The sequence below is a fragment of the Streptomyces sp. NPDC099050 genome (assembly GCF_044759865.1).
In the GTDB taxonomy this organism is placed as follows: Bacteria; Actinomycetota; Actinomycetes; order Streptomycetales; family Streptomycetaceae; genus Streptomyces.
The window spans coordinates 113,788-229,130 of sequence record NZ_JBIWAE010000006.1 but is presented as its reverse complement, the minus strand read 5'-3'; the positions used below and the strand labels follow the sequence as shown (position 1 = coordinate 229,130).

98 protein-coding genes and 3 pseudogenes (2 of these 101 only partly in view) are annotated in these 115,343 nt (G+C 72.4%); 38 read left to right on the top strand and 63 right to left on the bottom strand.

The window, feature by feature from the left end; genetic code table 11:
* The 3 genes from ACIQV3_RS13135 to ACIQV3_RS13125 form a co-directional block, all read right to left on the bottom strand.
* Positions 1-3,414, bottom strand: the 5' portion of a protein-coding gene (locus ACIQV3_RS13135; protein ID WP_403712613.1) for a UvrD-helicase domain-containing protein. Its footprint begins 564 nt before the window's first position; 3,414 of the gene's 3,978 nt are visible here — the first part of the coding sequence; the start codon lies at positions 3,412-3,414; its stop codon lies off the left edge, out of view.
* Between the two features lie 158 nt (positions 3,415-3,572).
* Positions 3,573-7,211: an ATP-dependent helicase gene (locus ACIQV3_RS13130; protein WP_403712487.1), complete on the bottom strand. Its 3,639-nt coding sequence runs from the start codon at positions 7,209-7,211 to the stop codon at positions 3,573-3,575.
* A 306-nt stretch (positions 7,212-7,517) separates the two neighbouring features.
* On the bottom strand, positions 7,518-7,856 hold the full coding sequence (locus ACIQV3_RS13125) for an MGMT family protein (protein ID WP_403712486.1): 339 nt from the start codon (positions 7,854-7,856) through the stop codon (positions 7,518-7,520).
* 178 nt (positions 7,857-8,034) lie between these two features.
* Between ACIQV3_RS13125 and ACIQV3_RS13120 the strand changes: the two genes are divergently transcribed.
* The 8 genes from ACIQV3_RS13120 to ACIQV3_RS13085 all read left to right on the top strand — a co-directional run bounded on the left by ACIQV3_RS13120 (position 8,035) and on the right by ACIQV3_RS13085 (position 20,750).
* The gene (locus ACIQV3_RS13120; protein WP_403712485.1) at positions 8,035-10,989 is read left to right on the top strand and encodes a flippase-like domain-containing protein; all 2,955 of its coding nucleotides are present in this window, start codon (positions 8,035-8,037) and stop codon (positions 10,987-10,989) included.
* Positions 10,990-11,205: 216 nt separating this feature from the next.
* Positions 11,206-11,715, top strand: coding sequence for an SPASM domain-containing protein (locus tag ACIQV3_RS13115; protein WP_403712484.1), 510 nt, complete (start codon positions 11,206-11,208; stop codon positions 11,713-11,715).
* Between the two features lie 67 nt (positions 11,716-11,782).
* On the top strand, positions 11,783-13,162 hold the full coding sequence (gene hemG, locus ACIQV3_RS13110) for a protoporphyrinogen oxidase (protein WP_403712483.1): 1,380 nt from the start codon (positions 11,783-11,785) through the stop codon (positions 13,160-13,162).
* 145 nt (positions 13,163-13,307) lie between these two features.
* A complete protein-coding gene (gene cseB, locus ACIQV3_RS13105) occupies positions 13,308-14,048 on the top strand; it encodes a two-component system response regulator CseB (RefSeq protein ID WP_403712482.1) in 741 nt (246 codons plus the stop codon).
* A 5-nt stretch (positions 14,049-14,053) separates the two neighbouring features.
* Positions 14,054-15,301 carry a sensor histidine kinase gene (locus ACIQV3_RS13100; RefSeq protein WP_403712481.1) on the top strand — a complete coding sequence of 416 codons (1,248 nt, stop codon included), beginning with the start codon at positions 14,054-14,056 and terminating at the stop codon, positions 15,299-15,301.
* Positions 15,302-15,682: 381 nt separating this feature from the next.
* Positions 15,683-16,477, top strand: coding sequence for an ABC transporter ATP-binding protein (locus ACIQV3_RS13095; protein ID WP_403712480.1), 795 nt, complete (start codon positions 15,683-15,685; stop codon positions 16,475-16,477).
* Between the two features lie 76 nt (positions 16,478-16,553).
* Positions 16,554-19,082, top strand: a complete 2,529-nt coding sequence (locus ACIQV3_RS13090; RefSeq protein ID WP_403712479.1) for an ABC transporter permease — start codon at positions 16,554-16,556, stop codon at positions 19,080-19,082.
* Positions 19,083-19,160: 78 nt separating this feature from the next.
* Positions 19,161-20,750, top strand: coding sequence for an alpha/beta hydrolase (locus ACIQV3_RS13085; protein ID WP_403712478.1), 1,590 nt, complete (start codon positions 19,161-19,163; stop codon positions 20,748-20,750).
* Positions 20,751-20,839: 89 nt separating this feature from the next.
* Here ACIQV3_RS13085 and moeZ read toward each other — a convergent pair whose 3' ends face one another.
* From moeZ to ACIQV3_RS13025, 12 genes are all read right to left on the bottom strand, one after another.
* Positions 20,840-22,018 carry an adenylyltransferase/sulfurtransferase MoeZ gene (moeZ, locus tag ACIQV3_RS13080; protein WP_403712477.1) on the bottom strand — a complete coding sequence of 393 codons (1,179 nt, stop codon included), beginning with the start codon at positions 22,016-22,018 and terminating at the stop codon, positions 20,840-20,842.
* A 63-nt stretch (positions 22,019-22,081) separates the two neighbouring features.
* Positions 22,082-22,834 (bottom strand): spherulation-specific family 4 protein, encoded by a 753-nt coding sequence (locus ACIQV3_RS13075; RefSeq protein WP_403712476.1) that lies wholly within the window; start codon positions 22,832-22,834, stop codon positions 22,082-22,084.
* Complete coding sequence (locus ACIQV3_RS13070) at positions 22,822-23,847, bottom strand: NAD-dependent epimerase/dehydratase (protein WP_403712475.1); 1,026 nt, start codon at positions 23,845-23,847, stop codon at positions 22,822-22,824. Before ACIQV3_RS13070 ends, ACIQV3_RS13075 begins: the two co-directional genes overlap by 13 nt.
* A gap of 108 nt (positions 23,848-23,955) precedes the next feature.
* Positions 23,956-24,867, bottom strand: coding sequence for a hypothetical protein (locus ACIQV3_RS13065; RefSeq protein ID WP_403712474.1), 912 nt, complete (start codon positions 24,865-24,867; stop codon positions 23,956-23,958).
* The gene (locus tag ACIQV3_RS13060) at positions 24,864-26,699 is read right to left on the bottom strand and encodes a DUF3492 domain-containing protein (RefSeq protein ID WP_403712611.1); all 1,836 of its coding nucleotides are present in this window, start codon (positions 26,697-26,699) and stop codon (positions 24,864-24,866) included. The genes ACIQV3_RS13065 and ACIQV3_RS13060 overlap by 4 nt, the downstream gene beginning before the upstream one ends.
* A gap of 196 nt (positions 26,700-26,895) precedes the next feature.
* Positions 26,896-28,635 (bottom strand): dipeptide ABC transporter ATP-binding protein, encoded by a 1,740-nt coding sequence (locus ACIQV3_RS13055; protein WP_403712473.1) that lies wholly within the window; start codon positions 28,633-28,635, stop codon positions 26,896-26,898.
* Positions 28,632-29,624, bottom strand: a complete 993-nt coding sequence (locus ACIQV3_RS13050) for an ABC transporter permease (RefSeq protein WP_403712472.1) — start codon at positions 29,622-29,624, stop codon at positions 28,632-28,634. Before ACIQV3_RS13050 ends, ACIQV3_RS13055 begins: the two co-directional genes overlap by 4 nt.
* Complete coding sequence (locus ACIQV3_RS13045) at positions 29,621-30,604, bottom strand: ABC transporter permease (protein WP_403712471.1); 984 nt, start codon at positions 30,602-30,604, stop codon at positions 29,621-29,623. The genes ACIQV3_RS13050 and ACIQV3_RS13045 overlap by 4 nt, the downstream gene beginning before the upstream one ends.
* On the bottom strand, positions 30,601-32,340 hold the full coding sequence (locus ACIQV3_RS13040) for an ABC transporter substrate-binding protein (protein WP_403712470.1): 1,740 nt from the start codon (positions 32,338-32,340) through the stop codon (positions 30,601-30,603). The genes ACIQV3_RS13045 and ACIQV3_RS13040 overlap by 4 nt, the downstream gene beginning before the upstream one ends.
* A 201-nt stretch (positions 32,341-32,541) precedes the next feature.
* Positions 32,542-32,637, bottom strand: coding sequence for an Ms4533A family Cys-rich leader peptide (locus tag ACIQV3_RS13035; RefSeq protein WP_323182585.1), 96 nt, complete (start codon positions 32,635-32,637; stop codon positions 32,542-32,544).
* A 46-nt stretch (positions 32,638-32,683) separates the two neighbouring features.
* Entirely contained in the window at positions 32,684-34,225 is a 1,542-nt protein-coding gene (locus ACIQV3_RS13030; protein ID WP_403712469.1) for a DUF3152 domain-containing protein, read from the bottom strand.
* 4 nt (positions 34,226-34,229) lie between these two features.
* Positions 34,230-35,288, bottom strand: a complete 1,059-nt coding sequence (locus ACIQV3_RS13025) for an alpha/beta fold hydrolase (RefSeq protein ID WP_403712468.1) — start codon at positions 35,286-35,288, stop codon at positions 34,230-34,232.
* Positions 35,289-35,414: 126 nt separating this feature from the next.
* Here ACIQV3_RS13025 and ACIQV3_RS13020 point away from each other — a divergent pair, with 126 nt between their 5' ends.
* The 4 genes from ACIQV3_RS13020 (at position 35,415) to ACIQV3_RS13005 (ending at position 37,291) form a co-directional block, all read left to right on the top strand.
* Entirely contained in the window at positions 35,415-35,630 is a 216-nt protein-coding gene (locus ACIQV3_RS13020; RefSeq protein WP_403712467.1) for a hypothetical protein, read from the top strand.
* A gap of 146 nt (positions 35,631-35,776) precedes the next feature.
* Positions 35,777-36,415, top strand: coding sequence for a TetR family transcriptional regulator (locus tag ACIQV3_RS13015; protein ID WP_403712466.1), 639 nt, complete (start codon positions 35,777-35,779; stop codon positions 36,413-36,415).
* Between the two features lie 173 nt (positions 36,416-36,588).
* On the top strand, positions 36,589-36,816 hold the full coding sequence (locus tag ACIQV3_RS13010) for a DUF3107 domain-containing protein (protein WP_250741766.1): 228 nt from the start codon (positions 36,589-36,591) through the stop codon (positions 36,814-36,816).
* Positions 36,817-36,988: 172 nt separating this feature from the next.
* The gene (locus tag ACIQV3_RS13005) at positions 36,989-37,291 is read left to right on the top strand and encodes a hypothetical protein (RefSeq protein ID WP_403712465.1); all 303 of its coding nucleotides are present in this window, start codon (positions 36,989-36,991) and stop codon (positions 37,289-37,291) included.
* A gap of 83 nt (positions 37,292-37,374) precedes the next feature.
* Here the strand turns inward: ACIQV3_RS13005 and ACIQV3_RS13000 are convergent, their stop codons facing one another.
* Entirely contained in the window at positions 37,375-38,133 is a 759-nt protein-coding gene (locus ACIQV3_RS13000) for a ferritin-like fold-containing protein (protein ID WP_403712464.1), read from the bottom strand.
* A gap of 465 nt (positions 38,134-38,598) precedes the next feature.
* Here ACIQV3_RS13000 and ACIQV3_RS12995 point away from each other — a divergent pair, with 465 nt between their 5' ends.
* From ACIQV3_RS12995 to ACIQV3_RS12985, 3 genes are all read left to right on the top strand, one after another.
* Positions 38,599-40,695, top strand: coding sequence for a DEAD/DEAH box helicase (locus ACIQV3_RS12995; protein WP_403712463.1), 2,097 nt, complete (start codon positions 38,599-38,601; stop codon positions 40,693-40,695).
* Positions 40,696-40,801: 106 nt separating this feature from the next.
* A complete protein-coding gene (locus tag ACIQV3_RS12990) occupies positions 40,802-41,695 on the top strand; it encodes an alpha/beta fold hydrolase (RefSeq protein ID WP_403712462.1) in 894 nt (297 codons plus the stop codon).
* Between the two features lie 101 nt (positions 41,696-41,796).
* Positions 41,797-41,949 (top strand): hypothetical protein, encoded by a 153-nt coding sequence (locus ACIQV3_RS12985; protein WP_403712461.1) that lies wholly within the window; start codon positions 41,797-41,799, stop codon positions 41,947-41,949.
* A 74-nt stretch (positions 41,950-42,023) separates the two neighbouring features.
* On the opposite strand, the gene ACIQV3_RS12980 is transcribed toward ACIQV3_RS12985, so the two are convergent.
* From ACIQV3_RS12980 to ACIQV3_RS12965, 4 genes are all read right to left on the bottom strand, one after another.
* On the bottom strand, positions 42,024-42,629 hold the full coding sequence (locus ACIQV3_RS12980; protein ID WP_403712460.1) for a MarC family protein: 606 nt from the start codon (positions 42,627-42,629) through the stop codon (positions 42,024-42,026).
* 67 nt (positions 42,630-42,696) lie between these two features.
* A complete protein-coding gene (locus tag ACIQV3_RS12975) occupies positions 42,697-43,563 on the bottom strand; it encodes a PHP domain-containing protein (protein WP_403712459.1) in 867 nt (288 codons plus the stop codon).
* A 216-nt stretch (positions 43,564-43,779) separates the two neighbouring features.
* Complete coding sequence (locus ACIQV3_RS12970; protein WP_403712458.1) at positions 43,780-44,421, bottom strand: DUF6758 family protein; 642 nt, start codon at positions 44,419-44,421, stop codon at positions 43,780-43,782.
* A 79-nt stretch (positions 44,422-44,500) separates the two neighbouring features.
* A complete protein-coding gene (locus ACIQV3_RS12965; protein ID WP_403712457.1) occupies positions 44,501-45,085 on the bottom strand; it encodes a suppressor of fused domain protein in 585 nt (194 codons plus the stop codon).
* Between the two features lie 430 nt (positions 45,086-45,515).
* Between ACIQV3_RS12965 and ACIQV3_RS12960 the strand changes: the two genes are divergently transcribed.
* Both ACIQV3_RS12960 and ACIQV3_RS12955 read left to right on the top strand, forming a co-directional pair.
* Positions 45,516-46,640 (top strand): magnesium and cobalt transport protein CorA, encoded by a 1,125-nt coding sequence (locus ACIQV3_RS12960; protein ID WP_403712456.1) that lies wholly within the window; start codon positions 45,516-45,518, stop codon positions 46,638-46,640.
* A 110-nt stretch (positions 46,641-46,750) separates the two neighbouring features.
* Positions 46,751-47,260, top strand: coding sequence for a hypothetical protein (locus ACIQV3_RS12955; protein ID WP_403712455.1), 510 nt, complete (start codon positions 46,751-46,753; stop codon positions 47,258-47,260).
* On the opposite strand, the gene ACIQV3_RS12950 is transcribed toward ACIQV3_RS12955, so the two are convergent.
* Complete coding sequence (locus ACIQV3_RS12950) at positions 47,257-48,039, bottom strand: hypothetical protein (protein WP_403712454.1); 783 nt, start codon at positions 48,037-48,039, stop codon at positions 47,257-47,259. The genes ACIQV3_RS12955 and ACIQV3_RS12950 overlap by 4 nt on opposite strands.
* Before the next feature lie 268 nt (positions 48,040-48,307).
* Between ACIQV3_RS12950 and ACIQV3_RS12945 the strand changes: the two genes are divergently transcribed.
* From ACIQV3_RS12945 to ACIQV3_RS12935, 3 genes are all read left to right on the top strand, one after another.
* Complete coding sequence (locus ACIQV3_RS12945) at positions 48,308-49,615, top strand: magnesium transporter MgtE N-terminal domain-containing protein (RefSeq protein WP_403712453.1); 1,308 nt, start codon at positions 48,308-48,310, stop codon at positions 49,613-49,615.
* A gap of 91 nt (positions 49,616-49,706) precedes the next feature.
* Entirely contained in the window at positions 49,707-50,303 is a 597-nt protein-coding gene (locus tag ACIQV3_RS12940) for a DUF1003 domain-containing protein (protein ID WP_403712609.1), read from the top strand.
* Positions 50,304-50,345: 42 nt separating this feature from the next.
* Entirely contained in the window at positions 50,346-51,515 is a 1,170-nt protein-coding gene (locus ACIQV3_RS12935; protein ID WP_266904798.1) for an Mrp/NBP35 family ATP-binding protein, read from the top strand.
* Between the two features lie 82 nt (positions 51,516-51,597).
* Here the strand turns inward: ACIQV3_RS12935 and ACIQV3_RS12930 are convergent, their stop codons facing one another.
* The 5 genes from ACIQV3_RS12930 to sigE form a co-directional block, all read right to left on the bottom strand.
* Positions 51,598-52,302 (bottom strand): hypothetical protein, encoded by a 705-nt coding sequence (locus tag ACIQV3_RS12930; protein WP_403712452.1) that lies wholly within the window; start codon positions 52,300-52,302, stop codon positions 51,598-51,600.
* A gap of 134 nt (positions 52,303-52,436) precedes the next feature.
* Positions 52,437-52,886, bottom strand: a complete 450-nt coding sequence (locus ACIQV3_RS12925; RefSeq protein WP_403712608.1) for a sec-independent translocase — start codon at positions 52,884-52,886, stop codon at positions 52,437-52,439.
* 119 nt (positions 52,887-53,005) lie between these two features.
* Positions 53,006-54,442, bottom strand: coding sequence for a trypsin-like peptidase domain-containing protein (locus tag ACIQV3_RS12920; protein WP_403712451.1), 1,437 nt, complete (start codon positions 54,440-54,442; stop codon positions 53,006-53,008).
* Between the two features lie 194 nt (positions 54,443-54,636).
* A complete protein-coding gene (locus ACIQV3_RS12915; protein ID WP_403712450.1) occupies positions 54,637-55,314 on the bottom strand; it encodes an anti-sigma factor family protein in 678 nt (225 codons plus the stop codon).
* Positions 55,311-56,090, bottom strand: coding sequence for an RNA polymerase sigma factor SigE (gene sigE / locus ACIQV3_RS12910; RefSeq protein ID WP_403712449.1), 780 nt, complete (start codon positions 56,088-56,090; stop codon positions 55,311-55,313). The genes ACIQV3_RS12915 and sigE overlap by 4 nt, the downstream gene beginning before the upstream one ends.
* A gap of 143 nt (positions 56,091-56,233) precedes the next feature.
* Between sigE and ACIQV3_RS12905 the strand changes: the two genes are divergently transcribed.
* Complete coding sequence (locus tag ACIQV3_RS12905; protein WP_403712448.1) at positions 56,234-56,896, top strand: O-methyltransferase; 663 nt, start codon at positions 56,234-56,236, stop codon at positions 56,894-56,896.
* Positions 56,897-56,939: 43 nt separating this feature from the next.
* Here ACIQV3_RS12905 and ACIQV3_RS12900 read toward each other — a convergent pair whose 3' ends face one another.
* Positions 56,940-57,557 carry a hypothetical protein gene (locus tag ACIQV3_RS12900; protein ID WP_403712447.1) on the bottom strand — a complete coding sequence of 206 codons (618 nt, stop codon included), beginning with the start codon at positions 57,555-57,557 and terminating at the stop codon, positions 56,940-56,942.
* 159 nt (positions 57,558-57,716) lie between these two features.
* Complete coding sequence (locus tag ACIQV3_RS12895) at positions 57,717-57,884, bottom strand: DUF3117 domain-containing protein (protein ID WP_003966491.1); 168 nt, start codon at positions 57,882-57,884, stop codon at positions 57,717-57,719.
* Between the two features lie 331 nt (positions 57,885-58,215).
* Here ACIQV3_RS12895 and ACIQV3_RS12890 point away from each other — a divergent pair, with 331 nt between their 5' ends.
* Entirely contained in the window at positions 58,216-59,019 is an 804-nt protein-coding gene (locus ACIQV3_RS12890) for an enoyl-CoA hydratase/isomerase family protein (RefSeq protein WP_403712446.1), read from the top strand.
* Between the two features lie 266 nt (positions 59,020-59,285).
* Here ACIQV3_RS12890 and ACIQV3_RS12885 read toward each other — a convergent pair whose 3' ends face one another.
* A complete protein-coding gene (locus ACIQV3_RS12885; protein WP_403712445.1) occupies positions 59,286-59,861 on the bottom strand; it encodes a DNA-3-methyladenine glycosylase I in 576 nt (191 codons plus the stop codon).
* Entirely contained in the window at positions 59,858-60,211 is a 354-nt protein-coding gene (locus tag ACIQV3_RS12880) for a DivIVA domain-containing protein (protein ID WP_403712444.1), read from the bottom strand. The genes ACIQV3_RS12885 and ACIQV3_RS12880 overlap by 4 nt, the downstream gene beginning before the upstream one ends.
* Before the next feature lie 76 nt (positions 60,212-60,287).
* Here ACIQV3_RS12880 and folP point away from each other — a divergent pair, with 76 nt between their 5' ends.
* Positions 60,288-61,148 (top strand): dihydropteroate synthase, encoded by an 861-nt coding sequence (gene folP / locus ACIQV3_RS12875; protein WP_403712443.1) that lies wholly within the window; start codon positions 60,288-60,290, stop codon positions 61,146-61,148.
* 186 nt (positions 61,149-61,334) lie between these two features.
* Here the strand turns inward: folP and ACIQV3_RS12870 are convergent, their stop codons facing one another.
* On the bottom strand, positions 61,335-62,093 hold the full coding sequence (locus tag ACIQV3_RS12870; RefSeq protein WP_403712442.1) for a TIGR00730 family Rossman fold protein: 759 nt from the start codon (positions 62,091-62,093) through the stop codon (positions 61,335-61,337).
* Between the two features lie 190 nt (positions 62,094-62,283).
* Here ACIQV3_RS12870 and ACIQV3_RS12865 point away from each other — a divergent pair.
* Positions 62,284-62,924: pseudogene (locus tag ACIQV3_RS12865) on the top strand (transposase); the annotation flags it as partial.
* Positions 62,925-63,037: 113 nt separating this feature from the next.
* Here ACIQV3_RS12865 and dapE read toward each other — a convergent pair.
* Positions 63,038-64,132 carry a succinyl-diaminopimelate desuccinylase gene (gene dapE / locus ACIQV3_RS12860; RefSeq protein ID WP_403712441.1) on the bottom strand — a complete coding sequence of 365 codons (1,095 nt, stop codon included), beginning with the start codon at positions 64,130-64,132 and terminating at the stop codon, positions 63,038-63,040.
* Positions 64,133-64,210: 78 nt separating this feature from the next.
* Here dapE and ACIQV3_RS12855 point away from each other — a divergent pair, with 78 nt between their 5' ends.
* Together ACIQV3_RS12855 and ACIQV3_RS12850 are read left to right on the top strand one after the other, a co-directional pair.
* Positions 64,211-65,194: a hypothetical protein gene (locus ACIQV3_RS12855; RefSeq protein ID WP_403712607.1), complete on the top strand. Its 984-nt coding sequence runs from the start codon at positions 64,211-64,213 to the stop codon at positions 65,192-65,194.
* Between the two features lie 305 nt (positions 65,195-65,499).
* The gene (locus ACIQV3_RS12850; protein ID WP_403712440.1) at positions 65,500-65,829 is read left to right on the top strand and encodes an ATP-binding protein; all 330 of its coding nucleotides are present in this window, start codon (positions 65,500-65,502) and stop codon (positions 65,827-65,829) included.
* A 75-nt stretch (positions 65,830-65,904) separates the two neighbouring features.
* Here the strand turns inward: ACIQV3_RS12850 and dapC are convergent, their stop codons facing one another.
* Together dapC and fdxA are read right to left on the bottom strand one after the other, a co-directional pair.
* Complete coding sequence (gene dapC, locus ACIQV3_RS12845) at positions 65,905-67,005, bottom strand: succinyldiaminopimelate transaminase (RefSeq protein ID WP_403712439.1); 1,101 nt, start codon at positions 67,003-67,005, stop codon at positions 65,905-65,907.
* Positions 67,006-67,136: 131 nt separating this feature from the next.
* Complete coding sequence (fdxA, locus tag ACIQV3_RS12840) at positions 67,137-67,466, bottom strand: ferredoxin (protein ID WP_030011906.1); 330 nt, start codon at positions 67,464-67,466, stop codon at positions 67,137-67,139.
* Between the two features lie 117 nt (positions 67,467-67,583).
* On the opposite strand from fdxA, the gene ACIQV3_RS12835 reads away from it, so the two are divergent.
* Both ACIQV3_RS12835 and ACIQV3_RS12830 read left to right on the top strand, forming a co-directional pair.
* The gene (locus ACIQV3_RS12835; RefSeq protein WP_403712438.1) at positions 67,584-68,576 is read left to right on the top strand and encodes a GNAT family N-acetyltransferase; all 993 of its coding nucleotides are present in this window, start codon (positions 67,584-67,586) and stop codon (positions 68,574-68,576) included.
* A complete protein-coding gene (locus ACIQV3_RS12830; RefSeq protein ID WP_403712437.1) occupies positions 68,573-69,364 on the top strand; it encodes a tetratricopeptide repeat protein in 792 nt (263 codons plus the stop codon). Before ACIQV3_RS12835 ends, ACIQV3_RS12830 begins: the two co-directional genes overlap by 4 nt.
* Before the next feature lie 130 nt (positions 69,365-69,494).
* Here the strand turns inward: ACIQV3_RS12830 and ACIQV3_RS12825 are convergent, their stop codons facing one another.
* The 17 genes from ACIQV3_RS12825 to ACIQV3_RS12745 all read right to left on the bottom strand — a co-directional run bounded on the left by ACIQV3_RS12825 (position 69,495) and on the right by ACIQV3_RS12745 (position 91,431).
* On the bottom strand, positions 69,495-71,417 hold the full coding sequence (locus tag ACIQV3_RS12825) for a hypothetical protein (RefSeq protein WP_403712436.1): 1,923 nt from the start codon (positions 71,415-71,417) through the stop codon (positions 69,495-69,497).
* Between the two features lie 396 nt (positions 71,418-71,813).
* Positions 71,814-72,197 carry a DUF6113 family protein gene (locus tag ACIQV3_RS12820; RefSeq protein ID WP_403712435.1) on the bottom strand — a complete coding sequence of 128 codons (384 nt, stop codon included), beginning with the start codon at positions 72,195-72,197 and terminating at the stop codon, positions 71,814-71,816.
* Positions 72,194-73,102, bottom strand: coding sequence for an N-acetyl-1-D-myo-inositol-2-amino-2-deoxy-alpha-D-glucopyranoside deacetylase (gene mshB / locus ACIQV3_RS12815; protein ID WP_403712434.1), 909 nt, complete (start codon positions 73,100-73,102; stop codon positions 72,194-72,196). The genes ACIQV3_RS12820 and mshB overlap by 4 nt, the downstream gene beginning before the upstream one ends.
* A gap of 50 nt (positions 73,103-73,152) precedes the next feature.
* Entirely contained in the window at positions 73,153-73,347 is a 195-nt protein-coding gene (locus ACIQV3_RS12810) for a hypothetical protein (RefSeq protein WP_250741735.1), read from the bottom strand.
* A gap of 357 nt (positions 73,348-73,704) precedes the next feature.
* Positions 73,705-74,826, bottom strand: coding sequence for an ABC transporter ATP-binding protein (locus ACIQV3_RS12805; RefSeq protein ID WP_403712433.1), 1,122 nt, complete (start codon positions 74,824-74,826; stop codon positions 73,705-73,707).
* Positions 74,819-75,793 (bottom strand): ABC transporter ATP-binding protein, encoded by a 975-nt coding sequence (locus ACIQV3_RS12800; RefSeq protein WP_403712432.1) that lies wholly within the window; start codon positions 75,791-75,793, stop codon positions 74,819-74,821. The genes ACIQV3_RS12805 and ACIQV3_RS12800 overlap by 8 nt, the downstream gene beginning before the upstream one ends.
* A 12-nt stretch (positions 75,794-75,805) precedes the next feature.
* Positions 75,806-76,813 carry an ABC transporter permease gene (locus ACIQV3_RS12795; protein WP_403712431.1) on the bottom strand — a complete coding sequence of 336 codons (1,008 nt, stop codon included), beginning with the start codon at positions 76,811-76,813 and terminating at the stop codon, positions 75,806-75,808.
* Entirely contained in the window at positions 76,806-77,729 is a 924-nt protein-coding gene (locus tag ACIQV3_RS12790) for an ABC transporter permease (protein ID WP_327304767.1), read from the bottom strand. Before ACIQV3_RS12790 ends, ACIQV3_RS12795 begins: the two co-directional genes overlap by 8 nt.
* A 30-nt stretch (positions 77,730-77,759) precedes the next feature.
* Positions 77,760-79,388, bottom strand: coding sequence for an ABC transporter substrate-binding protein (locus tag ACIQV3_RS12785; protein WP_403712430.1), 1,629 nt, complete (start codon positions 79,386-79,388; stop codon positions 77,760-77,762).
* A gap of 108 nt (positions 79,389-79,496) precedes the next feature.
* Positions 79,497-80,447, bottom strand: a complete 951-nt coding sequence (locus ACIQV3_RS12780) for a GNAT family N-acetyltransferase (protein WP_403712429.1) — start codon at positions 80,445-80,447, stop codon at positions 79,497-79,499.
* Between the two features lie 160 nt (positions 80,448-80,607).
* Complete coding sequence (locus tag ACIQV3_RS12775) at positions 80,608-81,657, bottom strand: ABC transporter ATP-binding protein (RefSeq protein ID WP_403712428.1); 1,050 nt, start codon at positions 81,655-81,657, stop codon at positions 80,608-80,610.
* Positions 81,650-82,696 (bottom strand): ABC transporter ATP-binding protein, encoded by a 1,047-nt coding sequence (locus ACIQV3_RS12770; RefSeq protein ID WP_403712606.1) that lies wholly within the window; start codon positions 82,694-82,696, stop codon positions 81,650-81,652. The genes ACIQV3_RS12775 and ACIQV3_RS12770 overlap by 8 nt, the downstream gene beginning before the upstream one ends.
* Positions 82,697-82,716: 20 nt before the next feature.
* The gene (locus ACIQV3_RS12765) at positions 82,717-83,664 is read right to left on the bottom strand and encodes an ABC transporter permease (protein ID WP_403712427.1); all 948 of its coding nucleotides are present in this window, start codon (positions 83,662-83,664) and stop codon (positions 82,717-82,719) included.
* Positions 83,657-84,589, bottom strand: a complete 933-nt coding sequence (locus ACIQV3_RS12760) for an ABC transporter permease (protein ID WP_403712605.1) — start codon at positions 84,587-84,589, stop codon at positions 83,657-83,659. The genes ACIQV3_RS12765 and ACIQV3_RS12760 overlap by 8 nt, the downstream gene beginning before the upstream one ends.
* Before the next feature lie 174 nt (positions 84,590-84,763).
* Positions 84,764-86,398: an ABC transporter substrate-binding protein gene (locus tag ACIQV3_RS12755; RefSeq protein WP_403712426.1), complete on the bottom strand. Its 1,635-nt coding sequence runs from the start codon at positions 86,396-86,398 to the stop codon at positions 84,764-84,766.
* Positions 86,399-86,838: 440 nt separating this feature from the next.
* Positions 86,839-88,743, bottom strand: coding sequence for a translational GTPase TypA (gene typA, locus ACIQV3_RS12750; protein ID WP_327304774.1), 1,905 nt, complete (start codon positions 88,741-88,743; stop codon positions 86,839-86,841).
* 345 nt (positions 88,744-89,088) lie between these two features.
* Positions 89,089-91,431, bottom strand: a complete 2,343-nt coding sequence (locus ACIQV3_RS12745; RefSeq protein WP_403712425.1) for an ABC transporter family substrate-binding protein — start codon at positions 91,429-91,431, stop codon at positions 89,089-89,091.
* 361 nt (positions 91,432-91,792) lie between these two features.
* Between ACIQV3_RS12745 and ACIQV3_RS12740 the strand changes: the two genes are divergently transcribed.
* From ACIQV3_RS12740 to ACIQV3_RS12720, 5 genes are all read left to right on the top strand, one after another.
* On the top strand, positions 91,793-92,023 hold the full coding sequence (locus ACIQV3_RS12740; protein WP_403712424.1) for a hypothetical protein: 231 nt from the start codon (positions 91,793-91,795) through the stop codon (positions 92,021-92,023).
* A gap of 132 nt (positions 92,024-92,155) precedes the next feature.
* Positions 92,156-92,980: a hypothetical protein gene (locus tag ACIQV3_RS12735; RefSeq protein ID WP_403712423.1), complete on the top strand. Its 825-nt coding sequence runs from the start codon at positions 92,156-92,158 to the stop codon at positions 92,978-92,980.
* Complete coding sequence (locus ACIQV3_RS12730) at positions 92,980-94,893, top strand: fumarate reductase/succinate dehydrogenase flavoprotein subunit (protein WP_403712422.1); 1,914 nt, start codon at positions 92,980-92,982, stop codon at positions 94,891-94,893. The genes ACIQV3_RS12735 and ACIQV3_RS12730 overlap by 1 nt, the downstream gene beginning before the upstream one ends.
* Positions 94,890-95,663: a succinate dehydrogenase/fumarate reductase iron-sulfur subunit gene (locus ACIQV3_RS12725; protein ID WP_403712421.1), complete on the top strand. Its 774-nt coding sequence runs from the start codon at positions 94,890-94,892 to the stop codon at positions 95,661-95,663. Before ACIQV3_RS12730 ends, ACIQV3_RS12725 begins: the two co-directional genes overlap by 4 nt.
* Before the next feature lie 84 nt (positions 95,664-95,747).
* On the top strand, positions 95,748-96,077 hold the full coding sequence (locus ACIQV3_RS12720) for a protein kinase (RefSeq protein ID WP_403712420.1): 330 nt from the start codon (positions 95,748-95,750) through the stop codon (positions 96,075-96,077).
* Here the strand turns inward: ACIQV3_RS12720 and ACIQV3_RS12715 are convergent.
* A complete protein-coding gene (locus tag ACIQV3_RS12715; RefSeq protein ID WP_403712604.1) occupies positions 96,036-97,250 on the bottom strand; it encodes an RNA-guided endonuclease InsQ/TnpB family protein in 1,215 nt (404 codons plus the stop codon). The genes ACIQV3_RS12720 and ACIQV3_RS12715 overlap by 42 nt on opposite strands.
* A gap of 199 nt (positions 97,251-97,449) precedes the next feature.
* Between ACIQV3_RS12715 and ACIQV3_RS12710 the strand changes: the two genes are divergently transcribed.
* From ACIQV3_RS12710 to ACIQV3_RS12700, 3 genes are all read left to right on the top strand, one after another.
* The gene (locus ACIQV3_RS12710) at positions 97,450-99,171 is read left to right on the top strand and encodes a PQQ-binding-like beta-propeller repeat protein (RefSeq protein ID WP_403712419.1); all 1,722 of its coding nucleotides are present in this window, start codon (positions 97,450-97,452) and stop codon (positions 99,169-99,171) included.
* A 51-nt stretch (positions 99,172-99,222) separates the two neighbouring features.
* Positions 99,223-101,376 (top strand): TPM domain-containing protein, encoded by a 2,154-nt coding sequence (locus tag ACIQV3_RS12705; protein ID WP_403712418.1) that lies wholly within the window; start codon positions 99,223-99,225, stop codon positions 101,374-101,376.
* Positions 101,377-101,488: 112 nt separating this feature from the next.
* Complete coding sequence (locus ACIQV3_RS12700; RefSeq protein ID WP_403712417.1) at positions 101,489-102,217, top strand: PspA/IM30 family protein; 729 nt, start codon at positions 101,489-101,491, stop codon at positions 102,215-102,217.
* 240 nt (positions 102,218-102,457) lie between these two features.
* Here ACIQV3_RS12700 and ACIQV3_RS12695 read toward each other — a convergent pair whose 3' ends face one another.
* The 9 genes and pseudogenes from ACIQV3_RS12695 to ACIQV3_RS12655 all read right to left on the bottom strand — a co-directional run bounded on the left by ACIQV3_RS12695 (position 102,458) and on the right by ACIQV3_RS12655 (position 111,903).
* Positions 102,458-105,019 (bottom strand): SpoIIE family protein phosphatase, encoded by a 2,562-nt coding sequence (locus tag ACIQV3_RS12695; protein ID WP_403712603.1) that lies wholly within the window; start codon positions 105,017-105,019, stop codon positions 102,458-102,460.
* A gap of 224 nt (positions 105,020-105,243) precedes the next feature.
* Positions 105,244-105,672 (bottom strand): ATP-binding protein, encoded by a 429-nt coding sequence (locus ACIQV3_RS12690; RefSeq protein ID WP_327304782.1) that lies wholly within the window; start codon positions 105,670-105,672, stop codon positions 105,244-105,246.
* 167 nt (positions 105,673-105,839) lie between these two features.
* Complete coding sequence (locus tag ACIQV3_RS12685) at positions 105,840-106,274, bottom strand: (deoxy)nucleoside triphosphate pyrophosphohydrolase (RefSeq protein ID WP_403712416.1); 435 nt, start codon at positions 106,272-106,274, stop codon at positions 105,840-105,842.
* Between the two features lie 40 nt (positions 106,275-106,314).
* On the bottom strand, positions 106,315-106,518 hold the full coding sequence (locus ACIQV3_RS12680; protein WP_403712415.1) for an SPOR domain-containing protein: 204 nt from the start codon (positions 106,516-106,518) through the stop codon (positions 106,315-106,317).
* Positions 106,519-106,678: 160 nt separating this feature from the next.
* Positions 106,679-106,858, bottom strand: a pseudogene (locus ACIQV3_RS12675) (hypothetical protein); the annotation flags it as partial.
* A gap of 53 nt (positions 106,859-106,911) precedes the next feature.
* A pseudogene (locus ACIQV3_RS12670) lies at positions 106,912-108,099 on the bottom strand (RNA-guided endonuclease InsQ/TnpB family protein); the annotation flags it as partial.
* 115 nt (positions 108,100-108,214) lie between these two features.
* The gene (locus ACIQV3_RS12665; RefSeq protein WP_403712414.1) at positions 108,215-108,967 is read right to left on the bottom strand and encodes a GntR family transcriptional regulator; all 753 of its coding nucleotides are present in this window, start codon (positions 108,965-108,967) and stop codon (positions 108,215-108,217) included.
* 132 nt (positions 108,968-109,099) lie between these two features.
* Positions 109,100-110,224, bottom strand: a complete 1,125-nt coding sequence (locus ACIQV3_RS12660) for a DUF4190 domain-containing protein (RefSeq protein ID WP_403712413.1) — start codon at positions 110,222-110,224, stop codon at positions 109,100-109,102.
* A gap of 104 nt (positions 110,225-110,328) precedes the next feature.
* Positions 110,329-111,903: a S8 family peptidase gene (locus ACIQV3_RS12655; RefSeq protein WP_403712412.1), complete on the bottom strand. Its 1,575-nt coding sequence runs from the start codon at positions 111,901-111,903 to the stop codon at positions 110,329-110,331.
* 221 nt (positions 111,904-112,124) lie between these two features.
* Between ACIQV3_RS12655 and ACIQV3_RS12650 the strand changes: the two genes are divergently transcribed.
* Positions 112,125-113,246: a pyridoxal-phosphate dependent enzyme gene (locus ACIQV3_RS12650; RefSeq protein ID WP_403712411.1), complete on the top strand. Its 1,122-nt coding sequence runs from the start codon at positions 112,125-112,127 to the stop codon at positions 113,244-113,246.
* Between the two features lie 167 nt (positions 113,247-113,413).
* Positions 113,414-114,337, top strand: coding sequence for an EamA family transporter (locus ACIQV3_RS12645; RefSeq protein ID WP_403712410.1), 924 nt, complete (start codon positions 113,414-113,416; stop codon positions 114,335-114,337).
* On the opposite strand, the gene ACIQV3_RS12640 is transcribed toward ACIQV3_RS12645, so the two are convergent.
* Complete coding sequence (locus ACIQV3_RS12640) at positions 114,334-115,143, bottom strand: trypsin-like serine peptidase (RefSeq protein WP_403712409.1); 810 nt, start codon at positions 115,141-115,143, stop codon at positions 114,334-114,336. The genes ACIQV3_RS12645 and ACIQV3_RS12640 overlap by 4 nt on opposite strands.
* Positions 115,140-115,343, bottom strand: partial view of an alpha/beta hydrolase gene (locus ACIQV3_RS12635; RefSeq protein WP_403712602.1) — the 3' end only. The gene runs 858 nt beyond the window's last position; the window shows 204 of its 1,062 coding nt (coding positions 859-1,062); its start codon lies off the right edge, out of view — the gene reads right to left on this strand; the stop codon is at positions 115,140-115,142. The genes ACIQV3_RS12640 and ACIQV3_RS12635 overlap by 4 nt, the downstream gene beginning before the upstream one ends.

The window sequence follows — 115,343 nt, the reverse complement described above, 5'->3', positions numbered from 1 at the left end:
TGCGGCGGGCTGCGGCGGCTTGGGCATGGGGCGGGCGAGGTCGCGTACGAAGCCCTGCTCGTCGGAGGCGAGGCGCAGCAGCTGGCTGGCGGAGAGCGCGGCCGGGAGCTCCACGTCGCGGACGGCCGCGCGGGCACGGCGGAGCTCGCCCTCCAGGGCGTCGAGGTCGCGGTCCCAGGAGGCGATGGCCCTGGCGTCCTCGGGGGTGAGGGGGCCGGTACCGGGTACGGCCGCGGGGCCGGGCCGGGGGGCGGCTTCGCCGGGTGCCGCGGGGTGCGGGCCTGGCCCGGGGTCGGCCCAGTCCGCTTCCTCCGGCCACAGGTCGTCGCCGGGATCAGCCGGGTGCGGCCGGGGCTCGGACCGGGCCGGGTCTGCGTCCTCCGGCCACAGGTCGTCGGCGCTGCCGCGCGCTGGAGGGTGCGGCCGGGGTTCGGACCGGGCCGGGTCGTCGGCCTCAGGCCACAGGTCGTCGCCGGGATCAGTCGGGTGCGGCCGGGGCTCGGACCGGGCCGGGGCGTCGGCCTCCGGCCACAGGTCCTCGGCGCCTCCGGAGGCGGGTGGGTGTGGGTGGGACGCGGACCGGGCGGTGGCCTGCGGCCACAGGGGGTCGGGGGTCGGGGGGGCTTCTTCTTCCCCCACCCCGCCCCTTCCCGAAACCGGGGCTTCGCCCCGGACCCCCTTCGGGGTGCCGCCCGCGGCGGCGTGCACGGCGGTACCGGGGTGGCCGCCGCCGGGCGCGCCCCGGCCCGGGCCGGCCTGCGGCCGGGTGGCGGTCGTGGCGGTCGTGGCGGCCGGGCCGTCGACCGTCGCGGGCCACGGGGTGGCTGCTTCTGCGGCGGCTTCGGCCGGGTCCGGCCACGGGGCCGGGGGCTCCTCGTCGTAGGCGGGGTCTTCGCAGTGCGGGGGCCAGAGGTAGGCGTCCTCCGGGGCGGCCCGGGGGGTCTCGCGGGGTGGGTGGAGGTAGGACTCGACCAGGGTGGCGGCGGCTCGGCGGAGGGTGAGGGAGGCGGGGTCCAGGGGGAGGGGCCAGGAGCGGTCCGGGGTGGAGTCCGTGGCGAGGGACGGGCTTTCGGCGTCCGGTGCGGGGGCGTCGGCCCAGGCGTCGATCTCGCCGTTGCCCGCGGCGCAGTGGTCGTACAGGGCGGAGAGGAAGGAGGACGGGCCGCGCGGCTTCTTCTGCGTCGGGCCCCACCAGTGGCCCGAGGCCAGGAGGAGCGAGCGCGGGCGGGTGAAGGTGACGTAGCCGAGGCGGAGTTCCTCGACGGCCTTGTGCGACTTGAGGGCCGACTTGAAGGCGCGCAGGCCCGGCGAGGTCCATTCCGGGGTGGGCGGGAGGGTCGGCGCGTCCCCGCGCAGGGCGTACGGGAGGACCTTCGCGTACGAGGTCCAGGCCTCCGGGGCCTTCTCCTTCGGGAACGAGCCCGCGGAGAGGTCGGGGACCACCACCACGTCCCACTCCAGGCCCTTGGACTTGTGGGCGGTGAGGACCTTGACCGTGTTCTCCCCGCCGGGGAGGGCGTGGTCCAGGCCCTTCTCGTACTGGGCCGCCGTGCGCAGGAAGGCGAGGAAGGCGAGGAGGGAGGCCTCCCCGTCGAGGGAGGCGAAGCCGGCCGCCACGTCCATGAAGCTGGACAGGGTCTCCCGGCGGCGGGCCGCCAGCGCGTGCGGGGAGGAGGCCAGCTCCACGTCGAGGCCGGTCGTCGACAGGACCCGGTGCAGGACGTCCATCAGCGGGTCCGCGAGGGAACGGCGCAGGTCGCGCAGTTCCTGGGCGAGGTGCGCGAAGCGCACCCGGGCCGCGGCGGAGAAGGGCAGCTGGTCGGGGGCGGACTGGCCCGCGCCGTCCAGGAAGGTCTCCAGGGCGTCGGCCAGCGACACGATCTCCGCCGGGTCCACGCCCTCCACCGCCGCCGCGAGGCGGTCGTCGTCCGAGGAGGAGCGGGAGGAGTGGGAGGAGCGGGAGATCAGGGTGCGGGCCCGGCGGCCCAGCAGGGCCAGGTCGCGGGCGCCGATGCGCCAGCGCGGTCCGATGAGCAGCCGGACGAGCGCGGCGTTGGCGCCCGGGTCCTGGAGGACCTCGCAGACGGCGACGAGGTCCGCGACCTCCGGAAGGTGGAGGAGGCCGGACAGGCCGACGACTTCCACGGGGACGTCGCGCTCGACGAGGACCGCCTGGATCCGGGCGAAGTCGCCGCCGGAGCGGCACAGTACGGCGATGTCGCGCGGCTCCGTGCCCGTACGGACCAGGTGGGAGATGGAGTCGCCGATCCAGTCGAGCTCCTGGGCGTGGGTCTCCAGCAGGGCGCACCGGACGGAGCCGTCGCGCTCCGCGCCCGGAGCGGGGCGCAGGGCCTCGACCCCCTCGTGCAGGGAGCGCAGCGGGGCGGCGAGCTCGTTGGCCAGGTCCAGGAGACGGCCGCCGCTGCGCCGGTTCTCGCTGAGGGAGAAGCGGGTGGCGGGGCTGCCGTCGGCGTACGGGAAGTGCTCGGGGAAGTCGTCGAGGTTGGCCACGGAGGCGCCGCGCCAGCCGTAGATGGCCTGGCAGGGGTCGCCGACGGCGGTCACCGCGTGCCCGGTGCCCGCGCCGAACAGCCCGGACAGCAGCAGCCGCTGCGCGACCGAGGTGTCCTGGTACTCGTCGAGCAGGACGACGCGGAACTCCTCGCGCAGCAGGGCGCCGACCTCGGGCCGGGTGGTCGCGAGCCGCGCCGAGAGGGCTATCTGGTCACCGAAGTCGAGGAGGTCGCGGGAGTGTTTGGCGGCGCGGTAGCGGGAGACCAGCTCCAGGAGTTCCAGGCGGCCGCGGGCCGCCTCGGGGACCTTGCGCAGGTCCTCGTTGCCGAGCTTGACGTCCGCGAGGGCGGAGAGGAGCTCCGTGTCGTACGCGCGCAGCCGCTCCGGCGGTACGAGGTGCTCGGAAAGCTCCCCGTCGAGCGCGAGCAGGTCGCTGACCAGGTCGGGAACGGATTTGGTGAGGGAGGGGTAAGGGCCGGGGGCCTCGCGGAGCACCCGGGCGGCGAGCTGGAAGCGGGTGGCGTCGGCGAGCAGCCGGGCGCTGGGCTCCAGGCCGATGCGCAGGCCGTGGTCCTTGAGGAGCTGTCCGGCGAAGGCGTGGTACGTGGAGATGCGCGGCTCGCCGCCCGCGGAGCCGGTCTCGGCCGGGGAGGGGTCCGGATCGGTGATCCCGGCGCGCGCGAGGGCGGTCCGTACCCGCTCGGCGAGCTCGCCGGCGGCCTTGTTGGTGAAGGTCAGACCGAGGACCTGCTCGGGTGCGACCGCGCCGGTGCCGACCAGCCAGACCACGCGGGCGGCCATGACGGTGGTCTTGCCGGATCCGGCGCCGGCCACGATGACCTGCGGGGCGGGCGGGGCGGTGACGCAGGCCATCTGTTCGGGCGTGAAGGGGATCCCCAGGAGCTCCTTGAGCTGCTCGGGATCGGTGAGGGCCGCCGCTGCCTGCGGCGCCCGTGCGGGCGGGGGGAGCGACGGGGACGGCGGGACGGGCGGACGCGCGGACACATGAAAAGGCTAGCCGTCCCCGCTGACAGTCCCGCCCGCCCGGACCGGGCGGCCTACTCCACCGTCTGGCGGCCCTCCGGGCGGGCGCTGCACGAGGCGCGGAAGGAGCAGTGGTCGCAGTGCTTGCCGAGGGCGGGTGCGAAGCGCTCGTCGAGGACCCGGCCGGCCGCGGTGGCGAGCAGGTCGCCGACCCATTCGCCGGGCGCGCCGCCCTCCAGAGCCCGCTGCGCCTGGATCTTGGGCACCGTGTCGCCGCCGTCGCGCTGGGCGGCGCCCTGGCGCAGTTGCACGAGTTCGGCGCCGCCGGGTGCCGGGCGCAGGCCGTCGAAGACCTCGTCGACGGCGCCCTCGCGCACGGCGAGCTGGTACACGGCGAGCTGCGGGTGGCGTTCGACCTCCTTGGCGGTCGGCGCGGACTTGCCGGTCTTGAAGTCGACGACGTACGCGCGGCCCTGCGCGTCGGCCTCGACGCGGTCCATGGAGCCGCGTACCCGGACGGCGTACTCCCCCGCCTCGAGGGTGACGTCGAAGTCGTGCTCGGTGGCCACGGCCGCGCGGCCCCCGCGGTCGGTGGTGTGCCAGCGCAGGAAGCGCTCCAGGGCGGCGCGGGCGTTGTCCTTCTCCTGGCGGGACTTCCAGGGGGCGTCGAAGGCGAGCGAGTCCCAGACGGAGTCGAGGCGTTCCATCAGGACGGCGAGGTCGGCGGGGGTGCGCCCGGAGGCGACCTCGTCGGCGAGGACGTGGACGACGTTGCCGAAGCCCTGGGCCGCGGTGGAGGGGGCGTCGGCCTTGACCTCGCGGCCCAGGAACCACTGGAGGGAGCAGGTGTTGGCGAGCTGCTCCAGGGCGGAGCCGGACAGGGCGACGGGGTGGTCGCGGTCGCGGAGCGGGACGCTGCTGCGGGTGGGCTCGTACAGCCCCCACCAGCGCTGCGGGTGCGCGGCGGGGACGAGCGGGCGGTCCTCGTCGTCGGTGAGCACGGCGAGGCGGGCGAGGCGGCGGGCGGCGGCGTCGCGCAGGGCGGGCGAGGCGTCGGGGTCGACGGTGGTGGCGCGGAGTTCCGCGACGAGCGCGGGGACGGCGAGGGGGCGGCGGGGGCGGCCGGTGACGTCCTTGACGGGGACGCCGAGCTCGGTGAGGAGGCGGGAGGGCTGGTCGCCGTCCTCGGCGGGGGCCTTGACCGCGGTGACGACGAGGCGGTCGCGGGCGCGGGTGGCGGCGACGTAGAAGAGGCGGCGCTCCTCGGCGAGGAGCGCGCCGGGGGTGAGGGGCTCGGCGAGGCCGTCGCGGCCGATGCGGTCGGCTTCGAGGAGGGAGCCGCGGCGGCGCAGGTCGGGCCAGAGCCCTTCCTGCACGCCCGCGACGACGACGAGTCCCCACTCCAGGCCCTTGGAGCGGTGCGCGGTCATCAGGCGGACGGCTTCGCGGCGGACGGCGCGGGGGGTGAGGGTGTCTCCGGCGATGTCCTCGGCTTCGAGCTGTTCGAGGAAGTTGAGGGCGCCGCGGCCGCCGGTACGGTCCTCCGCGCGGGCGGCGGTGTCGAAGAGCGCGCAGACGGCGTCGAGGTCGCGGTCGGCGTTGCGGCCGGCGGGGCCGCCGCGGCGGGCGCTGCGTTCGAGGCGCTGCGGCCAGGGGGTGCCGTCCCAGAGGGTCCACAGGACCTCCTCGGCGGTGCCGCCGCCGAGGAGGAGCTCGCGGGCCTTGCGCAGCAGCAGGCCGAGGCGTTGCGCTCCGCGGGCGTAGGCGGGGTCGTGGGCGACGAGCCGCTCGGGCTCCGCGAGGGCTCTGGCGAGCAGGACGTCGGAGGGCGCGGGGGTCTTGAACCCCGCGGCCCGCTCCTCATCGCGCAGGGCGCGGCCGAGCCGGCGCAGGTCCGCGGCGTCCATCCCGCCGAGCGGCGAGGACAGCAGCACGAGGGCGGCCTCGACCCCGATCCACCCTTCGCCCGCGGCGGGCCCGCCGGACTGCGCACCCTCCGCCGCGTCGGAGTCGCCGGACTGCGCACGCTCCCCCGCGTCGGGCTCGCCGGACTGCGCACCCTCCACCGCGGCGGACTCGCCGGCGGAGCCGGGCAACTCGACGCCGCCTCCGGCGGGGGCTCCGGACACACCACCGACTGCGTCGGGCAGCCCACCCGCCCCAAAGCTGCGAGCAAGCTCGCCCACACCGGCGCCCACACCGGCGCCTGCGGCGCCCGAAGCGGCCCCGACTCCGTCGGAGGGCGCGCTCTCCGCCCCGGCCGGGTCGCCGGCGGAGCCGGGCACGGGCTCCGGCGTCCGGGGGGCGGTGGAGGCGGGGTCGGCGGTCTCGGGCGGGGCCGTGGGGTTCGCGGGGGTCGGGGTCGCGGATTCCGCGAGGGTGCGCAGGGCCGTCAGGAGGGGGGCTATGGCCGGCTCGTGGCGGAGGGGGGAGTCCGTGCCGTCGGTTTCGGCCGGGACTCCCGCCGCGATCAGGGCGCGGCGCATCTGCGGCAGGGTGCGGCCGCCCGCGCGGACCAGGACGGCCATGTCCTGCCAGGGCACGCCCTCCTCCAGGTGGGCCCGGCGCAGGACGTCGGCGATGTTGTCCAGTTCCGCGCCGGCCGTGGGGTAGGTGAACACCTCGACCCGGCCGCCCTCGCGGGTCGACGCGAGCGCGCGGTGGGCCCGTACGGCCGCCGAGGGCAGGCGCGGCACCGGCATGCGGGTGGTCAGGTGGCGGGTGGCGGTGAGGAGGACCGAGGACGAGCGGCGGGAGGTGGTGAGGGCGCGGACCTCCGCTCCCGGGAAGGAGGTCTCGAAGTCCAGGATGTTGTTGATGTCCGCGCCGCGGAAGGCGTAGATCGACTGGTCGGGGTCGCCGAAGGCGGTCAGCCGGCCACCCGGGCCCGCCAGTGCGCGCAGCAGGCGCAGCTGGGAGGCGTCGGTGTCCTGGTACTCGTCCACGTAGATCACGTCGTACAGGGACGAGAGCGAGGGGGTGCGTTCCGCCAGGAGGACGGCGCGGTGGAGGAGTTCCGCGTAGTCCAGGGTGCCCTGGAGGTCCAGTACGTCCAGGTACTCGGAGAGGAAGGCCGCCGCCGCCTTCCAGTCCGGCCGGCCGAGGCGGGTCGCGAAGTCGGAGAGGGCCTGCGGGCCCAGGCCGAGCTCGCGGGCGCGGGCGAGCACCGCGCGGACCTCGTCGGCGAAGCCGCGCGTGGTCAGGGCGGCCCGCAGGTCGTCCGGCCAGCGGATCGAGCGGAGCCGGCGCTGGCCTTCGAGGAGGGTGCGGACCATGACGTCCTGCTCCGGGCCGGAGAGGAGTCGCAGCGGGTCCGCGAAGAGTTCCGCGTCCTGGTGCGCCCGGACCAGGCCGTAGCAGAAGGAGTGGAAGGTGGTGGCCTGCGGGGCGCGCGCCCCGCCGAGCCGCAGGGCGGTCCGGTCGCGCAGTTCCACGGCGGCCTTGCGGCTGAAGGTGAGGATCAGGATGCGCGCGGGGTCGGCTCCGGACTCCACGCGGGCCGCGACCGCCTCGACCAGCGTGGTCGTCTTTCCGGTGCCCGGTCCGGCCAGGACCAGCAGCGGGCCGCCGGTGTGCTCAACCACCGCCCGCTGCGCTGCGTCCAGCACAGGGGGATCCACCCGCTCCGCACCGGTACGCACCAGGCGGTACGCGTCCGGGGTCCGCGTACGCCGCCGCTCGGAGCGGTGGCCGTCGGAGGAAGAGGTGTTCACGTGGGGTGCCGGTCCTGGTGGGTCTGCCGTTGCGGCGGTCGCTGCCGCAGCGATTGCTTCTGCCGCTCCTGGGGTGACGCCCCGGGCGGTGGCCGGGGCGCGGGTCGGAGTCGAAGGGGCAACGCTACGGCACGGCGCGCGGCGGGCGCAGTTTCCCCGGGACTCCCGTCCGTGCCCCCGTCCGCGCTCCCGTCCGCGCTCGGGTCCGCGCTCGGGTCCCCACTGCCATCCGGGCCCGCGCGTCCCCCGTACGAGGCTCCGCACGTCTCTTCGACCACCCTTCCGGGCCGCGCATGGCCGAAGCTGTCACATGTGACCTTCGTCCCGCCCGGCGCCGCCGTCCCAGCGCGCCCGCCGCATGTCGAGCCGCGGTTCGCCGTCGCCGGTGAGCCGGAGCGGGGTGGTCTCGGCCCGGTAGTTCTCCAGCGCCCTGCGCTCGCTGCCGGGCAGCGGACGGCCGTCCGCCCGCACCACGCGCCACCAGGGCACCGCTCCCCCGTACAACGCCATGACCCGGCCCACTTGTCGGGGTCCGCCCTCGCCGAGCCACTCCGCGATGTCGCCGTAGGTCATCACCCGGCCGGGCGGAATCCGCTCGGCCGCCTCCAGCACCCGCTCCGCGTACGCCGGCAGCTCTTCGCTCATTCGGCCCATGGTGCCGCACCGGACCGACAGGGGAGCGGCAAGCGCGTGGAAGCCCGAGTTCCGGACCGGCTCGCACCCTGCTGCCCCCCACGGCCGTCGGTCCGTGCCACCATCTTCCGGGCGGTGACGCGTGATACGTGATCAAGAAGAGACGGAAGTGACGGGAAGGGAGCAGGGTGTGAGTCCTCCGGACGGCGCGGCGGCGAACGACGGCGCGCGCCCAGACGAAGGCCCGACACCGGGTCCCGAGGACACGCACGCGGACTCGCACTCCGACCTGCACGCGGACTTGCACGCGGACCCGGACACGGACCCGGACGCGGACCCGGACGCGGACCCGCCGCCGGCTCCCTCGCCGCTTCAGAAGCCGGCCCCCGAGGCCCCTGAGCCTCGGAAGGCCCCTGCGGCCCCCGCGGCCCCTGAGGCGCAGGAGGCCCTTGAGGCTCCGGAGGCCCCCGAGACCCCGGCCCCCCACGACATCGAGACCCCGCACGGCCACACCCCCACGGCCGCCGACCAGGTCGAGGTCGACGAGCCGCTGCTCGCCGCCCGCGTGCACCGCCCCTCGGACCTCGTCCGCCTCCTCGTCGGAATCCTCGGCATCGCCGTCGTCCTCGGCATCGCCGCCTTCGCCCACGGCACCACCGCGGGTCTGGAGGCCGACATCAGCAACGGCACCGGGCAGGCGCCCGACGTGCTGATCAAGGTCGCCGGGCTCGTGTCGAGCATCGCCGTGCTCCTCGTCCCCGTGGCCTTCGCCATCGAGCGGCTGATCAAACGCGACGGACTGCGCATCGCCGACGGCGTCCTCGCCGCCGTCCTCGCGCACGGGGTCACCCTCGCCACCGACCTCTGGGTCTCCCAGGCCGCGCCCGCGACCATCCAGGAAGCCCTCACCCGACCCACCATGGCCGACGGGGCCCTCACGGATCCGGTGCACGGCTACCTCGCGCCCGTGATCGCGTACATGACCGCCGTCGGGATGACCCGGCGCCCGCGCTGGCGGGTCGCGCTGTGGGTGGTCCTGCTGCTGGACGCCTTCGCGATGCTGGTCGGCGGCTACACCACCCCCTTCTCGATCATCCTGACCGTGCTGATCGGCTGGAGCGTCGCGTACGGAACCCTGTACGCGGTCGGCTCGCCGAACGTCCGCCCCACCGGGCAGAACCTCCTCGCGGGCCTGCGCCGGGTCGGCTTCCAGCCGGTCAGCGCGATGCGCGCCGAGTCCCCGGAGGGCGGTGACAGCACCGAGGTCAGCGACCGCGGGCGGCGCTACCACGTCACCCTGGAGGACGGCCCGCCGCTCGACGTCACCGTCGTGGACCGGGAGCAGCAGGCCCAGGGCTTCTACTACCGGGTCTGGCGGCGCCTCACGCTGCGCGGGATCACCACCCGCCGCAGTCTGCAGTCCCTGCGCCAGGCGCTGGAGCAGGAGGCGCTGCTCGCCTACGCCGCCATCGCCGCCGGAGCCAACGCGCCCAAGCTCATCGCCACCTCCGAGCTGGGTCCGGACGCCGTGATGCTCGTCTACGAGCACTTGGGCGGCCGGAGCCTGGACCAGCTGGCCGACGAGGAGATCACCGACGAGCTGAGCCGCAACGCCTGGCAGCAGGTACGGGCCCTGCAGTCCCGGCGGATCGCACACCGGCGGCTCACCGGGGACGCCCTCGTGGTGGATCGTTCCGGCAGCGGCGGCCACAGCTCCGGCCAGGCCGGCGACCCGGCCGCGGCCACCATCACGCTGACCGACCTGCGCGGCGGTGAGATCGCGGCCGGCGACCTCGTCCTGCGTATGGACATCGCGCAGCTGCTCACCACCCTCGGCCTGCGGGTCGGCGCCGAGCGCTCGGTCGCCTCGGCGGTGTCGGTGCTGGGCCCGGACGCGGTGGCGGACTGTCTGCCGCTGCTCCAGCCGATCGCGCTGAGCCGCTCCACGCGGGCGACGCTGCGCAAGCTGGCGCGGGAGCGGGCGGACCGGGAGCGGGAAGCGGTACTGGAGTCCTCGCGGGCGGCGAAGGCGGCGCGCGGGGCGGACTCCGCCTCGGCCTCGGCGCGCTCCGCCGTCGACAAGGTCGAGAAGAAGGCCGAGAAGAAGGCCCTGGACGACGCGCTCGACGGGGCCCGCGAGGAGGATCTGCTGAGCCAGATCCGCCAGCAGGTGCTGCTGATCCGCCCGCAGGCGCCGGTGGAGCCGGCCCGGCTGGAGCGGATCCGTCCGCGCACCCTGGTCTCGTTCATCGCGGGGGCCTTCGGCGCGTACTTCCTGGTCACCCAGATCGCGCACGTGGACTTCGGCACCACCATCGCCGACGCGCGGTGGGGCTGGGTCGGGGTGGCACTCGCCTTCTCGGCGCTCACCTATTTCGCGGCGGCGATGAGCCTGCTGGGCTTCGTGCCCGAGCGGGTGCCGTTCCTGCGGACCGTACTGGCCCAGGTTGCCGGATCCTTCGTGAAGCTGGTGGCTCCGGCCGCGGTCGGCGGTGTCGCGCTGAACACCCGCTTCCTCCAGCGGGCCGGCATCCGGCCGGGGCTCGCGGTGGCCAGTGTGGGCGCCTCGCAGCTCTTCGGACTGGCGAGCCACATCCTGCTGTTGCTGTCCTTCGGCTATCTGACGGGGACCGAGAAGACCCCCGAGATGACCCCGTCGAGGACGGTCATCGCCGGTCTGCTGACGGTGGCGGTGCTGGTGCTGGTGGTCACGGCCGTGCCCTTCCTGCGGAAGTTCGTGGCGACCCGGGTGCGGGCCCTGTTCGCGGGAGTCGTCCCGCGCATGCTGGACGTGCTCCAGCGGCCACAGAAGCTGCTGACCGGCATCGGCGGGATGCTGCTGCTGACCGGCTGCTTCGTGATGTGCCTGGACGCCTCGATCCGCGCCTTCGGGGGCGGCGCGGACATCAGCTACGCGAGCATCGCGGTGGTCTTCCTGGCCGGCAACGCCCTGGGCTCGGCCGCTCCGACACCGGGCGGCATCGGAGCGGTGGAGGGCGCGCTGACGCTGGGGCTGGTCGCGGCGGGGCTGGACGGCCAGGTGGCCTTCTCGGCGGTGCTGCTGTTCCGCGTGGTGACGTTCTGGCTGCCGGTGCTGCCGGGATGGATCTCCTTCAACTTCCTGACGCGCCAGGAAGCCATCTAGCCGTCCAGGCGCCCATGCGCCCATGCGTCCAGGCGTCCAGGCGTCCTGTACGACACCACCGGCTTCACCGTCCTGGACCCATTCCGCTCACTGCCCTCTGACCCCGCTCCGCAGACCCACAGCGGATCGGAAGCTCAGAAGATCAGCAGCAGCGAAGTCAGCAGCGCCGCCGAGATCGAGGACGTCCTGCACTTCCTGTACGACTGCGGGGCGGTGATGGCCACCAAGACCACGGAGGGCCACCACTTCCGGCGGGTCGTGATGCAGCGCACGATCCTGGACGCGCGCGGGGAGCGGCCCGTCCTGGGCGCACTGTACGAGCGCCTCTCGGCCCGCGCCCGCGAGCTGGGCGTCTTCGACGGGGAGCGGCGCGCAGTGCGCCGGCCGCCCATGGACGTCTCCTCGGGCCGCGGCTTCGTCTTCATCTCGCACACGGGCGAGGTGCACCCCAGCGGCTTCCTGCCCCTCTCGGCGGGCAACGTGAAGAACCACCCGCTGACCGAGATCTACCGGGGCTCGGCGCTCTTCACCAAGCTCCGCGACCCCTCGCTGCTGCGCGGGAAGTGCGGGGCGTGCGAGTACAAGACGGTGTGCGGGGGCTCGCGCTCCCGGGCGTACGGCTTCACGCGCGACGTGCTGGAGGCGGACCCGTACTGCGCGTACGAGCCCGGCAGCTTCCCGTACCAGGAGGACATCAGGGCTCTGGCCGAAAGCATGAGGCGCTGAACCACCCCGCTGACATAAGTTTCATGTGGGAACATATCGACCACGGCCTCGGCCACGGGAGAACACAATGCGTTCAGTGATCGTCATCGGTGGCGGGATCAGCGGTCTGGCCGCCGCGTGGCAGTTGCGCGGCCAGGCCGACGTGACCGTCCTGGAGAGCCACGCCAAGGTCGGCGGGAAGCTCCGGACCGGCACCATCGCCGGCATCACCGTCGACGAGGGCGCCGAATCCCTCATGGCCCTGCGCCCCGAGGCCGTGGAACTGGCCGCCGCCGTCGGACTCGGCGAGGCCCTCTGCGATCCCGCGAAGGCCGCCACCACCATCTGGACCAACGGCGCCCTGCGTCCGCTGCCCGCCGGACACGTGATGGGCGTCCCCACCGACCCCTCCGCGCTGATCGGCACCGGACTGCTCTCCCCGGAGGGCGTCCGGCGGGTCGCCGCCGAGGAGACCCTCCCGGCCACCCCGCTCACCGAGGACTGCTCGGTCACCGAGTACCTGGCCGGCCGCTTCGGCCAGGAGGCCGTGGACCGGCTCGTCGAACCCATGCTCGGCGGCGTCTACGCCGGTCTCGCCGACCGGCTCTCGCTGCGCGCGGCCATGCCCCGCATCGCGGCCCTCGCGGAACAGGGCACCCCGCTGCTCCCGGCCCTGCGCCGGATGCGAGCGGCGGGCGCCCCCCGCTCGGGGGCCGTGGCCGTCCAGGGCGTGGTCGGCGGCACCGGGCGCTTCCCGGCGGCCGTCGCGGAAGCCTGCGGAGCACGCATCCTCACCGGGACGACGGCCCGCTCCCTCCAGCGGATCGCAGGCGACCGCTGGCGCGTCCAGGCGATGACCGGCGACGGCGCGCTGACGATGGAGGCCGACGCGGTGATCCTCGCCCTGCCCGCCTTCGCGGCGGCCGAGCTGCTGCGCCCGCACTCCCCGCTCGCCGAGGCCGAACTGTCCTCGATCCCGCACGCGTCGACCGCCGTCATCACCATGGCCTTCTCCCGCGCCCAGGCGCACTTCCTCCCCGAGGGCAACGGCTTCCTGGTCCCGCCGGTCGACGGCCACACCCTGAAGGCCGCCTCCTTCCTCTCCAACAAGTGGTCCTGGCTGCACGACTCGGCCCCCGAGACCTTCGTGCTCCGCGCCTCCATCGGGCGCATCGGCGAGGACGAGCTGCTCAGCCGCCCCGACCGCCACCTGGTCCGCTCGGCCATCGCCGAGCTCCACCACGCGGTGGGCCCCATGGGCGAACCCCTGGCCACCCGCGTCACCCGCTGGGACCGGGGCCTGCCCCAGTACGGCGTCGGACACCGCGAGCGCGTCGCCCGCATCCGCGAGGCCGCCGGGAAGCTCCCCGGCATCGCCCTGTGCGGAGCGGCGTACGAGGGCGTGGGCGTGGCCGCCTGCGTCGCGACGGGGCGCGCGGCGGCGAAGCAGATCCTGGCGCAGCCGTAGGACGCGGCGTCCGTATCGGGCGGGTATCAGCGGACGCTCAGCCTTTCATCTGATCCGTCCACGGGGCCGCGGCTGCGGAAATCACGGCGGCCGCGGCCCTATCGTTCCTTTCAGGTACCCGTCCGCCGAACAGGAGTCGTCCGCCGTGTCCTCCCCCACCCCGGCTCCCGCCGCCCCGCGCCCCGTGCGCGTGCTGCTGGTGGAGGACGACGAGCTGATGCGCCGCTCGTTCAGCGTCTCCCTGGAGCGCTACGGGTACACGGTGCGGGCCGCCGCCGACGGACTCACCGGCCTCGAATCCTTCCGCGACGAGGACTTCGACCTGCTGATCCTCGACGTGATGCTGCCGGGCCTCGACGGGATCGGCCTGTGCCGCAAGGTCCGGGAGACCAGCCTGGTCCCGGTCCTGATGATGTCGGCGCGCGGCGACGGGCTGGACATCGTCGCCGGTCTGGAGGCCGGGGCCGACGACTACGTGGTCAAGCCCGTGGACACCAACGTGCTCGTGGCCCGCATCCGCTCGCTCCTGCGCCGCGCCACCTACGCCCCCGCCCCGGCGGTCGGGCACGCCACGGCCGACGACCCGGGTCCGTCCGAGGGGGAGCTGCTCACCTTCGGTGACCTGACCCTGCACACCGGCGGCCTGGACGTGGCCGTCGGCGGCACCCCGGTGGCGCTCACCCCGACGGAGCTGAAGCTGCTGCTGGAGTTCGCCGCGCATCCGGGCATCGTGCTGGAGCGGCACACCCTGCTGCGCAACGTCTGGGACTACGGCTGGGACGGCGACAGCCGGGTCGTGGACCTGTGCGTGCAGCGGCTGCGCGGCAAGCTCGGCCGGGACCGTATCGAAACGGTCCGCGGCTTCGGCTACAAGCTCAGGCGCTGAGCCCCGTGACCGCCTCCGATCGTGCGCGGCCGGGCCGCGTCACCCTGCGCTGGAAGATCGCCGCCCTGGCCGCGGCCACGGCCTGCCTGGTCGCGGTGGCGGTGGGCCTGCTCGTGCACTTCTGGACCGCACGCGACATCCGCGAACGGGCGGAGATGCGGGCCTTCAACGCCGTGTACTCGGCCGTGGACACCTACCGGCGCACCGGAACCCTGATCGACGGCGCCGAGCTCGATCCCCCCGCACTGCCCGCCGCGCTGCGCGCCCCGGCCGACGCAGACCGGCACACGGCGTACGACCGGCACGTCGACGGGAACAGCGGGCCGACCGTCTGGGCCGCGCAGCGCACCGGCGGCCCGGGCAGCCCGGTGCTGACCTACCGCGTCAACACCAGCTCGGAGCTCCACGGTTTGCGGCGGCTCGACGCCACCATGGCGGTGGCCTCCCTGCTCGCCCTCGCCGCGGCCACCCCGCTCGCGGTCTACGGGGCCGGGCTGCTCGGCCGCCGGCTGAGCCGGGTCTCCGAAACGGCGAGCCGGATCTCCGCCGGAGACCTGGACGCCCGTACCGGACCCACCAAGGGCCGCGACGAGGTCGACGACATCGCCGCCACCGTCGACCTGATGGCCGACGCCCTCGGCCGGAAGCTGCGCGACGAACGCCGGTTCACCGCCGACGTGGCCCACGAACTGCGCACGCCCGTGGGCGGGTTGCTGGCCGCCGCCGACCTGCTGGCGCCCGGGGAGACGGAGGACCTGCTCCGGGCCCGGGTACGCGATCTGCGCGGGCTGGTCGAGGACCTCCTGGAGGTCTCCCGGCTCGACGCCGGCGCCGAACTGCCGGTCCACGCCCGGGTCCCGCTCGGCGAGGTCGTCTCCGAAGCCGTCACCCGTACGGGCCTCTCCGCGGAGGTCGAGGTCGCCGACCGGGCCGGGAGCGTGGAGACCGACCCGCGCCGCCTCGAACGGATCGTCGGCAACCTCGTCGTCAACGCCCACCGGCACGGGCAGGCCCCGGTCCGGGTCACCGTCGAGGGCCGCACGGTCGTCGTACGCGACCACGGCCCCGGCTTCCCCCCGGACCTGCTGCTCGCGGGCCCCCGCCGCTTCCACACGGGCCGTGCGGAACGCGGCGCGGGCCACGGCCTGGGCCTGACCATCGCCCTGGGCCAGGCCGGGGTCCTCGGCGCGGACCTCCGCTTCACCAACGCCCCGGACGGCGGCGCCATCGCCACCCTCCACCTACCGACCTGACCCCCACGCAGCGGCAAACCCAGCCCCGCCGGCACCTGAGACGCGGCGTCCGGGGCGAAGCCCCGAGGGGTCCGGGGCGAAGCCCCGAGGGGTCCGGGGCGAAGCCCCCAGGGGTCCGGGGCGAAGCCCCCAGGGGTCCGGGGCGAAGCCCCCAGGGGTCCGGGGCGAAGCCCCGGGGGGGGGTCTGGGGCGAAGCCCCGGGGAACGGGCGAAGGGCGGGTAGGGGACCTCGCCCCGCGCAGCGGCGCCACGCACGCCCGCCCGCCCGCTACCTGACCGATACACACCGGAGCACCCGCCGATACCGCGCTGCCGGGGGCCCCGATACCTCCCCCGGACACCCTTCGAAGTGCAGCTTCCCGCGCCCGAAGAGGAGTCCCCGTGACCGCCGCCCCCCTCGCCCCGCAACCTCAACCGCACCCGCACCCCGCGCCAACCGCCATCGCGGCCGCCACCACCGGCCTCTCGAAGGTCTACGGCAGCGGGGAGGCCCGGGTCGTCGCCCTGGACGGGGTCGACATCGCCTTCCGCGAGGGGGAGTTCACCGCGATCATGGGCCCCTCCGGCTGTGGCAAGTCCACGCTGATGCACTGCGCCGCCGGGCTCGACTCCTTCACCTCCGGCTCCGTCCGCATCGGCACCACCGAGCTGGGCACCCTGGCCGACGAGCAGCTCACCCGGCTGCGCCGCGACCGGATCGGCTTCGTCTTCCAGGCGTTCAACCTGCTGCCCACGCTCAGCGCACTGGAGAACATCACCCTGCCGCTGACCATCGCCGGCCGGAAGCCCGACCGGCAGTGGCTGGACCACGTGGTGGCGATGACCGGCCTCGCCGACCGCCTCGGCCACCGGCCGGGGCAGCTCTCCGGCGGGCAGCAGCAGCGCGTGGCGGTGGCCCGGGCCCTGGTCTCCCGGCCCGCGATCATCTTCGGCGACGAGCCCACCGGAAACCTCGACTCCCGCGCCGGGGCCGAGGTCCTCGGCTTCCTGCGCGACTCGGTCCGCGAGCTGCGCCAGACCGTTGTCATGGTCACGCACGACCCCGTCGCCGCCGCCCATGCCGACCGCGTGGTCTTCCTCTCCGACGGCCGGCTGGTCGACGAGATGACCCGCCCCACCTCCGACCGGGTCCTGGACCGGATGAAGGCCTTCGAAGCCCGCTCCCGCACGACCTGACCCTGCCGGGTCCCCGCACCTCACCAGCCGCCGCCCGCCCGCTCCCCCGGGCCCGCCTCCCAGGATCCGCATCCCCATGTTCCGTACCGCCCTGCGCAACGTGCTTGCGCACAAGGCCCGCCTGCTGATGACCGTGTTCGCGGTCATGCTCGGGGTCACCTTCGTCACCGGCAGCCTCGTCTACGGGGACAGCCTGAAGCAGGCCGCCGTCGACCGGGCAAGCGCCGGCTACGACCGCGTCTCCCTCAACGTCGCGCCCAACACGCTCCCCGGAGCCCCGCCGGCCACCCTCGGCGCCCACACCGCGGCCACCCTGGCCGAGGTCCCCGGGGTCGCCGCCGCCGCGGGCCGGGTGAACGGCTTCGCCGCCGTCGCCGACCACGAGGGCCGGCTGCTGGGCAGCGCCGAGTTCCGCAAGGGCGGCAACTTCGCCCCGGCCAGGGACGGTACGGACCCCGCGTACCGGTTCACCGCGGGCACGGGCCCGGCCGGCGAGCACGCGATCGCCCTCGACGAGGCGAGCGCCGCCAAGGGCGGCTACCGCGTCGGCGACACCGTGCGCGTCGGTACGAGCACGGGCGCGGCCTCGTACACGCTCCAAGGCGTCTTCCGCACCGACGCCTCCAAGCTCTCCCCCGGGGGCAGCCTGGTGCTGTTCGCCGATGCCGCCGCCCAGAAGCTGTTCCTCCGGCCCGGCCGGTACACGGACATCGAGATCACGGCCGCACCCGGCACCGATGTGACGCAGCTCCTCGGCCGGGTCGAAGCGGTGATGCCCAAGGACTCCACCGCCGTCACCGGCGCCCAGCTCGCCCGGCTCCAGGCGAACACGGCTTCCAGCGGCAGCGACACCCTGAGCCAGATGATGCTGGGCTTCGCGGCGGTCGCCCTGTTCGTGGCCACCTTCCTCATCTCCAACACCTTCACCATGCTGGTGTCCCGGCGCACCCGGGAACTGGCCCTGATGCGGGCCGTCGGCGCCACCCGCAAGCAGGTCCGGCGGATCCTGCTCACCGAGTCCGTCCTCGTCGGCCTGATCGCCTCCGTGGCCGGCATCCTGGCCGGCACCGGGGTCGCCGCCCTGCTCCAGGAACTCTTCCCCGCCGCCGACGGCCCGGCCGCCCCGCTGACCCTCCTCCCCTCCACCGTGATCATCGCGCTGGTGGTCGGCACCGCCCTGCCCGTGATCGCCGCCTGGGTGCCGGTCCGCCGGGCCATGGCCATCCCGCCCGTCGCCGCGCTCGGAGCCGCCGAGCCCGCCGCACCCGCACGCGCCGGCTCCCTGCGCACCGGCATCGGAGCCGCGCTGCTGCTCACCGGCGCGGCGACCACCCTGTACGGCGCCCTCACCACCGGCGAGGACGCCCGGACCGTGATCGGCCTCGGCGCGGCCCTCACCCTGACCGGCGCGATCGCCCTCATCCCGCTCCTGTCCCGGCCGTTCACCGCCCTGCTCCGGCCGCTGCTGGTCCGGGTGAGCCCGGTGCAGGGCGAGCTCGCCGCCCGCAACACCGTGCGCGATCCCCGTCGTACGGGCGCCACGGCCGCCGCGCTCGCCATCGCCCTCGCGCTCGCCTCGGGCCTGTCGGTCCTCGGCGCCTCCGCCACCCAGTACCTCGACGGCGCGACCACCCGGGACATCACCGCCGACTATCTGGTGCAGGCCCCCTCGGGCGGGCAGCGGATGACCCCCGCCACCGCCGAGCCCCTCAAGAAGCTGTCCGGCGCCACCTACAGCCCGCTCAATCAGTCCACCGAGTATCAGATCGGCGGGGTCCGCTCCGTCCTGACCGGCGTCGACCCCGCCGCCATCGGCCGCCTCCTGCGCTACGAGGTGACGGCGGGCTCGCTCGACAGCCTCGCCGAGGGCAAGGTCGCCGTCGCCGACTACAAGGCCCGGGCCAACGGCTGGAAGGTCGGCCGGAGCCTCCCCGTGAATCGGCTGGACCAGCAGGGCGAGGTCACCATCGGCGCGATCTACCACGCGGACGAACAGAGCAAGGTGCTCCCCAGCATCACCGCACCCGACTCCCTGGTCGCCCGCTTCGACTCCGCACCGAACACCGACTCGATCGTCGTGGCCACCGCGGGCGGGCCCGGCCGGGCCCAGCTCGCGAGCGTGGTCAAGGCGCTCGGTGACAACCCCGCCCTGTCCGTCCTCGACAAGGAGGCCGTCCGGGCGGAGGACACCAGCGGCATCGGCGATCAGCTCAACCTCTTCCACGCCCTGCTCAGCATGGCCCTGGTGATCGCCGCCCTGGGCATCGCCAACACCCTCGCGATGTCCGTGCTCGAACGCCGCAAGGAGATCGGCACGCTCCGCGCGCTGGGCCTGGACCGCGCCGGAGTGACCCGGATGATCCGCATGGAGGCCCTGCTCGTCGGCGGCCTCGGCGCGGCCGTCGGTACGGTCATGGGCATCTTCACGGGCTGGGCCCTCGGCAACACGCTCCAGGAGAGCGTCGCCGGATACGCCCTGGTCATCCCCTGGGGACAGCTGGCCCTCGGGGTGCTGCTCGCCATGGCCGGCGCCCTGCTCGCCTCCCTCTGGCCGGCCCGCCGGGCCGCCGCTGTCGACATCCCCGCCGCCACGGCCGCCCAGTGACCCATCCGCGCCCCGCCCCCGTGACCCGGATGGGTCAGCGCGGGGGCGGGGCGCGCGACGCGCGCACAGGATGAAGACATGCCCACACACGCCTTGCGGGTCGCCGCCGCCACCGCCACCGCCGCCGCGCTGCTCGCCACCAGTGCCTGTTCCGACGGCGGAGGCAAGGAGAAGAGGGGCAAGGACGGCGCCGCTCAGGGCATCAAGAAGCCCAAGTGGGGCGAGTGCGAGGCCCCCACCCCCGCCGAGGGAGTCGGGCAGGTTCCCGGGAAGGACTGGCAGTGCGCCGTCCTCGACGTGCCCCTCGACTACGCGGAGCCGGAAGGGGAGACGATCCCCCTGGCCTTGATCCGGGCGAAGGCGCGGGACAAGAACAAGCGGATCGGCTCGCTCGTCTTCAACTTCGGCGGTCCCGGCGGCTCCGGCATCAGCACCCTGCCCGGCGCGGCGAAGGACTACGGCGCCTTGCGCGAGCGGTACGACCTGGTCAGCTTCGACCCGCGCGGGGTCGGCCGCAGCGCGCCCGTGCTGTGCGAGGACGACAAGCAGCTGGACGCGTACTACGCCGCCGACTCCAGCCCCTCGACGCCGGAGGAGGAGAAGCAGTTCCTCGCCACCTCCCAGCGGTACAAGGAGGCCTGCGAGACCAAGTCCGGCAAGGTGCTGCCGCACGTAGGTACGGAGAACGCGGCCCGCGACCTGGACCGGATCCGCCAAGCCCTCGGCGACGAGAAGCTGTACTACTTCGGCATTTCCTACGGCACCGAACTCGGCGGGGTGTACGCCCATCTCTTCCCCAAGAACGTCGGCCGGGCCGTCTTCGACGCCGTGGTCGACCCGACCAAGAACTCCGAGCAGGGGGCCCTCGGCCAGGCCAAGGGCTTCCAGCTCGCGCTCGGCAACTTCGCCCAGGACTGCGTGAACCGCGGGGACTCCTGCCAACTCCAGGGCAGCACCGCCAAGGAGATCGAGGCGAACATCATCAAGCTCCAGAAGGAGCTGGCGGTCAAGCCCATCCCCGGATCCGGCGACCGGCTGCTCACGGAGGACGCCGCGACCAACGGCATCGCCTTCGCCCTGTACTCCAAGGAGGCCTGGCCCCTGCTGGAACAGGGCCTGGACGAGGCCGAGGGCGGCCAGGGGCAGCTGCTGCTCGCCATGTCCGACGCGCTGAACGGCCGGGACCCGAAGGGCACTTACAGCAACATCGGATCGGCCAACACCGCCATCAGCTGTGCCGATTCCAAGGACCGGTACACCCTCGCTCAGACCAAGGCGAAGCTGCCGGAGTTCCGCGCCGCCTCGCCCGTCTTCGGGGACTTCCTCGGCTGGGCCATGATGAGCTGCACCGACTGGCCCGTCGCCGGCGCCTGGAACACCCCGGACGTCTCGGCCCCCGGCTCGGCGCCGATCCTGGTGATCGGCAACACCGGTGACCCGGCGACCCCGTACGAGGGCGCCCGCAAGATGGTGGAGCGGCTCGGCCCCGGCGTCGGCGTGGAACTCACCTTCAAGGGCGAGGGGCACGGCGCCTACAACAGTGGCGACCCCTGCGTGCAGCAGGCCGTGAACTCCTACCTGCTCGACGGAAAGGTGCCCGGCGGGGGCACGGTCTGCACGGCGTCGAAGTCCCAGTCCCCGACGCCGACGCCGACCGCACCCGTCTAGGCCCGGAAGACGCCGGAGCACGCCGAAGGGGCCGCACCTCGCGCGAGCGGGGTACGGCCCCTTCGGGTGACTGCCGTGGACCGGACCGGCTAGTAGACCGGCTTCTCGGGCTCGATCTGGTGGACCCAGCCGATGACGCCGCCGCCGACGTGGACCGCGTCCGCGAAGCCCGCGGACTTCAGGACCGCGAGGACTTCCGCACTGCGGACGCCCGTCTTGCAGTGCAAGACGATGCGCTTGTCCTGCGGCAGGTCCTGGAGGGCGGTGCCCATCAGGAACTCGCCCTTGGGGATCAGCTTCGCGCCGGGGATCGAGACGATCTCGTACTCGTTGATCTCGCGGACGTCGATGATCTCGATCGGCTCGTCGTTGTCGATCCACTCCTTGAGCTGCTTGGGAGTGATCGTCGAGCCGAGCGCGGCCTCCTGGGCCTCCTCCGACACGACGCCGCAGAAGGCCTCGTAGTCGATGAGCTCGGTGACGGTCGCGTTCGGACCGCAGACCGCGCAGTCGGGGTCCTTGCGGACCTTGACCTGGCGGTACTGCATCTCCAGGGCGTCGTAGATCATCAGACGGCCGACGAGCGACTCGCCGACGCCCGTGAGGACCTTGATGGCCTCGGTGACCTGGATGGACCCGATGGACGCGCAGAGCACGCCCAGCACGCCGCCCTCGGCGCAGCTCGGGACCATGCCCGGCGGGGGCGGCTCCGGGTAGAGGCAGCGGTAGCACGGGCCGTGCTCGGACCAGAAGACCGAGGCCTGGCCGTCGAAGCGGTAGATCGAGCCCCAGACGTACGGCTTGTTCAGCAGCACGCAGGCGTCGTTCACGAGGTAACGCGTGGCGAAGTTGTCCGTGCCGTCGACGATCAGGTCGTACTGGCTGAAGATCTCCATCACGTTGTCGGCTTCGAGCCGCTCTTCGTGGAGGACCACGTTCACGTACGGGTTGATGCCCAGCACGCTGTCGCGGGCCGACGCGGCCTTGGAACGGCCGATGTCCGCCTGGCTGTGGATGATCTGGCGCTGGAGGTTCGACTCGTCGACCTCGTCGAACTCCACGATGCCCAGCGTGCCGACGCCGGCCGCGGCCAGGTACATGAGGGCGGGCGAGCCGAGGCCGCCCGCGCCCACGGCCAGCACCTTGGCGTTCTTCAGGCGCTTCTGGCCGTCCATCCCGACGTCGGGGATGATCAGGTGGCGGGAGTACCGACGGACCTCGTCAACGGTGAGCTCAGCAGCTGGCTCTACCAGGGGTGGCAGCGACACGGGGACTCCGTAGATGATTAAGTCTTAACGGTGGTTCTTCCCGTAACACTGCCACGCCCTCCTTCATTCCGAGACACCCGGTCCGATCCGCGAGACGATTTCGTCCCAGTACCCGGGCATCGACGCCCAGGGATCCAGCGGAGCGGCCCCGCGCCGGTCGGTGAACCAGATGGTCCCCGCACCCTGCCAGCGGGCGATCCGCAGCGCCTCCTCCAGGTGTGTGCGCGGTACGCCGTGCACGAGGTGGCAGAACGTCTCCGGCGGATGATCGGCCGTCCACTCCGCCACCTGCGACCAGCGGTAGTCGGCCCAGGTCCCGGAGAAGGTGACCAGTTGGTCGGCGGTCTCCGTGTATCCCTCGTAGGGGTGGGTGCCGTGTCCGAGGACGATCCGCAGGTCCTCGCCGAGCCCCCGCAGGGTGTCCGCGACCCGGCGGACGGAGGCCAGCTCCGCCTTCCCGGCCGGGGCGTCCGCGAGGTAGAAGCCGTCGGCTCCGTACCAGTCCCGGAAGCGGTGGGCATCGGAGACGAGCTCCCCGAAGGACCGCTCCCCGTCTCGCATCGCGAGATGCCCGAGGACCGCGCCGCCCGCGCTACGGAGCTTCGCGGCCGCCTCCGTGCAGTGCGGGTCGGGCCGGCCGCCCGGCCCGTCCGTGACGTTGAGGACGGCCCAGTGCAGCGGGGTCCCGGGCCGGGTCAGCTCGGCCCACTCCACCGGGGCCAGCAGCGGATGCGCGTACCCCGGGACTCCTAAACCCAGCCGGCCCGCCTCGGTGGCCGCCTGGCCGGCGGCCGGCGGGGTGGTCAGATGCGGCACGCCGCCTCCATCCAGATGTCCGCGAGGGACTCCTCCAGGTTGATCCGCGGCCGCCAGCCGAGCCGGTCACGGGCGGTACGGACGTCCGCCTGCTGCCAGGCTCCGCACCCGTCCGGGTAGGGGTACGGGGGCTGGGCCGTCGCGGCGGCGAGCTGCTCGGCCGTGGCCTCGGAGCGCGGGGAGCCGATGGCGGCGAGCCCGGCGGGCCGGCCGGGGTACCCGTGCGCCTGCGGGTGCTGGGCGTGCTGTCCGTGCTGCGGTACGTCGATCTCGTGCAGCGAGCCTCCGTACCCGGCGACCCGTGCCAGGACGGCGGCCGCGTCGCGCAGCCGGACCGCGCGGCCGGTGCCGATGTTGACGACGCCCTGGGCCGCGGAGAGCGAAGCGGCGTGCACCGCGCGCGCCACGTCCCGTACGTCGACGAAGTCGCGCTGCACGCCGAGCCCGCTGAGCTTGAGCTCGCCGTCCCCGGACTGCATCGCGCGCCGCATGGCCTCGGCGAGCCGGCCGAGGGGGGATCCGGCGGGGGTGCCGGGGCCGACGGGCGAGAACACCCGCAGGACGACGGCGTCCAGCCCGGAGCCGAGCACGAGCTCGGTGGCGGCCAGTTTGCTGACTCCGTACGGCCCTCCCGGTCTGGGCACGGCGTCCTCGGCCGTGGAGGACCCGGGCTGACTGGGCCCGTACTCGGCGGCGCAGCCGAGCTGGACCAGCCGGGCGCCGCAGCCGCTGCGGCGCAGCGATTCGCAGATCGTGGCCACCGCGACGGTGTTGTGCCGGGTGAGCTCGCGGGCGCCGCCCCGGGTGGCTCCGGCGCAGTTGATGACGACGCCCGGGTGGACGGCGTCGAGGAACCGGGTGAGCGCGCCGGGGCTGCCGGTGGCGAGGTCGAAGCGGACGTCGGCGTCGTCGCCGCGGCCGAGCGCGGTGAGCTGGACCGCGGGGTCGGCGAGCAGCCGGTCCGCGACGTAGCGCCCGAGGTATCCGTTGGCTCCGATCAGCAACACCCTCATCGCGCGGCCCCTTGGTTGGTTGGCTGGCCGGTCATGTCCTGTTCTCCTTGCTGGATGGGTGGATCGGGGTGGGGGGGTAGGGCGCTTCGGTGTCTGCTTCCGAAGGTTTCAGGGCCGCTGCGCGTGCGCGGAGGCCCGCGACAGCGCGAGGACGGCGGGTACGAGGACTCCCACCGCGGCGGCGAACGGCGCCGCCGGGACCGGGAGCAGGGCGAGTACGAGGGCCAGGGCCGACGCGAGGGCTCCGCGGGGGGCTCCGTGGCCGAGCAGCAGCCGGGTCAGGAGCAGCAGCACCGCGAGCGGTACGGCCACCGCCAGGGGGGCCCCGGCCAGGGCGGCCGCTCCCGCGGCGGCCGCTGCGTACAGCGCGAGCGTCCCGAGGAGCAGCGGTCTCACCCCGTCGGCGAAGTCCTCCAGGGCCCGGCTCCCGGCGAGCCGGCGCCGGGCGCGGGCCGCGAAGACGGCTCCGGCCAGGTGTCCGGGGGCGGCGGCCACGGCCAGCGCGATGCCGAGCGGGGTGCCGTGGCGGTGGACGGCCCAGCCGAGGGCGGCGGCGGCCAGCGGGTACACGGCGGCGGGGAACCGGCCCCCGGCGGCCCGGCCGGGCCGTCCGAGCGCGGCGACGGTGACGAGCACCGCCAGGCCTCCGGCCCAGGGCACCCCGGCGGCGGCCGCGCCGAGGGTGAGGGCCCCGGGAAGCAGCGCGTAGCCGAAGCCCCGTACCGCCTTGGCGCGGTCCGGGATCCCGGCCGTCGGGGCGGGCGGGGTGCCGTCGCGGGGGGTCCGGGCGTAGAGCTCCTCCGCGAGGGAGAAGACGTCGCGGTGGCGGAACCGGGCGGCGGTGCGGTCGGTGATGCCGTGCGCCTCCAGCCCGGCGGCGATCTCCAGCGGGTCCACGGCGTGCTCGCAGAGCTCCCGGTGGCGGTGGAGCAGCGCCTTGACGGGATCCCCGGCGGAGCGGGCCCGGCGGAGCGGGGGCGGGTCCGAGGGGGGAGCGGCTTCGTCCAGGGGCACGGTCACGCGGAGGCCTCCGGATTCGCGGCACGCCCGGCAGGCGCGGCGGGCACCATGACCGGGTCCGGCACCCTGACCGGGTCCGGCACCCTGCCCGGGTCCGGCACCCTGCCCGCGTCCGGCACCCTGCCCGCGTCCGGCGCCCTTCCCGCGTCCGGGGCGTCGGTCCCGGCCGGGGTGGCCTCCTCCGGCGCGGACTCCGCTGACGGGGCACCGGGCCCGGGGTGGGGCGCGGCCCAGGTGGGGGTGGCCCAGTGGCCCGGGACCCGGGCCTCGGGCGGCTGCTCGAAGGGGACTCCGGTGCCGTCGGGGCGGGCGGGACCGCGGGCGAGCAGCCGCAGGTAGGACTCCTGGAAGGCGGCGACGTTCTGCTCGACGGTGAAGAGTTCGAGGGCCCGCGCCCGGGCGGCCGACCCGAGCCGCTGGGCCCGCTCGGGGTCCCGCAGCAGCGTGACGCAGGCTTCGGCGAGCGCGCGCGGATTGCGCGGCGGCACCACGAGCCCGGTCCCGCCGATCACCTCGACGACCGCGCCGACGTCGGTGGACACGGTGGCGCGGCCGCAGAACATCGCCTCGGCCAGGGTGATGGGGAAGCCCTCGATGACGGAGGAGAGCACCACCACCCGCCCGGAGCCGTACGCGTGGGCCGGTGACGGCACGTCGGGTCCGCCGATCTCCTCGAAGGTGACCGGGTTCTCGCCGACCGCGTGCGCGTCGGCGGCCTCGTCGGGGAAGAGCTGCGCGGCGAGCGAGCGGCAGTCGGCCAGGTAGCCGTGCCCGACCTCGTGGTGCCCGCCGCCGGGCCCCGCACCCCCCGAGCCCGTCCCGGCGGAGGTCGCGAAGATCCGCAGCCGGGCGCGCGGTTCGGCCCTGCGCACCTCGGCGAAGGCGTGCAGCAGCGCGATCAGGTCCTTGGCGGGGTCGACCCGGCCGACCCAGACGAGCGTGTGCGGGTCCCCGCACGCCGGGTCCTCGCCCACCGCGGCGAATCGGTCCGCCTCCATCCCGGGGTAGACCGTGCGCAGCCGCTCGCGGGAGGCCCCGCAGCGTTCCTGCCAGCGCCGGGCGTGCGCGTTGCCGGGGGTGAGCAGGTCGGCCTGGGCGTAGATCTCGCCGGCCAGCCGGGTGTGGAAGGCGGCGAGCAGGGCCCGTACGGCCGGCCGCTCGTCCCGCGCGGACTGCGCGAGGTAGTGGGCCCTGAGCTGGACCCCGTACTCGGTGACCAGGAGCGGTACTCCGAAGAAGCGTTTGGCCAGGAGCCCGGGCAGCGCCGCCACGCCACCCGCGGCGGCGTGGCAGACGTCGACCTCGCTGAGCTCCTCGTACCAGTCCAGGGACAACGGGCGCAGCATCCGCTCCAGTTCGTCCACGAACTCCAGCAGGTCCGCGACCTGCGCCCGCTGCACTTCCCTGCTCGCCTCGGGGGCGCGGCAGGCGGACTCCACGGCCCGTACGGCCGTCTCGGAGCGCAGTGCCGCGTACAGCCCGCCCTGTTCCGAGGCGAGGGCGGCCAGTCCGTACAGCCCGTCCGCGAACCGCGCGGGGTCGGCTCCGCAGATCCCGCGGACCAACTCCGTGAAGGCGGCGGCGAAGCGGCGGCGCTCGCGGCGCCGGTAGCTGCGCCCGTCGTCGGCCGGAGCCCACAGCGGGGCGGTCCGCACCCGGGTGACGTGGGAGGGCAGCGGCACCCGGCCGCGCTCCTCCTGTTCGGCGCTGCGGCTCAGGGCGTAGAGCTCGAACTCGTGCTGGGGAAGCCCGCGCACGAGCCGGTCGCACCACAGCCTCGCTTCCCCCGTGGCATACGGATAACCACCTTCCGTGAGCAGTCCGATCCGCACGAGTGGCACCCCCGATCTCCCGTTTCAGGCGGTCTCCGTCGGTCCGGCGACCCGCCGGATACGAACTCAAGCGGATATGCCGAAGGCGCGACGGACGGTTGTCCGTCGCGCCACCGGAAGGGGTGAAGAGTCGTAACTTTCCCGTACGGTTCGCGTTCGAGCGCGCTAAGAACACACAGGAGCGGCGCGGAGCGGTCTACGAGGCTCCGGCGAGCACTCCCCCGGAGCGGCGCCGGCCGAGCCGGCGGGCGGCGGCCAGGGCCGGGTCGAGGGACGGGACGGCGGCCAGCAGCTCCCGGGTGTAGGCGTGCGCCGGCCGGTCGTAGACCTCGTCGACGGGGCCCTCCTCCACGATCACCCCGCGCCGCATGACCGCGACCCGGTCGCTCACCTGACGCACCACCGCGAGGTCGTGCGCGATGAAGACCAGCGCGATGCCCAGCTCCCGCTGGAGCTCGGCCAGCAGGGCGGTGACCTGCGCCTGCGTGGTCACGTCGAGCGCCGAGACGGGCTCGTCGCAGACGATCAGCCGGGGCCGGGGCGCGAGGGCCCGGGCGATGCCGACGCGCTGGCGCTGACCGCCGCTGAACTCGTGCGGGTACCGGTCGTAGTGCGCCTCCTCCAGGCCCACCCGGAGCAGCAGTTCGCCGACCCGGGCCCGGATCGTGCGCCGGTCCCGCTCCCCCGCCGCGCGCAGCGGATCCGCGATGGACTCGCCGATGGAGCGGCGCGGGTTGAGGGAGGACACCGGGTCCTGGAACACCATCTGCACCCCGGGCACCACCCCGGCGCTCTCGGCCCCGTCCCGCCGGACCTGCCCGGAACTGGGCTCCAGCAGCCCGACGAGCATCCGCCCGAGGGTGCTCTTGCCGCTGCCGCTCTCCCCGACGATCCCCAGCGTCTCCCCTCCCCGCACGAGCAGCGACACCCCGGCCACGGCCTCCACCCGCCGCTTGCCCCGCCCGAACTCCTTCCGCAGCGAGAACGCCTCGACGACGGGCGGTTCGGGCTCGTCCGGCGCTCGAGGCGCGGGGTCCGGGGCGGAGCGCCGGTCCTCCGGCCGCGCCCGGCCCTGCCGCGGCAGCCCCACCGGGCCCGGTTCCGCACCCGGCCGAGGGCCCCGCACCGCGTCGAGCCGCGGCACCGCCGCCAGCAGCGCCGCGGTGTACGGATCGGCCGGAGCCGACAGCACGGAGCCGACCGGGCCCCGCTCGACCACCGCCCCGTCCCGCATCACCAGCACCGCGTCCACGTTCTCCGCCGCCACCCCCACGTCGTGCGTGACCAGCAGCAGCCCGAGCCCCCGCTCCTCCCGCAGCCCGTGCAGCAGGTCGAGGATCTGCGCCTGGACGGTGACGTCGAGCGCCGTGGTCGGCTCGTCCGCGATCAGCAGCCTCGGTTCGCACGCCAGGGCCATCGCGATCAGGGCCCGTTGCCGCATGCCCCCGCTGAACTCGTGCGGCCGCGCCCGGGAGCGGCGCACCGCGTCGGGTATGCCCACCCGGTCCAGCACCTCCACCGCCCGGGCCCGGGCCGCCCGCCGCGAGACGGAGGCGTGCACCCGGTACACCTCGGCGATCTGGTCGCCGATGGCGTAGTACGGGTCCAGGGAGCTCAGCGGGTCCTGGAAGACCATCGCGGCGACGGCCCCCCGCAGCTCCCGGAGCTCGGCCGGGGAGGCCGTGCCCACGTCGGCGCCGCCGACCCGGACGGTGCCGCCGAGCCGTGCGCCGGTCCCGTGGTGCAGCCCCAACAGGGCGGCCGCGACCGTGGACTTGCCGCTCCCGGACTCCCCCACGATGCCCAGGGCGCGGCCGGGCTCCAGGGTGAAGGACACCCCGTCGACGGCCCGCAGGTACTCCCCCGGCCGGCCGGCCGGGAAGTCGACGGTGAGGCCGGTGACCTCCACCAGCGAACCGTTCGTGATGACGGTCATGCCAGAACCACCCTTCGGTCCGCGACGGCGTACAGCACGTCCGCGACGACGCCCGCGAGCACGACGGCCGCGCCGATCGCGAGCACCACGCCCACCACCACGGGCAGGTCCACGACCCGTACGCCGTCGATGAGGGTCTTGCCGAGTCCGGGGATCCCGAACAGCGACTCGGTCAGCACGGCGCCGCCGATCATCGTGCCGAAGTCCACCGCGCTGAGCGCGATCACCGGGGCCACCGCGCCCCGTACGGCGTGCCGGGTCACGACGGCCCGCTCCCCGACCCCGTAGGCGCGGAAGGTGCGGATGTGGTCCTCGGCGAGCGTCTCCAGAATGGAACTGCGGCTCAGCCGTGCGTACTTGGCGCTCTCGAAGAAGCCGAGGGTCACCCAGGGCAGCAGCATGTTCCACGCCCACTGCTCGGGATCGTCGCCGAGCGGTACGTACGTCGGGAAGGGCAGCCACTGGAGGTAGGCGCAGACGGCCATGAGCAGCAGCAGCCCGAGGATGAAGACGGGGGTGCCGGTGGCGGCGAGGGTGACCACGGTCAGTGCCCGCTCGGTGAAGCCGCCGCGGCGCAGCGCGGACAGCAGTCCGGTGCCGACGCCGATCACGAGCCAGATCACCAGCGCGCCCAGCGCCAGCGACAGGGTGGCGGGGAGCCGCTCCAGCAGCAGTTCGGTGACCTGCTGGTCGTTCTGGTACGAGAATCCGAGGCAGGGCGCGTCGCAGTGCAGGACGAGCCCGGCGCCGCCGGAGGAGTCCCGGCCCATCAGCAGTCCCTGGAGGAAGTGCAGGTACTGCGCGACCACCGACTCGTTCAGCCCGAGCTGTTCGCGCACCTGGGCGATCTGCGCCGGGTTGCAGCGTTCCCCGCAGGCGAGGCGGGCGGGGTCGCCGGGGGCGAGGTAGAAGAGGGCGTAGATCACGACGGACAGCGTGAGCAGCACGAGCAGTGCGCCGCCGGTCCGTTTGAGCACGAAGCGGGTCACGCCCTGCGCTCCTTTCTGGTGCCGACCCGCAGCCGCGAGTCCTCGCGCGGGTCGAGGGCCGTACGGACGGCGTCGCCGAGCACCGTGAAGGCGAGCACGGTGACGAAGAGCAGACCGGCGGGGAGCAGGACGTAGGTGGGGTCGGCGCGGAACCAGGTCTGGGCGCTGGACAGCATCTGCCCCCACGAGGGGGTGGGCGGTTTCACGCCGACCCCGAGGAAGGACAGGGAGGCCTCGACCACCATGGCGGTGGGCACCTTGATCGCGGCGAGGGTGATGACGGGCGCGGCCAGCGAGGGCAGCAGCTCCCGGCGGGCGATCCGCAGGGTGCGGTTGCCCGAGAGCCGGGCGGCGTCCACGAAGTCCAGTTCCTTGAGGGAGAGGGTCTGGGCGCGCACCATCCGGGCGACGCCGCCCCAGTCGAGCAGTCCGATGACCAGGATCAGCAGCAGCGGCCGCGGGAACCCTGGCGGGACGACGGCGGTGAGGGCGATGGCGATCACCAGCAGGGGCAGGGCGATCATCACGTCGGTGAACCGGCTGACGACCTGCCCGGCGAACCGGCCGCCGAGGGCGGCGGCGAGCCCGACGCCCACGCCGACGAGGATCTGGACGGCGGTGGCGCCGAGCGCGACGAGCAGGGAGATCCGCGCTCCGTAGAGCAGCCGGGTGAACAGGTCGCGGCCGGTGCCCGGTTCGACGCCCAGCCAGTGCTCGCCGGAGATCCCGCCGAAGGAGCCGAACGGGACGCCGCCGCGCGCGGAGTCGACGAGCTCGTCGTGGTAGGCGTTCGGGTCCTGGCCGGTGAGGTGGGCGAACAGCGGTGCGGTGAGGGCGAGCAGGACGAGCAGGACGAGGACGGCGGCCGCAGCCACGGCCGAGGGCCGGGCGCGCAGCCGCCGCCAGACCCGCCGCCCGGCGCCCGGCCCCGGGGCGGCGACCCCGGGTCCGGACGCCGACTGCTGGGCGAGGAACGTCACTTGACCGAGACCTGCGAGATGTCGAGGACGCCGGTCCAGTCGCTGATGACGACGTTCTTGACGTCCTTGCCGACGAGCCGCTTGTAGACCGGGTGGAAGAGCGGGACGTCGAGCGCCTGCTCGCCGATCTTCTTGTCGAGGGCGCCCCAGCGCTTGCCGGCCGCCGCGAGGTCGGTCAGCTTGGCGATCTCGTCGATCTCGGCGTTGACCGCCGGGTCGTTGAGCTGGGCGTGGTTGTAGTTGCTGCCGTTGGTGACGATCTGGCGGCCGTCGTAGATCGGGGCGAGGAAGGGTGCGCCGGACGGCCAGTCGGCGCCCCAGCGGGAGAGGAAGAAGCCGGGGGTGTTCTTGACGTCCCAGCGCTTCTCGTTGAAGGCGTTGTTCTCCAGCCCCTCCAGCTTGACGGTGATCCCGGCGGCGGCGAGCCCCTGCTGCACGGCGGTGGCGACCTCGGGGCTGGTCTGCCGGTTCTGGGCGTTGGAGTGGGTGAGCGTGATGGTCAGCCCGTCCTTGTAACCCGCCTCGGCCAGCAGCTCCTTGGCCTTGGCCGGGTCCCCGGTCTTACCGGCCGGGAAGTGGTCGTACGGGGTGAAGCCGAAGGCCTCCTGCTCGGGCAGGAAGGTGGTGGCGGGCTCGGCGAGGGCGGAGCCGCCGGCCGCGTTGATCACGCTGGTGCGGTTGATCGCGTAGGAGATCGCCTGGCGGACCTTCGGGTTGTCGAAGGGGGCGACCTTCGGGTTGAAGGCGAGGTAGTTGACGTAGCCGAAGTGCCCGGTGCCGACCCTGGCGCTGAGCTCCTTATCGCCGCCGATCTGGGCCAGTTCGGCCGGGCCCAGGTTGGTGTCCGTGGTGACGGCGGCCGCGTCGGCGCCGGAGCTGGTGGACAGGCGCTGGTTGATGACCGCCGCGTCGAGCCCGGAGCGGACGTCGATCTTGTCCGGGTAGGCCTTGCGCTCCTCGTCGGTCTTCTCGTCCCAGTTCTCGTTGCGCTCCAGGGTGAGGTGTTCGCCGTCGTTCTCGTTCTTGACGACCTTGTACGGGCCGGAGGAGACCGGGTGCTCCTCGTACTTGACCCCGGTGTCCTTGGCCTTGGGCACGGGCGCGAACTGCGTCTGCGTGGCGAGGAAGGGGAACTCCCCTTCGGGCTTGCGGAGCTTGAAGACGATCGTCTTCGCGTCGGGCACGGTGATCGAGTCGAGCCCCTTGCCGCCGTCCTTGTACGGGCCCTCGTACGCGTCCCCGCCGACCAGCCAGTCGCGCAGGTACGGGGCTCCGCCCGACAGCTCGGCGGCGAAGGACCGCTCGATGCCGTACTTGATGTCGGCGCTGGTGATGGGCGAGCCGTCCTCGTACTTCAGCCCGTCCTTGAGCGTGTACGTCCACTCCGTGGCGTCGGCGTTCGGCTTGCCGAGGTCGGTGGCCAGGTCGGGCACCACCTTGGCGCCGGCCGGGCCCGCCTCGCGGTTGCGGGTGGTGAGCGTGCGGAAGACGAGCGAGGGGACGTTGCCGCCGCCGGAGGTGTACAGGCGGGCCGGGTCGAAGTCGCTCTGCGGCTCGGCGTTGAGGACGGTCAGGGTGCCGCCCTTCTGGGGGGCGGCCCCGGCGGCGCCCGGCTTGTCACCGGCGGACGCCTTGTCCGTGCCGTCCTTGGGCCCGCAGGCGGCGGCGCCCCCGGCCAGAACGACGCTGACGGCGACCGCGGCTACGCGGCGCGATATGAGGGACTGACGGGCCATGGGAAAGGGGACCTCTCGGCGTGAAGGGAGATGCGGAAAAGGCCACGCGAGGGGCAGCGGTCCACGTCGGAGCGGTCGGCGGCGTGCCGACGGCGGGGACGGAAGAACACAAGGAGCCGCACCTGCGGGCTGGAAGCCCCGGGCGCGGCGGAACGATCGAGGAAACGATCGGGAAAGAGACGTCGCGCGCTCAGGGAGGCGTCAGCGACAGAAGATGTCGGCCACGCTGTGCGCGGTCACACCAAGCAGCGCCAGCTCAATGGCTGCGCTCGCGGTGGTGGTGTGAAGGTGCGACATGCGGAGAACAATGACCGACCATCGAACAATTTGTCAAAGCGATGGATCAATTCCCGGGATACACCCAGGGGTTGGGCTTGCAGTGGATGTTGTTGACGTCCAGGGACTTGGTCTGCTGCTGCATGATCGGGGCGAGTGCGCCCGGTGTCTGGCAGCTCACGTGGCCGTGGCCGAGCCGGTGGCCGACCTCGTGGTTGATCAGCATCTGGCGGTAGGCGAACATCTGGTCCGCGCCGAAGGTCGCCGAACCCTGCGCCCAGCGGAACGCGTTGATCATCACGCGGTCGGTCGACGCGGAGTCGCAGGAGACGTTGTCGATCGTGGTGTCGAGTCCGGACTTCCTGCACCAGACCCCGGTGGTCCCGGGGCTGGCGAGGGTGATCACGAAATCAGCCTCGCCGCCCGGCACCCGCTCGAAGGTCTTCGTACCGCCGTGGCCCCAGCTCCGGTCGTCGTTCAGCGTGCGGTGCACGGCCTCGGCGAACAGCTGCGCGTCGAGGCCGAGTCCCTGCTCCACGTCGACGCGGTAGCGGACCACCTTCCCCTTGCCGGGCGCCTGCGCCACACCGGGCACGGTGTCGAAGGCGCCGGGGCCCTTCAGCTTCTCGTCGATCGGGAACTGCCGCGCCATCTTCTGGTCGTACGTGAGCTCCGGCGCGGCCTTGAGCGCCGCGGAGGCGTCCGGGGTGGGCCGGTCGTCGGAGCGGGAGGCGGCGGAGTTGCCCTGGGCGGTGTGGCTGTTGCCCTCGTCGGCGGCGCGCAGGGTGTTCTTGCCGCTGTCGCTCTTGGAGGCCGCCTGGCCCGCGACGATGACGGCGAGCGCGACGGTGACGGCCGCGGCGGCCATCCCGGCGTACGTACGGCCCTTGCCGCCGCGCCCGGCCGCGGGCGGCGCCTGCGGCGCCTCCTCGACGGGGGTGCCGACCGGAGCGCGCGGCGCGGGGATCCGGCGGTGCGATCCACTGGCCGTGAAGGAGTCCTCGGGGTACGCGCCCCCGGGGAAGACGTCCCCGGCCCCCGGGACCCCGCGGAAGGAGCCCGTGCCCGTCGTGGAGAACACGTCCTGGTGGACCGGGATCCGGCGGTGCGACCCGGTCGCGGCGAAGGCGTCCTCGGCGACGGGGACCGTGCGGTGCGAGCCCGTCGCGGTCACCGGCGCGTCCATGGTGACCCGCGGGAAGCCGACCGCGGGGGTACCGAAGGCCGGAGTGTCGTGGCGCGGGGCCGCGTAGACCGGAGTTCCGTAGGCCGGGCTGTCGTAGGCCGGGGTGCCGGGGTCCGGGGTGCCGGGGTCCGCGGCCGCCGGACGGGTGCGCGGGACGCCGCGCCAGTCCCCGTAGGTCACGCCGGTACCGGCGCTCGCGCCCCAGGCGCCGCCGGGCTCGTGCTGTTCGGGATGGCCGCCGCGCGCGCCGGACTGCGGCTCGCGGCGCGGCGGGGCCGCCTGCCCGCGGGGGGCGGCGGCCGGTTCGGCCCACCCGGCCGGGGCCGGGGCGGCGGTCCGGGCGCCGGCCTGTTCGGCCGGCTGCGGATGGCCTGAGCCGGGGCCGGGAGCCCGGCCGGGCTCCTTGCGACTATGTCGTCCCACGTCCTCAGCCCTTGCCGTCCTCTTCGGTGTTCATGGTGTGCACGTGCACGTGCACGGTATCCACCGCATGCACGGTGGTCGCCCCGTCCGCACTGCCGGCGCCGGCGGCCAGCAGCTCCCGGAAGGCGGCCGCGACCACGTCCGGGTACTCCATCATCGCCACGTGTCCCGCCTCGGGCAGACAGAGCAGCCGCGAACCCGGGAAGGCCGCGGCGGCCTTGCGCGCCATACGGTACGAGACGAGCTGGTCCCGGCCACCGTAGACCAGCAGCGTCGGAGCGAGCACCCGCTGTGCCTGGCGCCACAGCCCGTGCTGCCCGCCGAGGGTGTACGCGTCGACGATGCCGCGCGAGGAACGGGTCATCGCGTCCCAGAAGTACGGGAGCGCGAGCCGCCGTTCCATTTCCTCGACGGCCGCCTCGAACACCTCGGGCTTCACCCGCGAGGGGTCTCCGTACAGGAGGTCCGTCAGCCCCCGGGTGCGCCGCTCCGCGCTCAGGCCGCGGGTGAGCCGGTCGAGGACCCCGGCCATGCCGGGTACGGCGAGCAGCGCGGTCGGCACGGCCGACTTCTGCACGCGCAGTTCGGGCAGGGCCGGGGAGACCAGCGTCAACGTGCGCACCAGGTCGGGCCGGACGGCCGCGATCCGGGTGGAGACGGCCCCGCCGAGGGAGTTCCCGAACAGGTGCACCGGTCCGCGCCCGGCGGCGTCGAGGTGGCGGATGACGGTGCGCGCGAGCCCGGTGACGGTGTAGTCCCGGTCGGCGGGCGGCGGGGACCAGCCGAAGCCGGGCAGGTCCAGGGCCTCGCCGTCGACGGAATCCTCCAGCCGCGCCATGAGCGCGGACCAGTTCTGCGAGGATCCGCCGAGCCCGTGGACGAACAGCGCGGCCGGCAGACCGGCACGTGCCGCGGGGCGTACCCGTACGTTCATTTCCAGCCCGGGCAGCCGGTCGGTGCGCAGCTGCTCCCCTTCGGCCAGACGCACGGCTCCCACCTGGGAGGACTGGCCGGAGGACGAGGGGTCGGCGGACCGTACACCCGGCAGCTCGGTCGAAGACATGGGGCAATGTTACGAGACCATCACGCGGCTCCTCTTGTGTTCGCGGTCACAGATGCTTGCGGAACTGCCTAGCGGGGTAAGCGCGAGCCTCCTAGGCTCGTAAGTGGAAGTGGAAAGGGGTGCTCCATGACTGTCGACCCTGCGGAACCGGACACCTTCCAGTCAGAGCTGCGGGAAAGCCTCGGTGTGGAAGCCCCCGAGGCGGACGCGGCGGAGCAGAACACGGAGTTGAATCCGGTCGATGACGATCCGCTCACCCCCGTGGGCCAGCGCGAAGCCTCCGACGGGGACGCGGCCGAGCAGACCCGGGTGGTGACCCTGGACGAGGACGACTACCGCTGAGCCAGCGCTGACCAGCACGTCCGGCGGGTCGCCGGCGGTCCGTACCGCGAGAAAACTCGGCTTGAACCCACCAGATTCGGTTACCGAAAAGTACGATGGCCGCGCGGCGCAAGGCGCACTGTGTTCTAGAGAAAGTGGGAGGCGGCGTGACAGCCATCGAGCAGACCGAGGCAGCGCGTCCGCGGGGCACGCGACTTCCGCGCCGGGCCCGGCGCAACCAGCTCCTGGGCGCCGCCCAGGAGGTCTTCGTCGCGCAGGGTTACCACGCTGCGGCCATGGACGACATCGCGGAGCGTGCCGGTGTCAGCAAGCCGGTGCTCTACCAGCACTTCCCCGGCAAGCTCGACCTCTACCTGGCGCTCCTGGACCAGCACTGCGAGGCCCTGCTGCTCGCCGTGCGCACCGCGCTCGCTTCGACGAACGACAACAAGATGCGCGTCGCCGCGACCATGGACGCGTACTTCGCGTACGTCCAGGACGAGGGCGGCGCCTTCCGGCTGGTCTTCGAGTCGGACCTGACCAACGAGCCGGCGGTGCGCGAGCGCGTCGACCGCGTCTCGCTGCAGTGCGCCGAGGCCATCTCGGACGTCATCGCCGAGGACACCGGTCTGTCGAAGGACGAGTCGATGCTGCTGGCCGTGGGCCTGGGCGGGGTCTCGCAGGTCGTGGCCCGGTACTGGCTGTCGAGCGAGAGCCCGGTCGCCCGTGACACCGCCGTGGGACTGCTGACCTCGCTGGCCTGGCGCGGAATCGCCGGCTTCCCGCTGCACCCGACGGACGTCTGACCCGGGCCGGCCCGGCTCGCCGGGCCGGCCGCGGCGGTCTGCGCCCATCTGACCGGCGGCTGTTCGCTGCGAGCGTTTCCGCCGCGCGGCGGACACGTCCCCTCTCCGGGCTAATGTGGACCGGGTAACGGCGCGGCTGATCGCGCGAACCGGACCGTCGGAGGGACAAGGCCGTGGAGGTCAAGATCGGCGTGCAGCACGCACCCCGGGAGATCGTGCTCGAGAGCGACCTGAGTGCCGAGGAGCTGGAGAGCATCGTCACCGCCGCCCTGTCCGGCTCGGCGCCGCTGCTGAGCCTCACGGACATCAAGGGCCGCAAGGTCCTGGTGCCGTCCGAGCGCCTGTCGTACGTCGACCTGGGCGAGCCCAGCGTGCGCAAGGTCGGCTTCGGCGCGCTCTGAGCCGAGCGGCTCTGCGAAGCACTCCGCAGGAGCCGGCAGCACCCAGAAGTACCGAGAACGGCCCGGTGGACCACTCCGCCGGGCCGTTTTCGTTTCCTCCGCTTCGGGTAGGACGGCTGTAGGACACGCTCCCCGTACGACCCGGTCCATCCGCCGTCCGAGAGGAACCCCCATGCTGCTGATCGAGGCGCTCGGCTCCGCTCTCCTGGGCCTCGCCCTGGCCGGGGCGGCCGTCCGTGTGCTCGGCCCGCGGCTGCCCTCCTCGCGGGTGGTGCTGGTGAGCGGAGCGGCGGGTGCCCTCTTCGGGGCCTATCTGACGCACACCGCGCTGGGCCCCGGGCACAACAACCTTTTCGCGACCTTCATCGGCGGCGCCCTGGTGTCGGCGGTGGTCCTGTCCCTGCTGCTGCGGCCCGCGGGCCGGACTGCGAGGCCGTCCGTCAGGACTCCGTTTTCGGTTCCGACGCGGGGCTAGACGCCCCCACTGACCGATGACGTCGGCCCCCGCGCGGAGCTTCCGCGCGGGGGCCGACGTACGTCCGTCTCGGTCGGACCGGGCTACGCCGCCAGGCCCAGGGCCGCCATGCGCTTGGTGTGCGCCTTGGTGATCCGGGTGAACATCTCGCCGACGGCCGCCAGGTCGAAGCCGGCCGCCATCCCGTCCACGCCGCCGACCAGCATGGTGGAGAGCGCGTCGCGCTCGGCGACCACGCGCTGGGCCTGCGACAGGGCCTCGCCCATCAGCCGGCGGGCCCACAGGGCGAGCCGGCCGCCGCAGCGCGGGTCGGCCTCGATGGCGGCGCGCACCTTCTCGACGGCGAAACCGCCGTGGCCGGTGTCGTCGAGCACGCTCACGACGAGCCCGCGGGTGTCGGTGTCGAGGTGGGTGGCCACCTCGCGGTAGAAGTCGCTGGCGATGGAGTCGCCGACGTACGCCTTGACCAGGCCCTCCAGCCAGTCCGACGGCGCGGTCTGGCGGTGGAAGTCGTCGACGCCCTTCGCGAAGGGCTCCATCGCGGCGGTGGCGTCCTCGTCGATCGCGGTGAGCCGGTCGCGCAGGCGCTCGAAGTGGTGGAACTCGGCGGAGGCCATTTTCGCGAGCTCGGCCTTGTCCCCGAGGGTGGGCGCGAGCTTCGCGTCCTCCGCGAGGCGTTCGAAGGCCGCGAGTTCGCCGTACGCGAGCGCACCGAGCAGATCCACCACGGCGGCCCGGTACTGCGGCGTGGCGGAGGCCGTGGCCCAGTCCTGGGCGGCGATGCCGGCTGCCTCGGCGGGGGCGCTTTCGTCGGCGGGCGATGCGTTTTCAACGGTCGACATGCACCGCACAATAGCTCGCCGAAAGGCACCGTGAACCACCTGCTCAGTCCACGTAAACGCGCCTACCTGGTGAATTCACCCGACACAGCTGCGAGATTCCGGGGTACAGTGGTAATGCGCCTGCCGAACACTCGGCGGGCCATCCGAATGAGGATGCCCGGTCGGTGGCCCGATCGGCTCCACCCGACCGCCCTCGGCGTGATGCGTACGTTCATACGTACCGCCTCCCACGAGGGGCCCCCTCAGCGGCATAAAGCGCCTGAGCGATGGCTAGTGGTCCCGCGCAGCTTCGTATGTACGTCGTAGTACTGCAAGCCCGGCACGGTACGACCCCCTTCGCCGCCTCGCGCCGCGTCTCACAGAAGAGGCAGCACCCTGACTACGTTCCGAGACCTCGGGATCTTTCCCGAGACGGCCGAAGCCCTTGAGGCCGTCGGCATTGTGTCCCCCTTCCCGATCCAGGAGATGACCCTCCCCGTCGCCATGTCCGGCACGGACGTCATCGGCCAGGCCAAGACCGGTACCGGCAAGACGCTCGGTTTCGGCCTCCCCCTGCTGGAGCGCGTCGTCGTGCCCGCGGACGTCGAGGCCGGCCGCTCCACGCCGGATCAGCTGACCGACGCCCCGCAGGCCCTCGTGGTGGTTCCGACCCGCGAGCTCTGCACCCAGGTCACCAACGACCTTCTCACCGCGGGCAAGGTCCGCAACGTCCGCGTCCTCGCCATATACGGCGGCCGCGCGTACGAGCCCCAGGTCGAGGCGCTCAAGAAGGGCGTCGACGTCATCGTCGGCACCCCGGGCCGCCTGCTCGACCTGGCCGGGCAGAAGAAGCTCGACCTCTCCAAGGTCAAGGCCCTCGTCCTCGACGAGGCCGACGAGATGCTCGACCTGGGCTTCCTGCCCGACGTCGAGCGGATCATGAGCTACCTGCCGGCCAAGCGTCAGACGATGCTGTTCTCGGCGACCATGCCGGGCGCCGTCATCGGACTGGCCCGCCGCTACATGACGCAGCCGACGCACATCCGCGCCGTCTCGGAGGACGGCGAGGGCGCGACCGTCGCCAACACCACGCAGCACGTCTTCCGTGCGCACAACATGGACAAGCCGGAGCTCGTCTCCCGCATCCTGCAGGCCGAAGGCCGCGGGCTCGCCATGATCTTCTGCCGCACCAAGCGCACCGCGGCCGACATCGCCGAGCAGCTCGAGAAGCGCGGCTTCGCCTCCGGCGCCGTCCACGGCGACCTGGGCCAGGGCGCCCGCGAGCAGGCGCTGCGCGCCTTCCGCAACGGCAAGGTCGACGTGCTGGTCTGCACCGACGTCGCCGCGCGCGGCATCGATGTCGAGGGTGTCACCCACGTCATCAACTACCAGACGCCCGAGGACGAGAAGACCTTCCTGCACCGCGTGGGCCGCACCGGCCGCGCGGGCAAGAAGGGCATCGCCGTCACCCTGGTCGACTGGGACGACATCCCGCGCTGGCAGCTGATCAACAAGGCGCTGGAGCTGGACTTCCACGACCCGGTGGAGACGTACTCCACGTCCCCGCACCTGTACGAGCAGATGAACATTCCGGCCGGGACCAAGGGTGTTCTGCCGCGCGCCGACCGCACGCGGGCCGGCCTGAAGGCCGAGAACCTGGAAGACCTGGGCGAGACCGGCGGCCGCGGTGGCCGTGGCGGTCGCGACGGCGGTCGTGACTCCGGCCGTGAGCGTGGCCGCGACGGTGGGCGTGACGGTGGCCGCGGTGCCGCCGCCCCGGTCGCCGCCCCGGTCGCCGCCCCGGTCGCCGCCGAGGAGCGTGCCGCCCGTGCCCCGCGCCAGCGCCGCCGTACCCGTGGCGGCTCGGACCAGGGCGCCGAGCTCCTGACCCCGGTGACCGCCGAGGCCGCCCCGGTCAGCCCGGTCAGCCCCGTCGCGGCGGTCGCCGCGCCGGAGGCCTCGGCCCCCGAGGCTCCGGCCTCCGACGAGGCGCGCAAGCCGCGCCGTCGCCGGACCCGGTCGGCCGCTCCGGCAGCCACCTTCGTCGCCCCCGCGGCGGCGCTGGAGCCCCTGGCCCCGTTCGTCGTGGAGCCCGAGCCCGACTTCCAGATGGCCCCGATGGTCGAGCCGGTCCGGGAGCGCCGCACCAGCGCACCCCGCTCCAGCGCGCCCCGATCCAGCGCCCCGCGTGCCCGCGCCCCCCGCAAGGCCGCGGCCGCTCCGGTCGCCGCCCCGGAGGCCGAGGTCGTGGCGCAGGCCGCCGTGGTCGAGGCGCCGGTCGCTCCGGTCGTCGCCGCCGCCGTCGCGGTCGCCGAAGAGGCTCCGGTCAAGCCGAAGCGCACGCGGACCCGCAAGGTCGCCGCTGCCGCCCCGGCCGCCGAGGTCGTCGCCGAAGCCGCCGCTCCGGTGGCGGAGGAGGCTCCGGTCAAGCCGAAGCGCACCCGCACCCGCAAGGTCGCGGCCGCCGCCCCGGAGGCTCCGGCCGCCGAGGCCGCCGCTCCGGCCGCCGAGGAGGCTCCGGTCAAGCCGAAGCGCACGCGGACCCGCAAGGCCGTCGCCGCCGTGGAGACCCCGGAGGCGTAACGCCCTTCCGATGGCCCCGGTCCCCTTCCGAGGGGGCCGGGGCCATCGGCGTACCCGGATCCGCGCGGAGCTCCCGTACGGGCGTACGGGCCGGTAACCTCGGGCCATGAGCAAGCCGCCGACCCTCACGCTCCCGCCCTGTGCCCGCGCGTACCGCCTGGCCACGGCCCGCGGCGAGTTCGCCGCGCACGAGGCCGTGCCCGCCGGGCCGGCCCGCGGCACGGCCCTGCTGGTGCCCGGCTACACCGGCAGCAAGGAGGACTTCATCGGCCTCCTCGGACCGCTGGCCGCCGCCGGGTACCGGGTGGTCGCCGTCGACGGCCGCGGGCAGCACGAGAGCGGCGGCCCGCGCACGCGAGCCCCGTACGCCCTGGCGGAACTGGCGGGGGACGTCCTCGCGCAGACCGCCGCCCTGGGCGCGGCCGGTCCGGTGCACCTGCTCGGGCATTCGCTGGGCGGGCTGATCGTCCGGGCGGCCGTGGTCCGCGACCCGGCCCCGTACGCCGGCCTCACGCTGCTGAGCAGCGGCCCGGGCGCGGTCTGCGCGGAACAGCAGGGCCGTACGAAGCTGCTGATCTCGGCGCTGGAGGCGATGGGCGACGACATGCCGGGCATCTGGGCGGCCATGCGCGCCATGGATCCGCGCGACGCGCCGCCCGAGGACCCGGCCCTGGTGGCCTTCCTGCGCGCACGCTGGTGCGGGACCGTACCCGAGCAGCTGGTGGTCACGGGCCGGGCGCTGATCGAGGAGCCGGACCGGATCGACGAGCTCGCCGCCGCGGCGCCCGGACTGGCGAAGCTGGTGCTGTCCGGGGAGTCGGACCCGGTGTGGCCGGTGTCGGAGATGGACGCGATGGCGCGCCGGCTGGGCGCGGCGCGGGTGGTGATCCCGGGGACGGAACACTCCCCGAACGCCGAGGATCCGGCGGCCACGGCGGCCGCTCTGACGGCGTTCTGGCGGGCCTCCGAGGCGTCCTCTGACGTCTCCGATACCCGTTAGTAGTTAGACAAGGAAAAAATTTCCTTAGCGTAGGGAATGTTTGCGGCTTACACTTCGTTAACCCTGTACAAGGAAGAAACACTGACGAAGGGAGAAGCCCCATGCGCTTCGAGATTCTGCGCCTGGACGACGTCGACGGATCCGCCATGGACAGCACCGTCGTGGACGCGGCCTCCGTCAACCGGATCGTGCAGCAGGCCGCGGCCGTAGGCCAGCGCATCCTGATCCGACCGGCTGAGACCGTGTCCAACTGACCGCGTCCACCTATTCGCCGAACGCCCCCGCACCGATCCCGGTGCGGGGGCGTTCGCGTGTGCGGCGGTCGCCGCTAGGCGCTCTCGATCACCTGGAGCACGCCGTTGATGATCTGCTGGACGGCGATCGCGGACAGCATCATGCCCGCCAGGCGTGTCACGAGGACCACGCCGCCGTCCTTGATCACGCGGATGATGACGAGCGAGTAGCGCATCACCACCCACAGCACGACGTGCATCGCGACGATCGCGGCCCAGACGGAGAACTGACCGGTGACCCCGTCGGCCTTCTGCACCGCCAGGATCACCGAGACGATCGCGCCGGGCCCGGCGAGCAGCGGCATCCCGAGCGGGACGAGCGCGACGTTCACGTCCTTGGTCTGCTTCGGCTCGTCGGTCTTGCCGGTGAGCAGGTCGAGCGCGATGAGCAGGAGCAGCAGCCCGCCCGCGATCATCAGGGCCGGCACGGAGACGTGCAGGTAGTCGAGGATCTGCTGGCCGCAGATGCCGAAGACGGCGATGACGCCGAAGGCGACGCAGACGGCCTGCCAGGCCATGCGGCGCTGCACCTTGGTGGGGCGGCCGGAGGTCAGCGCGAGGAAGATGGGCGTGATCCCCGGGGGGTCCATAATCACAAAAAGCGTGAGAAAGAGGGATCCGAAGACGGCGAAATCGAGCACAGTGATGCCTTGCAGGAGAGGGGTGTCACGAAGAAAGGGCAGAGGGGGGAGGGAGCGGCGACAGCGGTCAGCCGCGTACGCGTCCACCCGCGCCGGGGACCGGGAACGCCCCGGTGGCACGGCGGGTGATCTCGCCGTAGATCTCGGGGTCGGTCGTGTACTCCCCGAGGCGGCAGGTCTTGCGGCTGCCGTGGTAATCGCTGGACCCGGTGGTCAGCAGACCGAGATCGGCGGCCACGCCGCGCAGGCGCGCGCGGGTGGCGTCGTCGTGGTCCATGTGGTCGACCTCGATGCCGTCGAGGCCGGCCGCCGCGAGGGCGGCTATCGCGCTCTCGGGCACGCAGGTGCCGCGCTTGACGGCGGCGGGGTGGGCGAAGACGGTGACCCCGCCGGCCGCCTTGACCAGGCGGATCGCGTCGAAGGGATCGAGCTCGTGCTTCTCGGCGTACGCGCGGCCGCCGTCGGCGAGCCAGTACGGGGTGAACGCGTCCGACACGGTGGGCACGACACCCAGCTCGACGAGGGCCGCGGCGATGTGCGGACGGCCCACGGAGCCTTCGCCGGCGATCCGGTCCACGTGCTCCCAGGTGATCTCCACGCCGAGGTCCCGCAGCTTGCCCACCATGGCCCGCGCGCGCGGGACGCGGTCGTCGCGCACGAGTTCCCGCTCCCGGAAGAGCTCGGGCTCCTCCGGGTCGAAGAGGTACGCCAGCATGTGCATGCCGATGCCGTCGAGACGGCAGCTCAGCTCCGCGCCGGTCACCAGGGTCAGCCCCGCGGGCAGCGCGGCGACGGCCTCGCGGTATCCGGCGACGGTGTCGTGGTCGGTCAGCGCCACCACGTCGAGCCCCGCACCGGCGGCATTGCGCACCAGCTCGGCGGGGGTGTCCGTACCGTCGGAGGCCGTGGAGTGGGCGTGCAGATCGATGCGCACAGCCGAACTCCAGGGTTCACACGCGGACGGGGGGACACTCCAGGATACCGTCCGCTTTTCCCGCTACGGGCCCACCGGACCGGCCGCGCCGGAGAGCGCGGGACCGGCCGCGCCGGAGACCGCAGGACGGCCCGCACCGGGGACCGCCGGACGGAGTCCGGCGCAGCGCCGCGAAGCCGGGGAGGCCCGCCGGGGCCGAGCCGCGCGAGCGGCGCGTCAAGAGGACAAAATGCGCGGGCTCAGGGCTCCGCACGGCAGCAGCTCGACCTCGGATCCCGCGTCGCGCAGATCGGTCAGCACCAGCTCGTCGTACATCAGCAGGCCCGACTGCTCCGGCCAGACGATCGCCCACAGCCACAGCCCGCGCGCCTCGCCCGCGAAGACGGCCCGGTCCTCGGGGACGCCGGTGACGTGCCAGAGCGGTGTCGGACGCCCGGCGGCGACCACCTTGGTGTGCGGCGGGGCGGAGACGTTCATGAAGGGGCCCGGGTCGGGGGCGTCGAGGCCGGCGAACCGCGCGCCCAGTCCGACGCCCAGCTCCTCGGCGATCAGCAGCAGCTCGCCGAGACCGCCGAGCGGACCGGGACCCGAGCAGGCCACGGCGGTGGCCCGACCGCCACTGCGGTCGTCACCCGCGGAGGCGATCCCGGTGAACAGCCAGCCGACGGGCAGCGGCCAGGGCATCCAGACCGGCACCTGAGCCCGGTTCACCACCACGCCGAGGCCTTCGACGCTCGGCGGGATCACGGGCTGCAAGGGGTGGACGGTACCGTGCACCGCGCACTGCCAGGAGTCGGCGAACAGACCGGGCGCCCTGACCCGGCCACCACACTTCGGGCAACTCGGTTCGCCCCTCATAAGAAGCCACGCTCCTCCCCGCCGCGCGCCCCGTCAAGACGTGCTCACCTGTCCGGGCGACCGGGCGGCGGCCGGATGGTCAGTCCAGTGCGACTGCCGTACGCAGAGGGTCCCGCAGATCCGTGCCGCGCGCGAGCCAGCGTTCCTGGAGGGCGGCCGCGCCGTGGACGCGTTTCCACGCCGCCTCGTTCGCCGTCATCGGCAGGAGGGGGAAGAAGGAAACCGGGTCCATGGGGTCGTCCAGGACGACGTCCTCGACCAGGCCGCCGGGCTCCGCGACGAGCACGGAGGTGAACGGCGCCCCGTCCCACAGGGGTTCACCCACGTCCAGTGAGGCGCCGGGCGCCACGACGAGCCCTTCCACCTGGGGCGACGCCGCCAGTACGGCCAGTGGCCGCAGCAGCTTGTCGGTGGGCGCGAGCCCGCTCCGTACGGTCAGCACCAGCTCCGCGCGCGGGCCGCGCAGCGGGTCCGCGACCACCACCGTGGGGTCGGCCATGGGCTGGGCGGACATGCCGAGGGTCGCGTACCGCACGAGGTCGCCCTCGGTGAAGCGGAGGACTTCGAAACGGTCGGTGCCCAGGAAGGTGACGGCGGCGCGGGCGTCGGGTTCGCCGAGCGCGGCGCGCAGCCGGGCTTCCACAAGGGCCAGAATTTCTGCCATGGAGCGAGCATAGAACTCGTATCAGCCGGGTAAAGAGCGGCTCTTGACCATCCGTCGGCTGATATCGTTGACCGTTGGTCGGGGACGCTCTCAGAAGAGAAGTTTCAGTGCCCCGGCGACAGGACGTCCCCTACGGGGGACCGGCCGGAGGAGGTGGGGCTGCGGTGCATCGAAGTCGATCGCACAGTACGTGCGGTACCTCTCGCTCTTCCACTTCGCCGACGGGCGCGCCGCGCCCCCTTTGATCCGCGCGTCTTTGAATCGACACGCCGGATCGCACGCCGGATCGGTCGAAGAGCGACGGAAGAACTGTGTCCTCCCGTCCTGATCCTTCCGCCTGCCCGCCCGGCCCGCCGACCGCGGTGAGCGTGTCATCCGGAAGGACCTCCCACCCGTACGGTCCGCAGCCGTGCGCGCGAAGGAGCCTGCCATGTCGATGCTGCCCTACCTCCGTGCCGCCGTCCGCCCCGCGCTGCGCAGGTCCACGCCGGCCCAGCCCGGCTACGACACCACCCGGGACCCGTCCGCGAACAGCGCGGTGGTCGACTGCGCCGTCTACCGCGACGGGCGGCGCGGCGGGCGCGCGCGGGGCGCCTCCTGTCTGACGCCCCGCGAGGCGCTGCGCGAGGTCCGCGAGGACGGCGGTTTCGCGTGGATCGGCCTGCACGAGCCGACGGAGGCCGAGTTCGCCGGGATCGCCGCGGTGTTCGGGCTGCACCCGCTCGCGGTGGAGGACGCGGTGCACGCGCACCAGCGGCCGAAGCTGGAGCGCTACGACGACACCCTCTTCACCGTCTTCAAGACGATCCACTACGTCGAGCACGCCGAACTCACCGCCACCAGCGAGGTGGTGGAGACCGGCGAGGTGATGTGCTTCACCGGCCCCGACTTCGTCATCACCGTCCGGCACGGCGGGCACGGCTCCCTCAAGGGCCTGCGCCACCGTCTCCAGGACGACCCGGCGCTCCTCGCCAAGGGCCCCTCCGCCGTCCTGCACTCCCTCGCGGACCACGTGGTCGACGGGTACATCGCCGTCGCCGCGGCCGTGCAGGACGACATCGACGAGGTGGAGAGCGAGGTCTTCGCCGCCCCCGCCAAGGGCAGTGCGCGCGGCGGCGACGCGGGCCGCATCTACCAGCTCAAGCGCGAGGTGCTGGAGTTCAAGCGGGCCGTCTCGCCGCTGCTGCGCCCCATGGAGCTGCTCAGCGAGCGGCCGATGCGGCTGGTGGAGCCCGACATCCAGAAGTACTTCCGCGACGTCGCCGACCACCTGGCCCGGGTGCACGAGCAGGTCGTCGGCTTCGACGAGCTGCTGAACTCCATCCTCCAGGCCAACCTGGCACAGGCGACCGTCGCGCAGAACGAGGACATGCGCAAGATCACTTCCTGGGCGGCGATCATCGCCGTGCCCACGATGATCTGCGGGGTGTACGGGATGAACTTCGAGCACATGCCTGAGCTCCAGTGGCGCTACGGCTATCCGATGGTGATGGCCACCATCGCCGGGACCTGCTTCACCATCCACCGGGCCCTGCGGCGCAACGGCTGGCTCTGAAGGCCACTACTGCCTCCGAGCGCACTGGCTGTGAGCGCACCGGCTGTGAGCGCACCGGCTCCGAGCGCACTGGCTGTGAGGGCCCGGGGACCGCTGGCTACCCTGTGCGCATGACTCTCAGCGCGCTCGATCTGGCCCTCGTCGAGGAGGCCACCAAGAAGTCCGGCCTCATCTGGGTCCGCGGCTCCGGGGCCGACCGCGGCCTGTGGCACGCCTGGGTGGACGGCGCGGCGCACGTGCTCGGCGACGGGCCCGGGGAGCAGCCGTTCCCGGGGCTCGCGGACGGCGCGGCGGCGGAGGTGACCGTGCGCAGCAAGGACAAGGGCGGCCGGCTCGTCGCGTGGACGGCGACCGTACGCGAGCTCGTGCCCGGCAGCGAGCCCTGGGAGGCCGCGGTGGCCGAACTCAAGGGCAAGCGGCTCAACGCGCCCGACTCCGCCGAGATGACCGGGCGCTGGGCGCGGGAGTGCCGGCTGCTGCGCCTGGAGCCGGAGTCGGTCCGGACCGACCTCCCCGAAGGCTCGCTGGCGGCGGCTGCGCTGGGCTCCCCCGCGACGACCCGGCGGCCCATCCCGGCCGGGCTGCCGAAGCTGCTGCTGAAGCGGAAGAAGAGGCCCTAGCCCTGCGGGTTGGCGCCCTGGCCCGAGCCCTGGCCGGAGCCGCCCGCCTGCTCCTTGGTCGTGGGCAGCTCGGACCCGTAGTCCACCGTCTGGTCCGGCGCGGGCGCGGTGAGTTCGACGGGCGCGCCCCATTCCGCGAGGGTCACCCGGCCCGCGCCGCCCGCGCGTTCCATGAGAAGCGGGTAGGGGGTGCCCTCCAGGGAGACCGAGAGCTTGCCGCCCCTGCCCTTGTCCGCCGAGACCTGGACGGCCCGGGTGAGCCCGACCTTGGTGTAGTCCTCGCCCTTGGTGAGCTTCCCCTCGAGTCCGAGCAGCCCGTCGAGCATGACCTGCATGTCGGTGAACCCGCGGAACTGCTTGTAGGAGGGGTCGCCCTCGGGCACCTTGACGAACTTGTCGCCGAGCTTGCCGGCCGCCTCGGACTGGCCCCAGAACGCGGCGCCCGCCTTGAGGTAGAGCTGCTCCCCGACCCGCAGCAGCTGGAAGGTGGTGTCGTCCTGGGACTTCACCTCGCCGGAGCCGCCGTCCGCCCCGAGCCGCATGTCCAGCGTGAAGGACTTGCCCCCGCTGACGAGCGTGCCGGAGAGATGGACCGACTGCGCCCCGGTGGCGGCCGTCTTCGCCTTGTCCTCGATCTGCTCGGCGGACAGCTTCCCGACTCCGTTCGTCCCCTCGTCGGGGTCCGCTCCGCACCCCGTGCCGACGACGGCCAGGCCCGCGCACAGGGCACTGACGAAGGCGGCCCGGCGCAGCCGCGGGGCGGGGAAATAGGCGGTCACGGGCAGGTGCCCCTCTCGTTGCGTCGGCGAGCAGCTGGCAGCGTACCCGCCCGTACGCGGACCCCCGCGCGGCACCCGTACGCAGCTCGTGGGGACGCACGTGCGGAGGCCGCGTGGGCGGTGCGCGGGCGGCCCGGGGGGCCCGCTCGGCCGCCGGGGGGATGCCCGGGCGGACGGCCCCACCAGGAGGTTGCGTGCGGCACGGGCTAACCTGAGGGACGGCAGTACCGGTGATCGACGGATGACGCAGCTCGTAGGAGGCGCTCGGATGGCGGCAGGCGCCCCAAGGATCTTCGTCTCGCATCTCTCGGGTGTGCCCGTCTTCGACCCCAACGGCGACCAGGTGGGACGGGTCCGCGACCTCGTCGCGATGCTCCGTGTCGGCGGCCGGCCGCCCCGGCTGCTCGGCCTGGTGGTCGAGGTGGTCAGCCGGCGCCGGATCTTCCTGCCGATGACCCGCGTGACGGGCGTCGAGTCCGGCCAGGTGATCACCACCGGCGTGGTCAACATGCGGCGCTTCGAGCAGCGCCCCACCGAGCGGCTGATCCTCGGCGAACTGCTGGACCGGCGGGTGCGCCTGGTCGCGGACGACGAGGAGGTCACCGTCCTGGACGTGGCCATCCAGCAGCTGCCGGCCCGGCGCGACTGGGAGATCGACCGGATCTTCGTACGGAAGGGCAAGGCGGGCGCGCTGCGGCGGCGCGGCGAGACCCTGACCGTGGAGTGGTCGGCGGTGACGGGCTTCTCGCTGGAGGAGCACGGGCAGGGCGCCGAGAACCTGGTCGCCACCTTCGAGCAGATGCGCCCCGCGGACGTGGCGAACGTCCTGCACCACCTGACGCCGAAGCGGCGCGCCGAGGTGGCGAGCGCCCTCGACGACGACCGGCTCGCGGACGTCATGGAGGAGCTGCCCGAGGACGAGCAGGTGGAGATCCTCGGGAAGCTGAAGGAGGAGCGCGCGGCCGACGTCCTGGAGGCGATGGACCCGGACGACGCGGCCGACCTGCTCTCCGAGCTGCCGGAGGACGACAAGGAGCGGCTGCTGACGCTGATGCGGCCGGACGACGCCGCCGACGTGCGGCGCCTGCTGTCGTACGAGGAGAACACCGCGGGCGGTCTGATGACCACGGAGCCGATCGTGCTGCGCCCCGACGCGACGGTCGCCGACGCGCTGGCCCGCGTACGGCAGTCGGACCTGTCGCCGGCGCTGGCGGCGCAGGTGTACGTGTGCCGGCCGCCGGACGAGACGCCGACGGGCAAGTACCTGGGCACGGTGCACTTCCAGCGGCTGCTGCGCGATCCGCCGTTCACCCTGGTCAGCTCGATCGTGGACACGGGCCTGGCGCCGCTGCGGCCGGACGCCTCGCTGCCGGTGGTGACCAGCTACCTGGCCGCGTACAACATGGTGGCGGTCCCGGTCGTCGACGAGAGCGGGTCGCTGCTGGGCGCGGTCACCGTGGACGACGTACTGGACCACCTGCTGCCGGACGACTGGCGGGAGACGGACTTCCATTCGGAGGGCCCCGGGGGTCCCGAGGATTCCGAGCGTGCGGAAGGGGCCCTCCGTGGGGACTGATCGGGGGCGCGGCGAGCAGCCGCGCGAGCGGCGCAGGGAGCAGATCCGGGAGCGGCGCGAGCAGGCGCGGGCGCAGGCCCGCGACTACGGGGTGTCGGAGGCGGCCGCCGAGCGGGCGGAACGTTCCTCCTTCGAACGCGGCGAGCGGGCGAAGGCCGGCCAGACGACCGGATCGAGCGCCCTGTCGCGCTCGCGCACCCGGCTCGACCTGCCGCGTCCGGCCCGCCGGCGGCTGCTGCCCGAATACGACCCGGAGGCCTTCGGGCGGCTCTCGGAGCGGGTCGCGCGGTTCCTCGGCACGGGCCGGTTCATCGTCTGGATGACCGTCGTCATCATCATCTGGGTGCTGTGGAACATCTTCGCGCCGGCCGGCCTGCGGTGGGACGAGTACCCCTTCATCTTCCTGACCCTGATGCTGTCGCTCCAGGCCTCCTACGCGGCCCCGCTGATCCTGCTGGCGCAGAACCGCCAGGACGACCGGGACCGGGTCAACCTGGAGCAGGACCGCAAGCAGAACGAGCGCTCGCTGGCCGACACCGAGTACCTGACCCGGGAGATCGCGGCCCTGCGGATGGGTCTGGGCGAGGTCGCCACGCGCGACTGGATCCGGTCCGAGTTCCAGGATCTGATCAAGGAGATGGACGAGCGGCGGCTATTCCCCGCCGAGAGTGACGAAGGCGACCGCTAGCGGGCTTTCCTGAGGCCCGCCACCGCGCCGTACCATCGGGGCATGGCTACCGACACAAGCTCCGCCTCCGCCGCTGCCGTGCCCGAACAGGACGCGATCCTGGACGCGCTGGCGACGGTGAACGACCCCGAGATCCACCGGCCGATCACCGAGCTGGGCATGGTCAAATCGGTGGAGATCGGTGACGGCGGCGAGGTCGCCGTCACCGTGTTCCTGACCGTGTCGGGCTGCCCCATGCGCGAGACCATCACCAACCTGGTCACCGAGGCCGTGCAGCGGGTCCCCGGCGTCACCTCGGTCGCCGTCACGCTGGACGTGATGAGCGACGAGCAGCGCAAGGACCTCGCGGCGACCCTGCGCGGCGGCACCGCCGAGCGCGAGGTCCCCTTCGCCCAGCCCGGCTCCCTGACCCGCGTCTACGCGGTCGCCTCCGGCAAGGGCGGCGTCGGCAAGTCCTCGGTCACCGTGAACCTGGCGGCGGCGATGGCGGCCGACGGCCTCAAGGTCGGCGTGGTCGACGCCGACATCTACGGCCACAGCGTGCCCCGCATGCTCGGGGTGGAGGGCCGCCCCACCCAGGTCGAGAACATGATCATGCCGCCGTCCTCGCACGGCGTGAAGGTCATCTCCATCGGCATGTTCACCCCGGGCAACGCGCCCGTGGTGTGGCGCGGTCCGATGCTGCACCGGGCGCTCCAGCAGTTCCTCGCCGACGTGTACTGGGGCGACCTGGACGTCCTGCTGCTCGACCTGCCGCCGGGCACGGGCGACATCGCGATCTCCGTGGCCCAGCTCGTGCCGAACGCCGAGATCCTCGTCGTGACCACCCCGCAGCAGGCCGCGGCCGAGGTCGCCGAGCGGGCCGGCTCGATCGCCGTGCAGACGCACCAGAAGATCGTCGGCGTCGTGGAGAACATGTCCGGGCTGCCCTGCCCGCACTGCGACGAGATGGTCGACGTGTTCGGCTCCGGCGGTGGCCAGAAGGTCGCCGACGGCCTGACCAAGACGGTCGGCGCGGCGGTGCCGGTGCTCGGCTCGATCCCGATCGACGTCCGCCTGCGCGAGGGCGGCGACGACGGCACCCCGGTGGTCCTGTCCGACCCCGACTCCCCCGCCGGCGCGGCCCTGCGCGCCATCGCGGGCAAGCTCGGCGGCCGTGCGCGCGGCCTGGCGGGCATGTCCCTGGGCATCACCCCGCGCAACAAGTTCTGACAGGTCCGGCACGAAGGAGGGGCCCCCGGCGACGGAATTCCGTCGCCGGGGGCCCCTCCTTCGTGCGTCCCGTCCGTGCGTCCTACTCGTACGCCGCCAGGTCCCCGATCACCGAGAAGCCGATCCCGTACGCGCTCATCCCGCGCCCGTAGGCTCCGAGGTGCACCCCGCTCCCGGTCGATCCGGCCAGGACCCACCCGAACTCCGACTCGCGGTAGTGGAACGGCGTCGGCTCCCCGTCCACCGGCAGCGACAGCGTCGACCAGTCCGGCCCCGCGAGGTCGTCCGCGAGCTCCCACGCCGCCTCGGTCTGCTGGTCGAGCCAGTCGTCGCGCAGGCTGTGGTCCATCTGCCCCGGCCAGCTGTAGGCCAGCAGCCCCGAGCCGGCCAGCCAGGCCGCCGAGGAGACCGAGGTGGCCTCCAGGACGCCGGTGCCGTCGGCGGTGCGCCGCAACGGGTTGCTGGCCACGGTGACGACCACCGCGAAGCGCTCCTTCTCCCCGGTGGCGATCTCGCCGCGGGCGGAGGGCTCGTCCCCGTGACCGGTCGAGCCGTGCTCCACGCTGCCGTCGGCGCCGGCAGCGACCTGCATCAGCCAACGGGGGCCGGTGAAGGCCCCGTCCAGGCCGTACCAGGGGAAGTCCGCCCGCAGGTACCCCTCTGCCGCCCGGCGGGCGGCAGGGACGGGCGGGGCGGCCGCGTCCGGGGACTGCGGAGGGTCCTGCGGCGCGGGCGTCTGCGCCTCGGCGGGCTGCGTGCCTACCCGGCTACTGCGCGTCGTCTCCATCGATACGGCCTCTCGTTCCGTGGGCTCCGGAACGGCCCACCCCCCTCGGGCGTCCTGGATCCGGACTCAAAGGAGGATAGCCACCGGACCGCGGTTCGCCGGGCAGGCGGGCGCGCGCGTGGTCCCGGGTGGCGTCAGGTCGCGTCCGCGTCGAAGCGCGTGAGCTGCTCCTGCGCCGGGTTCGCGGGCTTCTTGACCATGTCCGGTCCGGCGCCCGGCGCGGCGGCGGGGAGGGCGCCGGCGGCGGCCTCGGCCGCGTCGGGCTCCTTGCCGTTGACCGCGTCGGTGACGTCGTTCAGTTCCTTGCGGAGATCGAAGCTGCTCCGGATCTCCTTGAGGTCCTCGTTCTCGGTCAGCTGCTTGCGGATGAAGTTCTTCGGGTTCAGGTCCTCGAAGTCGAAGTCCTTGAACTCCGGGCCGAGCTCGGAGCGGATGTCCTGCTTCGCGCTGTCGGAGAACGCGCGGATCTTCCGGATGACGCCCGTGACGTCCTGGATGACCTTGGGCAGCTTGTCCGGGCCGAAGATGAGAATGGCGAGCACCACGATCGTGACCAGCTCGAGTGCGCCTATGTCGTTGAACACCTTGCCCCGCTCCTCGGCTCTCTTCACGTCAGGCCTGTCACACGGTACCCGGCCGGGTCCGCAGGCCAATACACCAGGACCGGCTGACTTACCGGGCGGGTTCGGCTTTCACCCGCCCGTCATGAACCGTTCGCCGATCCGAGGACCACTTCCAGCGTGCGCTCCCGGCCCTCGCGCAGCACGGTGAGGGTGAGCCGGTCGCCCGGCCGGTGGGCCCGGATCTTGATCACGAGCTCGTCGCCGCCGTGCACCCGTACCCCGTCGACCTTGGTGATCACGTCGCCCGGCCGGATCCCCGCGCGGGCTCCGGGCCCGCCCGCGGGGACGGCCGGCTTCCCGTCCTCGCCCTTCTCGCCCACCCGGGCCCCGTCGCCGGAGTAGTCCATGTCCAGGGTGACGCCGATGACGGGGTGGGTGGCGCGGCCGGTGCGGATCAGCTCCTCGGCCACGCGCTTGCCCTGGTTCACCGGGATGGCGAAGCCGAGGCCGATGCTGCCGCGCTGCTGTCCGGAGCTGTCCTTGCCGTCGCCCCCGCGGATGGCGCTGTTGATGCCGATGACCTGGGCCTTGGCGTCGAGGAGCGGTCCGCCGGAGTTGCCGGGGTTGATGGGGGCGTCGGTCTGGAGGGCGTCGACGTAGCTGACGTCGCTGCCGTCGCCCTTGTCGCCGCCCGCGGTGATGGGGCGGCCGGTGGCGCTGATGATTCCGGCGGTGACCGTGTTGGAGAGGTCGAAGGGGGCCCCGATGGCCACCACCGGGTCTCCGACCTTGACGTTCTCGGAGTTGCCGAGCGCCAGCGGCCGCAGGCCCCGTACCCCGTCGACCTTGACGACGGCCAGGTCGTAGCCGGTGTCACCGCCGACCAGCTCGGCGGAAACGCTCTCGCCGGTGCTGAAGGTGACCGTTATGGTCCGGGCCCCGTTGACCACGTGGTGGTTGGTGAGGATGTGGCCCTGCCCGTCGAGGACGAAGCCGGTGCCGGTCGAACTGCTCTCCGCGCCGTTGACGTGCAGGGTGACCACGCCGGGCAGGGCGGTGGCGGCGATCCCGGCCACGCTGTCGGGAGCGCGGCCGCGGTCGGCGGGGGCCGCCTGCGGGAGTTCGAGGCGGGTGCCGGCCTGACGCTCGGCGAGGACGCCGGCGTAGCCGCCGATGCCGCCGGCCAAGAGGGCGATTCCGAGGGCGAGGAGGACGCTCTGGCGCAGCCGCGGCCGGCGGGGGCCCGTCCTGCCGTGGTCCACCGTCTGGAGCGGCCGCGCACCCCACGGGTCGTACCGCGGCTCGTGCGCCGCCTCCGGCACGGTCGGCGCGGGCGGTACGGGTTCCCCGTGCGCGGCGACCGGCTGCGCGGGCCGGCTCCACCACTGGGGCACCGGCGCGGGGGCCGGGTCCGGTTGCGGGGGCGCCACCGGATCCGGATCGGCGTGGGACGCGGCCCGGGGCGGCGGTACGGAAGCCTCGTGCCCGCCGGCGGGCGCCGCGGGCCGGCTCCACCACCGGGGCAGCGGGGCGGGGACCGGATCCGCCGCCGGATCGGTCTGCTGACTGTCGGACATGGGCGCTCCCCGCCTACCTGTCGGTCTCCGCCGGCCGCCCGGGGCGGCGTATCTGGCGGAGATTCAACCAGGTCGCCCGTGCCGCCCGCCCCCGCGGGCCGAAAGCACGGGCACCCAAGCGGTACCGGACGCACGCGGCGCACCGAGCACACCGGACGGCCGACCCGGACACGGCCCGGGACCGGACCCGGCGGCTACCGGTACAGGGAGACCGGGCGGGCGGAGGCCGATGCGGTCGGGCGGGACGGTGCCGGGGGCGCGAGGGGGTTGACCGGGTGGAGCGTCGGGATGGCGCCCGGCTTAGGCAGCCGGTTCTCCCGGACCACCGCGTCGAACACCGGGACGACGGGTCCCGGACGCGCGGCCGGAGCCTCGCCCCGGGCATTGGGCTCGACCGCCTCGATCGGCAGCGAGCCGCCCAGCGCGATCGCGGCGAGCGAGACCGCTCCGGCGGCCACGAAGGCGAAGCGGCGCCGCTGCCGGCCCACCTCGTGTATCCGGAAGCCCTGCTGCTGCGGCGCGGCGGCGGCGGGGGGCGCGTAGCCGAAGGACGGGAAGGGGTCGCCGCCCATCGACGGACCGAAGGGGCCGGCAGGCCCTGAAGGCCCGGTCGGGCCCTCGGGGCCGCCTCCGGGCAGCCCCTGCAACCGCGCCAGCAGCCCGGCCGACAGCGGGGGCGGCGCGCTCTCCACGAACATGGTCTTCAGACGACGCTGCGCATCGGCCTCGGCCTTGCACTTGGCACACGTCGCCAGGTGCGCCAGGACCCGCTCGCGCACGTCGTGGCTCAACTCCCCGTCCACGAGGGCGGCGAGCCGGTCGCCCAGGTGGTGTTCGGCGGACGAAGGGGAGGACGGACTGATCCCGCTCACTCGGCTCCGCCCTCTCCCCCGGCGCCGGGGGCGCCCACCGCCACACCGGCCAGCGCGCGCTGCTCCGCACGGGCCTCGGGAGACCGGTGCTTGAGCGCCTTGCGCAGGTGGGAACGGCCTCGGTGGATACGGCTGCGCACGGTGCCGAGCTTCACGCCGAGCGTGGCGGCGATCTCCTCGTACGACAGGCCCTCGATGTCGCAGAGCACCACGGCCGCGCGGAACTCGGGCGCGAGGGTGTCCAGCGCCTGCTGCACGTCGGCGTCGAAGTGGGTGTCGTGCAGCACCTGCTGCGGGGACGGCTCACGGCTCGGCAGCCGCTCGGCGGCGTCGTCGGCGAGGGCGTCGAAACGGATCCGCTGCTTGCGGCGGACCATGTCGAGGAAGAGGTTCGTGGTGATCCGGTGCAGCCAGCCCTCGAACGTGCCGGGCGTGTACGTGGACAGCGAGCGGAAGACGCGGACGAACACTTCCTGCGTCAGGTCCTCGGCATCGTGCTGGTTGCCCGTCAGCCTGTAGGCGAGGCGGTAGACCCGCGCACTGTGCGTGCTGACGATCTCCTCCCACGAGGGAGGGGTCCACGCCTGGGAGCCCGCATCGGCGGCGAACGTCGCGGTGGTTGCGGTGTCTACGGTGCGGAAACGGTCAGCAATGTTGGTCACGGATTTCGGCTCACCGGCCGACCAGAGAAGGCGTCGGAGGACACCCCCACGATCCACAGGCGCAGCCGCACCTCCCCTGTCGGCTCTGGTGGTGTCCAGCGGAATCCCTACCATAGCCACCCCTCCCGTCAGCTCTGGATAAGCATTTTTGCAGTAACTTTGCACGGGCTCGGGGCCCCAGGCCGCTCTTGCGTCTCTACTGCTCTCAACGCCCGGTCCCATCTGCGGGTTCCCGACTCCAGCGGATACAGTCACCGTTGCGCCAACTATGGGGACAGGAGAGGGTCATTACCGGCAACCGGCAGACGAGCTGGGCGTTCGCCGACGCGTTTGTCGCCGAAGACGACGCTCTGCGATGGGCCCGCGACCGGTCCAGGGAAGCGGGACTGCGTTCCGTCTCCCCCGGCACCGGGGCAGCGCTGCGCCTGCTCGCCGCCACGGCGGACGCCAAGTCGGTCGCCGAGATCGGCACCGGAACCGGCGTGTCCGGCATCCACCTCCTGCACGGAATGCGTGCGGACGGGGTCCTGACCACGGTGGATCCCGAAGCGGACCGGCAGGCCTTCGCCCGCCAGGCCTTCCGCGCGGCCGGCTTCGCGGGCAACCGCGCCCGCTTCATCCCGGGCCGCGCCCTGGACGTACTGCCCCGGCTGGCCGACGGCGGATACGACCTCGTCTTCTGCGACGGGGACCCGTCCGAGTCCCTCGACTACCTCGCTGAATCGTTGCGCCTGCTCCGCCCCGGCGGACTCGTCTGCTTCGAGGGAGTCTTCTCGGACGGCCGTACGGTCGACTCCGCGGCCCAGCCGGTGGAAGTGCTCCGCGTCCGCGAACTGCTGCGCAGCGTCCGCGAGAGCCCGGCCCTGGAGGCCGCCCTGCTCCCGGTGGGCGACGGCCTGCTGTGCGCGGTCCGGCGCTGAGCCCAGCGGGTCTGCGGCTTCAGCGGTTCAGCGGTTCAGCGGTTCAGCGCAGCAGCGCGAAGGTCAGCGCGGCCGTACCGCCCAAGGCGGTGCCGGCGATGAGCTGCGCCGTGGTGTGCGCCTTCAGGACCAGCCGGGACCATCCCACGCCGACGGCGATCAGTACGGCGGGGAGCACCACCGGGCCGAAGACCAGCAGCAGGACCATCACGGTGCCGCCGGCCACCGACATGTGGATGGATATCTGCCAGCCGACCGTCACCAGCAGCGAGGAGACGAGGCCGACCAGCATCGCGACGACGAGCGCGAAGACCTCGGCCGGGGCGCCGAGCACGCGCAGGAGGGTGATCCCGGCGACGACCGAGACCAGGCTCAGCCCCATCGGGACGACCCGCTGACGCCGGACCCGGATGTGCTGGTCGGTCAGCGCCCCGCGCCGGACCCCGAGCAGCACGATCCCGATCGGGACCACTCCGCAGAACAGGGCGGCGAGCAGCCCCCAGCCGAGACCGGACCACGAACCCGTGCTGTGCCAGCCGATGAGCAGGAGCTGGGCCACCACCAGGTTCGCCGGCGCCAGGGCCTCCGTGAGGACCCGGGCCGCCCTCTCGCGGGGCGTGCAGTCCGCGAAGGCCGGCGGAACGGGCGGGGAGAAGGTCACGGCGCGGCTCCGGCGATCACGATGTCGGTCAGGGTCACGGTCACGGGTGCGGGTACGGGTGCGGGTACGGGTGCGGGTACACAACACTGCCCCGGCCGCTTGGTGCGGCCGGGGCAGTGCAGAGAATGCAGCGAAAGTACTGTCAGCGTCCCTGGGGGATCAGCCGACGACCTTCTTCAGGGCGTCACCCAGGGCGTCCGCCTCGTCCGGAGTCAGCTCGACGACGAGCCGACCGCCGCCCTCGAGCGGTACGCGCATGACGATGCCCCGCCCCTCCTTGGTGACCTCGAGCGGGCCGTCGCCCGTCCGCGGCTTCATGGCCGCCATGCTCGTTCCCCTTCCTGAAACCAGTTCATCGTCAGCCGACGGCCCCATTCAGGCGCCTAGTACCCGGCATCGAACACATTGCTTCCAGGCCATTATCCCGCATGTCAGGACCCGATGACCAACATCGGCTGGGAACGCTTGTGCAACGCGCTTGACCAAAACCACTCATTTCGGGGACACGCCTGCGATACTTCGCCGCCGCGGCACGACTCTGCCCTTCCGTTTATTTGACGCACATCACATGTGCGACCCCGGTCCGGTCCGCCATGCTGACCTTTGCACCGGCCGGTACCGGCCGGTAGCCAGCCCGCGACGAAGGGGGACCCCCGCCATGGCCGACAGCGTGCTCTACGAAGTGACCGACGGACTCGCGACCATCACGATCAACCGTCCCGAGGCCATGAACGCCATGAACACCGAGGCCAAGGTCGCCCTGCGCGACGCGGCCCGGGCGGCGGCCGCGGATCCGGCCGTACGAGCGGTCCTGCTCACCGCGGCCGGCAACCGGGCGTTCTGCGTGGGCCAAGACCTCAAGGAGCACGTCGGGTTCCTGGCGGCCGACCGGGAGCACGGCTCCTCGCTGACCATGAACACGGTCGCGGAGCACTACAACCCGATCGTCCGGGCGCTGACGGAGATGCCGAAGCCGGTGGTCGCGGGCGTCAACGGCGTCGCGGCGGGGGCGGGCTTCGGATTCGCCCTGGCGGCGGACTTCCGCGTGGTCGCGGACACCGCCTCCTTCAACACCTCCTTCGCGGGGGTCGCCCTGACGGCCGACTCGGGCGTCTCGTGGACGCTGCCCCGCCTGATCGGCGGCTCGCGCGCCTCCGACCTGCTGCTCTTCCCCCGGTCGGTGAAGGCCCAAGAGGCGCTGGAGCTGGGCATCGCGAACCGCGTCGTCCCCTCGGACGAGCTGGCGGCCGAGGCGCTGGCCGTGGCCCGGCGGCTCGCCGAGGGCCCGACGGTCGCCTACGCGGCGCTGAAGGAGTCCCTGGCGTACGGGGCCTCGCGGTCGCTCGAAGACGCGCTGGACCGGGAGGACGTGCTCCAGGCCCGGGCAGGGGCCTCCGCGGACCACGGCATCGCCGTGGAAGCCTTCCTCGCGAAGCAGGCCCCCCGCTACCTGGGCCGCTAGCGGCTCCCCCCGGGCGGATACGCGCACCGCTGCCCGGGGGCGGGTGCCGCTGCCCGGGGCGAGGTCCCCTACCCGCCCTTCGCCCGTTCCCCGGGGCTCCGCCCCGGACCCCGCGGGCTGGCCCCCGGGAACGGGTCCGGGCGGAGCCCGGCTGGGGGTCCCCCCGGACGGAGTCCGGGGGGTGACGGACGGGCGGGTAGGGGAACTCTCCCCGCAGGGCCACCCCCGCCGCCGCACCCTGACCGCTCAGGCCGGGAGAGGCCCGGTCAGGGCAGGTCGCGGGCCGTGCACCGGGCCAGGTGGTCGTTGACGAGGCCGCAGGCTTGCATCAGCGCGTAGGCCGTCGTGGGGCCCACGAAGCGGATGCCGGCCTTCTTGAGGGCCTTGGCCAGGGCCGTGGACTCCGGGGTCACCGCCGGGATCTCGGTGGTGCTCTTCGGGGCCCGCCCCGACGCCGGGGCGTGGGACCAGACGAGGGAGTCCAGTTCGCCCTCCCCCCACCCGGCCAGGGTCTTCGCGTTGGCGAGGGTCGCCTCGATCTTGGCCCGGTTGCGGATGATCCCCTCGTCGGCGAGGAGCCGGTCCACGTCCGCCGCCCCGAACTCCGCCACCTTGGCGATCTCGAAGCCCGCGAAGGCCGCCCGGAACCCCTCGCGCCGGCGCAGGATCGTCAGCCAGGACAGCCCCGACTGGAAGGCCTCCAGGCACAGCCGCTCGTACAGCGCGTCGTCCCCGTGGACCGGCCGGCCCCACTCCGTGTCGTGGTAAGCGATGTAGTCCTCGGTGGCCAGCCCCCAGGGGCACCGCAGACCCCCGTCGGGACCCGCGAGCACTCCGCTCACCGCCCGTCGCCCTTGATCAGGTCCACGGCGCCCTCGGCGGGCCCGGCCGCGGGCGCGGGCGCCGCCGCCGCGGTGAGCTCGGCGATGCGGGCGTCGCGTTCCGCCAGCTCCGCCGCCAGCCGCTCCAGTACGTCGTCCACGTCGGACATCCGGTAGCCCCGCGGGGCCACGGGCAGCCGCAGCTCGTCGATGTCCGCCCGTACGACGGGCCGGTTCTCCGGCAGGGCGTCGGACAGCCGGTCCGGCTCGGCATCCGGCAGCACGGCCTCGGACCCCCCGCCGGCCACCGCGAGGGTGACTCCCGCGACGACCACGACCAGCGCGATGAGCAAGAACGCGAACACGATCAACTCCCCTGAGAGACTCCGGCCACCAGGTTAAGGTCGCAGGCGAGGCGCGAGGGTCGCCGAAGGAGGAAAGAGCGGGATGCTGCGACTGGGCAGGCGCGAGTTCGACGACCACGAGCCGGTGATCATGGCCATCGTGAACCGGACTCCGGACTCCTTCTACGACCAGGGAGCAACCTTCCGCGACGAGCCGGCCCTGGACCGGGTCGAGCAGGCGGTGGCCGAGGGCGCCGCGATCATCGACATCGGCGGGGTGAAGGCCGGTCCCGGCGAGCACGTGGACGCGGTGGAGGAGGCCCGGCGCACGGTGGGCTTCGTCGCCGATGTCCGCCGCCGCCACCCCGACGTGGTGATCAGTGTCGACACGTGGCGGCACGAGGTCGGCGAGGCGGTCTGCGAGGCCGGAGCCGATCTGCTGAACGACGCGTGGGGCGGGGTCGACCCCAAGCTCGCGGAGGTCGCGGCGCGATACGGCGCGGGCATCGTGTGCACGCACGCGGGCGGGGTGGAGCCGCGGACCCGGCCGCACCGGACCGCGTACGAGGACGTGATGGAGGACATCCTCCGCGTCACGGTCGGCCTCGCCGAGCGCGCGGCGGCGCTGGGCGTCCCCCGCGAGTCGATCATGATCGACCCGGGCCACGACTTCGGGAAGAACACCCGCCACTCCCTGGAGGCCACCCGCCGCCTCTCGGAGATGACGGAGACGGGCTGGCCGGTCCTGGTCTCCCTCTCCAACAAGGACTTCGTCGGCGAGACCCTCGACAAGCCGGTCAAGGAGCGCCTCCTGGGCACCCTGGCCACGACGGCCGTCTCGGCCTGGCTGGGCGCCCAGGTCTACCGCGTCCACGAAGTCGCGGAGACCAAACAGATCCTGGACATGGTCCGATCGATCCAGGGCCACCGACCCCCGGCGGTCGCCCGCCGGGGGCTCGCCTGACCCCCCAGGACCACCCTCCCCCGACGGCCGGAGGCCGGCGCAGCCGCACGAAGCCGGTGAGGCGCCCCGGCGCCGAACCGCGCGAGCGCGGCCTGCAGAAGGAGCTCCTGGACATGGTCCGATCGATCCAGGGCCACCGACCCCCGGCGGTCGCCCGCCGGGGGCTGGCGTAGCGGTCGGCGGCTCCTACAGGCCGACTTCCTTCGTCACGAGCGCGATCGCCTCGTCCACGTCGTCGGTGACGTGGAAGAGGTAGAGGTCCTTCTCCGAGGCCTTGCCCTGGGCGATGACCGTGTTCTTCAGCCAGTCGATGAGCCCGCTCCAGTACGCCGTGCCGAACAGAACGATCGGGAAGCGGGTGATCTTCTGCGTCTGGACCAGGGTCAGGGCCTCGAACATCTCGTCGAGGGTGCCGAGCCCGCCCGGCAGGACCACGAAGCCCTGGCTGTACTTCACGAACATCGTCTTGCGGACGAAGAAGTAGCGGAAGTTCAGCCCGAGGTCGACGTGCTCGTTGAGCCCCTGCTCGAAGGGCAGCTCGATGCCCAGGCCGACCGAGAGGCCGCCCGCCTCGCGCGCGCCCTTGTTGGCCGCCTCCATCGCGCCCGGGCCGCCGCCCGTGATCACCGCGAAGCCGGCCTCCACGAGCGCGCCGCCGATCCGCACGCCCGCCTCGTACTCCGGCGAGCCCGCCGGCGTCCGGGCGGAGCCGAACACGCTGATCGCCGGCGGCAGCTCCGCCAGCGTGCCGAAGCCCTCGATGAACTCCGACTGGATGCGCAGGACCCGCCACGGATCGGTGTGCACCCACTCGGAGGGCCCGGCCGAATCCAGCAGCCGCTGGTCCGTCGTACTGCCGGCCTGCACCTGGCCCCGCCTCCTCAGCACCGGCCCGAGCTGCTGCTCCTCGGGCCGACGACGAGCGGACCCTTCAGGGTTGCCCATGATGTGCTCCCTCCTGCTGATCGTTGGATCAGGTTAGGCGCACCGGGGTGACGACCAACGGAACTCGACGAGTTACTGGCGTGGCCGGAAAGACTCATCGGGCGAACAGGCACTCGACAACTCGCTGAAACCGGTGAGGAACGAGCGACCGACACACAGACTCACGTCCGAGCTCATAGCTTCACGTTCCATGAAGCTGGTGGTCCAGGTGAAGCTCTTGCCGACGTCCTCACAGGCGTTGGCACTGGCCTCGACCCTGCATGCCTGCAACCAGGCGGCTTCATGGGTGGCGGAGTCGGCCTTCGAGCAGAAAGCCTTCCGGAACTTCGATCTCCGGAAGCGCACCTACAGCGAGGTCAAGGCACGTTGGGGTCTCGGCGCGCAGGCTGCCCAGCACGTGATCAAAAAGGTTGCCGACGCGTACACCGCGCTCATCGCGAACTCACGGGCGGGCAACCTCGGCCGACCCGGCTCCGCCCGACACCGCCGCGCGACGGAGAAACCGCTCGTCTTCCGTCCGACAGCCGCTCAGCCCTACGACGACGCCGCGGTGAATCGGACCTGATCCACCGCGACGGTTCGTGGCACCTCTCCGCCACCTGCGAGGTACCGGAAGCCCTTCCGAACGCGCGGCCCACGGACTTCCTCGGCGTGGACCTCGGCATCTCCAACATCGCCACGACGAGCGACGGCGAGATCATGGCCGGGCGGCGACTCAACCGGCTGCGGAAACGTGACCGGGACGTCCGCACCAAACTTCAGCGCAAGGGAACAAAATCCGCCATGCGGCGCATCCAGCGCAGGCGCCGCAAGGAAGCTCCGCGCACGCGCGCGGATGCTGTGGCGAAGCGGGGCCGACTCAACGGCCCCAGCCGTCCCGCACCAGCGAGACGGCCGGACGCGGACGGCCACGTCACAACCAGTGAGGGGCCGTAACGCAAGCCCTACCGCCCAGGCGGCGGGGTGCTGAGCCAGGCGCGGAGTCGTTCCTCGCAGTGGAGGATCGCCTTCGTTTCCACTCGCTCGTCGGCCTTGTGGGCCAGGAGGGCGTCGCCCGGGCCGTAGTTGACCGCCGGGACGCCGAGTGCGCTGAAGCGGGAGACGTCCGTCCAGCCGAACTTCGGCATGGCGTGTCCGCCGACGGCCTCCATGAAGGCCGCCGCCGCGGGGTGGGAGAGGCCGGGGAGGGCGCCGGGAGAGAGGTCGTCGATCACGAACTCGTCGATGTCGCAGTCCGCGAAGACCTCGCGGACGTGGGCGATCGCCTCGTCCGTGGTGCGGTCGGGGGCGAAGCGGAAGTTGACCGTGACGGTGCACTCGTGCGGGATGACGTTGTTGGCGACGCCGCCGTCGATGCGGACCGCGTTGAGGCCCTCGTGGTACTCCAGGCCGTCGATCACGGGCTTGCGGGGCTCGTACGCCGCCAGCGTGGCCAGGATCGGGCTCGCCGCGTGGATGGCGTTGGAGCCCATCCAGCTGCGCGCGGAGTGGGCGCGCTCGCCGGACGTGCGGAGCAGGACGCGCAGGGTGCCCTGGCAGCCGCCCTCGACCTCGGCGTTGGAGGGTTCGAGGAGGACGGCGAAGTCGCCGGTCAGCCAGTCGGGGTGGGCTTCGGCGACCTTGCCGAGGCCGTTGAGGTCGGCGGCGACCTCTTCCTGGTCGTAGAAGACGAAGGTGAGGTCCCGGTTCGGCTCGGGGACGGTGGCCGCGATGCGCAGCTGTACGGCGACGCCCGATTTCATGTCGGTGGTGCCGCATCCCCACAGGACGTCGTTCTCGTCGAGGCGGGAGGGCACGTTGTCGGCGATCGGCACGGTGTCGAGGTGCCCGGCGAGTACGACGCGTTCGGCGCGGCCCAGGTGGGTGCGCGCGACGACGTTGTTGCCGATGCGGTCCACGGTCAGGTGCGGCAGGCCGCGCAAGGCGTGTTCCACGAGGTCGGCGAGTACCTTCTCGTCGCCGCTCACGGAGGGGATGTCGACGAGCCGGGCGGTCAGCTCGGCGGCGTCCAGGGTGAGGTCCAGCTCGGATTCGGACATGGAGCTGACCCTAACGCCCCGGACTGCGGCGAAGCCTTGTCCGTCCGGCCGATGGACGCGTCATATGGCTCAAGTACGGTGGGCGGCGTGCCGCAGACCGATCGCTCCCGCCCCCGCCGCCGCCGGCGCCCGCTCCGCTGGGCCGCGGGCTTCCTGGTGCTGGTCGCGGTCGTCGGGTACTTCGTCGTGCAGCGCGCGTCGAACGACAACGGCGGGGTGCCCTACTGCACGGCTTCGGCCGACGGGAAGAGCGGTGGGAAGGGCGGCGCGAAGGCTTCCGGCCAGTTCGACGAGATGTCTCCCGACCAGGCGGCGAACGCGGCGACGATAGCCGCCGTCGGGGTCTCCAAGGGGATGCCCGACCGGGCCGTGACGATCGCGCTGGCGACCGCGATGCAGGAGTCGGCCCTGCGCAACCTCGACCACGGCGACCGCGATTCGCTGGGCCTGTTCCAGCAGCGGCCCTCGCAGGGCTGGGGCACGCCGGACCAGATCATGGACCCCGTCTACTCGGCCGGGATCTTCTACGACCGGCTGGCCGAGATCAAGGGGTACTCGCGGCTGCCGCTGACGGTGGCGGCGCAGAAGGTACAGCTGAGCGGCTTCCCGCAGGCCTACGCGAAGCACGAGCCGGACGCCACCGTGCTGACCGCGGCCTTCACCGGCGCCGGCCACCTGACCTGTACCGGGCCCGCGCCCGTCCGGGCGGGCGATCCGGCGAAGGTCCGGGCGGAGCTGACCCGGCTGCTCGGCGAGAACCCCCTGTACGCGCTGCCGCCCGCCGGCGGCCCGCCCGGGGAGGGCGCGGAGTCCGAGGTGACCCTGGTGGCGAAGCCCGGCGGCGGGGATCCGGCGGCCCGGACCGGCCGGGTGCTCGCGCAGTGGGCGGTGGCCGGCTCCCGCGAGCTGGGGATCACGCGGGTCTCGTACGGCGGCAAGTCCTGGGTCGCGGGCAAGGACGGCGACCGCTGGCGGGAGCGGGGCGCCGCGGGCGGCGCGAACGGCGCCGGGGATCCCGCCGCCGCGGATCCGGGCCAGGTACGGATCTTCGTGCGCGGCTGATCCGCGCGAGCGGCCGATCCGCGTGCACGGCCGATCCGCGTGCGGCCCCCGGTCCGTGCACGCACGATGTCCCGTGTTGTCCGGGTGGACGGGCGTACGGGCCGTAGCCCGTTCGGGGGTGACCCGTACGGCGGACACGGGGGTTCCGGAGGGCGCACAACCGCAGGTCGGCGCGTGTTCCGAGCGGTCGGACCGGAAGCCGATTAAACGATCCGTTACTGATCCTTTACCCACCGGCTCCGCAACTCGCGCCCCCCTGCGAGCGGTTGTCACGGCGTACTCAGCCGCTACCGCTTAGGAGCAACATGTCCCCCTCCCTGACCCGTCGGATCGCCCGTGCCGCGCTGCTGCTGGCAGCCGGGGCAGCGCCCGTGGTCGGTGCGGCCGGCACGGCCAGCGCCGCGGGCCTGGAGTCCGTGCCGCAGCTGGGCGCGCTCACCGCGCCGGACGCGACGGTCGCCGCCGCGGGCGACACCGCCGCCTCCACCCTTCCGGCCCCCGCCCCCGCCGATGAGGTGACCGGCGCCGCGGGCAGCCTGCTGGCGGGGCTGCCGCTCGCCGGTGGCGGGCTGCCGGGCGGTCTCCCGACCGGCGCCCCCGCCGGTCTCCCGGGCGGGCTGCCCGGCCTCGGCTAGCAGCCGGCGGTCTTCGCCACGAACGCCGAGGGGCCCGGGAGCACGAACTCCCGGGCCCCTCGGGCTGTCCTGCGGCTACGGAGCCAGCCGCTTGGCCGCCGCCTCGACGCGCTCGTCCGTGGCCGTGAAGGCGACGCGGACGAAGTGCGCGCCCGCCTCGCCGTAGAAGTCGCCCGGTGCGACCAGGATGCCCAGGCCGGCCAGGTGGGCGACCGTGTCCCAGCAGGGCTCGTCCCGGGTGACCCACAGGTAGAGGCTGGCCTCGCTGTGCTCGACGCGGAAGCCGTGGGCCTCCAGGGCCGTGCGCAGGGCCGCGCGGCGGGCCGCGTAGCGCACCCGCTGCTCCTCGACGTGCGCGTCGTCGCCCAGGGCCGCGACCGTGGCCGCCTGTACGGGGGCCGGGGTCATCATGCCGCCGTGCTTGCGGATCTGGAGCAGCTCGCCCAGGACTTCGGCGTCACCGGCGACGAAGGCCGCCCGGTAGCCGGCCAGGTTGGACCGCTTGGAGAGCGAGTGGACGGCGACGATTCCCTCGTAGGAGCCCCCGCAGACCTCGTCGTGCAGGACGGAGACGGGTTCGGCCTCCCAGCCGAGTTCCAGGTAGCACTCGTCGCTGAAGATGAGGATCCCGTGCTCGCGCGCCCAGGCCACGATCCGTACGAGTTCCTCCTTGGGGAGGACCTTTCCGGTGGGGTTGGACGGGGAGTTGAGCCACAGCAGCTTCACGCGGGCCGGGTCGAGATCGGTGGTGGGGTCGCCGTAGACCACCGGCTCGGCGCCGCACAGCCGCGCGCCGACCTCGTACGTCGGGTAGGCGAGCCGGGGGTACGCCACCTGGTCGCCGGCGCCGAGGCCCAGCTGGGTGGGCAGCCAGGCCACCAGCTCCTTGGAGCCGACGACCGGCAGGACGTTGCGGTGCCCGGCGCCGCTCGCGCCGAGGCGGCCGCGCACCCATCCGGTGATCGCGTCGCGCAGGGCGGGGGTGCCCCACACCGTCGGGTAGCCCGGGGAGTCCGCTGCCTCGATCAGGGCGCGCTGGATCAGTTCCGGCACCGGGTCGACGGGGGTGCCGACGGAGAGGTCGACGATGCCGTCCGGGTGGGCCGCCGCCGTCGCCTTGTACGGCTCCAGCTTGTCCCAGGGGAAGACGGGGAGACGGGCTGATACTGCGGCCACGCTGTGCTCTCGCTTTCCGGGCATTACGCGCTTTCCAGGAGGTCTTCGTTGTGCTGTCGAAAGGGCCAAAACACCTCGGTCCCGTGCGGCTGCGAGCCGTACGGGACCGAGGGGCGCTCCTGCCTGAGAGGTCAGTGCTCGCCGTTGATGCCGGCGGGCAGCGCTGCGACGAAGGGGTGGTCGCGCTCGATCAGGCCGAGCTTGGAGGCACCACCGGGCGAACCGAGCTCGTCGAAGAACTCGACGTTCGCCTTGTAGTAGTCCTTCCACTCCTCCGGAGTGTCGTCCTCGTAGAAGATGGCCTCGACCGGGCAGACCGGCTCACACGCACCACAGTCGACGCACTCGTCCGGGTGGATGTACAAGGACCGCTGGCCCTCGTAGATGCAGTCGACGGGGCACTCTTCGATGCATGCCTTGTCCTTGACGTCGACACAAGGCTCCGCGATGACGTAGGTCACGCTCTCGTTCCTCCTCATAAGGGCTTTCCATATCGCGCGGGAGCGCGGCGTCGTCGATGCCCGCCTCTAGTATCTCCGTTCCCGGGCACGATCCGAACAGGAGGGGCGGACAGAGCTGTGGAAATCACTGCCGGTGGACGGCTGGAGATCCGGATTACACCCGCTGACGTGGGTAAACGAGTCTCTGTGCGACGGGTGGAGCACGGCTCGACCGGGACCCCCTGTTTCACGGACACCGTAGGGGTTCTCACATCCTGGAACGGCGGTGTGGTGACGATCACACGAAAGACCGGCGAGTCCGTCCGCATCGCGGAATCCTCCCTGGTCGCGGGCAAGGTCGTACCGGCCGCGCCGGCCCGCCGCAGGGGGCCCGCGGCCTCCTTCGAGGAGCTCGCGCGGGTCTGCGCGCGGGCCTGGGTGCCGCTGGAGAGCGAGCCGCTGGGCGAGTGGACGCTGCGCGCGGCCGGCGGCTTCACCCGCCGGGCCAACTCCGTACTGCCGCTCGGCGATCCCGGGGTTCCGCTGGACGATGCACTCGAGCGGGTGACGGCCTGGTACGCGCGGCGGGGGCTTCCGGCCTACCTCCAGACCGCCACGGGGGCCGCGGGCACGCAGGAGCTGCTGTGCGCGGAGCTGGAGGCCCGGGGCTGGGCCCGCGAGGTGTCGGCGCAGGTCCAGGTCGGCGGGCTGGCGGCGGTGGCGGACCTGGACGTGGACGAAGCCGTGGTCGCGGGCGTACGGCTGACCCGTACTCCGGACGAGAACTGGCTCTCCCGCTACGGACGGGTCAAGGACCCGGAGACCGCGCGCCGCGTCCTGACGGCGGGGCCCTCGGTGTGGTTCGCGACGGTACCCGGCCGGGCGATCGGGCGGCTCGTGGTGGACGGCCGGTGGGCCGGGTTCGCGGCGGTCGAGGTCGACCCGGAACACCGGCGCCGCGGCCTCGCCTCGGCCGTGATGGTGGCGCTGGCGCGGCGAGCGCTGGAGGAGGGCGCGTCGGCCGCGTGGCTCCAGGTGGAGAGCGACAACGCCGGGGCCCTGGGGCTGTACGGGGGGATGGGCTTCGGGACGCACCACGCGTACCACCATTACCGCCGGGCGGCCCGATGACCTCGCCCTGGCGGGAGCGGTTCGCCGCCGAGGCGCGGGCGGAGCGGCCCGACCTGGCCACGCTGTGCCTGCTGCTGGCCGCGGAGGGGGACCCGGATCTCGACGAACGGGCCATGGACTGGGCGCAGATCGAGCTGGACCGGCTGGCGGGGATGCTGCCCTACGGGCTGCGGGGCGCTCGCGCGTGGGCTTCGGCGGTGTCCGAACTGCTGGGCGGGCGGATGGGTTTCCACGGCACCCCGGCCGACTACGACCGGCTCTCGTCCTCGCTGCTGCACGAGGTGCTGCGGCGGCGCCGGGGGCTGCCGATCCTGCTGTCCGTGGTCTGGCTGGAGGTGGCCCGGCGGGCCGGGGCCCCGGTGTACGGGCTGGCCCTGCCGGGGCACTTCGTGGTCGGCTTCGGGGATCCGGAGGAGGGCGTGGTCGTCGACCCCTTCGCGGGGGGCGCCTCGCTGGGCGCGGGTCCGGCGGAGCTGGCGGCGGGGCCGCGGACCGCGGCGCGCACGATGGACATCGTCCTGCGGATCCTGAACAACATCCGGGCGTGGGCCTCTTCCCGGCCCGAGCACTCGGGGGTGGCGCTGTGGGCGCTGGACCTGGCGCTGCTGCTGCCCTCGCATCCGGCGGCCTTGCGGTACGAGCGGGCGAAGCTGCTGGTGGAGCGGGGGGAGTTCGCGGCGGGGGCTTCGGAGATGGAGTCCTACGCGGTGGTCGTGGACGTGATCGATCCGCCGTCGGCGGTGCGGATTCGTGCCGAGGCGACGGCCGCGCGGGCCCTGCTGAATTAGGCCCGTCGGGCTCCGGGGGGGGTCCCCCGGTTCCGCCGTTCCCCGGGCGCTGCCCGGACGGCTGAGAAGAACGGGCCGGAGCCCCTCCCCGCATGCGGGGAGGGGCTCCGGTTGTGCGGGCCGGGCGGGGTCAGCTCGGGTTGGTTTCGATGACCGCGGTGCGTTCGGCAGTGGTTTTGCCGCGCAGGGCCTTGCCCAGGACCACGGCGACGTCCTGCGGGGTGACGGCGGTCTTCTGGCCGGTGCCGCGCATGATGAGGACGCCGTCGAAGGTGTTCCCGTAGGCCGTCTTGAGGGCTTCCAGGTCGTACTTCTCGACGAGGTGGCCGTCCACGACCTGCATGCTCAGGATCTTCGGCAGTGACTTGGCGCCGAGCGGGATGGACTTGGTGCCCGCCTTGACGAGGATCGGCGCCGACATCGCGGGCTGGGCGAAGTCCTTCATGGCCCGGTCCAGTTCGGCCTGGTCGACGACCGGGTCCTTGGTGACGACCGGGAGGACGACGGGGTCGGACTTGCCGTGGGCGACCATGTCGTGGAAGGCCTTGGTCACCATGGTGACGGAGCCGTCCACGTCGAGCGTGGAACCGGCCTTGCCGGGCACGGCGAGGGCCTTGCCCGTGTCGAAGGTGATGGTGCCCTCGGTCACGGAACCGGCGGTGCCGGCCAGCTCCTGGAGCGCCACCCGCAGCTTCTCCTCGTCGGTGGGCAGGACGGCCTCGGCCTCGCGCACGCTGCCGAACAGGGAGCCGATGACCGTGACGGGGTTGTAGTCGCTGCCCGCCGCGTTGCGGACGGTGGTCTGGCTGTCCAGGCTCAGGCCGGCCTTCTCCGGCTTCAGCTCGACCTGCTTGCCGCCGACGGTGAGCTGGAGCGGGGTGGCGGCACGGTTGCCGAAGGACGTCTGGAGCTTGGCGACGGCCTCGTCGCGGGTGCCGCTGATCTCGACGCCGAGCACCGTGGTGCCCTTGGGGACGTCGGAGTGGTTCAGGAGCAGCCCGGCGCCGTAGGCCACGCCGCACAGCCCGAAGAGGGCTCCGCCGATGAGGACCAGCTTGTTGCGGCCCTTCTTGGCGGGCCGGGCCGGGGCGGGCGCGGGAGCCTGCGGCCTGGCCTTGTTCGCGGGCGCCGGGGCGGGTACGGGCGGAAGCTGTCCGGTGGAGTCCAGCTCGGGGCCGGGCCAGCTCGGCTCCTGCGGCCCTGCCCCCGGTACGGAGCCCAGCGCGGGCCCGCCCGTCGGCCCGTCCGGGACGCGGCCCGGGCCGGTGCCGGGCCAGGCGGGGGCGGACGGGACGGGGGTGCCCAGGGCCTGGGCGACGGGACCGGAGCCGGGGCCGTACGCGGCTCCGGCGCCGGGCGGCGGCCCGGCGGGACCGGGACCGGGGCCGGGGCCCTGCGCACCCGGACGGGGGCCACCGGGTCCGGCGGGCGGCGCGGGGTAGCCTGCGCCCGGCCCGGAGCCGACACCGGGGCCACCGGGGCCGGGGCCCGTCGGCGCACCGGGGCGCGGGCCGGCCGGGCCCTGGGCGAAGCCCTGCTGCGCGGGCCCGTCGAAGCGCGGGCCGCCGGGCTGGGCCGGAGCGGGACCGGGACCACCCGGGCGGGGGCCCATGGGCGCGCCCGGGCCGGGGCCCATCGGCGCACCGGGGCCGGGGCCCGTCGGCGCGCCCGGGCGCGGGCCGGCCGGGCCCTGGGCGAAGCCCTGCTGCGCGGGCCCGTCGAAGCGCGGGCCGCCGGGCTGGGCCGGAGCCGGGCCGCGTGCCGGGGCCGGAGCCTGCTGCGGGGCGGACGCGGGGGTGGGCGCGGGGGCCGCCTTGCGGGGAGCGAACCAGTTGCTGGCCGTCTCCTCGCCCGTACTCGGTTCGGGGGCGGCCGGCGGGGCGGCGGCCGGCTCGGGCGCGGGCGCCTCGGCTTCGGGCATGGTCTGGCGTACGACCACGGGCGGAATCGGCCGCGAACCCGGGATGTTGATCCGGATCCGGGTCGTCAGCTGGGTCTCCGTCTTCGGCCCGTCGGAATCGGGTGTGGACGGCTTCGCGGGCGGTGCGGTCACTGAACTCTCCTCCGGGATGGTCGCCGTGCCCGGACCCGGACCGGGGGGCACTGTCATGGTCGGATACTGGCCTGATCCGTACGGCGGCGTACCCGAGGGGTAGGCGGCTTCGCCGCGCCCGTTGGGCCCGGCGGGCGGACTGTCAGTTTCACGGCTCAAGGCAGGTTCTCCCGATCGGCTCCGCCGCCCGTCATAGCGTGCGCGGGCAGCTCGGCGGCCGGTCCACCATACTGGCCACCGCCCGCGTGCACCCGGCCGCCGGGAACGAAGGGTTCCCCTTGACCTCCTGCGCGCCCCCTCCGCAGCCCTCCTGAGCACCTGTCGCCCGGCCGCCGGGGGCGCGCGCACGGACCGGCCGAGCCGCTCTTCAAGGCGTCGTGCGCGGCCGACGCCGCGTCACTTGGCCTTTCCGGCGGCCGAAAGCGGCCGGTCCCCGGGGAGACTCATCGTGGCGCACATCACAGCGAGTACCACTCCACCCAAAAGGTAGACGTACATGCTGATTCCGGACGAACCAAGCAGGAAGTCCCCCTCCGGCCGGGGCACACCGAGCAGCACGTAGGAGAGGAACCAGCCACCCGTGGCCGCTCCCACGCCGATGCCGGTGCCCAGTGCGATCCGGGCGCCGAGGAACAGGCCGAAGAGCGCGAGGAGTGCGAGCGCCAGTCCGCCGGGGAACCACAGGTCGACCACGAGCCAGCCGGCCACGCCGGCGAGCACCCCGGCCGCCAACAGGCCCAGCAGGGCCGCGATCCGCGCCCCGCTCCACGGGGCCGTCATGCCCGTACCCCCGCGAAGAGGTCGCGCTCGCGCTCGCCCGCCGGGACGCCCGGCCGGCCCGCGGCCAACTCGTAGTACTCGTGGGTGAACAGCGGCTGCGCGAGGTCGTTGGAGAGCGCGAAGAAGGGCCCGTCCACGGCGATCTGGGTGGCATGGGCGCGCATCGCCGCCGTCTTGGCGGCCACGAAGGCCTGTTCGGCGGCCTCGTCCCCGCCGATCTCGGCGGTGATCCGCTCGTCGGCCACCACGCCCGGCACGTCGTCCGGCGCGGCGGGCGCCGGGAAGGGCACCTCGCTCCCGGCCTCGCGCAGCCGGGCGAAGCCCTCCTCGACGACCGTGCGCGGCACGCGGTTCCAGTAGAGCTTCTGGATGGCGTGCGCGGACCCGAGGTCCCGGCGGTACGCGGGCTCCGCGGCCAGTTCGGCGGCGCGGGTGGCCACGCGGTGGGCCTGGATGTGGTCGGGGTGGCCGTAGCCGCCGTTCGGGTCGTAGGTGACGAGGACCTGGGGGCGCAGTTCGCGGATCACCTCTACGAGGTACCCCGCCGCCTCGTCCACGTCGGCCGACCAGAAGGCGCCGGGCCGGCGGTTCTGTTCGGCGCCCATCATCCCGGAGTCCCGGAAGCGGCCCGGGCCGCCGAGGAACCGGTGGTCGGCGACGCCCAGTTCCTTCATGGCCTCGGCGAGTTCGCCGACGCGGTGGGCGCCGAGGGTGTCGTCGCGGTCGGCCGTCAGGTGGGCGAGGCCGGGCGGGATGACCTCACCCTCCTCGCCGAGGGTGCAGGTCACCAACGCGACATGGACGCCCTCGGCCGCGTACTTGGCCATGGTGACGCCGTTGTTGATCGACTCGTCGTCCGGGTGCGCGTGCACGAGCAGGAGCCGACGGGCGGGAAGACCGTTCATGGGGGTAACCCTACGAGAAACGGCGGCCCCGCCCCCGAACCCGAACCCCCCTAGAACTTGAGGCCGCTGATCATGCTCGCCACATTGTTGGTCAGCTGGGAGAGCGTCGGGGCCACGGTCGAGCTCGCCAGATAGAAGCCGAGCAGTACACAGACCACTGCGTGACCCGCCTTCAGGCCCGAACGCCGGACCAGCAGGAAGACGACGACTGCCAGCAGCACCACGGCCGAGATCGATAGTGCCACGGCGTTTCACCTCCACGTCGAGCGGACATCGGGTTCGCGTACTCGCAGCTCGGTGCTCGGCAGAGTCATACCCACCGTGCGCTACGGATCATAACTATCCGTACCGCAACAACGATCGATTCCGGCAGCACGAGGGGCGCATGCCGCGCACGTCCGGGGTCACAGGAGTGCCGGCCGGGGAAGCTGTGCGCCTCCCCGGCCGGCTGTCGGCACCCGCACGGCCGCACGAATCCAGGCTGCACGGCCCAGATCTCGGGACAGAAACGGTCAAGTTGCCTGCATGTAAACCGAGTTGCGGGGAGGCGGGGTGCCGTTCACAGCTGTGGCGAGAAATGAGCGGTCCCGGGGCCCCGTGGCTCACTCCTTGGTCGGCGACCCCGAAGGCGGTCCCGGCTGCGGTCCCGAAGGCGGTCCCGGCTGCGGTCCCGAAGGCGGTCCCGGCTGTGGTCCCGAAGCCGGGCCCGGCGGAAGGACGACCCGCTCGGAGGCGAAATGGCACGCCGAGGGGTGGGCCGTCGGGCCGCCCGGGAGGAAGGCCGGGATCTCCAGGAGCGGGACCTCCGAAGCGCAGCGCGCCTCGGCCTTCCAGCAGCGGGTGCGGAAGCGGCAGCCCGAGGGCGGATTGGCCGGGGAGGGCACGTCGCCGGAGAGGATGATCCGCTCGCGGCCCGCGCGCGCCGCCGGGTCGGGGACCGGGACCGCGGAGAGCAGTGCCTGGGTGTACGGATGGGTGGGGTGGTCGTAGATCTGGGTGTCGGTGCCGATCTCGACGATCCGGCCCAGGTACATGACCCCGACCCGGTCGGAGATGTGCCGGACGATCGAGAGGTCGTGCGCGATGAACACGTAGGAGAGGTGGAACTCGTCCTGGAGGCGCTCCAGGAGGTTGACCACCTGGGCCTGTACGGAGACGTCGAGGGCGGAGACGGGCTCGTCGGCGACGATGATCTCGGGCTGGAGGGCGAGGCCGCGGGCGATGCCGATGCGCTGGCGCTGGCCGCCGGAGAACTGGTGCGGGTACCGGTTGATGTATTCCGGGTTCAGGCCGACCACGTCCAGGAGCTCCTGGACCTTGCGGCGCCGGTCGCCCTTGGGGGCCACCTCGGGGTGGATCTCGTACGGCTCGCCGATGATGTCGCCGACCGTCATGCGCGGGTTCAGCGAGGTGTACGGGTCCTGGAACACCATCTGGATGTTGCGGCGCGCGGCCTTGAGGCCCTTGGCGGAGAGCTTGGCGAGGTCCTCGCCCTTGTACGTGATCGAGCCCGCCGTCGGGCGTTCCAGGTTGACCAGCATCTTGGCGACGGTGGACTTGCCGCAGCCCGACTCCCCGACGATGCCGAGGGTTTCGCCGGCCCGCAGGTCGAAGGAGACCCCGTCGACGGCCTTGACGGCGCCGACGTGCTTCTTGAAGAGGATGCCCTGGGTCAGCGGATAGTGCTTGACCAGGTCCTCCACCACGAGGATCGACTCAGCCACCGAGGCACTCCTTCCAGAAGAAGCACGCACTGGCACGGTCCGGTCCGACCTCGGCCAGCGGGGGTACGTCGGTGCGGCAGACGGCCCGGGCCATCGGGCAGCGCGGGTTGAAGGCGCAGCCGGGCGGGATGGCGAGCAGGTTGGGCGGCAGGCCCTTGATGGCGTACAGCTCCTGGCCCTTCTGGTCCAGGCGCGGGATGGAGTCCAGCAGGCCCCGGGTGTAGGGGTGGGCGGGATTCCGGTAGATCTCGTGGACGGGCGCGGCCTCGACGATCCGGCCGGCGTACATGACGGCGATCTTGTCCGCGACGTCGGCGACCACGCCGAGGTCGTGGGTGATCAGGATCAGGCCCATGTTCAGTTCGCGCTGGAGCTCGGCGAGCAGGTCCATGACCTGGGCCTGGACGGTGACGTCCAGGGCGGTGGTCGGCTCGTCCGCGATGATGAGCGAGGGTTCCAGGGCCATCGCCATGGCGATCATGATGCGCTGGCGCATGCCGCCGGAGAACTGGTGCGGGTAGTCCCCCACCCGCTCCCGGGCCGCCGGGATCTTGACCCGGTCCATCAGCTCGACGGCCTTGTTCCGGGCGTCCTTGCGGGACATCCCGCGGTGCACCTCGTACATCTCGCCGAGCTGCGCGCCGACGCTCAGGACCGGGTTGAGGGAGGACAGCGCGTCCTGGAAGATCATGGCCATCTCGGCGCCGCGGACCTTCCTGCGCTCCTCCTCCTTCATCTTCAGCAGGTCCTTGCCCTTGAAGAGGATCTCGCCGCCCGCGATGCGGCCCGGCGGCATGTCGAGGATGCCCATGACGGCCTGGGCGGTGACCGACTTGCCGGAGCCGGATTCGCCGAGCACGGCGAGGGTCTCGCCTTCGGCCACGGAGTAGTTGACCCCGTTGACGGCCTTGGCGACGCCGTCCCGCGTCTTGAATTCCACGTGCAGGTCGCGCACTTCGAGCAGCATGTGCGGGGCTCCTCAGCGCAGCTTGGGGTCGAGGGCGTCGCGCACCGCGTCGCCGAGCATGATGAACGCGAGCACGGTGATGCTGAGCGCGCCCGCCGGGTAGAGCAGCATGTGCGGGGCGTTGCGGATCTGGGAGGCCGCGTTGGAGATGTCGATGCCCCAGGAGACCGTGGGCGGCCGCAGGCCGACGCCGAGGAAGGACAGGGTGGCTTCCAGGGCGATGTACGTGCCGAGCGCGATGGTGGCGACCACGATGACGGGCGCGATGGCGTTGGGCGCCACGTGCCGCAGCAGCATCCGGCCGTTGCCGGCTCCGAGCGCCCGCGCCGCCTGGACGTAGTCGTTCTGTTTGGCGGTGATGACCGAACCGCGGGCGATGCGGGCCAGCTGGGGCCAGCCGAGCAGCACGATGAAGCCGACGACGGGCCAGACGGTGGTGCTGGTGACCACGGACAGGAAGACCAGGCCGCCGAGGACCACCGGGATGCCGAAGAAGATGTCGGCGACCCGGGAGAGCAGCGCGTCGCCCCAGCCGCCGAAGAATCCGGCGAGCCCGCCGAGCGCGGAGCCGAGGAGGGCCGCGCCGAGGGTGGCGCAGATGCCCACGGTGATGGAGGCGCGGGCCCCGTAGACGGTACGGGTGTAGACGTCGCAGCCCTGGGTGTCGTAGCCGAAGGGGTGGCCCGGGGACGAGCCCTCCTGGGACTTGGACAGGTCGCACTGGAGCGGGTCGCCGCTCGCGATGAGCTGGGGCCAGATGGAGATGACCACGAGGAAGAGGATCAGCAGCGTGGAGACGAGGAAGACGGGGTTGCGGCGCAGTTGGTGCCAGGCGTCGGACCACAGGGAGCGGGCCTTCTCCTGCGGGCCTACGGGGGCTCCCCCGAGCTTCTTCTCCAGGCTTTCGCCCTCCTCCAGGGCGAGATCCATGGCGCCCCCCTGGCCGGTGGGGGCGATGGACTCGTGGGGGCCGGGTCCCAGCGGATCGTAGGCGGCGCGCTCGGGATCGGGCTCAGGCATAACGGATCCTCGGGTCCAGGACCGCGTAGAGCAGGTCGACGAGCAGGTTCGCCAGCAGGAAGACGATCACGAGGATGGTCACGAAGCCGACCACCGTCGGGGAGTTGTTGCGCAGGATGCCCTGGTAGAGCTGGTAGCCGACCCCGTGGATGTTGAAGATCCGCTCGGTGACGATGGCTCCGCCCATCAGGGCGCCGATGTCGGTGCCGATGAAGGTGACCACGGGGATCAGCGAGTTGCGCAGCAGGTGGCGGGTGATGACCCGGCGGCGGGGCAGGCCCTTGGCCACGGCGGTGCGGACGTAGTCGGCCTTGACGTTCTCGGCGATGGAGGTCCGGGTCAGCCGGGTGACGTAGGCGAGGGACACCAGCGCGAGGACGATGCCGGGCAGGATCAGTTCGCTGAAGGGGGCGTCCGGGGAGACGGTGGGGCGCACCCAGCCCCATTTGACGCCGAAGACGAACTGGAGGAGGTAGCCCGTCACGAAGGTGGGCACCGAGATCACCACGAGGGTGAGGACCAGCACGCCGCTGTCGATGGACTTGCCGCGCTTGAGGCCGCTGATCACGCCGAGGGTGATGCCGACGACGATCTCGATGGCGATCGCGACGATGGTCAGGCGCAGGGTCACCGGGAAGGCCGAGGCCATGAGTTCGGTGACCTTCTGGCCGTTGAAGGCGGTGCCGAAGTCGCCCTGGAAGATCTGGCCCATGTAGTGCAGGTACTGCTTCCACAGGGGCTGGTCGAGGTAGAGGTCCTTGCGGATCCGCGCGGCGGTGGCGGGGTCGGGGGCCTTGTCACCGAAGAGGGCGGCGACCGGATCACCGAGCGCGTACACCATGAAGAAGATCAGGAACGTGCTGCCGATGAACACGGGGATCATCTGGAGCAGTCGCCGGATCACATAACGTCCCATGGACTGCTCCAGGTTCGATCCGTTGGCGGGTCAGCTGACCTTGATCTGGTCGTACACCGGGACGCTGAACTGGTTGAGCTTCACGTCCGAGACGCGCTCCCCGTAGCCCGCGCTGCCGTTCTGGTACCAGAGCGGGATGGACGGCATCTGCTCGGCGAGGATCTTCTCGGCGTCCTTGAAGAGGCCGGTCGCCTTGGCGGCGTCGCTCTCGCGGTTCGCCGCGTCGACGAGCTTGTCGAACTCCGGGTTGCTGAACTTTCCGTAGTTGGAGGACGCGCCGGTGTAGTAGAGCGGCTCCAGGAAGTTCTGGATCAGGGGGTAGTCGGCCTGCCAGCCGGAGCGGAACGGGCCGGTCAGCTTGAAGCTGCTCTGCTGGTTGCGGAAGTCGGCGAAGGTACCGATCGGGTTGACCGTGCAGACCGGACCCTCGCCGAGCGCGTTGTTGATGCTGTTGCAGACGGCGTCCATCCACTCGCGGTGCGAGCCGGTGTCCACGTTGGAGGTCAGCGAGACCTTGCCGCCGGGCAGGCCGCCGCCCTCCTGGATGAGCTTCTTGGCCTCGGTGGGGTTGAAGGAGCAGGCCTCACCGCAGGCGGTGGCGGAGAATCCGCCCTTGTCGCCGAGGGCCGGGGAGGTCCAGTCCTTGGCCGGGGTGCGGGTCTCGCGGAAGATCTGCTTGGTGATCTCGTCGCGGTTGATCGCCATCGAGATGCCGCGGCGGACCTTGTCCATGCCCTCCTTGCTCCACTGCGGGTCATACAGCGGGAAGGTGAGGGTCTGGATGATGAGGGCCGGCTGGTTGATGTAGCGGTCGCCGAGGTCGTTCGCGACGTTCTTCAGCTGCTGCGCCGGGACGTCGTCGACCAGGTCGAGGTTGCCGGAGATGAGGTCGGTGTAGGCGGTGTTGTTGTCGGTGTAGACCTTCAGGTCCACTCCGCCGTTGACCGCCTTGTCCTCACCCGGGTAGGCGTCCCACTTGCGCAGCTTCATGCCGGTGCCCTTGGTGTACGAGTCCACCGTGTACGGGCCGTTGCCGACGGGCTTCTTCAGCCAGGCGTCGTGGTCGGTGAAGAAGGCCTTGGGCAGCGGGGAGAAGGCCTGGTAGCCGAGGGTCTCGGGCCAGGTGGAGAACTTCTCCTTGAGGGCGACCGTGAAGGTCTTGGGGTCCTTGACGACCAGGCCGGACATGGTCTTGGCCTTGGGGTCGCCCTTTTCGGGGTGGACGTCCGCGTAGCCGACGATGTCGGAGAAGAAGGGCGAGTTGTTCTGCTTCTTGGTGACGTCCGCGCCGTAGTTCCAGGCGTCCACGAAGGACTGCGCGGTGACCGGCTCGTCGTTGCTGAACTTCCAGCCGTCCTTCAGCGTGATCGTGAAGTTCTGGCTGTCGGTGGTCTCGATCTTCTCGGCGAGGAAGTTCTTCGCCTCACCGGTCTCGGGGTCGTACCGCTTGAGACCCCGGAAGAGCATGTCGAGGACCTTGCCGCCCTGGACCTCGTTGGTGTTGGCGGGCTCCAGCGGGTTCTGCGGGTCTCCCCACGAGGAGCTGACGATGCCGTCCGCGCCGCCTCCGCCGCTGTCGCTTCCGCCGCCGCAGGCGGTCGCCGCGAGGGCGACGGCCGCCGCACATGCGGCCCACTTGGCGTGGGTGGCTCCGCGCATGGAGTGCCTCCTCATGGATCCCAAGACTCACTTAGGGCCCAATGTCACCCTATGTGGGATCCCGCACACTCCTCGTTGGACCGATTGCACCCTCGCGCCCCCCGCCTGTCACCCCTGCGAGTGCAAAGCGGACCGTCGCAGCATCAGCTCCCAGGTGTCCACCGAGTGGTACGTGGTCATGCCGTGCGCCTCGTACAGCCGCAGCGCTCCGCTCGCGTTGGCCACGTCCACGTCGAGGCCCAGTGTCGCGCGGCCGCGGGCGGCGTAGGCGGCGAAGCAGTGGCGCAGCAGGAAGGAGCCGACGCCCCGGCCGCGGGCCCGCGCACGAACGCCGAGGTGGCTGAGCCAGCCCATGCTGGTGCGGTCGTCGCGGGTGAGCAGCACCCCTACGTCACCCAGCCCGGGCAGGCTCGCGATCCACACCAGCGACCAGTCCAGGCCGCGGCCGTCGATCTGGTCCAGCCAGGGCTCGTACGGGCGCTCCACGTGCCCGAAGTGCTCCGCGAAGGTCTCCTCGATCAGGGCGTGGGCGCGCCGGCGCTCGCTCTCGTCGCCGTCGCAGGGGCGAAGGGTGAGCCCGGCGGGCGGCTCCGGGGGCGTGTCGGCGGGGCCGAGCGCGCGGGTCAGCACCCGGAAGCTGCGCACCGTGCGGTAGCCGCGGCCGGGCAGCAGTCCGGGGTCAAGGGTGCGTCCCCCGCTCGGCGCGAGCCACAGGTAGGCGTGCGGGGCTCCGGTGGTGAGTTCGCGGGCCCTGGCCTCCACCCGCTCCAGCAGCCGGACGGCGGCCGCGCCGCGCCCCGGCAGGACCCGGAAGTGGCAGTCGGCCCGGCCGGGGCCGGAGTCGGCCCACACCAGGGCGTAGCCGAGGAGGCGGCCGCTCTCGAAGGCGAGGAAGGAATCCGCCTCCAGGTGCACGTCGGGGTGGCGCAGATCGGCCTCCACCGCGCCGAGGTCGGTTTCGGGGCGGCCGATCTCGATGCGGTCGATGGCGTTGTGGAGCCCGCAGATGTCCTCGGCGTCGGAGGGCCCGGCGGGCCGAACGGTGAGCATGCGGGCCATCAGACCATGGTGGCCGTCGGGGCTCCGTCAGCGGCCGGGGGTGCACGGCGCGCGAACGCCGGGACGCGCGAACGCCAGGGCGCCCGCCGCCGGAGAGATCCGGTGACGGGCGCCCTGTGGTGCCGCTGTGCCGCTGTGTCGCTGTGTCGCTGTCGGAGGGTCAGACGGCCAGGACGGCCTTCTCCTCGGCGAAGTGGCAGGCGGATTCGTGCGCGGCCAGCGACTTGGAGCCCTGGAAGCGCTCCGGGATGGCGAGCAGCGGCTCCTCCACGGAGCACTTCTCCTCGGCCTTCCAGCAGCGGGTGCGGAAGCGGCAGCCCGACGGCGGGTTGGCCGGCGAGGGGACGTCACCGGTGAGGATGATCCGCTCGCGGCCCTCGCGGGCGGCCGGGTCCGGCACCGGCACCGCGGAGAGCAGTGCCTGGGTGTACGGGTGGGTCGGGTGCTCGTAGATCTGCTCGTCGGTGCCGATCTCGGCCATCTTGCCGAGGTACATGACGCCGACGCGGTCCGAGATGTGCCGGACGATCGACAGGTCGTGCGCGATGAAGATGTAGGAGAGGTTGAACTCCTCCTGCAGCTTCTCCATCAGGTTGATGACCTGGGCCTGCACCGATACGTCGAGCGCGGAGACCGGCTCGTCGCAGATGATGATCTCCGGGTTGAGCGCGAGGCCGCGGGCGATGCCGATGCGCTGGCGCTGGCCGCCGGAGAACTGGTGCGGGTACCGGTTGATGTACTCCGGGTTGAGGCCGACGACGTCGAGGAGTTCCTGCACCTTGCGGCGCCGGTCGCCCTTGGGGGCCACCTCGGGGTGGATGTCGTAGGTCTCGCCGATGATGTCGCCGACCGTCATGCGCGGGTTCAGCGAGGTGTACGGGTCCTGGAACACCATCTGGATGTTGCGGCGGACGGCCTTCAGGGCGCGGCCGGACAGCTTGGTGATGTCCTGGCCCTTGTAGAAGACCTCGCCGGCGGTGGCGCGTTCCAGGTTCATCAGCAGCTTGGCGACGGTGGACTTGCCACAGCCGGACTCGCCGACGATGCCGAGGGTCTCGCCCTGGTACAGGTCGAAGGAGATCCCGTCGACGGCCTTGACGGCGCCGACCTGCTTCTTGAACAGGACTCCCTGGGTCAGCGGGAAGTGCTTGACCAGGCCGCGGACCTGGAGGATCGGCTCCCGTGCGGGGGCGTTGGTGAGCTCAGCCATGGAGCTGCTCCTTCCAGAAGTGGCAGGCGCTGTGACGGCCGGCCAGCTCGCTGCCGTCCTGCTCGCTGACGGGCTGCAGTGCGGGGATCTCGGACCGGCAGATGTCCTGCGCCGCGGGGCAGCGCGGGCTGAACGAGCAGCCGGTGGGCAGGCGCAGCAGGTTCGGCGGCAGGCCCTTGATCGCGAAGAGCTCCTGGCCCTTCTGGTCCAGGCGCGGGATCGAGTCCAGCAGGCCCCGGGTGTACGGGTGCGCCGGGCGCTTGTAGATCTCGTGGACCGGAGCGGTCTCGACGATCCGGCCGGCGTACATGACCGCGATCTTGTCCGCGACGTCGGCGACCACGCCGAGGTCGTGGGTGATCAGGATCAGGCCCATGTTCAGTTCGCGCTGGAGCTCGGCGAGCAGGTCCATGACCTGGGCCTGGACGGTGACGTCCAGGGCGGTCGTCGGCTCGTCCGCGATGATCAGGTCGGGCTCCAGCGCGATCGCCATGGCGATCATGATGCGCTGGCGCATACCGCCGGAGAAGTGGTGCGGGTAGTCGTCGACCCGCTCCTTCGCCGCCGGGATCTTGACCTTCTCCATCAGCTCGATGGCCTTGAGCCGGGCGTCCTTCTTCGACATGCCCTCGTGGACGCGGAACATCTCGCCCAGCTGGTAGCCGACGGTGAGCACCGGGTTCAGGGAGGACAGGGCGTCCTGGAAGATCATGGCGATCTTCCGGCCGCGCAGCTTGCGCCGCTCCTCGAAGCTCATCTTGAGCATGTCCTGGCCGCGGAAGAGGATCTCGCCCTGCGGGATCTTGCCGGGGGGCATGTCGAGGATGCCCATGATGGCCTGGGCCGTCACGGACTTGCCGGAGCCGGACTCACCGAGGACGGCGAGGGTCTCGCCGGCGCTCACGGAGTAGTTGACGCCGTTGACTGCCTTGGCCACACCGTCGCGGGTGTGGAACTCGACGTGCAGGTCGCGCACTTCGAGGAGCGGCGTCTGCGGGGCCCCGTCACGCGGGGAGGGAAGGCTGGAGGTGTTGTCCATAGTGATCACTTACGCCCTCCTCAGCGCAGCTTGGGGTCGAGGGCGTTGCGGACCGCTTCGCCGAGCATGATGAAGGCGAGGACGGTGATGCTGAGCATGATCGAGGGGTACAGCAGGATGTGCTGGGCCACTCGGATCTGCTGCGAACCGGCGGAGATGTCCACGCCCCACGAGATGGTCGGCGACGCGAGGCCCAGACCCAGGTAGGACAGGGTGGCCTCGGCCGCGATGTAGCCACCGAGCGCGATCGTGGCGACCACGATCACCGGGGCCATGGCGTTCGGCAGGATGTGCTTGATCAGGATCCGCGTGGTGCCGGCGCCGAGGGCCTTGGCGGCGTGCACGTAGTCGGCCTGCTTCACGGTGATGACCGCGCCGCGCATGACGCGGTTGATCTGCGTCCAGCCGAGGAAGGCCAGGGCGAAGACGACCGTCCACACGGTGCGGTCGGTGAAGGCCTGGAGGACGACCATCGCGCCGAGCAGGAACGGGATGCCGAAGAAGATGTCGGTGATGCGCGACATGATCGCGTCGGTGACGCCGCCGAAGTAACCGGCGATCATGCCGGTGATGCTGCCGAGCACGGTGACGATCGCGGTCACGGAGATCGCGACGATGACCGAGGCGCGGGTGCCGTAGATGAGCCGCGCGTAGACGCTGCGTCCCTGGCCGTCCCAGCCGAGCCACTCGGGAGAACCGACCTTGGCCAGCTCCGGCTTGCCGAGGAAGTGGTTGACCAGGTCGCCCTTGGTGGGGTCGATGCTGGTGAACCAGCCCGGGAAGGCGGCGATCACGAGGAGCACGAAGATCAGCGCCGAGGAAATGACGAAGTACGGGTTGCGACGCAGGTCGGCCCAGGCGTCGCCCCAGAGGCTGCGTGCCTTCTCGGCCTTCGCCGGCTCCACCGGGGCGGCGGGCGCCCCGGAGGTCTCGGCCGCCACGATGTCGGTCTTGGTCAGATCAGGCATACCGGATCCTCGGGTCCATGACCGCGTAGAGGAGGTCGACGAGCAGGCTGGCTATCAGGTAGACCACGACGAGGACGGTGACGACACCGACCACGGTCTGGCCTTCACGGCGGACGACCGATTCGTAGATCAGACCGCCGACGCCGTGGACGTTGAAGATGCCTTCGGTGACGAGGGCGCCGCCCATCAGGGCGCCGATGTCGGTGCCGAGGAAGGTGACGACGGGGATCATCGAGTTGCGCATGAGGTGCACACCGATGACGCGGCGCTTGGGCAGGCCCTTGGCCACGGCGGTGCGGACGTAGTCCGCGCGCAGGTTCTCCGCCATCGAGGTGCGCGTCAGGCGGGCCACGTAGGCGAGCGAGAGCGAGCCGAGCACGATGGCCGGCGCGAGCAGTTCGCCCCAGGTCTCGTCGTTGCTGACGTTCGGCTCGATCCAGCCGAGCTGGAAGGCGAACACCGACTTGACGATGAAGCCGAGGACGAAGACCGGCATCGAGATGATCAGCAGGGTGAGGATCAGGATCAGGTTGTCGGCGAGCTTGCCGGCCTTGAGGCCGGCGACGATGCCGAGGGTCAGACCCAGGACGATCTCGATCGCGAACGCCAGGAACGCCAGCCGCAGCGTGACCGGGAAGGCCGCGCCGACCACTTCGGTGATCTCACGTCCACTGCGGATCTGGGACCCGAAGTCGAAGTGGAACAGGATGCCGGTGATGTAGTTGTAGTACTGCTGCCACAACGGCAGGTCCAGGCCGTGCTGCTTACGCAGGGCGGCCAGCGTTGCGGGGTCGGTGCCCTTGTCCCCGAAGAGTCCGGCCACGGGATCGCCGGGCAGGCTGTACACCATCAAAAAGATGAGCAGGGTCGTCCCGAAGAAGACCGGGATCATCTGGAGCAGTCGTCGTGCGACATAGCGCCCCATCATGCCTCCGTAGAAGATGCGGCAGGCGCAGCCGGACGGGCCCTTTCGCCACGCACGCGCGTGACGGATCCGTCACTGCGTCGCGAAAGGGCCCCCCGGGCGCTGCATGTAGGCCCGAATGTGGGCCGGCTCCCCGCCGGCCCACATCCGTCGAAAGGAATTACGCGGTAGGACTTACTTCTTGACCTCGACCTGGTCGAGGATCGGGTCGCCGTCCTGGGCGTACTTCACGTTCTGGACCTTCTCGGAGTAGCCCGCGTTGACCTTGTAGTACCAGAGCGGGATGGAAGGCATGTAGTTGACGAGTTCCTTCTCGATGGCCTGGTAGGCCTTCACGGACTCGTCGAGGGTCGCGGCGCTGTCCGCCGCGGCGATCTTGGCGTCGAGCTCGGGGCTGCTGAAGCCACCCTGGTTGCCGCCGGCGCCCGTACGGAACAGGTCGCTGATGAAGTTGGCGTTCACCGGGTAGTCGAGGACCCAGCCGGAGCGGTAGATCGACTTGACCTGCTTGGACTTGCGGGCCTGGAGGTCGGCCTGGAAGTCCGGCTTGGCGTCACCGGTGCACTTGACGCCGGTGGACTGGGTGATGCTGCCGCAGACGGCCTCGACCCATTCCTTGTGACCGCCATCCGAGTTGAACTGGATGAAGATCTCGTTGTTCGGGACGCCGCCGCCCTCGGCGATGAGGGCCTTGGCCGCCGCCGGGTCGAACTTGGTGACGTCACCGGAGCCGGTCGGCGTGTAGCCGAGGACGCCCTTGGCGACCCAGCCGGTGGCCGGCTCGCGGGTGCCCTGGAGCACGGTCTTGGTGATGGTGTCGCGGTCGATCGCCTTCGACAGGCCCTGGATGACCTTCGGGTTGACCGGCTTCGGGGTCTTCCACTGGTCGGCGTAGAACGCGATGGCCAGCGTCTGGACGGCGGAGTACGCCTGGTCCACGGCGCGGTCACCGAGGTCGGCGCGGTAGACCGGGAGGTCCTTCGGGCTGATCTGACGCAGGACGTCGACGTTGCCCGACTTCAGGTCCTCGTAGGCGGTCTCGAGGGTGGTGTAGTTCTTGAGAATCACACCGCCGTTCTTCGCCTTGTCGACACCCTTGTAGTCGTCGAAGCGCGTGAGCTCGATCTGCTTCTTGTGCTCCCACGACTTGAACTTGTACGGGCCGTTGCCGACCGGCTTCTCACCGGCGGCCGCGGGGTCCGCGTAGAACGAGGCGGGCAGCGGGGAGAAGACCTCGTAGCCGAGCTTGTACGCGAAGTACGGCACCGCGTTGGCGAGCTCGATGGTGAAGGTGTTCTCGTCGACGATCTTCAGACCCTCGAGGGCGTCACCGGTGGGCTTGGCGCCCTCCGCCTCGGGGTGCAGGGCTTCGAAGCCCTTGATGTCGGCGAACCAGGACGCGTTGCCCTGCTTGTTGTTGATGTTCGCGGCCCAGTTCCACGCCTTGACGTAGGACTCGGCGGTCACCTTGGTGCCGTCGTGGAAGGTCCAGCCGGGCTTCAGCTTGACGGTCCAGAGCTTGCTGTCCGTGCTCGTGACCGACTCGGCGTTCACGTTGACGATCTTGCCGTCGGCGTCGTAGTCGACGAGCTGGGAGAACAGACCCGACATCGCGATCGAGCCGTTGGACTCCATCGTGTCGGCCGGCTGGAGGAGCTTCTCCGGCTCGCCCACCTCGATCGAGAAGATGCCGTTCGGGTCAACCTCACCCTTGGCGCCGGCCTTCTCGCCACCGCCGCCACAGGCAGTCGCTGCCAGGGCGACGACAATCGCGCCCGTTACCCACTTGGCGCTCTTGGCACCGCGCATGGGTTTCCTCCTCATGAGTCCACTGTCTGATGTGAAGGACACAGGCGCTTTTCGCCGACACCCCTGACGGCGATAGGACCGGTGTCCCGAGTGTGCTCGTGAGTCGACGCTCCCCACAGCGTGTGACCCATTGACCCGAGCTCAATGGAGCCATCCTCGAGGACGCCCTGACCGTAAACCACACTTAAGTGGTCTCGTTTTCACAACATCACACTACGGCTAAAACCCGAAATCCGGACAAACGGATAGGAGACAGACATGAACGAAACGGACTGTTAGCTCTTCTTCCGGAGTGTCACGGTCGGTATGCGGACACCGGACCCAAATAATCCGCTTGACAAAAGCGAACGGCCCCCTACGTCACGGTGTACGTGACGAAGGGGGCCGTTCACTTGAGGCGGCGGCGGGCAGGACCCAGGTGTGACCTAGGTCCTACGCGACTACTTGCCGGACTTGGCGCGCGAAGCGGTGCGCGAACGGTCCTTCTGGTCCAGGACGACCTTGCGGATGCGGACGGCCTCCGGGGTCACCTCGACGCACTCGTCGTCGCGGCAGAACTCCAGGGACTGCTCCAGGGAGAGCCTGCGCGGGGGCACCACGTTCTCGGTGTTGTCCGCCGAAGCCGCACGCATGTTGGTGAGCTTCTTCTCCTTGGTGATGTTCACGTCCATGTCGTCGGCGCGGGAGTTCTCGCCGACGATCATGCCCTCGTACACCTCGGTGCCGGGCTCGGTGAACAGGACGCCGCGCTCCTGCAGGTTGATCATCGCGAACGGCGTGACCGAACCGGAGCGGTCGGCGACCAGCGAACCGTTGTTACGGGTCACCAGCGGGCCGAACCACGGCTCGAGGCCCTCGTGGATCGAGTGGGCGATGCCCGTGCCGCGCGTACCGGTCAGGAACTCGGTACGGAAGCCGATGAGGCCGCGGGACGGGACGACGAACTCCATGCGGACCCAGCCGGAGCCGTGGTTCGACATGTTGTCCATGCGGCCCTTGCGGACGCCCATGAGCTGCGTGACCGCGCCCATGTGCTCCTCGGGGACGTCGACCGTCATGCGCTCGACCGGCTCGTGCACCTTGCCGTCGATCACCTGCGTGACCACCTGCGGCTTGCCGATGGTCAGCTCGAAGCCCTCGCGGCGCATCTGCTCGACCAGGATGGCGAGCGCGAGCTCACCACGGCCCTGGACCTCCCAGGCGTCGGGACGCTCGGTGTCGAGGACGCGGAGCGAGACGTTACCGACCAGCTCGCGGTCCAGACGGTCCTTGACCTGGCGGGCGGTGACCTTGCGGTCCTTGACCGCGGACTTGGCGTCCGCGCCCTTGCCGCTGCCGCCGCGGCCGACCATCGGGGAGGTGTTCGTACCGATGGTCATGGAGATCGCCGGCTCGTCGACCGAGATCAGCGGGAGCGCGATCGGGTTCTCCGGGTCGGCCAGGGTCTCGCCGATCATGATGTCGGGGAAACCGGCGACCGCACAGATGTCACCCGGGCCCGCCACCTCGGCCGGCTTGCGGGTGAGCGCCTCGGTCATCATCAGCTCGGTGATGCGGACGTTGGAGATGGTGCCGTCACGCTTGATCCACGCGACGGTCTGACCCTTGCGGAGCTCGCCCTGCTCGACGCGCACCAGCGCGATGCGGCCGAGGAAGTTGTCCGCGTCCAGGTTGGTGACGTGGGCCTGGAGGGGCGCCTCGTCGTCGTACACCGGGGCCGGGACGTGGGCCAGGATGGTGGAGAAGAAGGGCTCCAGGCTGTCGCTGTCCGCGGGGACGGTGCCGTCCTCCGGCTTGGTCAGCGAGGCCACGCCGTCACGGCCACAGGCGTAGACGATCGGGAACTCGATCTGGTCCTCGTCGGCGTCCAGGTCGAGGAAGAGGTCGTACGTCTCGTTGACGACCTCGTCGATCCGGGAGTCCGGGCGGTCCGTCTTGTTGATGCAGAGGATGACCGGCATCTTCGCCTGCAGGGCCTTGCGCAGGACGAAGCGGGTCTGGGGCAGGGGACCCTCGGAGGCGTCCACCAGCAGGACGACCGCGTCCACCATCGACAGACCGCGCTCGACCTCACCACCGAAGTCGGCGTGGCCGGGGGTGTCGATGATGTTGATCGTGATGGGCGCCCCGCCGTCCTTGGGGTGGTACTTCACCGCCGTGTTCTTGGCGAGGATCGTGATGCCCTTCTCACGCTCCAGGTCGTTCGAGTCCATCATGCGGTCGTCGAGGTGCTGGTGGGCGGCGAAGGCACCGGCCTGCTTGAGCATGGCATCGACGATGGTCGTCTTGCCATGGTCGACGTGGGCGACGATGGCGACGTTACGGATGTCGTGGCGCGTGGGCACTTCGGCGCTTCTCCCGGGATCGTGGATGGCGACGCGTACGGTCCGGCACGCGCGCCTCGACCGGGCGGAAAACCTGCCACGGCCTTACCCCATCGTACGTCGGCTGGCGGGAACCGCCTGCCGGGGGGTCTGTCAAGAGGCCGGACGACTGAGCAAGGCCGGGTCCTGGGTGGGGGGACCCGACCATGGGTGGAGCCTGTAAACACGCGGGTCAACGGGTACGTACGACCTTGCCCGCCGGGTGATCCGGCGGGCAAGGGACTTGAGTCACATCTGAGCTTGAGACCTTCGAATCAACCCCGGATGCACCTGTTCGTCATCACTTCTTCGCGCTATTTCTTCGCGTTACTTCTTCGGGTTCTTGTCCTTGGCCCCGGACGCCGGCTTCTTCCAGCCGATGTCCTGGTAGCGCGGAGCTCCGAGGCCGAAGGCGCCCGCGTTGATGAGACCCGGCTTCACGGCCACCAGCTCGGGGCGCTGGTAGAGCGGGATGGATCCGGCCGTCGCCCAGATCCGGGCGTCGGCCTTGCGCATCAGCTCGCGGGAGGCCGCCTCGTCCAGCTCGCCGAGCGCCTGGTCGAAGAGCTGGTCGATGTGGTCGGTGCCGACCCGGGTGTAGTTCTGTTCGACCAGGAGCGAGCCGTCGGCGGCCGGCTCCGGCTTGGCGAAGATGGGCCGGGCGTCGGTCGCCGGGTAGGCGGTCGCGGGCCACGAGTAGAGCGCCAGGTCGTACTGGCCCGAGGCGATGTGGTCCTTGAAGAAGCTCTCGTCGGCCACCTTGGTCAGCTCGGTCTGCACGCCGACCTTCTGGAGCATCTGGGCGATCCGCTCGCCGACCGTGCGCAGCGCCTCCGAGCCGGGACCGGCCGGCAGGACGAAGCGCAGGGCGAGCGGCTTGCCGTCCTTGGCGAGCATGCTGCCGGAGGTGCGTACGGCCTGCTTGGCGGGGGCCGGGGCGGGGCTCGCGTTGGCCGGGTCCGCCGGTTCGGCCGCGGTCTCGGCGTCGAGGGCCGGGCTGCGCTTGCCGTCGTCCACGGCGTCGGCCTGGGCCTCGGCCTGGGTGCGCAGGTGCTGCTCCTGGAGGTCGGCGAAGGGGGCCGGGGCGAGTACCGGGGAGGGGCGGTTCTGTCCGCTCCGCTCGCCCGCCGCGAAGGCGTCGGCGTCGACGATCTCCCCGTCGGGCCGCCCGTCGCCGGCCAGTCCGTCGCCGTTGCGCCCGTCCTCCTGGCCGACGATGTAGAGGCCGTCGTTGCCGGTGCCCGGGCCCGCGGCCGGGACGGCGGGCGTCTTGGAGTCGTCCGTCTCCTCGGAGGCCTCCGAGCCCGCCTTCGCGCCGGCCGGCTCGGTGATCTTGCCGCCCCGGCGCCAGCCGGCGTCCGCGAGCAGGGCCTGCGAGGCCTGGGTGTCCTGGCCGCCGAGGGCGTCGCTGTTGTCGGCGTACGCCTGCTGCCCGGCCAGCGCGAGGTGGCTGCCCACCGGCTTCGCGGGCAGGCCCAGCGGCTTGAGGACGATGTCGGCGAGCGCCTGGCGGTCCAGGGCGCGGGCCACGGCGCGGCGTACCCGCTCGTCGGCGAGGGGGCCGCTCGCCCCGTTCATGGCGAGCTGGGTGTAGGCGGGCTCCAGGGACTTGCGGACGGTGAAGCCGCGCAGGGCGCTCTGCTCCGCGGCGTACCGCTTCACCGACTCCGCGTGCTTCTGGCGGGTGTCCTGCGCCTCCTTGGCCTTGTCCTCGTCCAGGCCGAAGGCCAGCGCCCACGAGAGGGTGGCCTGCGCGGCCGTCACCGAGGCGGCCGGGCCGTGGGCCCCGTCGGCCTTGTCGGCGTCGCGGCGGGCCAGGGCGATCCGGTCGGCCCCGGTGCGGTCGATCTCCGCCAGGTCGAGCTTCCCGGCGGCCAGCGCGGCGGGGCGTTCGGAGCGGGGCACCGCGGTGAGGACCAGGGTGTCGAGCTTGGCGGGGCTGCCCCACCAGCGCGGGTTGCGGGTCAGCGAGGCCGTACCCGTCTTCTTGTCGATGGCGCCCAGCCCGAAGGGGCCCGCGGTGACCTTCAGGGCGCCCCGGGCTCCCTCGTTGAAAGCCTCCGGGGTGCCGGTGACCTGCTTGGGGTAAAGGGGGCTGAAGAGGGAGCGCCAGTCGGCGTACGGCCTGACGAAGGTGACCTTGACCTCCAGGTCCGTCTTGCCGCGCTCGATCTTCTCGATCCGGTCGTAGCCGGCGTTGCGCGCCGTCCAGTACGCGGAGTCCTTGCCGTTCAGGGCCCGCCACTGGGCGACGAAGTCGGCGGCGCCGATCTCGCGGCCGTCGCTCCAGACGGCCTGCTGGTTGAGCTTGTACAGGACGACCTGCTTGGGCTCCCGCTCGACGACCTCGGCCTTCTCCAGGTAGTCGGGGTTGGCCACCGGCCGCCCCTTGCCGTCCAGCACGAACAGCTGGGGCAGTACCGCCCCGGCGATCCGGTTGGTGGTGGCGTCCGCATCGGCCTGGAAGGCGTTGAGGGTGCCCGGCATGGAGTCCACGGCCCACCGCAGCACCCCGCCGTCCTTGACCTTGTCGCGGGTGCTGGCCGCGATGTCCTGGCCGGCGGCGGCCGGGCCTCCCTCGTCTTCACCCGCGCCGCAGCCCGCGAGCAGCGGCAGTGCAAGAACTCCCGAGGTCAGGAGCGCCAAGGACCTGCGCCTTCTCTGGGACATGGGTGGTACCTCCGGGACGGGGCGTGGGGGGAGCCGTGAAAGGGGGATGTTTCGATCACGTTCGGCGGTATATGGAGCTGATCACACTGGGTGCCGAAACCCACTGAAATCGACACCCCGCCGCACCCACCGCAGCCGACCCTCGCCACGCCGCGAACCCCACCCGTGCGGACCAATCCGGCTTGCTTTCCGGGCGGGCGTTCCCCCGTAAGAGGGATGAAAGGGGAGCGGAGAGGGCGCACGGTTCACGCCTGCGCGCCCGCAATCGCTGCACGTCCCTTCACAACCGGGGATATGAGGCGCGACACTCGCAGGCGCACATGAGCGTTGCCACCGCACCCAGCGGAAGTGAGGGCAAGTCATGTCCCTGCAAGATGATTTGACCGCCGTACGGCGCAACCTGAACGAGCTGGTCCGTTCCGTGGAACGGCTGGAGCGGGAGGTCGCGAACACGGCCCGTCAGGGGTCGGCCGCCTCCCGGCCTCCCGGCGAGGGCGCGATGGTCAGCGTCCCGGACACCCCGTACGACAGCGCGCTGTGGACGGACGCCGACGACGAGGGCCTCGGCGCCCGCGGCCGCCGCGCCCCCTGACCCGCCCCTCCCGCGCACCCCTCCCGCACACCCACCACGCACCCCGCCACGCACCCCGCCGGACCCGGTCACCCGCAGCGACGGCGGCCGGGTCCCCGGGGGCACCCCTCATCACTCCACCCGGAGTCCCTCTTGGCCACAGGCACCCAACCATCCCCACAGCGGCCCGGCGGCGTCCACGACGCCTCGCGGGCCGCGATCGCGGCCCGGCACCTGCGGACCGACCGGTGGTGGCTCTCGCCCGCCGGCACCGCGGCCGGGCTGTTCGCCTTCATCGTCTACTCGACCTGGCGGGCCTTCGCCAACGCCGACTACTACGCGGCGCCGTACGTCTCCCCGTTCTACTCCCCGTGCCTCGCGGAGAACTGCGCGGACATGCGCGGCGGCCCGAACCTCGACCTCTTCGGCAGCTGGTGGGGTCTGTCCCCCGCGCTGCTGGTCCTGGTCTTCCCGCTCGGCTTCCGGCTGACCTGCTACTACTACCGCAAGGCCTACTACCGGGGCTTCTGGGCCTCGCCGCCCGCCTGCGCCGTCGCCGAGCCGCACGCCTCGTACAGCGGTGAGACCCGCTTCCCGCTGATCTTCCAGAACATGCACCGGTACTTCTTCTACGCGGCGGTCCCGGTCGCGGGCATCCTCACCTACGACACCGTGCTGACCTTCCGAAACGAGCAGTACGAGTGGGGCCACATGGGCCTCGGAACGCTGCTCTTCGTCGTCAACATCGCGCTGATCTGGGCCTACACCCTGTCCTGCCACTCCTGCCGGCACATCATGGGCGGCCGCCTCAAGCACTTCTCAAAACACCCGGTCCGCTACCGGCTGTGGGGCTGGATCAGCCGCCTCAACACCCGTCACATGCAGCTGGCGTGGGCCTCCCTGATCAGCGTCGCCGCGTGCGACTTCTACGTCTACCTGGTGGCCAGCGGCGCCTTCTCCGACCCGAGGATCTTCTAGTGACCCAAGTGGAACGGCAGCAGTGGGACGTGGTCGTGGTCGGGGCCGGCGGCGCCGGGCTGCGGGCCGCGATCGAGGCGCGCGAGCGGGGCGCCCGTACGGCCGTGATCTGCAAATCCCTCTTCGGCAAGGCCCACACCGTGATGGCGGAGGGCGGGATCGCCGCCTCCATGGGCAACGTCAACGAGGGCGACAACTGGCAGGTGCACTTCCGCGACACGATGCGCGGCGGCAAGTTCCTGAACCAGTGGCGGATGGCGGAGCTGCACGCCAAGGAGGCGCCGGACCGGGTCTGGGAGCTGGAGACCTGGGGCGCGCTCTTCGACCGCACGCCGGACGGGAAGATATCGCAGCGCAACTTCGGCGGGCACGAGTACCCGCGGCTCGCGCACGTCGGCGACCGGACCGGGCTGGAGCTGATCCGCACCCTCCAGCAGAAGATCGTCCAGCTCCAGCAGGAAGACTTCAAGGAGTACGGGGACTACGAGGCCCGGCTCAAGGTCTTCCAGGAGTGCACGGTCACGCGCGTCATGAAGGACGGCGAGAGGGTCTCCGGGACCTTCTGCTACGAGCGCGAGACCGGGCGGTTCTTCGTCCTGGAGGCCCCGGCGGTGGTGCTGGCCACGGGCGGGATCGGGAAGTCCTTCAAGACCACGTCCAACTCGTGGGAGTACACCGGTGACGGCCACGCGCTGGCGCTGCTCGCCGGGGCGCCGCTGCTGAACATGGAGTTCGTGCAGTTCCACCCGACCGGCATGGTCTGGCCGCCCTCGGTCAAGGGCATCCTCGTCACCGAGTCGGTGCGCGGCGACGGCGGGGTGCTGCGCAACAGCGAGGGCAAGCGGTTCATGTTCGATTACATCCCGGACGTGTTCAAGGAGAAGTACGCGCAGTCCGAGGAGGAGGGCGACCGCTGGTACGAGGACCCCGACCACAACCGGCGTCCGCCCGAGCTGCTCCCCCGCGACGAGGTGGCCCGCGCCATCAACTCCGAGGTCAAGGCCGGGCGCGGGTCCCCGCACGGCGGGGTGTTCCTCGACGTGTCCACCCGGATGCCGGCCGAGAAGATCAAACGGCGGCTGCCGTCGATGTACCACCAGTTCAAGGAGCTGGCGGACGTGGACATCACCGCCGAGCCGATGGAGGTCGGCCCGACCTGCCACTACGTGATGGGCGGCATCGCGGTCGAGTCCGACACGGCCGCCACCCTCGGGGTACCGGGACTGTTCGCCGCCGGTGAGGTCGCGGGCGGCATGCACGGCTCGAACCGGCTCGGCGGGAACTCCCTCTCCGACCTGCTGGTCTTCGGCCGCCGGGCCGGGCTGCACGCGGCCGAGTACGCCGCGCGGGACGCCCCGGCCGTCGGCGGGCGGCCCGAGGTGTCCCAGGCGCAGATCGACGCGGCGGCCGCGGAGGCGCTGGCCCCGTTCCACGCCGCCGAGGGCGCGGAGAACCCGTACACCCTGCACCAGGAGCTCCAGACGGCGATGAACGACCTCGTCGGGATCATCCGCCGCGAGGGCGAGATGGCCCAGGCCCTGGAGAAGCTCGCGGCCCTGCGCGTACGGGCCTCCCGGGCCGGGGTCGAGGGGCACCGGCAGTTCAACCCGGGCTGGCACCTGGCCCTGGACCTGCGCAACATGCTGCTCGTCAGCGAGTGCGTGGCCCGCGCGGCCCTGGAGCGCACCGAGAGCCGGGGCGGGCACACCCGTGAGGACTGCCCGGCGATGGAACGTTCCTGGCGGCCCGTGAACCTGCTGTGCCGGCCGGTCGACCCGGCCCCCTCGGATCCCGCGGCCGACCGGATCGAGCTGACCCGGGTGCGCACCGATCCCATCCGATCCGACCTGCTCGCGCTCTTCGAGAAGGAAGAGCTGGTCAAGTACCTCGCCGAAGAGGAGCTGTACGAGTGAGTAGCTACGATGCCGCGTTCCGGATCTGGCGGGGCGACGCGAAGGGCGGTGAGCTGCGCGACTTCACCGTGGAGGTGAACGACGGGGAGGTGGTCTTGGACATCGTCCACCGGCTCCAGGCCACCCAGGCGTCCGACCTCGCGGTGCGGTGGAACTGCAAGGCGGGCAAGTGCGGTTCGTGCAGCGCGGAGGTCAACGGGCGGCCGCGGCTGATGTGCATGACGCGGATGTCGACCTTCTCCCGCGAGGAGACGATCACCGTGACCCCGCTGCGGGCCTTCCCGGTCGTCCGCGATCTGGTGACGGACGTGTCCTTCAACTACCAGAAGGCGCGCGAGGTGCCCGCGTTCGTGCCGCCCGCGGGGGTGGCTCCGGGCGAGTACCGGATGCAGCAGATCGACGTGGAGCGCTCGCAGGAGTTCAGGAAGTGCATCGAGTGCTTCCTGTGCCAGGACACCTGTCACGTGGTGCGCGACCACGAGGAGAACAAGGGGGCCTTCGCCGGTCCGCGCTTCCTGATGCGGGTGGCGGAGCTGGACATGCACCCGCTGGACGCGGCGGCCGAGGCGGGCCTGGACCGCAAGCGCACGGCGCAGGAGGAGCACGGGCTCGGCTACTGCAACATCACCAAGTGCTGCACGGAGGTCTGCCCGGAGGGGATCAAGATCACCGACAACGCCCTGATCCCACTGAAGGAGCGGGCCGTGGACCGCAAGTACGACCCGCTCGTGTGGCTGGGAAGCAAGATCCGGCGGCGTTCAGGCACATAGCCGCCCCCAGCCGTTCACTTCGCACGACAGAATGCCCCCTGAGTAACGTCGTTGACGTCACGTCAGGGGGCTTTCGCGGTGCGGGTGGGGGATCAGCTGGCGGGCCGGTACCGCCTCGAACAGCCTCTCGGCCAGGGCGGCATGGGCGAGGTGTGGCGGGCGCACGACACGGCGCTGGAGCGGGCCGTGGCGGTGAAGGTACTGCTGGAGGCGGCCACGAACGACGAGCTGGTCGCCCGCTTCCGGCGCGAGGCCACGATCGGGGCGCGGCTCCAGCACCCCGGCATCACCGTGGTGCACGACGTGGGCCAGGAGGACGGACGGCTCTTCATCGTGGTGACTCCTCCCCCGGACGAATCCGGGGGCTTCCCGCTATGCCGTGTTGGCGGTGCGGCGGACCAGCCCGGCCCGTAGGACGTTGACGGCTCCAACTGTGTCGGCGTGCGCTTGATGGCCACACGAGACGCAGTCGAACTTCTCCTGTGTGGGCCGGTTCTCCGCTGCGATGTGCCCGCATTGGGGGCAGGTTCGGGAGGTGTTGCGGGGGTCCACTGCGATCACTTCCCGTCCGGCGCTTTCAGCCTTGGCGTGCAGGATCGTCAGGAACACCCCCCAACCGGCATCCTTGATCGACTTGTTGAGCCCGGCCTTGGCGGCGGCCCCGTTGGGCAGGAAGGCGCCTTCCCGGGCAGGGTCCGACTTCGGCGCGGGCGACCGGATCATGTTGCGGATCTTCAGGTCTTCGTGCGCGATGAGATCGTGTTCACGCACGAGTGCGAGGGCGGTCTTGTGCGCATGGTCGAGCCGCTGACGACGGACCTTGCCGTGCAGGGCGGCGACCTTCTCGACCGCGCGCCGATGGTTGGCTGTGCGCTTGTCCCGGCGTACTCGCGGGAACCGGGCGAGGGCCTGCTGTGCGGCTTCGAGCCGGGAGGCGGCACGGCGGCCGTGACGCGGGTTGGGGACGTGCACACCGTTCGAGTCGGTGAGGAAGGAAGCAATACCCAGGTCGATGCCGACCACGCTGCCCGTCTCGGGCAGTGGTTCGGGCTGATCCTGCTCGGCGGTGAGGACGACGAACCACTTCCTGCCCTCACGCTTCACCGAGACGGTCTTCACCCGCCCGACCACCGGCCAGTGCTGGTTGACCTTGACGTGCCCGATGCCTTGGAACCGGACGCGGGTGACGGGGTCGTTCGGGGTGGAGTTCCAGCGGCAGCCGTCGCCATCCTTCGGGAAAACCACCGTGTCGAACCAGGACGCGCCGCGAAAGCGCGGGTAACCGGGAGCCTCACCTGCCTTAACCCGGCGGAAGAACGCGGCAAAGGCCTTGTCCAGACGGCGAAGTGTGGCCTGCTGAGAGGAGAACGACCATCCTCCCTGGCTCTCCGGGTCGAACGCCCGGATGCCTTTGAGCTGCGCCGACTGCATCCCGTACCTGACGCTCGTCTTCGAAGCATGCCGCCACGCGTCGCGACGTTCCTGTAACGCCCCGTTGTACAGCGAGCAGTGATCCCGCAGCATCACGCCGAGGGTAACCTCCTGGCCCACGGTGGGCCGCATGAGGAACTTGTACGCACGGATCACCACGGACCACCCCCCTCGAGATCTCTGAATCAACGTAGCGGAGGCCACTGACAACGCGGACCACTTCGCGGACGGCCCGGCCGAGAAGCGGCTCGGCGCCCGCATCGCCACGGCCGTCGCGGCGGCCGATCCCGCCGAGGCCGAACTGAGCCTCGCGCTGATCCAGGACGCCGGACTGCGCGGGGCCGCCACCTACGACATGGTGCTGGCCGTCGCCCCGAACGACTTGGCGGCGGCCCTGCGGCTGTGCGAGCGCATCGGCTCCGCCGGGGGACGGCTGCTGGCACTGTGCCAGGTGGCGCGCGACCGGGCCGAGGCCGGGGACCCGGCGGGCGGGGCCCGGGCGCTGGCGCAGGCCGAGGAGGAGCTGCCCCGGTTCCTGGAGGAGCGGGCGGCCTGGCTGCGCGAGGAGGCCGCGCACCACGCCGAGCAGGGGCAGCTCGCAGCGGCGGAGCGGCTGCGGAGCCAGGCCGCCCGGCTGCTGCGCCACGACCCGCAGGAGGCCGCCGACGAGAAGACCGGCCACGCCCTGGCCTCGCTGGCCTCCGCCCGGGCCCGCGTCGAGCAGGAGGCCCGGCCGCCGCTGGACCCGGCGGTGGCCCGGGAGCGCGCGGGCCGGGCCCGGAACCTGCCGGACGCGGCGGAGCGGGCCCGGGCGCTGGCCCGGATCGCCCGGGAGTGCGTGGCGACGGGCGGGACGCCCTGGCTGGCGGAGGCCGCCGCCGACGCCGGGAGCCCGCCGCCGTCCGGTCCGGCGCTGACGGGTCGCGCCGAAACGACCCGCCGCGGGCCCGCGGCGGCCCCCGGGGAACGGGCGTGGCGCACCGGGGCCCGACCGGCCGACCTGTACGCGGCCGGCGCGCGCATGGTGTGGCGCGAGGGGACCGAGGTGGGCTGCGTGGGGACGGACGCGGGCGTGACCCTGTGGACGGCGTATGCCGACGAGGGCGCGGCCGCGCCGCCGCTGCCGGGAGCCGGGCGGGTGCTGGTGTCCTGCGCGGCGGACGCCGGCACGGTCTACGTCGAGGTGCGGCGGGAGGGCACGCCGGGGGCGCGGCTGCTGGCGCGCGAGCCGCGGGACGGCCGGGTGCGCTGGTGGCGCGACCTGCCCGGCACGCGGCCGCTGCCCGGCACCGAAGGCGCCGGCCTCCCCGCGCCGCGGGCGCTGCTCTGCGTCGGGCCGGTGCTGGTGCACGGGGCGCCGGGGGACCTGACCGCGCTGCGGGCGGCGACGGGCGAGATCCTGTGGCAGCGCCCCGTTCCCGACCCGGCGACGCGCTCCCCCGCCGCGGTGGGCGACTGCCTGGTCCTCGCGGACGATCTGCGACTGCGGGCGCTGCACCTGCCGACCGGCCGACCGGTGTGGTCCTTCCGGCGGTCCCGCCCCACGGCGCGCACGCTGCACGATCCGCGGCTCGCCGGGAGCGGCCTCGTCCACCTCCTGGACGAGGGCGCGCTGCTGGCCCTGGACCAGGGCTCCGGCCGGGAGGTGTGGCGCTCCGCGCCGGGCCCCCTGGCGCAGGGCCTGCTCGTCGAACGCGGCACGGTGTACGCGGCCTCGCACGCGCCGGAGGGCCGGGAGGGCCGGGACAGCCGGGACGGCTGGGACACGGTCCTGGCGCTCGACGCGGCGACGGGCGCGCTGCGCTGGCAGCGCCAGGCGGCCCGGTGCGGCGGGGCGGGGTGCGGGCTCGAACTGCTGGGGCTGCGTCCGCAGGGCCTGTACGTCAAAGTCCCCCAGGGCGGGCGGCGCGGTCTCCTCGGCCGCTCGTCGGACCCGTACGTGGCGGTCCTGGACCCGTTCTCGGGCAGACCGCGCCGGCACTGGGACCACCCGCCGCTGGCCAAGGCCGACGCCCTGCTGATCGGCGACCACCTGGTCCTGTCCCGCCCGGAACTGACGGCGTACGGCCTGCCGTAGCCGGGAGGGCTCCGGGTGCGGGAGGGTTGATCCGCCCATACTCTCCCAAATGTGACTCCGCCGAAAAGCAGGACGCGAAGCAGCACGAAGAGACGCACCACCGCCGGGATACCCGTCCGGACCGGCCTCGCCCTCGCCGCCGGGCTGCTCGCGCTCGGCGGCTGGGCCACGGCCACCGCTCCGGCCGCCCGGGCCGACGATCCGGTCACCCTGTCCCAGCAGGGGCAGATCACCGACCGCGTGGGCGCACTGGGCGACCGCGAGCCCGAGGTCACCGCCGCGCTGGACAGGCTCTACGCCGACCGGAAGGTCCAGCTGTTCGTCACGTACGTGCGCGACTTCTCCGGCCGGTCCGCGCAGAGCTGGGCCGACGCCACCGCCCAGAAGAACGGCCTCGGCCAGAACGACGTCCTGCTGGCCGTCGCCACCGGGGCCCGGCAGTACGCCTATTCGGCCGATGTCGACTCCGGTTTCACCGAGGAGCAGCTGGCGGCGGTCGCGCAGACCGCCATCGAGCCGGCCCTCAAGCAGAACGACTGGGCGGGGGCCGCGATCGGCGCCGCCAACGGCTACGACGCGGTCCTGGGCGGGCTGCCCGTACCGGTGCCGGCCATCGTCCCCGGCGAGGCCGACCCCGGAGGCGCCGCGGCGAGCGGCGGCGAGAGCGGCGCCGGGGACTTCGTCCTCCCGGTGGTGGCGGTCGGCGCGGCCGGCGCCCTCGGGGCGTACGCGTACACCCGCCGCAAGCGCAAGCAGGCGGGCGGCGGCAGCGGCGGCTCGAAGACCACCGGCTGGTCCGGGCAGGGGCCCGCCCCCGTTCCGCTGCCCGAGCTGGACGCCAGGGCCAAGGCCATGCTGGTGGAGACCGACGACGCGATCCGTACCAGTACCGAGGAACTCGGCTTCGCCACCGCGCAGTTCGGCGAGGAGGCGGTGGCGGCCTTCACGCAGGCGGTGGAGTTCGGGAAGGGCGAGCTGACGGCCGCGTTCCGGCTGCGCCAGCAGCTCGACGACGCGTACCCGGAGGACGACGCCACCCGCCGCCGGATGCTCGACGAGATCGTGGCCCGCTGTACGGAGGCGAGCCGGCGGCTCGACGCCGAGACGGCGGACTTCGACCGGCTGCGGGACCTGGAGAAGAACGCCCCACAGGCCCTGGCGACCGTGGAGGCCCACTTCCGCGCCCTGACGGGCCGTACGACCACGGCGGAGGCCACCTTGACGGCGCTCGGCCGCCAGTACGCGGACTCCGCAGCGGCGCCGGTGGCCTCCAACCCCGAACAGGCCAAGGACCGGCTGCTGTTCGCGACGACCAGCCTCGGCGAGGCCCGCGCCGCGATCGACTCCGGGGACAACGGCAAGGCCGCCGTGCACGTCCGGGCGGCCGAGGGCGCCGTGGACCAGGCGGCCACCCTGGTCGACGCGGTGGAGCGGCGCGCGAAGGAGCTGGCGGAGGCGGCCGGGAAGCTGCCGGGCGCGCTGGGCGAGACGGACACGGACCTCGCCGACGCGCGCGGGCTGCTGACCGGCACCACCGAGGGCTCGACCGGCGATCTGCGCGGCCGGATCAGCCGGGCGGAGGCCGTACTGGCCGACGTACGGCAGGAGCAGAGCGCCGGCCGCTACGACCCGATGGACGCGCTGCGCCGCGTGGAGGAGGCCGACGCGGCCCTCGACGAGGCGCTGGCCGGGGCCCGCGAGCGGGAGTCGGGCCGGCAGCGGGCCGCGGCCCTGCTCGACCAGGCCCTGCTGACGGCCCGCAGCGCGATCGGCGCGGCCACGGACTACATCACCACCAGCCGGGGCGCGATCGGCAGCCAGGCCCGCACCCGGCTGGCGGAGGCCCAGCGCCACCTGGAGCGGTCCACGTCCCTGGCGGCCTCGGACCCATCGGGCGCGCTCGCCGAGGCCCAGCAGGCGGACTCGCTCGCGCGCCAGGCGCAGCAGCTGGCCGAGCAGGACGTACGGGGCTACCAGAACCCGTACGGCGGTGGCGGCCGGCAGCAGGGCGGCGGCATGGGCGGCGCGGTGCTCGGCGGGATCATCCTCGGCGAGATCCTCGGCGGCGGCCGCGGCGGGGGCGGCTTCGGCGGCGGGGGCGGAGGCGGCTTCGGCGGCGGTTTCGGCGGGGGCGGCGGACGCGGCCCCGGCTCCTTCGGCGGCGGCGGCACCCGCGGCCGCATGGGCGGCGGCGGCCGCTTCTGACCCACGCGCCCCTTCGCGGGGGCTCCCTTCACCACCGCTCCCCGCGCTCCTCGCTCCCTCCCTTCACCCCCGGCCCCCCGCCCCCCTCCCCCGTTCCAAGGAGACACCGCACATGAGCAAGCAGAGCATCCTCGGCCGCGTCACCCAGCTCGCCAAGGCCAACATCAACTCGCTGCTGGACCAGGCGGAGGATCCGCAGAAGATGCTGGACCAGCTCATCCGCGACTACACGAACAACATCTCCGAGGCGGAGCAGGCCGTCGCCACCACCATCGGCAACCTGCGGATGCTGGAGGCGGACCACAAGGAGGACGTGGACGCGGCGGCGGAGTGGGGCGGCAAGGCCCTCGCGGCGAGCAGGAAGGCCGACGAGCTGCGGACGTCCGGGGCTGCGGCCGACGCCGACAAGTTCGACAACCTCGCGAAGGTCGCGCTCGGCCGCCAGATGCAGTCGGAGAAGGAGGCGGGCACGGCCGCGCCGACGATCGCCGCCCAGACCGAGGTGGTCGACAAGCTGAAGTCGGGCCTGGACTCGATGAAGACCAAGCTGACGGAACTGGCGGCCAAGCGCGACGAGCTGGTCTCGCGGGCCAAGACCGCGCAGGCCCAGAACACGATGATGGACGCGGTCAAGAACATCGACGTGCTCGACCCGACCAGCGACATCGGCCGCTTCGAGGAGAAGGTCCGGCGCGAGGAGGCCATGGCCCTGGGCAAGCAGGAGCTGGCCGCCTCCTCCCTGGACGCGCAGTTCGAGTCCCTGGACGACCTCGGCAAGACCTCGGAGATCGAGGCCCGGCTGGCCGCCCTGAAGTCCGGCAGCCTAAGCAAGCCCTACTAGTGCCGTGACCGGAAAGGTTCACCGTGTCGCGACGCCCGGCACGGCACCTCGCCGCGTTGTCGGACCGAGCCGGTACGTCCAATACGAGGCACGGCCCTCCGCCTTGCGATGCACCGCACCGGACGCCGCGACCCGGCAAACCTTTCCGGCCACGGCACCAGAGCCTTCCCCCGCACCTCCCCGGGCCCGGCCGCGGCCGGCCCGGGGGCGCACTACCCGGCCGCACTCACCCGGCCGCACTCACCCGTACATGCTCAGCAGTTGCTCCGCCGACAGTTCCCCCACCGATTCGGCCACCGCGCCCGGGAGCGGGAGTTCGAACCAGACCGTCTTGCCCCGGTGGGTGCGGCGGGTGCCCCACCCGGCCGACAGCAGGCCGACCAGCTGGAGGCCGCGGCCGCCCTCGTCGGTGTCCCGCGCCCGGCGCCGGCGGGGCTGGACCAGGTTGGCGTCCCAGACCTCGCAGACCAGCGTCCGGTCCAGCAGGAGGCGCAGCCGGATCTCCCCCTCGCCGTACCGCAGGGCGTTCGTGACGAGTTCGCTCACCAGGAGTTCCGTGGTGTCGAGCAGTCCCTCCAGGCCCCACGCGGGCAGCTTCGCCCGGGCCAGCTCGCGGGCCCGGCCCACCGAGCGGGCCTCGCGCGGGAGCTGCCAGTCGCCGACCGCGTCCACCGGGAGGCCCTGGACCCGGGCCATCAGCAGCGCGATGTCGTCCTCGCCGTGCCGGGTCTCCAGGGTGTTCAGGACGTGGTCGCAGACCTCCTCCAGCGGGCGCGAGGGGTCGGCCAGCGCGTCCCGCAGGCCGCGCAGGCCCTCCTCCAGCGGATGGGTCCGGGATTCGACCAGCCCGTCGGTGTAGAGCGCGAGCAGTGCGCCCTCCGGGAGTTCGACCTCGACCTCCTCGAAGGGTTCGCCGCCCACGCCCAGCGGCATCCCGGTCGGTATCTCCAGCAGCAGTCCGGGGCGGGGCGCGGCGCCCTCCTCCACCGGTTCCACCAGCACCGGCGGCATGTGGCCGGCGTTGGCGATGGTGCAGCGGCGGGTGACCGGGTCGTAGACGGCGTAGACGCACGTCGCGAGGTACACCTCGGAGCGGTCGGCGTCCCGGGAGTGCAGTGCGGCCCGGGAGGCCTGCTGGGAGCCGCCGGGTGCGCCGAGGCCCCGGGCGATCTCGTCCAGCGCGGTCAGCACCTCCGCCGGTTCCAGGTCCAGCAGCGCGAGGGTCCGTACGGCGGTCCGCAGTTCGCCCATGGCGACGGCGGCCCGCAGTCCGCGGCCCATGACGTCGCCGACGACCAGCGCCGTACGGTGCCCGGGCAGTTCGATGACGTCGAACCAGTCGCCGCCCACCTCGGTGGCGGCGTTGCCCGGCAGGTAGCGGCAGGCGATGTCGAGGCCGGCGGCCTCCGGGTCGCCCGGGGGCAGCAGGCTGCGCTGGAGTATCAGCGCGCGCTCGTGCTCGCGCCGGTAGAGCCGGGCGTTGTCGATGCACACGGCGGCGCGCGCGGCGAGCTCCACCGCGACCGCCCGGTCGCGTTCGCCGAAGGGCTCGCTGCCCTTGGTGCGGGAGAACTGCGCGAGCCCGACCACCGTGTCGTGGGCGACCAGCGGGACCACGAGCGTGGACTGCACGAGGTCCCCGGACTCGGGTCCGCCGCCCTCCACCAGCCGGGGCCGCGCCGTGCGCAGGGCGAACGCCCCCGGCGAGCCGGCCGGGTACCGGTGCACCTCTCCTACGGAGACCAGCGCGCCCGGACCCGACAGCGGCGCGTCCGACACCGCCGAGGAGAAGGCCACCCGGCGCAGCGGCGCCGAGGGCGCGCGTCCGGGTCCGTAGCCGGGCAGGCTGGGCACGCCCGGGCCCTGGGGGCGGGCGGGGCGGTCGTCGTCGCCGAGCAGCAGCCCCTGGTAGAGGTCGACGGCGGCCAGGTCGCAGAAGCCCGGGACGGTGACGTCGAGGAGTTCGCGGGCGGTGGTCTCCAGGTCGAGGGAGTTGCCGATGCGGTGTCCGGCCTCGTTCAGCAGGGCCAGGTTGCGCCGGACCCCGGCGGCCTCGCGGGCGGCGAGGTGGCGCCGGGTCACGTCGATGCCGATGCCGGCGACTCCGATGGGGCGGCCGGTGCCGCCGTGGACCCGGTAGAGGTTGATGGACCAGTGGCGGTTCTCCCGGCTGCCCGGGGCGGCTCCGGCGATCTGCAGGTCGTTGACGGACTCACCGGTTTCCAGACACCTGCGCAGCGCCTCGGCCATCCGGTCGGCCTCGTGCGCGGGCAGGTAGTCGTGGACGGTGCGGCCGCGGTGCTCCTCGGCGGCGCCGCCGAAGACGGTCGCGAAGCGGCGGTTGGCCCGCTGCACGGTGAGGTCCGTACCGAAGAGCAGGAACCCGAAGGGAGATTGACCGAATATCGCCTGCGAGGCGGCCAGATCGGATTCGATCCGGCGCAGCGCGCGGACGTCGACCACGACGCAGAGCGCGGCCCGCTCGGCGGTTTCGGTCTGGGTCGGCATCACATAGATCTCGGCCACCCCGTGCGCACCGTCGCCGCCGGGGATCCGGAAGGGGATCAGGCCGGTCCATTCCTTGCCGTCGAGGATCTCGGCCACCCTGCGGTGTGCGCCGGCGCGCAGCTCCGGGGGCATGAAGGCGTCGACGGGGTCGCGGCCGACGGCCTCGGCCGCGGTCAGCCCGAAGAGTTCCTCGGCGCGCAGACTCCACTGGTCGATCAGCCCGTCGGGCCCGATCGAGAAGGAAGCGACCTTTATGTAGTCATATATCGAGCCAGGCGGGCTGCTGTGCCACAGGGAGTCGCGCCAGGTCTCCCCCGACGCTCCCCCGGGCACACGGGCCTGATGTGCCTGTACAGGTATCTCGCTCACGCGACCGTCCCCTCCAGCTCACCGCAACCGGACCGGCCATGACCGAAGTATTCAGCACCACGGCGCTCTACGACACGGCCTTCGCGATCACAAAAGGATCCCGTTGTTTTCCGGCCAACCCTTGTGATCGTCGACGGGCCCTCACCTTGTTACTCACCAGGAAGAGCCAATTCGAACCACACGGTCTTGCCCGACTTCCCGTGACGGGTCCCCCAGCGCTGTGCGGAGACGGCCACCAGGTGGAGTCCGCGGCCCCCCTCGTCGTCGGGCTCGGCCACGCGTTCGCGGGGTGGATCCGGAAGCGGATCCGAAACCTCCACGAGAAGTGCCGGACCCGAAGGAGCATCGGCGACGGCCGGATTGCGCCGTACGAGACGGACTCCGATGGGGCCGGAGGCGTACCGCAGGGAGTTGGTGACCAGCTCGCTGACCAGCAGTACGGTGACGTCGCCGACGGAGTCGAGACCCCAGTCGCGCAGCGTGCCGCGCACCGCGTGGCGGGCGGTGCGGACGGCACCCGGTTCGGCGGGAAAGGCCCATTCGGCGCATTCACCGTCTGTGTCGATCACGCCGATCACTTCCCGGGCCGGCTGGCGACCCCAGTCCGGTTCGACAGGGAGAACAGAGCCTCGCGTACAACTGCAAGATAGGGATTAATAGCGACATACCCGATATTCGGGGCGTCGTACCACTCGGTCCCCCACGGACCGGCGCACTGTGGCGCAGACGGACTAGCGCGTGCGCGTCACGCGCCCCGGCGGACGCCGTCACGGACGCCGTCACGGGCTTCGGCGCTCAGCCGGCGGCCCGCCTCGGCGACGGCCGGACGGTCCTGGTCGAGCCAGTCCACCGAATCCAGCTCCTCGGGCCCGAGCCAGCGCAGCTCGTCGTGGTCCTCCAGCGGGAGCGGATCGCCCGAGAGCAGCCGGGCCGTCCACACGTGCAGGACGAGGCCGGGCTTCAGCGGCCACTCCCCCGGGATCCGCTCCAGCGGCTCGGCCTCCACGCCGAGCTCCTCGCGCAGCTCGCGCACGAGCGCCTCGGGTACGGACTCACCCGGCTCGGCCTTGCCGCCGGGAAGCTCCCAGCGGCCGGCGAGCTCGGGGGGCGCGCTCCGGCGGGCGGCCAGCAGGCGCCCCTCATGACAAAGGGCTCCGCCCACGACCACTCGTACAGTCATGGACGGAGCCTATGGCAGCGGCGACGGTGCGCCGCACTGCTCAGTTCCTCGTGCCGGTCCGGCCGGCGGTGCTGTCCTGGCCGAGCCGCTCGATCCAGTAGAGCTGCTTGTGCCCTCTGCTCTCGAGGCTGTCGGCGACCTTCTGGGCCTCGGCCCGGGTGGCGTACCGGCCCACCCGGTAGCGGTTGCCGTTGTCGTCCTCACGTATGACCAGCCACGGGAGCAGGGCACCGCTGTCGTTCATCGCGTTTCACCCTCCGCCGACGTACCTGCCCGGGAAACCGCATTGCGCATATGCCCGAGCCTACGCCCGACCTTTACTCAGCGGATACGGTTTTTCACGAAGAGGTACCTCGCAGGCGTACGCATCCGGCCATGCGTACGAGTGGGCCGTGCGCGCCGGTTCAGACCCCGCGCACGGTCGGCAGCGGCAGGATCACGGCGCCGCCCGGGTTCGCCTTGCGGCAGACGTCCCCGCAGGTCGCGTCGAGGGAGCAGCAGAGCGAGCAGATCGCGCCGGAGACGACGGGGCAGTCGGCGATGTCCGGGAGCTCGTACGCGGACTCGCAGACGGAACAGAGGTGCTTGAATCCTCCCTGCCCTGAAGGGCGGGGATTCCTGGCTCACGTCGGCTGTGGACCTGCGGTCCGTCAGCTCTTACACGATCGGCACCAGCCGGGTTGAGACCAGCCCGGACCAGCATCACGCGGGCGGAGTTCTTGTCCCTGGGGGACACGGCTCCGCACGCGGTGCAGGCGTAGGTACGTTCCGAGAGAGGTAGTGCGTGCTTGGTTCTCGCTCCGCACCGTGCGCAGTCCATGGTGGTGTGCGCGGGATGAACAAGGTGCACGACGCGCCCGTGCTTGCGGGCCATGGCGATCAGCTCACGCTTGGTCGCGGAGATCGCCGCGTCGGCCGCTTTGCACGCCATGGTCGACTTGGCGAGGAACTTCGGCCGGAAGTCCTCCACCGCCAAGGCGTCGTGGTCGCGGACCACGGACTTCGCCCACTTACGGCCGGTGTCCTGGCGCTGCCGGGCCACCTTCTTGTACAGCTTCGCCGTCAACTTCTTCGCCGCCCGGTAGCCCCTCGAACCAGGCTTGCCCTTCACGGGCTTCCGGCGGGCCATCATCCGCTGGTAGCGGGCCAGCCCGGCGGCCGTCTTCTTGCCGTGCTCGGCGTGGGGGAGGTCGTGGGCGTCGCTGGTGGTGGTCGCGGTCTCCTTCACACCCCAGTCGATCCCGATCACCGCACCCGTCTCCGGGAGCGGCTGCACCTCGGTGGGGACCACGAAGGAGGCGTACCAGTGACCGAGGCTGTCACGGTAGATCCTCACCGACGACGGGTCCGCCGGGAGGCCGCGGGACCACACCACCGTCAGGATGATGCCGCCCACAAGGTGCAGGCGGCCGCCCTTGATCCGGAAGCTTCGCCGGCTGTAGTTGAGACTCGGGCCAGCCGCGTGCTTCTTCTTGTACTTCGGCATTCCCGCGCGCTGCCGCATCGGCAGGCGTGCCTTGATGTCCTTCAAGGCTTTGGCGCGGGACTTTCCGAAGTCCCGAATCAGCTGCTGCTGCGGAACGCTGCTGCCGTCACTCAACCAAGTGTTGTGGTTGCGGGCCTCGGTCAGCATCTTGTCCAGCCGGGCCGGCCCGCACTTCTCGTCCTCGGCATGGGCCTTCTTCGACCGGGCGCAGCATTCGTTCCAGATCCACCGGCACCGGTCCCACTCACCCGACAGCTTGGCGAGCGCTGTGGACGACACGCGAAGCCGGTAGGTGAACCGGGCATACCCGGCACCATCCGCGGAGGCCGTTGTCGTCATAAACCGACCGTAGCGACGCACCATTCGCTTCTCTGCTCGGATTCTCCGACGATCCCCCGAACGAGTGACCGCGCTCGCGAGGAGCCGGCCACGGTCCTGGCCGCCACCACACCGGCTACCTCACCGGCAGGTGGTACGCCAGGCGGTAGCGGTCGGCCGGGACGATGACGTCGGCGGTTTCCACGGCGCGGCCGGACGCGAAGTACGTGCGGCCGATCACCAGGACCACGTGCCCCGGCACCCCGCCGAGCTGCATGTTCTCCTCCGCCAGGCCCGGTCGCGCTCCGACCTCCTCGACCACGTTGTCGACGACCACGTCGATGGCCGCCATCCGGTCCACGACCCCCGCGCCTCCGAGCGGTCCCTCCTCCGGCAGCATCACCGGCGTCCGCCCGGTCACCGTCAGCGGCTCCCAGGAGGTCGACAGCATCATCGCCTCGCCGGCGTCGCGGTACACGTACCGCGTCCGCATCACCCGCTCGCCCGGCTCGATGCCGAGCCGTTTCGCGATGTCCTCCGGGGCGGCGGCCTGTTCGCTGCTGGAGTCCCAGGTGCCGCGCGCGCCCGCCTCCGCCTGCTCCTGCCGGAAGGGGGTCGAGATCCCGCCGGTGCGGTAGCCGGAGCGGGCGACGCGCCGCGGGACGGGTTGTTCGCGTACGTACGTGCCGGATCCGGACCGGCCCTCGACCAGGCCCTCCGCCATGAGGACCTTGCGCGCCTCCAGTGCCACCGTGTCGGAGACCCCGTACTCCTCGCGGATCCGGGCCTGGGAAGGGAGCCGGGCGTGCGGAGGCAGGGACCCGTCGACGATCTTCCGTCGCAGATCCCCAGCGACGCGCAGATAGGCCGGTTGCTCGCCGAAAGTCACAGGCCACTCCCATCAGGTTGACAGACAGCTACAGCCTGGCAACCGACGGTTGTCCCCCGCAAGCAAGGGCCAGAGTTTCACCCGAAGTGATGAAGCCTGGTCACTCAAACCCACGCGTCACAGCAGCACCATTCAGGCCGCCGCCCGCTCCACGGACGGCCCGGCCGAGGCGTCGCCCTGCGGCTCCTCCAGCCACTCCGGCACCGTCGTCGACAGACCGTACGCCCCGCGCAGCGCCTTCTCCGTCGCCACGGGCAACTCCGCGAGCGCCCGGTCCCAGGCCCGCACGAAGCCGTCCCCGGTCTTCGCCTCCGAGGCCCGCCGCCACTCCTGCCGCGCCGCCTCCACGCGTTCGCGCTGCACTCCCGCCGGCCCGGCCACCCGCGGCCGCGCCGACGCCCCGGCGAGCATCCGCGACTCCGCGGCCAGCACCCCGTCCATCTCCCGCGCCCAGGCCCGGTACTCCTCCAGCGCCTCGTCCACCTCCGCGTCGGGCGCGTGGCCCAGTGCCAGATCGGCGGCGTTCATCGCGCGCAGGAAGGCCACCTGGTCCGGTGCCAGCACCCCGGCATCCTTGCGCAGACTGCCCCGCTGCTCCTGCTCCGCCGTGCCGATCACGCAGACGAGCAGCCGGTCCCCGCCCTCCCACCGCTCGCGCGAGGGCGCGAAGTAGAACATCTCCGCGTACGGGGGCAGCGCCCAGGTGTCCATCGCGTACGCGTCCTGCGCCCGCCAGCAGGCCTCGGCCGACGACTGCTTCAGCTCCTCCTCGCCCGGGAACCGCGATCCGCCCAGCGCCCGCGCGAGGGTGACCTCGGCGTCGTGGACCCGCGCACAGGCGATCCGGTACACGAAGGGGTTCTCGTCGAGCAGGTCCCCGCCGGGGACGTTGAAGCAGGTGCCGACGGCCAGTTCGCCGATGTCGGTCAGCTCGCCCTCGACGTCCTCGTAGGGCTCGGCCGCGCCCATCGCGCGGGCCCGCGCGGAGAAGGTGTCCGCGGCCCGCTCCGCAGCGAGGACCAGGACCCCGGACAGCAGGACCGACACCACCAGGCCGAGGACGGCGAGCACCTTGCCCCGCTCGCCCTTCTTCCTGATCTGCGTGAGGGCCACGATCCCGAAGACGATCCCGAGGGGCGGGAAGCAGAGCAGCCCCACCAGCAGGGAGGCGAGCGCGAAGCCGTTGAGCGGGGGCGGCCCGTACGCGTATCCCTGCGGGGGCGGGGCGGGCCACTGGTAGGGGGGCTGGGTGCTCACGGGGCTCCAGGAAGGGGGCGAACGAATGCGCGAATAGTACGCAGCGGGGGCGACCGCCGAAACGGTCGCCCCCGCCTGTTCCTCGCGTCCCTACCGCCCGTGCGTCAGAACTGCAGCGCCCAGGAGTCGATCTTGCCGGTGTCGACGTTCGCGTTGTCGTTGACCCGGAGCTTCCACACGCCGTTGGCCACCTCGGAGGAGGCGTTGACCGCGACCGTCTTGATGATGTTGTCCGCGCTGCCGCCGGTGCGGTTGTGCAGGTTGTACAGGGTGCCGTCGGGGGCGACGAGGTCGACCTTCAGGTCACCGATGTAGGTGTGCTTGATGTCGACCGAGACGCTCAGCGTGGCCGGGGCGTTGCCGGAGATCCCGCTGACGGTGAGCGGCGAGTCGACGGTGGCGTTGTCGGCGATCGCGTAGTCGTTCAGGTTCTCGAAGCGGGTGCCCGGGTTGGGCGGGGTGGTACCGGTGCCGACGCGGAGCAGGCGGTTCGGGGAGCCGGTGCCGGGGCTGGTCACCACGTTCGGGGTCGAGGCGGCGACGAGGCCCGCGGAGATCTGGGCCGGGGTGCTGCCCGGGTTGTCCGCGAGGTAGAGGGCGGCCGCGCCCGCGACGTGCGGAGAGGCCATCGACGTGCCCGAGATGGTGTTGGTGGCCGTGTCGCCCGTGCCCCACGTGGAGGTGATCGAGGAGCCCGGCGCGAAGAGGTCCAGTACGGTGCCGAAGTTGGAGTAGCTGGCCTTGGCGTCCGTGTTGGTGGTGGCGCCCACCGTGATCGCCTCGGCGACGCGCGCCGGGGACTTGGTGGAGGCGTTGGCCGTCTCGTTGCCCGCCGCGACGGCGTAGGTGATGCCGCTGGCTATGGAGTTGCGCACGGCGGTGTCCAGCGCGGTGTCCGCGCCGCCGCCCAGCGACATGTTCGCCACGGCCGGCTTGACGGCGTTCGCGGTCACCCAGTCGATGCCCGCGACGACCTGGGCCGTCGTGCCCGAGCCCTGGTTGTTGAGCACGCGCACGCCGACGATCTTCGCCTTCTTGGCCACGCCGTAGGCGGTGCCCGCGACGGTCCCGGCGACGTGCGTGCCGTGGCCGTGACCGTCCTGGGCGGTGTTGTCGTTGTCGATGGCGTCGTAGCCGTCGGCGGCGCGGCCGCCGAAGTCCTGGTGGGTCTTGCGGACGCCCGTGTCGATGATGTACGCCGTCACGCCCTCCCCGGCCTTGTCCGGGTAGGTGTAGCTCTGGTTCAGCGGGAGGGCCGCCTGGTCGATGCGGTCCAGGCCCCAGGACGGCGGGTTCGGCTGGGTGGCGTCGACGGTGAACACCCGGTTCTGCACGACGGACTTGACGGCGGGGTCCGCGGCGAGCTTCCTGGCCTGCGCCTCGGAGACCTCGACCGAGTAGCCGTTGAGGGCGGCGCTGTAGGTCCGGTCGATCCGCGCGCCGTACCGCTTGGCCACGGCCTTGCCGCTGGCGGCGGTGGAGCGGGCGGCGGAGTCGTTCAGGGTCACGATGTAGCTGCCGGAGACGGTTCCCTCGGCGCCTGCGTTCTCGATGACGCCCTGCGGGGCGCTCGGGGCCGCCGAAGCGGGTAAGGCGAGGGCTGCTCCGAGGGCGAGGGCCAGGGTGGCGGTCGCTCCGATGCCGGCGATCTTCCGGCGGGTGTGACGCGTCGCGGACATGTGAGGGGTCCTCCTCATAGGTGGTGCGCTGCGGGGGGTGCGCGGCCGGTGGGCGCTGCCGTCAGGGCATGGTTTTTAGGCATGCCCATGTCAATCAACTCGGCCCAACGATGCGCCGCTGACGAAAGGTTGACCCACGGAGTCGCTCCACCACAAGAGGACAACGAACGCGTAACATCCGTGCCACACCTCAGCCATGAACGAGCAAAGGCTCCCCGCACATGACGCACGCACTACCCGGCTACGTCTGCGCCGAAGACGGCACCCGCGCCGACGCGCGGACGGCCCCCTGGTGCTGCCCGGTGTGCGGGGGCCCGTGGGACCTCGACTTCGCCCCCGACCCGGACGCCGTGCTGGATCCGGCGGCCGGACCCCACTCGCTCTGGCGCTACGGCCCCGCACTGCCGCTCACCGGGGCCTTCGCGGTCACCCTGGCGGAGGGGAACACCCCGCTGGTGCCGCTGTCGGAGCGGGTGCACGCCAAGCTCGACTTCCTCATGCCCACGCTGTCCTTCAAGGACCGCGGCGCGGTGATGCTCGCGGAGGTCGCGCGCTGGCTGGGACCGGAGCGGGTGGTGGCCGACAGCAGCGGCAACGCCGGGACGGCCTTCGCGGCCTACTGCGCACGGGCCGGGCTGAACTGCGAGGTCTTCGTGCCGGAGGGCACCTCCGCGAAGAAGACGGAGCAGATGCGCGCGCACGGCGCGACGGTGACGGTGGTGCCGGGCGGCCGCGAGGCGGCGGCGGTGGCGGCCCGCGAAGCCGCCGACCTGCCGGGGGTGTTCTACGCCAGCCACGTCTTCAACCCGTACTTCCTGCACGGCACCAAGACGTACGTCTACGAGATCTGGGAGGCGCTGGGCGGCCACCTCCCGGAGGTGATCGTCGTCCCGGTCGGCAACGGCACGCTGCTGCTCGGGGCCGCGCTGGCGGTGGAGGAGCTGGCCCGCCGCGGGGTCCGCCCGCCGACGCTGATCGCCGTCCAGTCGGCGGCCGTCGCCCCGCTGGCCTCCGCCTTCCGCGCGGGCGCCGAGGACGCCGGAGCCGTACCCCAACTCCCCACCCTGGCCGAGGGGATCGCGATCCCGGCTCCGCCCCGGGCCCGCCAGATCCTGGCGGCCGTCCGGAAGTCCGGCGGGACCTTCCTGACCGTCACCGACGACCGCATCCGGGCGGCCCAGCTCGACCTGGCCCGGCGCGGGCTCTTCGTGGAACCCACGGCCGCCGCCTGCTGGGCCGCGGTCGGGCCCACCGCCCCCGAGGACCCGCTCCAGGGCCGCACCGCCGTCGTCCCGCTCTGCGGCGCGGGCGCCAAGACGGGCCTGGCGGCGCCGGCGGCCTGACCGGGCGGCCCCACGGGGCAGCCCCACGGGGGCAGCCCCACGCGGTCGGCCCCACGCGGTCGGCCCGCCGCCGGGCCGACCGTGGCCCGGCGGACACCCGCGCCCGGAGCGCCGCGCTCCGGGGACCCCCCGATGGATGCAGGGGCCAACGACATAGGCTCCGCGTCATGCGCACCCCCTCGGCCCGTGTCTGGTTCGCCCTCTCCCTCGTCTACGTAGTCTGGGGTTCGACCTACCTCGGCATCCGCATCGTGGTCGAGACCATGCCCCCGTTCCTCTCCGCCGGGGCCCGCTTCATCACCGCCGGGCTCCTCCTGGCCGGCCTCGTCGCCTGGCGCGACGGCCCGGCCGCCCTCAGGGCCACCCGGTCCCAGGTGGGCGCCGCCGTGCTGGTCGGGCTGCTGCTGGTGCTCGGCGGCAACGGCCTCGTCGTCCTCGCCGAGACCTCGATACCCTCCGGGCTCGCCGCCCTCCTGGTGGCCGCCGTGCCGATGTGGCTGGTCGTCCTGCGCGCCGGCTCCGGAGACCGCCCCTCGCCCCGCACCGTGGCCGGGGTGCTGCTGGGGCTGGCCGGGCTCGCCGTCCTGACCAGCCCGGGGCTCGGCGGGGAGATCGCGCTCGGCGGGGTCCTCCTGGTGCTGGCCGCCTCGGTGTGCTGGTCGCTCGGCTCCTTCTCGGGCTCGAAGCTGACCCTGCCCGCGAACCCCTTCACCGGCAGCGCCTACCAGATGCTCGCGGGCGGGACCGGCGGGATCCTCGTCGGCCTGTGCCGCGGCGAACAGCACGGGCTGGACCTCACCTCGTACTCCACCGCGTCCTGGCTGGCCCTCGGCTACCTCGTACTGTTCGGCTCGCTCGTCGGCTTCACCGCGTACGTGTGGCTGCTGCGCGCGGCTCCGCTCTCGCTCGTGGCCACGTATGCCTACGTGAATCCGGTCGTGGCCGTCGCACTGGGCTGGCTCATCCTCGACGAGGCCCTGACCTGGCCGCTCCTGCTCGGCGGCGCGATCGTCGTGGCGGCGGTGTGCGTGATCGTCAGCACCGAGCGCCGCCCCGATCCGAAAGAGCGAGATCCGGAAGAGACGGCTTAGGCCGTCGGCTTTGCCGCCCGCTCGTAGAGGGCCTTCGCGCGGTCGTCGAACAGCGCGGCCGTGGAGTCCACGTCGGTGTCGCCGCCGCTCAGCACCCCGATGAGCTGCCCCGGCCGCCCCGGCCCGCCCCGGTCGGCGATCCACGGGCTGCCGCTCGTGCCCGTCCAGAACCCCGAGCAGTTGATGTAGAGCATGGCGGGGTCGTCCTCGTCGTGCCGGCTCTGCGTCGTACAGGCGACGGGCTTGTTCTCGGGGTTGTGCTCGGACTCCGGATAGCCGACGACGGTCACCTCGCGTTCGTAGCCGGAGGTCCAGACGGGCTTCGGGGCCTCCCCGCGTCCGACGACCTCCTGCAGGCTGCGCCCGTCCGCGTCCGGTTCGACGCTGAGGAAGGCGAAGTCGGCGGTGTCCTCGCCCCACTTCGTCCAGCGCTCGTCGACCTGGACGGAGCGCACCTTCCACACCCCGAGCGGCTGCTTCCCGGAGCCCTCCCCGGAGAAGGCGGGGGCGAAGGCGAGCTCGCCGATGGCGAGCCCGTCGTGCGCGGCCTCGCCCGGCCGCCCGTCCTCGCCGGCGGGGGCCACGCAGTGCGCGGCGGTGGCGACGACGTTGCCCCGCGGGCTGTCGACGACGCTGGCCGTGCACCAGTGCTCGCCGCCCGCCATGAGGACGCCGACGGTGGGGAAGGCGAGCGCGCCGTGGTCCTCGTAGCCGCCGGGGTCCCTGAGGAACACCACGGCGAGCAGCGCGGCGGCCCCGGCGAGGGCGGCCGAGCCGATCCCGATCCCCTTGAGGCCGGGGCTCACCGCGGGACGGCGGCGCCGCTCGCGCCGCCGCTCGGGGCCGGCCGGGGCTTCGGGGTGGGTGCGGACATCACCTTGCTGATCCACTCCAGTGCGCCCTCCCTCATCCCGCGTACGTAGGACTTCCCGTTGTGCTCACCATCCTGGATCACCTGCAGCGTGGTGTGCACGGGACCCCTGCCGTAGTCCTTCATGAACCGCTC

Coding starts and splice junctions, on each gene's coding strand:
- ACIQV3_RS13125 (WP_403712486.1), bottom strand. CDS start 7,856: ATGAGCGAAGAGCTGCCGGCGTACGCGGAGCGGGTGCTGGAGGCGGCC.
- ACIQV3_RS13115 (WP_403712484.1), top strand. CDS start 11,206: ATGGCCACCAAGACCACGGAGGGCCACCACTTCCGGCGGGTCGTGATG.
- hemG (WP_403712483.1), top strand. CDS start 11,783: ATGCGTTCAGTGATCGTCATCGGTGGCGGGATCAGCGGTCTGGCCGCC.
- ACIQV3_RS13090 (WP_403712479.1), top strand. CDS start 16,554: ATGTTCCGTACCGCCCTGCGCAACGTGCTTGCGCACAAGGCCCGCCTG.
- ACIQV3_RS13085 (WP_403712478.1), top strand. CDS start 19,161: ATGCCCACACACGCCTTGCGGGTCGCCGCCGCCACCGCCACCGCCGCC.
- ACIQV3_RS13070 (WP_403712475.1), bottom strand. CDS start 23,847: ATGAGGGTGTTGCTGATCGGAGCCAACGGATACCTCGGGCGCTACGTC.
- ACIQV3_RS13055 (WP_403712473.1), bottom strand. CDS start 28,635: ATGACCGTCATCACGAACGGTTCGCTGGTGGAGGTCACCGGCCTCACC.
- ACIQV3_RS13040 (WP_403712470.1), bottom strand. CDS start 32,340: ATGGCCCGTCAGTCCCTCATATCGCGCCGCGTAGCCGCGGTCGCCGTC.
- ACIQV3_RS13035 (WP_323182585.1), bottom strand. CDS start 32,637: ATGTCGCACCTTCACACCACCACCGCGAGCGCAGCCATTGAGCTGGCG.
- ACIQV3_RS13025 (WP_403712468.1), bottom strand. CDS start 35,288: ATGTCTTCGACCGAGCTGCCGGGTGTACGGTCCGCCGACCCCTCGTCC.
- ACIQV3_RS13020 (WP_403712467.1), top strand. CDS start 35,415: ATGACTGTCGACCCTGCGGAACCGGACACCTTCCAGTCAGAGCTGCGG.
- ACIQV3_RS13005 (WP_403712465.1), top strand. CDS start 36,989: ATGCTGCTGATCGAGGCGCTCGGCTCCGCTCTCCTGGGCCTCGCCCTG.
- ACIQV3_RS13000 (WP_403712464.1), bottom strand. CDS start 38,133: ATGTCGACCGTTGAAAACGCATCGCCCGCCGACGAAAGCGCCCCCGCC.
- ACIQV3_RS12995 (WP_403712463.1), top strand. CDS start 38,599: ATGACCCTCCCCGTCGCCATGTCCGGCACGGACGTCATCGGCCAGGCC.
- ACIQV3_RS12990 (WP_403712462.1), top strand. CDS start 40,802: ATGAGCAAGCCGCCGACCCTCACGCTCCCGCCCTGTGCCCGCGCGTAC.
- ACIQV3_RS12985 (WP_403712461.1), top strand. CDS start 41,797: ATGCGCTTCGAGATTCTGCGCCTGGACGACGTCGACGGATCCGCCATG.
- ACIQV3_RS12970 (WP_403712458.1), bottom strand. CDS start 44,421: ATGAGGGGCGAACCGAGTTGCCCGAAGTGTGGTGGCCGGGTCAGGGCG.
- ACIQV3_RS12965 (WP_403712457.1), bottom strand. CDS start 45,085: ATGGCAGAAATTCTGGCCCTTGTGGAAGCCCGGCTGCGCGCCGCGCTC.
- ACIQV3_RS12960 (WP_403712456.1), top strand. CDS start 45,516: ATGTCGATGCTGCCCTACCTCCGTGCCGCCGTCCGCCCCGCGCTGCGC.
- ACIQV3_RS12955 (WP_403712455.1), top strand. CDS start 46,751: ATGACTCTCAGCGCGCTCGATCTGGCCCTCGTCGAGGAGGCCACCAAG.
- ACIQV3_RS12945 (WP_403712453.1), top strand. CDS start 48,308: ATGGCGGCAGGCGCCCCAAGGATCTTCGTCTCGCATCTCTCGGGTGTG.
- ACIQV3_RS12935 (WP_266904798.1), top strand. CDS start 50,346: ATGGCTACCGACACAAGCTCCGCCTCCGCCGCTGCCGTGCCCGAACAG.
- ACIQV3_RS12930 (WP_403712452.1), bottom strand. CDS start 52,302: ATGGAGACGACGCGCAGTAGCCGGGTAGGCACGCAGCCCGCCGAGGCG.
- ACIQV3_RS12920 (WP_403712451.1), bottom strand. CDS start 54,442: ATGTCCGACAGTCAGCAGACCGATCCGGCGGCGGATCCGGTCCCCGCC.
- sigE (WP_403712449.1), bottom strand. CDS start 56,090: ATGGTAGGGATTCCGCTGGACACCACCAGAGCCGACAGGGGAGGTGCG.
- ACIQV3_RS12895 (WP_003966491.1), bottom strand. CDS start 57,884: ATGGCGGCCATGAAGCCGCGGACGGGCGACGGCCCGCTCGAGGTCACC.
- ACIQV3_RS12890 (WP_403712446.1), top strand. CDS start 58,216: ATGGCCGACAGCGTGCTCTACGAAGTGACCGACGGACTCGCGACCATC.
- folP (WP_403712443.1), top strand. CDS start 60,288: ATGCTGCGACTGGGCAGGCGCGAGTTCGACGACCACGAGCCGGTGATC.
- ACIQV3_RS12870 (WP_403712442.1), bottom strand. CDS start 62,093: ATGGGCAACCCTGAAGGGTCCGCTCGTCGTCGGCCCGAGGAGCAGCAG.
- dapE (WP_403712441.1), bottom strand. CDS start 64,132: ATGTCCGAATCCGAGCTGGACCTCACCCTGGACGCCGCCGAGCTGACC.
- ACIQV3_RS12850 (WP_403712440.1), top strand. CDS start 65,500: ATGTCCCCCTCCCTGACCCGTCGGATCGCCCGTGCCGCGCTGCTGCTG.
- ACIQV3_RS12830 (WP_403712437.1), top strand. CDS start 68,573: ATGACCTCGCCCTGGCGGGAGCGGTTCGCCGCCGAGGCGCGGGCGGAG.
- ACIQV3_RS12820 (WP_403712435.1), bottom strand. CDS start 72,197: ATGACGGCCCCGTGGAGCGGGGCGCGGATCGCGGCCCTGCTGGGCCTG.
- mshB (WP_403712434.1), bottom strand. CDS start 73,102: ATGAACGGTCTTCCCGCCCGTCGGCTCCTGCTCGTGCACGCGCACCCG.
- ACIQV3_RS12800 (WP_403712432.1), bottom strand. CDS start 75,793: ATGCTGCTCGAAGTGCGCGACCTGCACGTGGAATTCAAGACGCGGGAC.
- ACIQV3_RS12795 (WP_403712431.1), bottom strand. CDS start 76,813: ATGCCTGAGCCCGATCCCGAGCGCGCCGCCTACGATCCGCTGGGACCC.
- ACIQV3_RS12790 (WP_327304767.1), bottom strand. CDS start 77,729: ATGGGACGTTATGTGATCCGGCGACTGCTCCAGATGATCCCCGTGTTC.
- ACIQV3_RS12785 (WP_403712430.1), bottom strand. CDS start 79,388: ATGCGCGGAGCCACCCACGCCAAGTGGGCCGCATGTGCGGCGGCCGTC.
- ACIQV3_RS12780 (WP_403712429.1), bottom strand. CDS start 80,447: ATGGCCCGCATGCTCACCGTTCGGCCCGCCGGGCCCTCCGACGCCGAG.
- ACIQV3_RS12775 (WP_403712428.1), bottom strand. CDS start 81,657: ATGGCTGAGCTCACCAACGCCCCCGCACGGGAGCCGATCCTCCAGGTC.
- ACIQV3_RS12770 (WP_403712606.1), bottom strand. CDS start 82,696: ATGGACAACACCTCCAGCCTTCCCTCCCCGCGTGACGGGGCCCCGCAG.
- ACIQV3_RS12765 (WP_403712427.1), bottom strand. CDS start 83,664: ATGCCTGATCTGACCAAGACCGACATCGTGGCGGCCGAGACCTCCGGG.
- ACIQV3_RS12760 (WP_403712605.1), bottom strand. CDS start 84,589: ATGGGGCGCTATGTCGCACGACGACTGCTCCAGATGATCCCGGTCTTC.
- ACIQV3_RS12755 (WP_403712426.1), bottom strand. CDS start 86,398: ATGCGCGGTGCCAAGAGCGCCAAGTGGGTAACGGGCGCGATTGTCGTC.
- ACIQV3_RS12745 (WP_403712425.1), bottom strand. CDS start 91,431: ATGTCCCAGAGAAGGCGCAGGTCCTTGGCGCTCCTGACCTCGGGAGTT.
- ACIQV3_RS12740 (WP_403712424.1), top strand. CDS start 91,793: ATGTCCCTGCAAGATGATTTGACCGCCGTACGGCGCAACCTGAACGAG.
- ACIQV3_RS12710 (WP_403712419.1), top strand. CDS start 97,450: ATGGTGCTGGCCGTCGCCCCGAACGACTTGGCGGCGGCCCTGCGGCTG.
- ACIQV3_RS12700 (WP_403712417.1), top strand. CDS start 101,489: ATGAGCAAGCAGAGCATCCTCGGCCGCGTCACCCAGCTCGCCAAGGCC.
- ACIQV3_RS12685 (WP_403712416.1), bottom strand. CDS start 106,274: ATGACTGTACGAGTGGTCGTGGGCGGAGCCCTTTGTCATGAGGGGCGC.
- ACIQV3_RS12680 (WP_403712415.1), bottom strand. CDS start 106,518: ATGAACGACAGCGGTGCCCTGCTCCCGTGGCTGGTCATACGTGAGGAC.
- ACIQV3_RS12655 (WP_403712412.1), bottom strand. CDS start 111,903: ATGTCCGCGACGCGTCACACCCGCCGGAAGATCGCCGGCATCGGAGCG.
- ACIQV3_RS12650 (WP_403712411.1), top strand. CDS start 112,125: ATGACGCACGCACTACCCGGCTACGTCTGCGCCGAAGACGGCACCCGC.
- ACIQV3_RS12645 (WP_403712410.1), top strand. CDS start 113,414: ATGCGCACCCCCTCGGCCCGTGTCTGGTTCGCCCTCTCCCTCGTCTAC.